This window comes from Mesorhizobium yinganensis (assembly GCF_040081985.1).
GTDB lineage: Bacteria > Pseudomonadota > Alphaproteobacteria > Rhizobiales > Rhizobiaceae > Kumtagia > Kumtagia yinganensis.
Genome location: NZ_JBEBMH010000004.1, coordinates 112,653 through 226,324, shown reverse-complemented (window position 1 = coordinate 226,324; position 113,672 = coordinate 112,653). Strand labels below are relative to the sequence as shown.

At 64.0% G+C, this 113,672-nt stretch carries 102 protein-coding genes (2 of these 102 cut by a window edge); 54 read left to right on the top strand and 48 right to left on the bottom strand.

The genetic code is table 11. The annotated features are described in order from the left end of the window. Window positions 1–1,152, top strand: partial view of a type VI secretion system-associated FHA domain protein TagH gene (gene tagH, locus ABMA59_RS11185; protein ID WP_349005423.1) — the 3' portion only. 258 nt of this gene lie to the left of the window's left edge; only the last 1,152 of its 1,410 coding nucleotides appear in the window; its start codon lies beyond the left edge, outside the window; its stop codon occupies window positions 1,150–1,152. Window positions 1,153–1,187: 35 nt separating this feature from the next. Here the strand turns inward: tagH and ABMA59_RS11180 are convergent, their stop codons facing one another. The 8 genes from ABMA59_RS11180 to ABMA59_RS11145 form a co-directional block, all read right to left on the bottom strand. Further along, window positions 1,188–2,372, bottom strand: a complete 1,185-nt coding sequence (locus ABMA59_RS11180) for an ABC transporter permease (RefSeq protein WP_349005422.1) — start codon at window positions 2,370–2,372, stop codon at window positions 1,188–1,190. Continuing rightward, a complete protein-coding gene (locus ABMA59_RS11175) occupies window positions 2,369–3,367 on the bottom strand; it encodes an ABC transporter permease (RefSeq protein ID WP_349005421.1) in 999 nt (332 codons plus the stop codon). The genes ABMA59_RS11180 and ABMA59_RS11175 overlap by 4 nt, the downstream gene beginning before the upstream one ends. Before the next feature lie 2 nt (window positions 3,368–3,369). Continuing rightward, window positions 3,370–5,268, bottom strand: coding sequence for an ABC transporter substrate-binding protein (locus ABMA59_RS11170; RefSeq protein ID WP_349005562.1), 1,899 nt, complete (start codon window positions 5,266–5,268; stop codon window positions 3,370–3,372). Beyond that, the gene (locus ABMA59_RS11165) at window positions 5,268–7,172 is read right to left on the bottom strand and encodes an ABC transporter ATP-binding protein (RefSeq protein ID WP_349005420.1); all 1,905 of its coding nucleotides are present in this window, start codon (window positions 7,170–7,172) and stop codon (window positions 5,268–5,270) included. The genes ABMA59_RS11170 and ABMA59_RS11165 overlap by 1 nt, the downstream gene beginning before the upstream one ends. Window positions 7,173–7,530: 358 nt before the next feature. Further along, window positions 7,531–8,475: a polysaccharide lyase family 20 protein gene (locus tag ABMA59_RS11160; protein WP_349005419.1), complete on the bottom strand. Its 945-nt coding sequence runs from the start codon at window positions 8,473–8,475 to the stop codon at window positions 7,531–7,533. A 17-nt stretch (window positions 8,476–8,492) separates the two neighbouring features. Further along, on the bottom strand, window positions 8,493–9,839 hold the full coding sequence (locus ABMA59_RS11155; protein WP_349005418.1) for an adenylate/guanylate cyclase domain-containing protein: 1,347 nt from the start codon (window positions 9,837–9,839) through the stop codon (window positions 8,493–8,495). 13 nt (window positions 9,840–9,852) lie between these two features. Continuing rightward, the gene (locus ABMA59_RS11150) at window positions 9,853–10,635 is read right to left on the bottom strand and encodes an FkbM family methyltransferase (RefSeq protein ID WP_349005417.1); all 783 of its coding nucleotides are present in this window, start codon (window positions 10,633–10,635) and stop codon (window positions 9,853–9,855) included. Window positions 10,636–10,660: 25 nt separating this feature from the next. Then, window positions 10,661–11,875, bottom strand: a complete 1,215-nt coding sequence (locus ABMA59_RS11145) for a DUF3095 domain-containing protein (RefSeq protein WP_349005416.1) — start codon at window positions 11,873–11,875, stop codon at window positions 10,661–10,663. Window positions 11,876–11,972: 97 nt separating this feature from the next. Between ABMA59_RS11145 and ABMA59_RS11140 the strand changes: the two genes are divergently transcribed. Both ABMA59_RS11140 and ABMA59_RS11135 read left to right on the top strand, forming a co-directional pair. Then, window positions 11,973–13,058 (top strand): glycosyltransferase family 4 protein, encoded by a 1,086-nt coding sequence (locus ABMA59_RS11140; RefSeq protein WP_349005415.1) that lies wholly within the window; start codon window positions 11,973–11,975, stop codon window positions 13,056–13,058. Further along, entirely contained in the window at window positions 13,055–13,798 is a 744-nt protein-coding gene (locus ABMA59_RS11135; protein ID WP_349005414.1) for a polysaccharide deacetylase family protein, read from the top strand. Before ABMA59_RS11140 ends, ABMA59_RS11135 begins: the two co-directional genes overlap by 4 nt. Before the next feature lie 84 nt (window positions 13,799–13,882). Here the strand turns inward: ABMA59_RS11135 and ABMA59_RS11130 are convergent, their stop codons facing one another. From ABMA59_RS11130 to ABMA59_RS11120, 3 genes are read right to left on the bottom strand one after another with little or no spacing between them, the layout of a single operon-like run. Beyond that, window positions 13,883–14,899: an MBL fold metallo-hydrolase gene (locus ABMA59_RS11130; RefSeq protein WP_349005413.1), complete on the bottom strand. Its 1,017-nt coding sequence runs from the start codon at window positions 14,897–14,899 to the stop codon at window positions 13,883–13,885. A gap of 25 nt (window positions 14,900–14,924) precedes the next feature. After that, on the bottom strand, window positions 14,925–15,389 hold the full coding sequence (locus ABMA59_RS11125) for a cyclic nucleotide-binding domain-containing protein (RefSeq protein WP_349005412.1): 465 nt from the start codon (window positions 15,387–15,389) through the stop codon (window positions 14,925–14,927). Window positions 15,390–15,428: 39 nt separating this feature from the next. Further along, the gene (locus ABMA59_RS11120; protein ID WP_349005411.1) at window positions 15,429–18,143 is read right to left on the bottom strand and encodes an ABC transporter transmembrane domain-containing protein; all 2,715 of its coding nucleotides are present in this window, start codon (window positions 18,141–18,143) and stop codon (window positions 15,429–15,431) included. Between the two features lie 156 nt (window positions 18,144–18,299). Here ABMA59_RS11120 and ABMA59_RS11115 point away from each other — a divergent pair, with 156 nt between their 5' ends. After that, a complete protein-coding gene (locus tag ABMA59_RS11115; RefSeq protein WP_349005410.1) occupies window positions 18,300–18,971 on the top strand; it encodes a class I SAM-dependent methyltransferase in 672 nt (223 codons plus the stop codon). Window positions 18,972–18,995: 24 nt separating this feature from the next. Here ABMA59_RS11115 and ABMA59_RS11110 read toward each other — a convergent pair whose 3' ends face one another. From ABMA59_RS11110 to ABMA59_RS11095, 4 genes are read right to left on the bottom strand one after another with little or no spacing between them, the layout of a single operon-like run. Next, on the bottom strand, window positions 18,996–19,166 hold the full coding sequence (locus ABMA59_RS11110) for a hypothetical protein (RefSeq protein ID WP_349005409.1): 171 nt from the start codon (window positions 19,164–19,166) through the stop codon (window positions 18,996–18,998). Beyond that, window positions 19,163–20,302 carry a glycosyltransferase family protein gene (locus tag ABMA59_RS11105; protein WP_349005408.1) on the bottom strand — a complete coding sequence of 380 codons (1,140 nt, stop codon included), beginning with the start codon at window positions 20,300–20,302 and terminating at the stop codon, window positions 19,163–19,165. The genes ABMA59_RS11110 and ABMA59_RS11105 overlap by 4 nt, the downstream gene beginning before the upstream one ends. After that, window positions 20,299–21,531 carry a glycosyltransferase family 4 protein gene (locus tag ABMA59_RS11100; RefSeq protein WP_349005407.1) on the bottom strand — a complete coding sequence of 411 codons (1,233 nt, stop codon included), beginning with the start codon at window positions 21,529–21,531 and terminating at the stop codon, window positions 20,299–20,301. The genes ABMA59_RS11105 and ABMA59_RS11100 overlap by 4 nt, the downstream gene beginning before the upstream one ends. Before the next feature lie 14 nt (window positions 21,532–21,545). After that, entirely contained in the window at window positions 21,546–22,757 is a 1,212-nt protein-coding gene (locus ABMA59_RS11095) for a glycosyltransferase family protein (RefSeq protein ID WP_349005406.1), read from the bottom strand. Here ABMA59_RS11095 and ABMA59_RS11090 point away from each other — a divergent pair. The 7 genes from ABMA59_RS11090 (at window position 22,737) to ABMA59_RS11060 (ending at window position 29,900) form a co-directional block, all read left to right on the top strand. Further along, a complete protein-coding gene (locus tag ABMA59_RS11090; RefSeq protein ID WP_349005405.1) occupies window positions 22,737–23,084 on the top strand; it encodes a hypothetical protein in 348 nt (115 codons plus the stop codon). The two genes, ABMA59_RS11095 and ABMA59_RS11090, sit on opposite strands and share 21 nt — an antisense overlap. A 50-nt stretch (window positions 23,085–23,134) precedes the next feature. Continuing rightward, window positions 23,135–24,172: a BMP family protein gene (locus tag ABMA59_RS11085; protein WP_349005404.1), complete on the top strand. Its 1,038-nt coding sequence runs from the start codon at window positions 23,135–23,137 to the stop codon at window positions 24,170–24,172. Between the two features lie 206 nt (window positions 24,173–24,378). Beyond that, the gene (locus tag ABMA59_RS11080; RefSeq protein WP_425475905.1) at window positions 24,379–25,869 is read left to right on the top strand and encodes an ABC transporter ATP-binding protein; all 1,491 of its coding nucleotides are present in this window, start codon (window positions 24,379–24,381) and stop codon (window positions 25,867–25,869) included. Between the two features lie 228 nt (window positions 25,870–26,097). Then, the gene (locus ABMA59_RS11075) at window positions 26,098–27,147 is read left to right on the top strand and encodes an ABC transporter permease (protein WP_349005402.1); all 1,050 of its coding nucleotides are present in this window, start codon (window positions 26,098–26,100) and stop codon (window positions 27,145–27,147) included. Window positions 27,148–27,343: 196 nt separating this feature from the next. Continuing rightward, window positions 27,344–28,285, top strand: coding sequence for an ABC transporter permease (locus tag ABMA59_RS11070; RefSeq protein WP_349005401.1), 942 nt, complete (start codon window positions 27,344–27,346; stop codon window positions 28,283–28,285). Continuing rightward, complete coding sequence (locus tag ABMA59_RS11065; RefSeq protein WP_349005400.1) at window positions 28,282–29,565, top strand: amidohydrolase family protein; 1,284 nt, start codon at window positions 28,282–28,284, stop codon at window positions 29,563–29,565. The genes ABMA59_RS11070 and ABMA59_RS11065 overlap by 4 nt, the downstream gene beginning before the upstream one ends. Window positions 29,566–29,645: 80 nt before the next feature. Next, on the top strand, window positions 29,646–29,900 hold the full coding sequence (locus ABMA59_RS11060) for a hypothetical protein (RefSeq protein WP_349005399.1): 255 nt from the start codon (window positions 29,646–29,648) through the stop codon (window positions 29,898–29,900). 44 nt (window positions 29,901–29,944) lie between these two features. On the opposite strand, the gene ABMA59_RS11055 is transcribed toward ABMA59_RS11060, so the two are convergent. The 3 genes from ABMA59_RS11055 to ABMA59_RS11045 all read right to left on the bottom strand — a co-directional run bounded on the left by ABMA59_RS11055 (window position 29,945) and on the right by ABMA59_RS11045 (window position 32,027). Beyond that, complete coding sequence (locus ABMA59_RS11055) at window positions 29,945–30,436, bottom strand: CAP domain-containing protein (protein WP_349005398.1); 492 nt, start codon at window positions 30,434–30,436, stop codon at window positions 29,945–29,947. A gap of 10 nt (window positions 30,437–30,446) precedes the next feature. Then, window positions 30,447–31,076 (bottom strand): CDGSH iron-sulfur domain-containing protein, encoded by a 630-nt coding sequence (locus ABMA59_RS11050; protein ID WP_349005397.1) that lies wholly within the window; start codon window positions 31,074–31,076, stop codon window positions 30,447–30,449. A gap of 72 nt (window positions 31,077–31,148) precedes the next feature. Next, on the bottom strand, window positions 31,149–32,027 hold the full coding sequence (locus ABMA59_RS11045) for a phosphotransferase (protein WP_349005396.1): 879 nt from the start codon (window positions 32,025–32,027) through the stop codon (window positions 31,149–31,151). Between the two features lie 172 nt (window positions 32,028–32,199). Here ABMA59_RS11045 and ABMA59_RS11040 point away from each other — a divergent pair, with 172 nt between their 5' ends. Together ABMA59_RS11040 and ABMA59_RS11035 are read left to right on the top strand one after the other, a co-directional pair. Continuing rightward, the gene (locus tag ABMA59_RS11040; RefSeq protein ID WP_349005395.1) at window positions 32,200–32,964 is read left to right on the top strand and encodes a DeoR/GlpR family DNA-binding transcription regulator; all 765 of its coding nucleotides are present in this window, start codon (window positions 32,200–32,202) and stop codon (window positions 32,962–32,964) included. Between the two features lie 47 nt (window positions 32,965–33,011). After that, complete coding sequence (locus ABMA59_RS11035) at window positions 33,012–33,935, top strand: LysR family transcriptional regulator (RefSeq protein ID WP_349005394.1); 924 nt, start codon at window positions 33,012–33,014, stop codon at window positions 33,933–33,935. Here the strand turns inward: ABMA59_RS11035 and ABMA59_RS11030 are convergent. Then, entirely contained in the window at window positions 33,877–34,368 is a 492-nt protein-coding gene (locus tag ABMA59_RS11030) for a helix-turn-helix domain-containing protein (protein WP_349005393.1), read from the bottom strand. The two genes, ABMA59_RS11035 and ABMA59_RS11030, sit on opposite strands and share 59 nt — an antisense overlap. 75 nt (window positions 34,369–34,443) lie before the next feature. Between ABMA59_RS11030 and ABMA59_RS11025 the strand changes: the two genes are divergently transcribed. The 12 genes from ABMA59_RS11025 to ABMA59_RS10970 all read left to right on the top strand — a co-directional run bounded on the left by ABMA59_RS11025 (window position 34,444) and on the right by ABMA59_RS10970 (window position 49,133). Further along, window positions 34,444–35,286 (top strand): class I SAM-dependent methyltransferase, encoded by an 843-nt coding sequence (locus tag ABMA59_RS11025; RefSeq protein WP_349005392.1) that lies wholly within the window; start codon window positions 34,444–34,446, stop codon window positions 35,284–35,286. A gap of 142 nt (window positions 35,287–35,428) precedes the next feature. After that, window positions 35,429–36,583, top strand: coding sequence for an ABC transporter substrate-binding protein (locus ABMA59_RS11020; protein ID WP_349005391.1), 1,155 nt, complete (start codon window positions 35,429–35,431; stop codon window positions 36,581–36,583). Window positions 36,584–36,762: 179 nt separating this feature from the next. Continuing rightward, window positions 36,763–37,761, top strand: a complete 999-nt coding sequence (locus tag ABMA59_RS11015; RefSeq protein ID WP_349005390.1) for an ABC transporter ATP-binding protein — start codon at window positions 36,763–36,765, stop codon at window positions 37,759–37,761. Further along, window positions 37,758–38,726: an ABC transporter permease gene (locus ABMA59_RS11010; RefSeq protein WP_349005389.1), complete on the top strand. Its 969-nt coding sequence runs from the start codon at window positions 37,758–37,760 to the stop codon at window positions 38,724–38,726. The genes ABMA59_RS11015 and ABMA59_RS11010 overlap by 4 nt, the downstream gene beginning before the upstream one ends. Window positions 38,727–38,830: 104 nt before the next feature. Continuing rightward, entirely contained in the window at window positions 38,831–39,646 is an 816-nt protein-coding gene (locus tag ABMA59_RS11005; RefSeq protein WP_349005388.1) for an ABC transporter permease, read from the top strand. A 136-nt stretch (window positions 39,647–39,782) separates the two neighbouring features. Next, a complete protein-coding gene (locus ABMA59_RS11000) occupies window positions 39,783–41,210 on the top strand; it encodes a gamma-aminobutyraldehyde dehydrogenase (RefSeq protein ID WP_349005387.1) in 1,428 nt (475 codons plus the stop codon). A gap of 64 nt (window positions 41,211–41,274) precedes the next feature. Continuing rightward, complete coding sequence (locus tag ABMA59_RS10995; RefSeq protein WP_349005386.1) at window positions 41,275–41,757, top strand: ester cyclase; 483 nt, start codon at window positions 41,275–41,277, stop codon at window positions 41,755–41,757. Between the two features lie 113 nt (window positions 41,758–41,870). Then, window positions 41,871–42,698: an SPFH domain-containing protein gene (locus ABMA59_RS10990; protein WP_349005385.1), complete on the top strand. Its 828-nt coding sequence runs from the start codon at window positions 41,871–41,873 to the stop codon at window positions 42,696–42,698. A 252-nt stretch (window positions 42,699–42,950) separates the two neighbouring features. Then, window positions 42,951–44,912, top strand: coding sequence for a calcium-binding protein (locus ABMA59_RS10985; RefSeq protein ID WP_349005384.1), 1,962 nt, complete (start codon window positions 42,951–42,953; stop codon window positions 44,910–44,912). A gap of 472 nt (window positions 44,913–45,384) precedes the next feature. Beyond that, window positions 45,385–47,349, top strand: coding sequence for a calcium-binding protein (locus ABMA59_RS10980; protein WP_349005383.1), 1,965 nt, complete (start codon window positions 45,385–45,387; stop codon window positions 47,347–47,349). 121 nt (window positions 47,350–47,470) lie between these two features. Continuing rightward, on the top strand, window positions 47,471–48,325 hold the full coding sequence (locus ABMA59_RS10975) for a sugar phosphate isomerase/epimerase family protein (RefSeq protein ID WP_349005382.1): 855 nt from the start codon (window positions 47,471–47,473) through the stop codon (window positions 48,323–48,325). Window positions 48,326–48,566: 241 nt separating this feature from the next. Beyond that, window positions 48,567–49,133: an NADPH-dependent FMN reductase gene (locus ABMA59_RS10970; RefSeq protein ID WP_349005381.1), complete on the top strand. Its 567-nt coding sequence runs from the start codon at window positions 48,567–48,569 to the stop codon at window positions 49,131–49,133. Window positions 49,134–49,374: 241 nt separating this feature from the next. Here ABMA59_RS10970 and ABMA59_RS10965 read toward each other — a convergent pair whose 3' ends face one another. From ABMA59_RS10965 to ABMA59_RS10925, 9 genes are all read right to left on the bottom strand, one after another. Next, window positions 49,375–50,394 (bottom strand): LLM class flavin-dependent oxidoreductase, encoded by a 1,020-nt coding sequence (locus ABMA59_RS10965; RefSeq protein ID WP_349005380.1) that lies wholly within the window; start codon window positions 50,392–50,394, stop codon window positions 49,375–49,377. Window positions 50,395–50,579: 185 nt separating this feature from the next. Then, on the bottom strand, window positions 50,580–50,870 hold the full coding sequence (locus tag ABMA59_RS10960; RefSeq protein ID WP_349005379.1) for a formate dehydrogenase subunit delta: 291 nt from the start codon (window positions 50,868–50,870) through the stop codon (window positions 50,580–50,582). Window positions 50,871–50,964: 94 nt separating this feature from the next. Further along, a complete protein-coding gene (gene fdhD / locus ABMA59_RS10955) occupies window positions 50,965–51,795 on the bottom strand; it encodes a formate dehydrogenase accessory sulfurtransferase FdhD (protein ID WP_349005378.1) in 831 nt (276 codons plus the stop codon). Between the two features lie 184 nt (window positions 51,796–51,979). Then, window positions 51,980–54,877 carry a formate dehydrogenase subunit alpha gene (gene fdhF / locus ABMA59_RS10950; RefSeq protein WP_349005377.1) on the bottom strand — a complete coding sequence of 966 codons (2,898 nt, stop codon included), beginning with the start codon at window positions 54,875–54,877 and terminating at the stop codon, window positions 51,980–51,982. 12 nt (window positions 54,878–54,889) lie between these two features. Next, entirely contained in the window at window positions 54,890–56,446 is a 1,557-nt protein-coding gene (locus ABMA59_RS10945; protein WP_349005376.1) for a formate dehydrogenase beta subunit, read from the bottom strand. Beyond that, entirely contained in the window at window positions 56,443–56,934 is a 492-nt protein-coding gene (locus tag ABMA59_RS10940) for a formate dehydrogenase subunit gamma (protein ID WP_349005561.1), read from the bottom strand. Before ABMA59_RS10940 ends, ABMA59_RS10945 begins: the two co-directional genes overlap by 4 nt. 136 nt (window positions 56,935–57,070) lie before the next feature. Further along, window positions 57,071–57,970, bottom strand: coding sequence for a LysR family transcriptional regulator (locus ABMA59_RS10935; RefSeq protein WP_349005375.1), 900 nt, complete (start codon window positions 57,968–57,970; stop codon window positions 57,071–57,073). A gap of 363 nt (window positions 57,971–58,333) precedes the next feature. Further along, window positions 58,334–59,308: a type 2 periplasmic-binding domain-containing protein gene (locus ABMA59_RS10930; protein WP_349005374.1), complete on the bottom strand. Its 975-nt coding sequence runs from the start codon at window positions 59,306–59,308 to the stop codon at window positions 58,334–58,336. 211 nt (window positions 59,309–59,519) lie between these two features. After that, window positions 59,520–60,005: a VOC family protein gene (locus ABMA59_RS10925; protein ID WP_349005373.1), complete on the bottom strand. Its 486-nt coding sequence runs from the start codon at window positions 60,003–60,005 to the stop codon at window positions 59,520–59,522. 197 nt (window positions 60,006–60,202) lie between these two features. Here ABMA59_RS10925 and ABMA59_RS10920 point away from each other — a divergent pair, with 197 nt between their 5' ends. Together ABMA59_RS10920 and ABMA59_RS10915 are read left to right on the top strand one after the other, a co-directional pair. Beyond that, a complete protein-coding gene (locus tag ABMA59_RS10920) occupies window positions 60,203–61,474 on the top strand; it encodes a sensor domain-containing diguanylate cyclase (protein WP_425475896.1) in 1,272 nt (423 codons plus the stop codon). A gap of 77 nt (window positions 61,475–61,551) precedes the next feature. Next, the gene (locus tag ABMA59_RS10915; RefSeq protein WP_349005372.1) at window positions 61,552–62,730 is read left to right on the top strand and encodes an Mrp/NBP35 family ATP-binding protein; all 1,179 of its coding nucleotides are present in this window, start codon (window positions 61,552–61,554) and stop codon (window positions 62,728–62,730) included. Between the two features lie 220 nt (window positions 62,731–62,950). Here ABMA59_RS10915 and ABMA59_RS10910 read toward each other — a convergent pair whose 3' ends face one another. Next, entirely contained in the window at window positions 62,951–63,400 is a 450-nt protein-coding gene (locus ABMA59_RS10910) for an SRPBCC family protein (protein ID WP_349005371.1), read from the bottom strand. A gap of 297 nt (window positions 63,401–63,697) precedes the next feature. Between ABMA59_RS10910 and ABMA59_RS10905 the strand changes: the two genes are divergently transcribed. The 4 genes from ABMA59_RS10905 to ABMA59_RS10890 all read left to right on the top strand — a co-directional run bounded on the left by ABMA59_RS10905 (window position 63,698) and on the right by ABMA59_RS10890 (window position 68,194). Further along, window positions 63,698–64,762 carry an ABC transporter ATP-binding protein gene (locus ABMA59_RS10905; protein ID WP_349005370.1) on the top strand — a complete coding sequence of 355 codons (1,065 nt, stop codon included), beginning with the start codon at window positions 63,698–63,700 and terminating at the stop codon, window positions 64,760–64,762. A 60-nt stretch (window positions 64,763–64,822) separates the two neighbouring features. Continuing rightward, window positions 64,823–66,148 (top strand): ABC transporter substrate-binding protein, encoded by a 1,326-nt coding sequence (locus ABMA59_RS10900; protein WP_349005369.1) that lies wholly within the window; start codon window positions 64,823–64,825, stop codon window positions 66,146–66,148. Between the two features lie 299 nt (window positions 66,149–66,447). Then, complete coding sequence (locus ABMA59_RS10895) at window positions 66,448–67,299, top strand: carbohydrate ABC transporter permease (RefSeq protein ID WP_425475904.1); 852 nt, start codon at window positions 66,448–66,450, stop codon at window positions 67,297–67,299. A 1-nt stretch (window position 67,300) separates the two neighbouring features. Then, window positions 67,301–68,194, top strand: coding sequence for a carbohydrate ABC transporter permease (locus tag ABMA59_RS10890; protein WP_349005367.1), 894 nt, complete (start codon window positions 67,301–67,303; stop codon window positions 68,192–68,194). 7 nt (window positions 68,195–68,201) lie between these two features. Here the strand turns inward: ABMA59_RS10890 and ABMA59_RS10885 are convergent, their stop codons facing one another. Together ABMA59_RS10885 and ABMA59_RS10880 are read right to left on the bottom strand one after the other, a co-directional pair. After that, window positions 68,202–69,803 carry a trimethylamine methyltransferase family protein gene (locus ABMA59_RS10885; RefSeq protein WP_349005366.1) on the bottom strand — a complete coding sequence of 534 codons (1,602 nt, stop codon included), beginning with the start codon at window positions 69,801–69,803 and terminating at the stop codon, window positions 68,202–68,204. Window positions 69,804–69,981: 178 nt separating this feature from the next. After that, window positions 69,982–70,863: an AraC family transcriptional regulator gene (locus ABMA59_RS10880; protein ID WP_349005365.1), complete on the bottom strand. Its 882-nt coding sequence runs from the start codon at window positions 70,861–70,863 to the stop codon at window positions 69,982–69,984. Between the two features lie 231 nt (window positions 70,864–71,094). Here ABMA59_RS10880 and ABMA59_RS10875 point away from each other — a divergent pair, with 231 nt between their 5' ends. Together ABMA59_RS10875 and ABMA59_RS10870 are read left to right on the top strand one after the other, a co-directional pair. Next, on the top strand, window positions 71,095–72,054 hold the full coding sequence (locus ABMA59_RS10875; RefSeq protein WP_349005364.1) for an SDR family NAD(P)-dependent oxidoreductase: 960 nt from the start codon (window positions 71,095–71,097) through the stop codon (window positions 72,052–72,054). Window positions 72,055–72,090: 36 nt separating this feature from the next. Beyond that, window positions 72,091–73,140, top strand: a complete 1,050-nt coding sequence (locus ABMA59_RS10870; protein WP_349005363.1) for an NAD(P)-dependent alcohol dehydrogenase — start codon at window positions 72,091–72,093, stop codon at window positions 73,138–73,140. 172 nt (window positions 73,141–73,312) lie between these two features. Here the strand turns inward: ABMA59_RS10870 and ABMA59_RS10865 are convergent, their stop codons facing one another. Continuing rightward, window positions 73,313–74,185, bottom strand: a complete 873-nt coding sequence (locus tag ABMA59_RS10865; RefSeq protein ID WP_349005362.1) for a hypothetical protein — start codon at window positions 74,183–74,185, stop codon at window positions 73,313–73,315. A gap of 81 nt (window positions 74,186–74,266) precedes the next feature. Here ABMA59_RS10865 and ABMA59_RS10860 point away from each other — a divergent pair, with 81 nt between their 5' ends. After that, window positions 74,267–74,566: a hypothetical protein gene (locus tag ABMA59_RS10860; protein WP_349005361.1), complete on the top strand. Its 300-nt coding sequence runs from the start codon at window positions 74,267–74,269 to the stop codon at window positions 74,564–74,566. Here ABMA59_RS10860 and ABMA59_RS10855 read toward each other — a convergent pair. The 3 genes from ABMA59_RS10855 to pdxR are packed head-to-tail and all read right to left on the bottom strand — an operon-like array spanning window position 74,520 to window position 76,994. Beyond that, window positions 74,520–75,245: a hypothetical protein gene (locus ABMA59_RS10855; RefSeq protein ID WP_349005360.1), complete on the bottom strand. Its 726-nt coding sequence runs from the start codon at window positions 75,243–75,245 to the stop codon at window positions 74,520–74,522. The two genes, ABMA59_RS10860 and ABMA59_RS10855, sit on opposite strands and share 47 nt — an antisense overlap. After that, complete coding sequence (locus tag ABMA59_RS10850; RefSeq protein ID WP_349005559.1) at window positions 75,206–75,442, bottom strand: DUF6471 domain-containing protein; 237 nt, start codon at window positions 75,440–75,442, stop codon at window positions 75,206–75,208. Before ABMA59_RS10850 ends, ABMA59_RS10855 begins: the two co-directional genes overlap by 40 nt. Before the next feature lie 58 nt (window positions 75,443–75,500). After that, the gene (gene pdxR / locus ABMA59_RS10845; RefSeq protein WP_349005359.1) at window positions 75,501–76,994 is read right to left on the bottom strand and encodes a MocR-like pyridoxine biosynthesis transcription factor PdxR; all 1,494 of its coding nucleotides are present in this window, start codon (window positions 76,992–76,994) and stop codon (window positions 75,501–75,503) included. Between the two features lie 269 nt (window positions 76,995–77,263). On the opposite strand from pdxR, the gene pgi reads away from it, so the two are divergent. The 3 genes from pgi (at window position 77,264) to ABMA59_RS10830 (ending at window position 80,450) form a co-directional block, all read left to right on the top strand. Continuing rightward, window positions 77,264–78,904, top strand: a complete 1,641-nt coding sequence (gene pgi, locus ABMA59_RS10840) for a glucose-6-phosphate isomerase (RefSeq protein WP_349005358.1) — start codon at window positions 77,264–77,266, stop codon at window positions 78,902–78,904. A gap of 6 nt (window positions 78,905–78,910) precedes the next feature. Beyond that, a complete protein-coding gene (locus ABMA59_RS10835; protein WP_349005357.1) occupies window positions 78,911–79,618 on the top strand; it encodes an HAD family hydrolase in 708 nt (235 codons plus the stop codon). A 124-nt stretch (window positions 79,619–79,742) separates the two neighbouring features. Further along, the gene (locus ABMA59_RS10830) at window positions 79,743–80,450 is read left to right on the top strand and encodes a class I SAM-dependent methyltransferase (protein WP_349005356.1); all 708 of its coding nucleotides are present in this window, start codon (window positions 79,743–79,745) and stop codon (window positions 80,448–80,450) included. A gap of 30 nt (window positions 80,451–80,480) precedes the next feature. Here ABMA59_RS10830 and ABMA59_RS10825 read toward each other — a convergent pair whose 3' ends face one another. Both ABMA59_RS10825 and ABMA59_RS10820 read right to left on the bottom strand, forming a co-directional pair. After that, window positions 80,481–81,365 (bottom strand): alpha/beta hydrolase, encoded by an 885-nt coding sequence (locus tag ABMA59_RS10825; protein WP_349005355.1) that lies wholly within the window; start codon window positions 81,363–81,365, stop codon window positions 80,481–80,483. A gap of 69 nt (window positions 81,366–81,434) precedes the next feature. Beyond that, complete coding sequence (locus ABMA59_RS10820) at window positions 81,435–82,016, bottom strand: TetR/AcrR family transcriptional regulator (protein WP_349005354.1); 582 nt, start codon at window positions 82,014–82,016, stop codon at window positions 81,435–81,437. Between the two features lie 88 nt (window positions 82,017–82,104). Here ABMA59_RS10820 and ABMA59_RS10815 point away from each other — a divergent pair, with 88 nt between their 5' ends. Then, on the top strand, window positions 82,105–83,031 hold the full coding sequence (locus tag ABMA59_RS10815; protein ID WP_349005353.1) for an SDR family oxidoreductase: 927 nt from the start codon (window positions 82,105–82,107) through the stop codon (window positions 83,029–83,031). 15 nt (window positions 83,032–83,046) lie between these two features. Here ABMA59_RS10815 and ABMA59_RS10810 read toward each other — a convergent pair whose 3' ends face one another. The 3 genes from ABMA59_RS10810 to ABMA59_RS10800 form a co-directional block, all read right to left on the bottom strand. Continuing rightward, complete coding sequence (locus ABMA59_RS10810) at window positions 83,047–84,129, bottom strand: class I SAM-dependent methyltransferase (RefSeq protein WP_349005352.1); 1,083 nt, start codon at window positions 84,127–84,129, stop codon at window positions 83,047–83,049. Beyond that, window positions 84,126–85,718, bottom strand: coding sequence for a serine hydrolase (locus tag ABMA59_RS10805; protein WP_349005351.1), 1,593 nt, complete (start codon window positions 85,716–85,718; stop codon window positions 84,126–84,128). Before ABMA59_RS10805 ends, ABMA59_RS10810 begins: the two co-directional genes overlap by 4 nt. A 104-nt stretch (window positions 85,719–85,822) precedes the next feature. Beyond that, entirely contained in the window at window positions 85,823–87,553 is a 1,731-nt protein-coding gene (locus tag ABMA59_RS10800) for a long-chain-fatty-acid--CoA ligase (RefSeq protein ID WP_425475903.1), read from the bottom strand. A gap of 341 nt (window positions 87,554–87,894) precedes the next feature. Here ABMA59_RS10800 and ABMA59_RS10795 point away from each other — a divergent pair, with 341 nt between their 5' ends. The 3 genes from ABMA59_RS10795 to ABMA59_RS10785 all read left to right on the top strand — a co-directional run bounded on the left by ABMA59_RS10795 (window position 87,895) and on the right by ABMA59_RS10785 (window position 91,508). After that, on the top strand, window positions 87,895–89,487 hold the full coding sequence (locus ABMA59_RS10795) for an ABC transporter substrate-binding protein (protein ID WP_349005349.1): 1,593 nt from the start codon (window positions 87,895–87,897) through the stop codon (window positions 89,485–89,487). A gap of 94 nt (window positions 89,488–89,581) precedes the next feature. Then, window positions 89,582–90,589, top strand: coding sequence for an ABC transporter permease subunit (locus tag ABMA59_RS10790; protein WP_349005348.1), 1,008 nt, complete (start codon window positions 89,582–89,584; stop codon window positions 90,587–90,589). A 1-nt stretch (window position 90,590) separates the two neighbouring features. Next, complete coding sequence (locus ABMA59_RS10785) at window positions 90,591–91,508, top strand: ABC transporter permease subunit (RefSeq protein WP_349005347.1); 918 nt, start codon at window positions 90,591–90,593, stop codon at window positions 91,506–91,508. Here the strand turns inward: ABMA59_RS10785 and ABMA59_RS10780 are convergent, their stop codons facing one another. Further along, a complete protein-coding gene (locus ABMA59_RS10780; protein ID WP_349005346.1) occupies window positions 91,509–92,000 on the bottom strand; it encodes a hypothetical protein in 492 nt (163 codons plus the stop codon). A 161-nt stretch (window positions 92,001–92,161) separates the two neighbouring features. Here ABMA59_RS10780 and ABMA59_RS10775 point away from each other — a divergent pair, with 161 nt between their 5' ends. From ABMA59_RS10775 to ABMA59_RS10745, 7 genes are all read left to right on the top strand, one after another. Next, window positions 92,162–93,010, top strand: a complete 849-nt coding sequence (locus ABMA59_RS10775; RefSeq protein WP_349005345.1) for an ABC transporter ATP-binding protein — start codon at window positions 92,162–92,164, stop codon at window positions 93,008–93,010. Beyond that, window positions 93,010–93,840 (top strand): ABC transporter ATP-binding protein, encoded by an 831-nt coding sequence (locus tag ABMA59_RS10770; protein ID WP_349005344.1) that lies wholly within the window; start codon window positions 93,010–93,012, stop codon window positions 93,838–93,840. Before ABMA59_RS10775 ends, ABMA59_RS10770 begins: the two co-directional genes overlap by 1 nt. A 267-nt stretch (window positions 93,841–94,107) precedes the next feature. Beyond that, window positions 94,108–95,079 (top strand): DUF2865 domain-containing protein, encoded by a 972-nt coding sequence (locus ABMA59_RS10765; RefSeq protein WP_349005343.1) that lies wholly within the window; start codon window positions 94,108–94,110, stop codon window positions 95,077–95,079. Between the two features lie 549 nt (window positions 95,080–95,628). Continuing rightward, window positions 95,629–97,221 carry a GMC family oxidoreductase gene (locus ABMA59_RS10760; protein WP_349005342.1) on the top strand — a complete coding sequence of 531 codons (1,593 nt, stop codon included), beginning with the start codon at window positions 95,629–95,631 and terminating at the stop codon, window positions 97,219–97,221. Window positions 97,222–97,232: 11 nt separating this feature from the next. Next, the gene (locus ABMA59_RS10755) at window positions 97,233–98,675 is read left to right on the top strand and encodes an amidase (RefSeq protein ID WP_349005341.1); all 1,443 of its coding nucleotides are present in this window, start codon (window positions 97,233–97,235) and stop codon (window positions 98,673–98,675) included. A gap of 187 nt (window positions 98,676–98,862) precedes the next feature. Next, window positions 98,863–99,897, top strand: coding sequence for an NAD-dependent epimerase/dehydratase family protein (locus ABMA59_RS10750; RefSeq protein WP_349005340.1), 1,035 nt, complete (start codon window positions 98,863–98,865; stop codon window positions 99,895–99,897). After that, the gene (locus ABMA59_RS10745) at window positions 99,884–100,741 is read left to right on the top strand and encodes a GNAT family N-acetyltransferase (protein WP_349005339.1); all 858 of its coding nucleotides are present in this window, start codon (window positions 99,884–99,886) and stop codon (window positions 100,739–100,741) included. Before ABMA59_RS10750 ends, ABMA59_RS10745 begins: the two co-directional genes overlap by 14 nt. 41 nt (window positions 100,742–100,782) lie before the next feature. On the opposite strand, the gene ABMA59_RS10740 is transcribed toward ABMA59_RS10745, so the two are convergent. From ABMA59_RS10740 to ABMA59_RS10710, 6 genes are all read right to left on the bottom strand, one after another. Continuing rightward, window positions 100,783–101,088 (bottom strand): hypothetical protein, encoded by a 306-nt coding sequence (locus ABMA59_RS10740; RefSeq protein WP_349005338.1) that lies wholly within the window; start codon window positions 101,086–101,088, stop codon window positions 100,783–100,785. Window positions 101,089–101,125: 37 nt separating this feature from the next. Continuing rightward, a complete protein-coding gene (locus ABMA59_RS10735; protein ID WP_349005337.1) occupies window positions 101,126–101,446 on the bottom strand; it encodes a HigA family addiction module antitoxin in 321 nt (106 codons plus the stop codon). 316 nt (window positions 101,447–101,762) lie between these two features. Next, on the bottom strand, window positions 101,763–103,262 hold the full coding sequence (locus ABMA59_RS10725; protein ID WP_349005336.1) for a sugar ABC transporter ATP-binding protein: 1,500 nt from the start codon (window positions 103,260–103,262) through the stop codon (window positions 101,763–101,765). Window positions 103,263–103,274: 12 nt separating this feature from the next. Next, window positions 103,275–104,348 carry a substrate-binding domain-containing protein gene (locus ABMA59_RS10720; RefSeq protein ID WP_349005335.1) on the bottom strand — a complete coding sequence of 358 codons (1,074 nt, stop codon included), beginning with the start codon at window positions 104,346–104,348 and terminating at the stop codon, window positions 103,275–103,277. A 24-nt stretch (window positions 104,349–104,372) separates the two neighbouring features. Next, complete coding sequence (locus ABMA59_RS10715) at window positions 104,373–105,362, bottom strand: ABC transporter permease (protein ID WP_349005334.1); 990 nt, start codon at window positions 105,360–105,362, stop codon at window positions 104,373–104,375. Next, window positions 105,359–106,252 carry an ABC transporter permease gene (locus ABMA59_RS10710; protein ID WP_349005333.1) on the bottom strand — a complete coding sequence of 298 codons (894 nt, stop codon included), beginning with the start codon at window positions 106,250–106,252 and terminating at the stop codon, window positions 105,359–105,361. The genes ABMA59_RS10715 and ABMA59_RS10710 overlap by 4 nt, the downstream gene beginning before the upstream one ends. Window positions 106,253–106,487: 235 nt before the next feature. Between ABMA59_RS10710 and ABMA59_RS10705 the strand changes: the two genes are divergently transcribed. Both ABMA59_RS10705 and ABMA59_RS10700 read left to right on the top strand, forming a co-directional pair. Continuing rightward, window positions 106,488–107,183 (top strand): TetR/AcrR family transcriptional regulator, encoded by a 696-nt coding sequence (locus ABMA59_RS10705; protein WP_349005332.1) that lies wholly within the window; start codon window positions 106,488–106,490, stop codon window positions 107,181–107,183. Between the two features lie 103 nt (window positions 107,184–107,286). After that, window positions 107,287–108,345: a dihydrodipicolinate synthase family protein gene (locus tag ABMA59_RS10700; protein WP_349005557.1), complete on the top strand. Its 1,059-nt coding sequence runs from the start codon at window positions 107,287–107,289 to the stop codon at window positions 108,343–108,345. A gap of 73 nt (window positions 108,346–108,418) precedes the next feature. Here the strand turns inward: ABMA59_RS10700 and ABMA59_RS10695 are convergent, their stop codons facing one another. Further along, entirely contained in the window at window positions 108,419–109,096 is a 678-nt protein-coding gene (locus ABMA59_RS10695; RefSeq protein ID WP_349005331.1) for a cysteine hydrolase family protein, read from the bottom strand. Between the two features lie 193 nt (window positions 109,097–109,289). Here ABMA59_RS10695 and ABMA59_RS10690 point away from each other — a divergent pair, with 193 nt between their 5' ends. The 4 genes from ABMA59_RS10690 to ABMA59_RS10675 all read left to right on the top strand — a co-directional run. Then, window positions 109,290–110,261: a sugar-binding transcriptional regulator gene (locus tag ABMA59_RS10690; protein ID WP_349005330.1), complete on the top strand. Its 972-nt coding sequence runs from the start codon at window positions 109,290–109,292 to the stop codon at window positions 110,259–110,261. A 43-nt stretch (window positions 110,262–110,304) separates the two neighbouring features. Continuing rightward, complete coding sequence (locus ABMA59_RS10685; protein ID WP_349005329.1) at window positions 110,305–111,741, top strand: ABC transporter substrate-binding protein; 1,437 nt, start codon at window positions 110,305–110,307, stop codon at window positions 111,739–111,741. A gap of 192 nt (window positions 111,742–111,933) precedes the next feature. Next, a complete protein-coding gene (locus ABMA59_RS10680; protein WP_349005328.1) occupies window positions 111,934–112,857 on the top strand; it encodes a carbohydrate ABC transporter permease in 924 nt (307 codons plus the stop codon). 10 nt (window positions 112,858–112,867) lie between these two features. Beyond that, window positions 112,868–113,672 carry the 5' portion of a carbohydrate ABC transporter permease gene (locus tag ABMA59_RS10675; RefSeq protein ID WP_349005327.1) on the top strand. It continues 53 nt past the right edge of the window, so the window shows 805 of its 858 coding nt (coding positions 1–805); the start codon lies at window positions 112,868–112,870; its stop codon lies beyond the right edge, outside the window.

Below are 113,672 nucleotides of genomic sequence, written 5' to 3'. Positions count from 1 at the left end.
CAGACCGGCGATCGGCTTACCATCGGCAACTACATCGTCAGCGTCGAGGTCGAGGATGCTGGCGGAGGATCGTTCGCGTCGCAGCAGGGCGCCGCTGACGATCCGTCGCAGCGTTCGTATTCCACGCCTTCCGACGACATCTGGGGCACCGGCGAGCCGGCGCCGCCGCCGATCGACCGGCGCGAGCTGACGCCCGAGCCGCCGGCGCACAGGCGCGCCGCCGATTTTTCCAACCAGTTCATCGAATTCCCGGACATGCGGCCGGCGCGCCCGCCGGAACCGTCACCTGGCGCCGCCGGCCCGTTCGCCGACCCTGCCGGCCCGCCGGTCCCGGCCTATCCGCAATCGCCCTTCGGAGCCGGGACACCGCAGCCGATGCCAGGTCCCGCGCCGGCATATGCTCCGCCAGCGCCGGATTTCCCGGGGGCGGCTGATCCGCCTCCGCCGCGCGCCCGGCCGGCTCCGGCCACAGGCGAATCCTTCGCCGCCGGCCCACCTGTCGCCGCCGCCACTCCGGCGATGCCCTTCGCCGCGCAGCCGTTCCCGCCGGCACGCCCCGCCGGTGGGAACGGCGACCAGCAGGCACTGGTGCGGTTTCTTCAGGGCTTGGCGGCGGGAGCGGGTGTGGCGCCCGAAACCTTCGCCACGCGCGATCCCGGCGAGGTCGGCCACGAGGTCGGCGAGTTCCTGCGGGTCGCCGTCGAGCATCTGGCGCAACTGCTGCGCGCCCGCGCCGCCGCCAAGGCGATGACCAAGAGTTCCAGCCGCACCATGATCGGCGCCACCGACAACAATCCGCTGAAATTCATCCCGAGCGCGCCCGAGATCATCGACGTCATGTTCACGCGCCGGCGTCCGGGTTTTCTCGGTGCCAAGGCCAGCCTCGATGCAGGCTTCGCCGACTTGAAGAAACACGAACTCGCGACCTATTCCGCCATGCAGAAAGCGTTGTCGCGGCTGCTCGACGACATTTCCCCGGAGGCGATTTCCGCCAAGGTCGGAAGTTCCGCCTTCTCGTCGAAGAAGAGCCGGTCCTGGGACCTGTTCGAAGAGCGTTGGGAGCAGAAGACCGGCCCGCACGAGAACGGTATGCTGGACGTGTTCCTGGCTTACTTCGCCGAGGCCTATGACGAGGCAAGCAAGAAGGGGTGACGCCGGCCGCCATTGAGCGGCCGGATCGGCGAAGCCTACCGATAGGGATCCGCCGCGTCGCGCAACCCGTCTCCCATGAAGTTGAAGGCGAGGATGACCAGGATGACCGGGACCATTGGAAACAGCAGCCACGGATAGAAGGCGATCACGCTGACGTCGCGGGCTTCGGTGAGCAAAATGCCCCAGCTTGTGATCGGCGGCCGTAGCCCCAGGCCGAGGAATGACAGCGCCGTCTCGCCCAGGATCATGCCGGGAATGGCGATGGTCGCGGACGCGATCAGGTGCGACATGAAGCCTGGGATGAGGTGGCGGCCGATGATGCGGCCGGTCTTCGCACCCATCAACTGGGCGGCAAGCACATAATCTTCCTCGCGCAGCGCCAGCAGTTTCGAGCGCACCGCGCGCGCCAGTCCCGTCCAGTCCAGCAGGCCGAGGATCAGGGTGATGCCGAAATAGATGATGATCGGGCTCCACGTCACCGGCATGATCGCCGCCAGCGCCATCCATAGCGGGATGCTCGGCAGCGATTGCAGCACTTCGATGATGCGCTGCACGACCAGGTCGAAGACACCGCCCTTGTAGCCGGCAAGACCGCCGATGACGATGCCGAGGATGAAGGAGAAAGCGACGCCGAGCAGGCCGATGGTCAGCGATATGCGCGCCCCGTAAATGATGCGCGAAAGCACGTCGCGGCCCAGCCGGTCGGTGCCGAGCGCGAAGAACTGGCCGCCTTCGGCCGGGCAGACGAAGTGGAAGTCAGCGGGGACCAGGCCCCAGAATTTGTAGGGATCGCCCGAGCAGAAGAAGCGCAGCTTCTGCACGTCGGCGGGATTGTCGGCGTAGTTGCGCTTCAGCGTGTCCATGTCGAGCGTCATCGTGCGTCCGTAGACGAAAGGCCCGACGAAGCTACCCTCATGGAACAGGCGCACGCGCTGCGGCGGGGCGTAGATGAAATCGACGTTGCGTGTGTGCAGATTGTAGGGCGCGACGAATTCGCAGATCAGGATCATCAGGTAGAGGGCGGTGAGGAAGACCGCCGACCATAGCGCGACCCGGTGGCGCTTGAATTTCCACCACATCAGCCGGAGCTGCGACGCTTGGTAGACCTTCGCCTGTTCCGGCGTCATCGCCTCGACCGAGAACGGGTCGAAAGGCGCCGCGGAGACGAAGTGTTGAAGCGGCGCGCCGGGCGCCGGCAGAGGCGATGCCGATGTCGTCATTTCGTGCTCCCGCCCTGCAGCCTGATACGCGGGTCGAGCAGCGCGAGCGCGAGATCGGAAATGAGCACGCCGATCACCGTGAGGAAGGCGAGGAACATCAGGAAGGAACCTGCGAGATACATGTCCTGGCTTTGCAGGGCCTTGATCAGCATCGGGCCGGTGGTCTCAAGAGACAGCACGATTGCGGTGATCTCGGCTCCCGAAATGATGGCCGGGAGGATGGAGCCGATGTCGGAGATGAAGAAGTTGAGCGACATGCGCAGCGGATATTTGACGAGCGTCTTGAAGGGGCTGAGCCCCTTCGCCCGCGCCGTCATCACATATTGCTTCTGCAGTTCGTCGAGCAGGTTGGCGCGCAGCCGCCGGATCATGCCGGCGGTGCCGGCGGTGCCGACGATGATCACCGGAATCCACAGATGTTCGAGGATCGACTTGGCCTTGGCCCAACTCATCGGCTGGCCAAAATACTGCTGATCCATCAGATGGCCGATCGAGGTGCCGAACCAGACGTTGGCGAAATACATCAGGATAAGCGCCAGCATGAAATTGGGAATGGCGATGCCGAGCAGGCCGAGGAAGGTCAGGCCGTAGTCGCCCCAGCTATATTGGTGGGTCGCCGAATACATGCCGATCGGGAAGGCGATCAGCCAGGTAAAGATGATGGTGCAGAACGACACCAGCACGGTCAGCCACAGCCGGTCGCCGACAACGTCGGAAACCGGCAGCTCGTATTCGAAGGAATAGCCGAAATCGCCTGTCAGCATGCCGCCGACCCAATAGAAATAGCGGATGATCGGCGGCTGGTCGAAGCCGTATTCGGCGCGCAGCGCGTTCAGCTTGTCCATGTCGACGCCTTCGCCCTGCGCCCGCAGTTCGGCGGCGTAGCTCTCGAAATAATCGCCGGGAGGCAGTTCGATGATGGTGAAGACGAGCGCCGATATGATCAGCAGCGTCGGGATCATGATGGCGATGCGCCAGAAAATGTATCTCAGCACGATCAGGCTTCCTCGAGCCATAAGGTATCGGGCTTGTAGACGCCCAGGTAGCTGGTCGGGTCGAAGCCGTAGAGCCCTTTCTCAGGCAGGTTGCGCAGCCTCACCGAGCATAGGATCGGCTGCAATGTCTGATTGACCGTGCCGATCGAAAACAGATTGTCGGTGTAGATCTTCAGCATCTGTTCCCAGGCAGCCGCGCGCTGGTCCGTGCTGCTGGAGGCCTGCCATTGCCTGAGCAGCCGCACCAGTTCCACCGCCTCCGGCATGTCCGGAGCCGTGCCCTGTTCGCCGCCGGTCACGTAATGGACGCCCCACAGAGGCCATTGCAGTTCGTCTTCCGCGGTCGGTGCCAACTGGTCCGGGCTCATGTCCGCCGTCGCGACGCCATTGTCGATGCCGGACCACAATGAAAGCATGATCTGGCCTGCCATCGCGCGGCTGCGGAAGATGTCGCGCTGCGAGGTGCGGATGAATACCGCGAGCCCGACTTTCAGCCAGTGGTCGGTAATGAGTTCCAGCACGTCCGTGTCGAGCTTGCTCTCCCCGGGCGTCTCCACAATCAACTGCGCCGAACGGCCGTCCGGCAGGATGCGGATGCCGTCGTCATCACGCTTGTCCAACCCCATTTCATCCAGCAAGGCGTTTGCCTTGTCGGGATCGAAACTGGCCCAGGCCTGCGCATATTCGGGCTTGAACAGAGGGCTGACCGGAAGCAGGGTGTCGGCGCTCTCCTTGGCCAGCCCGAAGAAGCAGGCCATGTTGATCTCGTACCGGTTGATCGCCACCGAAAGCGCGCGGCGGAAGCGCACGTCGCGCAGGATGTTACGCCACACCTCGTCGCCGTAGTTGAGGTTCGGCAGGATCGCGAAACGCGAGCCCTGGATCTTCTTCCAGAGGGTGACCTTGACCGGATAGCGGCTCTCAGCGTCCTTGAGGAATGTGTAGTCGGCGAAGTCGATGCCGGTCGCCTGCAGGTCGCTCTCGCCGGCGCCGGTCTTGGCCGGGATGATCGCCGAGGAACTGACGTTCAAGACGAACTCGTCGATATAGGGAAGCTGCAGGCCGTTCTCATCGACGCGGTGGTAGAAAGGATTGCGCTTGAACACGAACTGCTCGGCGGGCGGCTGGGTCGTATTGATCCACGGATCGAGCATCGGCAGGTCGGGATTCTCCGGCCGGTAGGTGCGCGACATCTTGATGTGCAGGCCGCTCCACTTCTTGGCCTTGTTCTTCTTCATCAGTTCCTTGAGCTTGTCCTCGTCCTGATATTTCTTGTGGAACTGCTTCAGGTAGTGGGCGGGCAGGGCGAGGTTGATCGGCTGCGGGGCGGCGAGATTGGGCAGGAAATCCGGGTTCGGCGCCTCCCAGGTGTAGCGGACGGTCAGCGGGTCGACGATCTCGAATTTCGGCGGCTCGCCCTTGACGCGCATGGCAATCGGCACGCCGCCCGGCGTCAGGTCCTCGTCGCCGATTACGTCTTCCCAGCAATAGCGGAAGTCTTCCGTCGACAGTGGTGTTCCGTCCGACCATTTGTGGCCGTCGCGAAGCTTGAAGGTGAAGATGCGCTCTTCGACGATTTCGTAGCTTTCAAGAACGTCGGCCTCGAACTCCAGCCTGGGATTGTAACCGATCAGCCGCGTGTATCCGTAGATCGTCATCAGCCGGATGTCGCGCTGGCCGCTTATGATGGTGCGGATCTTGCCGCCATGGCGTCCCGGCTGGCCGCCGAGACCGACGACGTTGATGATGCGCGGCGCCTTAGGAAGCCGTTCCGCCAGTTTCGGCAAGGTGCCGGCATCGACCAGCGCCTTCAGCGCTTCCGGTTCGGTCTCCGCCGCGCGCAGCGTGCCCGGCACAAGCGTAGCGGCCATCAGTCCCAATGCAGTGCGGCGCGTAATCATCATGCCAGCTCCCTCGCATCGGCCGAGGGGCGCGCCAGTACAAAATGCCCGCCGCCGAGATCGGTCGGCACAAGCGCGTCCTCGTCGCCATCGTATCGGAATTGCGGCCCCCACGCGGTCTGGTCGGTGGCGCCGGCGACATGCAGCGTTTCGAAATCCAGCGGCCGGTCGAGGTCCGGAAACGGCACCGCCGCCAGCAAGGAGCGCGTGTAGGGATGGACCGGATGTTCCATCAGGGTCTCGCAGGGCGCCAGTTCGACGATGCGCCCCGCGCACATCACCGCGATGCGGTCGGCCATGTAGTCGACCACGGCGAGGTTGTGCGAGATGAACAGATAGGTGAGGCCGAGTTCCTTCTGCAGGTCCTTGAGCAGATTGAGGATCTGCGCCTGCACCGAAACGTCGAGCGCCGACACAGGCTCGTCGCAGATCAGCAGTTCCGGACCAAGCGCCAGCGCGCGGGCGATGCCGATGCGCTGCCGCTGGCCGCCCGAGAAACTATGCGGGTAGCGGTTGAGTGCCCGTTCGTCCAAACCGATCGCCTTCAGCAGCGCGATCACCTTCTGGAGACGGGAGGCGGCGTCCCCACGATTGTGGATTTCCAGCGGCTCGCTCAAGATATTCTGCACGGTCATGCGTGGCGACAGCGACGACACCGGATCCTGGAACACCATCTGGATCTTCGTGCGCACGGTGCGCAGCGCCTCGCCTTCGGCCCTGAGCAGGTCGACCGGCCCGTCGGTGCTGTTGAACAGCACCGAGCCTGTATCCGGCGTGACGGCGCGCATCAGGATCTTGCTGACGGTGGTCTTGCCGCAGCCGCTTTCGCCGACCAGGCCCAGGCATTCCCCGCGCTTGATGTCGAAGCTGACGCCGTCGACGGCGCGGACCGGTTTGTCCGTGCCTTTGCCGAACCAGCCGGACTTGCGGGTCGTGTAGGATTTTACCAGGTCGCGCGCCGACAGCAGCACGTCCGGCTTGGCGTCCGTTGCGGGCTTCTTCCTCTCACCGATCAGGTTGCCGACATTGACCGGCACCTCGCGCAGAGCCTTCAGCCGCTCGCCGGGTTTCATGTCGAAATGCGGCACCGCTGCCATCAGGCCCTTCAGGTAGGGATGCGTCGGGCGGCGAAAAATGTCCTCCACCGTTCCGGCTTCCATGATCTCGCCGTGATAGATCACCACGACCTCATCAGCGACGTTGGCGACGACGCCGAGATCGTGGGTGATCAGCAGCATCGCCATGTTCAGGCGCTCCTGCAGGTCGCGCAGCAGGTGCAGGATCTGCGCCTGGATCGTAACGTCGAGCGCCGTGGTCGGCTCGTCGGCGATCAAAAGGGCCGGGCGGCAGAGCAGCGCCATGGCGATCATCGCGCGCTGCCGCAAGCCGCCGGAGAGCTCGAACGGATACATGGTGTAGGCGCGGGTCGGGTTGGGGAAGCCAACCAGCCCCAGCATCTCGATGGTGCGTTCCTTTATCTCCGCGGAATCAAGTTCGGAATGGATGTGCAGCGTTTCGTCGATCTGGTTGCCGATCGTGTGCAGCGGCGACAGCGAGGTCATCGGCTCTTGGAAGATCTTGCCGATGCGGCTGCCGCGCAGCTCACGTATCTCCTTGCCGTCGCGTTCGAGTTTCAGGATGTCGGTGGATTTGCCGGTCTTGGGATCGTTGAACAGGATCGAGCCGCGCGCCCGCGCCGTGTTCGGCAGGATACCCATCACCGCCTGGCTGATCACCGACTTGCCCGAGCCGGATTCGCCGACCAGCGCGGTCACCTTGCCCGGCAGGACACGGAAATTCGCATTACGCACGGCGTGTACGGGCCCGCCGACGATGGCGAACGAAATCCCCAGGTTCTCGATCCTGAGAAGATCGCCTCCCGAATTCTTGGTCGCCCCATTCATCTTATCGCAACTGCTCCCCACTGCCGTCACGTTGCCCCCAACAGAGCGACACTAGCCGACAGGAATGGGCCTGCATAGGCCATGTGGATGGTTTGGTTGAAGCGCTGTGGTTCGCTGCCGGACTACAGCGCGAACCGTGACAGCTTGTTGAAGGCCACCGCTTGAGTCACGGAAAGAGGGAAACGCGATCGACGAGCGGCTTGAGTCCTTGCCGACTATCCCGCATTGCGGGGTGCACGACGCCTAAGCAGCGCTCTGGATAGTCGAGGCAGTTCGCCGGTACGAGGAGTTGCCGTTCGGTACGGTCCGCAAGGACGCGGGAGGGCGAGGGATTTTTTCGAAGACGGTGTCCGCCGCCTCAAAGCGCAGGACAGGTTCCGTCGGCCAATACGTCGGCGCAGTTGGGCGAGCGGCGGAAGTCGTCGTAGTAAAGCGTCCACTCGGTCGTATGCGCGGCGCGGTAGGGGCCGAACTTGAAATACTGGTTCTCGCCGAGACCCTCGTCCGCATGGCCGATATGACCCTTGATCGTCACGATCGGCTTACCGTTGGCAAACATCTCGATATGGCCGGAGCCGTCGGGGCCCGGCTTGGTATAGATGGCGAAGTCGATCCAGCCGGAATCGGCGGTGGGCAGCTTGTTGCCGTGATCGATCACCTGGATTGCGTCGGTGCATGCCGCGTAGATCGCGCCGTCCTCCGGCGTCCAGCCAGCTTCGGTGGCGACCAGCGCGCGCATCTGGTTGGTTTCGGGCCTGAGCCAGACAGGGGTAGAACCGGACGCGCAGGTTCCGGCGGAACCGTTCGACGCCGGCTGCGCCGTGGGTTGGATATAGTTGGTCTCGACCGTGGCGAAGAGTTTGCCGTTGCGCAGGCGGAGCGCCAGGAACGGGCTGAAATCGCCCTCCGCGCCGGCATCGATCTCGCGCTTCCACTGGGCGATCAGATAGCGGTGGTCGTCTTGCGGAATAGGGTCCGCGAATTTCACCGCGAAGCCGTACCAGACGCCTTCATTGTAGGGGACGCGCAGCTTGGTCTTTTCCCAGATTTCGGCGCGCTCGCTGCATCCGTCGCTGTCGGCATTGCAAAGCGGTCTTATGCTAAGTTTCAGCGCACCATCGCCGCTGCGCTTGACCTCGCTCTGGAACTCGACCTTGCCGGCGCTTTGTTCGTAGTTCTCGCGATAGTAGAGCCCGCCGCTTTCTGCGAAATCCGGGCCGTCGAGGCTGTCATGAAGTATAGTCGATCCCGGTTCCGCGACGGCAGGTGCTGCCAGGCAGAGCGTCGCCGCGAAAGTCGCCATCCGGATCGATCCAATTCTCACTGCACGGCCTTTCCATTTCCGGAATCTGTGCCGGTCCGTCCATCGTTCCTGAGCAGCAGCATTAGCTGTTCGGCATCGGACACGCCGTCGTAACTGATTTCGAACGCGCCGTCGTCATCCTGTTCGCCGATATCGGTGGCATCGGGATGAAGGATGGTTAATTTCTCCTTGACGCCGCGCAGCTTCTCCCTGCCGAGCGTAATCCAGCCGCCGCCGCAGTACGTCGCGAACTCCTCGCTGGCAATGACATTATGCGGATATTTCTTGGTAAGCGTCTGCAGCCGCTGCACTTCGTTGACCGCCGAGCCGAAGGCCGAGAAGGTCAGCCGGTCGTTGAGACCGACATTGCCGAACATCACGTTGCCGACATGCAGGCCGATGCCATAGCCGAGTTCCGACAGGCCCTGGCGCTTGCGGCTTTCGTTCAGCGCGCTCATCCGCGCAGTCGCCTTGAAAGCCGCCCCGAGTGCCGCCCGGCAGGCGATCTCCGACGGCTCGCGGTGCCGGTCGCAGGGATAGACCGCGATGAAGCCGTCGCCGAGGAAACTCAAAATCTGTCCGCCGCGCCGGTTGAAGGGTGCCGCGATCGCGTCGAAGAACTGGTTCAACGTGTCGATATAGGCCTCGCGGCCTTCTTGTTCGGCGAGCATGGTAGAACCACGCATGTCGGCCATGACAAGCGCGGCGCGGATCGTGTCGCCCTGGCCGCGCCTTATATTGCCGCTGAGCACGCGCTTTCCGGCGTCGTTGCCGAGATAGGTGCTCAGCATATTGTCGGCGAGGCGGTTAAGTACCGCCATCTTGGCCGCCACCGCCAGATGGTTCTGGACACGCAGCAGCGCCGCGATCATGCCTTCGGTGAAGCCCGAAGGCGCATCCGTCGACCAGGAGCCCATCATGCCCTGGTCCTTTCCAGCGTTGAACAGGTGCCGGAAGGCCAGGTAGTCGGTGATGCCGAGTTCTTTCAGATCATCGAAGATCGGGAATTCTGACGGCCCCGAATAGTCGATACGGCGGCGCAGATGGTCGAGCTTGTTGGTGAGCAGGTGGTAGTAGGGGCTGCGCGTGAAACGATCGGAACTCTGGCCGGGCTTTTGCCGGAAACCTTCGACGCGCATGCCGGAGCCGCGCTCCCAGGTGAAGCCGAGCGCATCGTAGAGTGGATGCAGCATCGAGAACGACAGATGGACGCGCGCGATGGGCATGCCGGCCGCGGCCAGCCTTTCACAGAAGCCGCGGACCATCGTTTCGAGATCGTCGCCCGCCAGTGATGAATGGGTGAGCCAATCCGCGACCTTGTCCATCAGGATCGTGGAAATGTCGGGGGACGCGCCGTTTGTCATCCGGATTCTCCGGCTATCGTTTCTGTTCGAAAAGGAAATCCGCGCCTCGGGGAGTGGCGCGCAACACAATTCCGAGGACTATATAGGTGGCTAGGTTCGGGTATTTAACCAGCCAAGGACCGGAAAAACGGCCGCCGAACTCGCGACCGATCCGCCAGGTCGCGAGCGCCGTCCTGAGCCGGCGCATCAGGCGGTTGCCGCCGAGGCTTTTCTCGTAGAGTTGCGGATGGACGGCCATGTGGATCGCCCGCACCGGAAAATCGTTCAGCCGCGCCAATTGGCCGGCCATCGCGTATTCATAACCCTCGATGTCGATCTTGACGAAGGCCGGCGAACCCGATGCGTGATGCATGATCTCGTCGAGGCTGATCCCGGGGCAAGCGGCACACTCGCCATTGCCGATGTCGAGTATGCTGGTCTCCGAACTGCCGAAGCCGTCGACGGCATGGATCGCCACCGAAGGCTGGTCCGACAGCGCGCCTCTAAGCACCGTGACGTTGGGATTTCCAGCCGCCAGGCTTTCGAGGATCGCGATACATCTGGGGTCCGGATCGACGGCGACGACCGCCTTGGCGATCTGCGCGCCGAAGAAGGTCGTGACCCCGATCCATGCGCCTATGTCGATCATCACGGTGTCGCGGTCGAGATAGTGAGACAAGGCCTTGAGCGTGCGTGGCTCCCACAAGCCCTCGGACAGTTTCTTGTAGAATTTCCGGTATTCCGGCAGGTCGGCCAATTGCACCGTGTGGCCGGCATAGTGGATGCCGATGGTTTTCAATTCCTCGGTTGTATGCAAGCGCTCGTCCGTGTCCATGCTGCTGTCAGCCCGCCGCATTTTGCGTTGCTGCGTTTGCAACATCCGATCCTGTGACGACGGGTGCGGGGGCTTTTGACTTGAGGTTGGCGGCGGCCATCGTGTAGCCGCCCGCGGCGCCATCGACAAAATGGATATGATCATGCTCCATCGGTCTGATGACGATGCAGGTCATCAGCGCCGAGTTCTGGCGGTGCAGGCCGAAGCGGCAGACTCCCATCGCCTCTGCCTGCTTCAGCCGCTCCTCAACCGTGCGGAAGCACGCCGCGTCGAGGTCGACGGTCATCTTGAGCCCGTCGTCGAACTTGCGAAAATCGGAGTTCTCGGACACTTCCTGGATATAGCGGCGCGCGTTGAACCGGCCGAGACTCCATCCCGTGGCGAAAAGCACCTTGATCAGTGCCATCTGGCCGAGGATCGAAAGTTTTGGCCAGAACCGCTTGCCCTTCGGCGCCATCGCCCTGGCTTCCGCTTCGAGCCCTTTCGGAGGGAAGCTGAAACTCAGCGCGTTCGCCGTCGCCGGATGCCCGGCGTCCTCCTGCTCGCCGACGATCGCGACGATGTCGCCGACCAGTCTTTGAAATTCGGCCATGTTGCCGCCGGCCGCCGGCACGGCAATGATCGAGACGATGTCGCCGCGCTGCGCTTCGATCGGGTTCCAGCGGCAGGATAACCCGGTCAGATCAGGCCGCGTGCCGCTCGGCGCCGCGGGAATCGCGAAGCGGCCCGCCTTCATCTCCGCTTCCGCCCAACTCGTGCCGCCGCCGAGGAACATGGCGTAAGAGACATTGCCACTGGCACGAAACATGGCGACGCGGACGTCAAGCCCACGCTTGCGGATTTCCCTCATCGGCACGAGGGCGGCCCGCAAGGTGAGGTCGAGTTCGTCGGCCACCCAGGCCTGCGTGGTCGCAAGAGCGGTTTTCGCGGCGGCGACTGCGCGCTCCGGAAACGCCACCACGGCTCCGTCGCCGCCGAATACGAACGGCAGGTCGTGACGGCCGATCGCGTTGAGCAATGCGGAGATGGCGCTGGCGCCCGCCATGTTAACCGACTTGTAGCGGCCGGCTTCGATCGCCTTGGTCGACCCTACGATGTCGGTGGTCGCCAGCGCCCAGTCGTCAGGGAGCGGGCGGTAGTTCTCCGCATCCACCACGCCCTCGAACTTCGAGAAAGCGGGGATGGTGGCGAAAAACGGATCGTCGAGCGGCACGCTGTCCATCGGAAAATCCTAGCACATTTCCTTTCATATGGGTGTAGCCGGCCGTTTCGTCCCGCCTAAATTGACTTGGGCGCTGGCGGCGGCTTAGGCATGCGCCATGCGCATCGCCTTCTATGCCCCCATGAAGCCGCCGGATCACCCGGTTCCCTCGGGCGACCGCCTGATGGCACGGCAACTGATGCAGGCGATGTGCCTTGCCGGATATACGGTTTTTCTGGCGTCGAAGTTTCGCAGCCATGCGCCCGCCATCGAGGATTTTTCTTTGCGCCGTGCCGAGGGCGAAGCGGAAGCCGCGCGCGTCGCCTCGGAGTGGCGCGCCGCGCCGGCGCCGGAGCCGGACCTCTTCTTTTGCTATCATACCTATTTCAAGGCGCCGGACTATCTCGGTCCGGCTTTGTCCGAGGCATTCGACATACCGTACGTCACGGCGGAGGCTTCCTATACGCCGAGCCGCGACCGCGGGCCGTGGGCCGAAGTGCAGGCCGTGGTCAGGCGCGGCCTCGATCGGGCGGCGCTCAATATCTGCTTCACCGAACGCGACCGCGAGGGACTGATCGATCTTGTCGGCGACGCGCGGCTCGCCATGCTGCCGCCTTTCATCGACACGTCGCCGTTTGATGCGGAAGCGGCGTGCGCCCGTACGCCGCGACTCGTCACGGTCGCAATGATGCGGCCCGGCGATAAACTCGACAGCTACCGCCTCCTCGCCGAGGCTCTCGCGCTGTGCGGCGACATTCCTTGGGAACTGGCGATCGTCGGCGACGGCCCGTGCCGCGACGAAGTCCTAGAACTGTTTTCCGCCATCGATCCCGCCCGCATCGAATGGCAGGGCGAGAAGCGGCCCGAAGAAATCCCGGCCATCCTCGCGGGTGGCGACGTTTACGTGTGGCCGGGTTTCGGCGAGGCGTTCGGCCTCGCATACCTGGAAGCGCAAGCCGCGGGCCTGCCGGTTGTGGCGATGGCAACGGCGGGCGTGCCAGAGGTCGTACGCAAGGGCGAGACCGGCCTGCTGACACCGCAAGGCGATGCCGCCGCCTATGGCGGGGCGATCCGGGTGCTGCTGGGCGACGCCTCGCGCCGTCGCACGCTGGGGGCCGCCGCCCGGCGGTTCGTTCTGGAGGAGCGATCGCTGGAAAAAGCCGCCGCGACGCTGAAAGTCCTGCTGTCGAGGTTCGAGCCATGAACGATGCGACCTGGAAACCTCTGGCGGAAGCCCTTGGCCGGTGGCGGGATGTTGGAAGGAAACCGTCTTTCTGGCTGCGCGACGATGACGCGATAGAGCCGACTCCCGCCCTCGATCGCCTGGTCGAGATCGCCAGACGTTTCGAGGTCCCGCTCGGTCTTGCCGTTATCCCGAAACACGCCCGTCCGGAACTGGCCCGCCATCTTGAGAAAAGGCAGCATGTCACGGCGCTGGTCCATGGCTGGTCGCACGACAATTTTGCACCCGCGGATGCGAAGAAGCAGGAACTCGGCCTGCAACGTCCCGCCGACACCGTCCTCGGTGAACTGGCACAGGCTCTGCGCCGCATCGAAGAACTCTTCCGTGCGCAGTCGGCGCCGTTGCTCGTTCCGCCCTGGAATCGCATTGATGCCGCGCTGATCCCGCGACTGCCAGGCGTCGGTTATCGTGGCCTGTCCGTGTTCGGGAGGCCGAAGCCGGCCCCGATCCGCATCATCAACAGCACGGTCGACATCATCGACTGGCACGGCACGCGCGGCTGCCGCGGCCATGCGGAACTGGTCGGCGAGATCGTCGCGCAGTTGAACGCCGCGCTGCAAGACCCGTCGCATCCGCCAATCGGATTGCTGACGCATCATCTTGTCCACGACGAGGCGGCGTGGGATTTTCTGCAGCGCCTGTTCGAACAGACGGCGCATGACGGCCGCTGGCATCCGGTCGGAGAATTGCTGGAAGAGTAGTCCCGATCAGCGGAACTTGCACGTATGCCGGCAATCAATCGTGCGAGGTGGTCGTGACCGCACGCGAAGCAATGTCGGCGGCGTTTAAACCCGCTTGGCGACCTTCTGCTTGATCTTCATCGTGATCGTCTGGCCGTCCCGCGCCGCAAAGGTGCCCGGAAACACTGCTTTCGCCTCGGCCTCGAGCTTGTCCAGCGCGGCGTCGGTGCGGAACGGATCGTGGTGGAACAGCGCCAGCTTTTTCGCGCCCGCCGCCTTGCAGAGTTTCACGCCCTCCTGCCAAGTCGAGTGGCCAAAACCGCGTTTCTTCACCATCTCCGCTTCGGTGTAGGTGGCGTCGTAGATGACGAGGTCGGCCTTGTCGATCAGGCCCAATATGTTCTGGTCGAGTTCGCCCTCGACATGCTCCGTGTCGCTGATCAGGGCCACGACCCTACCGCCGAATTCGACGCGGTAGCCGATGCAGCCACCGGGATGGTTGAGACTAGCGGTTCTGACCGTGACATCCGGCCACGGTTTCAGCACGTCGCCGGATTTGAAGTCGCGGGTCGCCAGCGTCGCCTGGCAGATGCTGATCGACACGGGGAACCACGGAGCGCGCATCAATTCGTGCAGCATCTCATGCGTCGACATGGTGTCGAGGCCGGACCAGATCTTTACGTTGATCGAGGGGACCCACAGCGGCGAGAAGAACGGCAGGCCGAGGACGTGGTCGTAGTGGAAGTGCGTGAAGAACAGATGCACGTCTTTCGCGCCGGACTGCATGACCGACAGGCCGGCCGGGCGTATGCCGCTGCCGGCGTCGAAGATCATGGTGTGTTCGCCGCAGCGCATCTCGACGCAGGGGGTGTTGCCGCCGTAACGCCGGAATTCCTTGCCGGAAACCGGAACGCTGCCGCGTGTGCCCCACAGCTTCACGCGGAACGCATTGTCGGGCTTGGTCTCCTCGCCGAGTTCGATCGCGGCCTTCCGGCGCAGGATCTCGGTTATGTCCGGAACCGTATTGGTCTTGAGCGCGAGAAGGGTCGGCCCGTCCAGGCCGGCGCTCGGCTTCGCGGGCGCGAGGCCTACCTTCCGCGGGAAATCGGGGCTGGTGTCCATGTCGGGACGCTGTTTTATGCGGGCGCTAGGAATTTGCTTGCCTCGCTTTGCTGCGTGCTGCCGTCAGCTCAGCCGTCGTATGGCTGAGGCGGTCGGCCAGCACCTTGACGATCTCCACGGTCATCTCGGGAAACTCGGTGAGCAGCCGCAGGAAATGATCCTTGCGGATACGCAAGGCTTCCAGCGGCGTCGACGCCCGCACGGTGGCGGTGCGCGACACGTCGCACAGGATGGCGATCTCGCCGACGATCTCGTTGGGCTCCACCTCGGCGACCTTGATCTGCCCTGTGGAAGAATCGACGATGATGTCGGCTTTCCCGGAAAGCACGACATAGGCTGCGTCGCCTTCGTCGCCCTGATGGAACAGTGTCTGTCCCTCCTTGTAGGAGACACGATCCGAGGTGAACGCGAGCAGCTTGAGCTTTGCCGGCGCAACGCGGGAAAACAGCGGAACTTTCCGCAGCATTCCTACCTCGTCGTTCAGCAGCATGACCATTCACCCCGAAAGATCATCGCACAACCTGGGCTCCTATGCCAACAACCGTGCGAACGTACCGTTTTTCGTCGTTAGAGTCTCGTGTGTTCCATCTTCCACAAGCTCGCCTGCGTGGAAAACGATTACCCGCTCGAACAGGTTCGCGAGATGCGGGTTCGGCAAAACCCAAAGGATTGCCGGATTGCGTCCATCCCGTGTTGCCTCTTCGAGCACGTTCTTGGTGACCACATCCTGCGACCGCTGGTCGAGTGCGGCAAGCGGTCTATTAAAGATAAGAAAGTCGGCGTGTTTCAACAATGCTCGCGCGACATCGAGCTTTTGCCGCTGCGCGCCCGTCAAACGCCGCCCCCCGACGCCGACATTGAAGTCCAGTCCGATGTCGAGCACCTCGTCATGCAGGCCGAGCGTGTCGAGCAGTTCGCGGATCAGGGAACGGATGCGCTCCGGCCCGTCCGGCTGGTTGTGCGCGATACGTCCGAACAGCATGTTGTCGCTCAGTGACGCCGCGGTCGTGTATTTCTGCGGGTCGTAACGTTCGATGGCGCCTTCCAGTTCCTTCGGCAGGCCGTCGTAGAAGCGCTGGCGCGCCGCGACGATCTTGTCCATCAGTTCCGGCGTCAGCAGGCCGAAGCGGTGGCGAGGCTCGATATAGGCAAAGGACAGCTTGATGATCTTTGCGCGGTCGTCGTCGGACGCCGCGTCGAAGGGCCGGCCGCGCAGGCGCTGCAGCAACTGTGTATATTCCGGAATGTCCTCCGCCGTCATGAAGGCAAGCTGCTGGAAGAACGGATGGTCGGGCGGCAGGTCGGCGAACAGCTCTATCGCGTTGTCGGCGATCTGCAGGCCCATCTGGTAGAGCGTCTCCGCCAGGCCGTCCTGCCTCAGCACCGACCGGAAATAGGCGTTGCCCGCCAGTTCCGTGCCGGTCAGCTCCGGTCCGGTCGCGGCGCCGAACAGGAGGTTCTCGCCGACGGTTGCCTGGGTATTGTATTCACCGGGCTCGAACGAGGCGACAAGGTCGCTCAGTCCTTCATCGTCGAGCCTCTTGCGCAACGCCTCACGTACCTCGACGATGCGCGCGGTGATTTCCGGATGCAGCCCGGGATCGATCCGCGCACGCAAGCCGAGGTCGAGGATGTCCTGCGACAGCACGACGGCGTCGAGCACCGGCCGGATCGCGTGATAGAGATCGGCTGGTCCGGTTGCGCCCGCCGACGCGTAGTCGATCCAGTCGCTGTTGATGTCAAAATGCGGGTTGCCGGCGTTTCTTGCCTCAGCGATGGCCCAGCGGCGTTGTGCCGCCTTGGCGCCTTCATAAGTGATCTCGGTCAGCGGCGCGTGCTTCAGCCCGTAGAGAAGATTGTCGCGCAGCGAGCCTTGGAACAGATAGGATTCCGAGGACGCATAGGCGATGCGGCGTCCGGTGATCGATTCCGGTACGTCGAGCAGGTCGCTGCCGCCGGCGGTAATGCGGCCGGATTCCGGCCATATCAGCCGGCTGAAGGCTTCCGCCAACGCCTCCGCGCCGCTGGCCGCGGTGCCGACCACGGCAACTTTTTCGCCGGGGTTGATCTGCACGGTGACGCGGTCGAGCAGCCGTGCGCCGCCGTCGTCGGTGAGCGAGAGGTTGACCGTGCTCAGCGCGTCGCCGATCGGTGCGATGGGCTCTATGGTCAGCGTCTGCAGCTTCGGGTCGAGGATGGTTTCGACGGTGAACTGCTCGACCACCTGCGCGTATTTGACCTGCACGTCCTGGCGGTTCTGGTCCCAGTCGATCAGTTCCTTCAGCGGGCCGGGGAGGTCTTTGTAGGCGTTAATGACGGCGACCAACTGGCCGATGTCGAGCCGGCCCTGCAGCGCGAACCAGCCACCGACCAGGTAGAAGAGGAACGGCGTGACCTGTGCCAGGAAGTTGTTGATGAACTTGACCAGGAACTTCCACTGGTAGAGGTCGTAACGGATCTTGAAGATGGTGCCGAGCCGGTCGGCGATGTCGGCGCGTTCGTAGTTCGACGTGTCGTTGATGTGGATGGCGCCGATGCCGTCGACGATCTCGCCGACGCGGCCGGACAGCGCGCGCGCCGTCAACTGACGTTCGCGGCCCAGCCGGATCAGCCGCTTGCGCATCTGCGGGATGATCACGAGCTGGATGCCGACGATGACCGCGGCGATCATGCCCAGCCAGAAGCTTTGCAAAATGATGAAGATCAGCGCCGTCAACGCCTGGCCGCCGAGTTGCGCGGGGGTGACGAAAGCGTCGCCGATGAAACCGCCGAGCGGCTCCACCTCGTCCTTGACCATGGTCGCGACTTCAGCGGCCTTGACACGCTTGAAGTGCCCGGGCGGGAAGCGCAGCACACGGTCGATCAGCTCGAAGCGGATGCGGCGCAGCATACGCTCGCCGAGCCGACCCTTGTAGGTGTTGATGTAGAGCTTGAAGATGCCGTTGACGATAACCAGCCCCAGGAAGATGAGGCTCAGGCCGACCAGCGTCTGGGTACGGTTGAACTGAAACCCGTCGAACAGGTGGAACGAGCCGAGAAGCGGCACGTCGATATCGATTGCCATGAAGGGCTGCGTAGCCCCCGGGGTCTCAAAACCCTCGCCCTGGATCGGCCCGTTCACGATCTGCTTGGGCAGGTCGAACGACATGAAGTAGGGGATCATCGACAGAGCGACGACGAAGACGATCCAGAGTTGCTGCCGCCAGGTATGGATCCAGATGTAGCGGGCGAGGCTTCTTTCCATGGAAAGTCAGCGCGCCTCGTGCCCGAGTGGGCGGCACAGCGGACCATGCGCGTCGAAATTGCCGGCCGCCGTCAGTGACTGGTGTAACTGCATGAATTCCGTCTGAAACGTCTTTGGATTGCTTCCCCGTCCGCGCCAGCCTACAACAGCCGCATCATGGACGCTACCCAGGCCCGCTACGCTGATGAAGATTGGCATGAACATGCTTTCGACCTTGCGCGAGGCATAGCCGTCTATTGCGGCAGTCCGCTCGTCAAGGGTCTGTCGAGAGTTATTTCACGCCACCCGGAAGCCGATATCGGCAACGCCTTCAACCACAAGCAGGTCGCGTGCAAGATGTGGGCACGCGACAGGCTTTTTGAAAGGGTCGGCGAGGTTTTCGGCGAAATATGGATCGTTGGCGGCTGGTACGGCGTGCTTGCCGCCATGCTGCTCGATGACGCACGCTTCAAGATCGGCTGCATCGAGAACAGCGACATCGATCCCGCGGTCGGCGAGATCGCCGAAACCCTCAACCATGCGCATGAAGAGCGGTTCCGGGCGGTGACGGCCGACATGTACAAGTTGGACTATGCGGCCCGCCGGCCCGATCTCGTGGTCAACACGAGTTGCGAGCATATTCCCGACATTCGCTCGTGGCTCTCCTTGATGCCGAAGGGCACGCGGGTGCTGCTCCAGTCGAACAACTACTTTGCCGAGCCTACGCACATTGCTTGCGTGGCATGCCTCGACGCTTTCGGCGAGTTGGCGGGGCTGTCGCATATCGATTACGCCGGCGAACTGCCGATGAAGAAGTATACGCGCTATATGCTGATCGGGCGGGTTTAGACGGAGCGGATTTTCAGGCGACCTTCATGGATATTCGCGAGTGGCAAATATCTCAGCGAGTTCGTGCCGCAGTTCCTTGAATGCTTCCTCGCCGTCTTCCGAGAGGCTGGCTATCCCCTCATCCCAAAGCTTGCCAACTTCTCCAATTGCCCGGCGGTGACGGCCTGACGAGTCGTCATTTTCGCGTCCGGTCATAACAGCGTCCTTAACAGCCTTGCCGCCCCGCTGGCGCCATCGAGATCGAGCGCTGCGGCCGGTGGCTTCGGCAGAGCCAACGCGTCGGTGATCGCTTCGGCCAGCAGCCTGCCGGTCAGGCCTAACTCGGGTAGGGCCGTTGCCAGCCCCATTACCTCAAGCCGCTCCGCGCGTGCCGTCTGTTCCGTCTCGCCACCGGCGCTGAACGGCACTAGCAGCGATCGGCAGCCGGCCCTAAGTACATCGCACACCGTATTGTAGCCCGCCTGCGACACCGAAAGTTCCGCGCCCGCGAGCAGGCTCGGAAAATCCTCGCGGAAGCGGAACAGTTTTAGGCCCGGCGGCGCTTTGTCACAAGCTGCGTCGTAGGCAGTCTGCGGCAGGTTCGGGCCGGTGATCAGCACCCAGTCGCGTACATCCGGCAGAATCCGTGCCGCCTCAACCCCAGATTTGACCAGGTCCGCGCCGGCCGCGCCGCCTCCGGCGGAAATCAGCACCTGAAATCTCTCTAGAGGCTTTGCGGGCGGAGGCGCGGCCACCAACCCGGTGTAGGCGATCGGCGGCTGGATTTCGGCGGCGAGCGGGAATGTATCTTCCAGCCGCGCGAATTTCGGGTCGCCGTGAATCATGACGAGGTCGAAATGCGCATTCAGCAGTTCGACCGTCTCCTCGTTGCGTCCGGGTTTCACCCGTTCCTGCAGCAGATCTCGAACCGACGTCACCAGTTTCGGCCGGGGTCTCATTACGGCGATCGCGTCGAGCAGAGGTAGGAGCTCGAATCGCACCTGCCTGCGCCCGAACGGGAACGCCTCGATGACAACGATGTCCGGCTGTAGCTCGTGCAGCGTCTCGATCAACAGATCGCGCCGGTAGGCCTTGAAGGCGTCGTCGACCACATTTCCATCGGCTTCGATCAGGCCGGAAAACGCCTCCGAAGCCGAGGTCACGGCCGGCAGCGCGACGTGGTGGATTTGCGGCGGCGGAAAGCCGCGCACCGGCGGGCCGCCGGTGACCATCGTCACGGCAAAACCGTCGTGTCGCAGCGCCGCGGCAACCCTGCTGGCCCGCGCGAGGTGGCCGATGCCCAGCAAGTGCTGGACATAGAACAGAATTTTGGGCTTGACGCCGTCGCTCATCGCCATTCGCGCTCGAACAAATCGACGAGCTGGTCGATGCTTGCATGATGGTCGAAATGCGCACGCACGCGGTGTTCCGCGGCGTTCCCGAGCCTTTTGCGCAGGCCCGGGTCGCGGATGGCGCGCTCCAGCGCCCCTGCCAGGGCTTTTGCGTCCTTCGGCGGCACAAGCAAGCCGTTTTCGCCGTCGGTGATCAGTTCCGGAATGCCGGAGATGGTCGTCGAAATACAGGGCAGCCGCTGACTGGAGGCCTCGACCAGCACGTTCGGCAGCCCGTCGCGGTCCCCGTCGTCGGTGACGCGGCAGGCCAGCGCGAACAGGTCGGCGCTGCGGTAGTGTTTCAGCACTTCCTCCTGCGCCATCGCGCCTTTCCAGTCGATGCGCTTCGAGATTCCCAGTTTTTCGGCCAATGCCTTGAGTTCGGGCAGTTTTTCACCTCCGCCGATATGCTCGAACCGCCATGCGATGTCTTTTGGCAGCAGCGCCAGCGCCTCTAGAAGAATGTCGTAGCCCTTCTTCCCGACCGCCCGGCCTACACTGACGATCATCACCGGTTTTGCGGGATCCGACCCCTCGGCATCCCCGCGCTCGCCGTCGAACGGTCCGAACCGGTCGAGGTCGAGCCCGTGATAGCTGAGATGCACGTGCTCCGGTTCGTTCGCCAGCGATTGCAGATGCTCGAAGCCGGAATGTGTGCAGGTCACTACCCACTGCGCACAGGCCAGTTTCTGCTGCAATTCCCAATCGGGCGAGGTCCAGATATCCTTCGCATGAGCCGAGCAAGTCCAGCCTATCCCTAAGACTTTGCTGGCGTAAGCCGCCACCGAGGCAGGCGTATGGATGAAGTGGGCGTGCAGCCACTCCGCGCCCTTCGGCCATTCCGCCGCCAGCACAAGGGCCTGTCCGAAGCGCCGAAAACGGTTGCGGGTCAAATCGCGCGTCAGGTCCGAGGCGAAACGCCCGAAGGCCCCCCAAAACCCCGGGCGGAACAGGCCGAGCAGAAAACCCTTCGCGACGCGCAGTGGCTCTTCATGAAGATATTCAGGCAGATAGACGACAGGCGCCTTGATCTCGCCGTGCACCGGGTGGTGCTTCTTGTCGGTTGGCCGGCGCATCGACACCAGCACCAGATCGAGCCCGGCGCGCTCCAGCCCGCGCAGTTCCTGCGCGATGAAGGTTTCGGACAGCCGGGGATAGCCCTTGAGCAGGACGACGGTCTTGCGGCGCATGAAGGGCTCGGACGCTAACCTTCGACCACGGACAGATGCGCGGGCGGCTGTTCGCCGAGCCAGTTCTGCACGATGCCGGAAATGTTGGCGAGGCCTTCGAGCCTGAGGTCAGGGCGCGATTTCGACGGCGGCGGACGGTTGGGAAGCGCTTTCAGCGCGGCGGCAAAACGCATGGAATTCTCCGCCTCCTCGGGCATCAGCATGTCGATCAGGCCGAGTTCGGAGGCACGCTGGGCGCGGATCAGTTGCTCCTCACGCGGCACCGTGCGCGGCACGATCAGCGCCGGCTTGTCGAAGGACAGGATCTCGCAATAGGTATTATAGCCGCCCATGGCGACGACGCCCTTGGCTCCGGCGATAAGCTCTTCCATCCGATTGTCGAACTCGCGGATCTCGATGTAGGGGATCGCGGCCCCTTTCGCCATCAGCCTCTGCCGCTTCTTGGCGGGCATGTAAGGACCGAGCATGATCAGCGCCTTGTGGGTCAGCGTCGGGTCCTGCTGATAGGCGTGAATGACGTCGTGGATCAGGTCGGCGCCATCGCCGCCGCCTCCGGTGGTGACGAGGATGTAGTCGCCATCCGGGCGATGGCCGGGGGCCTCGTCCTCATGCGACAGGCTGCGCTGCAGGAACCCGACGAAATTCATCTTGGACCGCACGGCCTGCGGCACGTCGAGGCCGGTCAGCGGGTCGTAGAAATCCGGCGGGCCGTAGACCCAGATCGTGTCGTAGAACAGGCCGATCTTGCGCATCGTGTCGCGCCGCGTCCATTCGGCGTCGAGCAGGTGCGGCGCGTCCAGCACCTCGCGCAGGCCGAGCACCAGGGTCGTGCCGCGCGTCTTCAGATAGGCCAGCGTGTCCTCGACCTCGCCGCGCAGGCCCATCGGCTCCTTGTCGACGATGAAGATATCCGGCTGGAAGGTCTCGGCGGTGGAGCGGATGATCGAGCGCCGCATCTCCAGCGTTTCCTGCAGGTCGATATGGCGTTCCAGAGAGGTGTATTCGCCGTTCCGCAGCTTGATGACGCTGGGGATCTTCACGAAATCGACGCGCGCCCGGTAGTCGAACGCGCCGGCGATCTGCGCCCCCGAAATGATCAGGACATTGAGACCGCGAAAATCCTCGACCAGCGAATGCGCAATCGTCCGGCACCGCCTCAGGTGGCCGAGGCCGAACGTGTCATGGCTGTACATCAGGATACGCGCATGTTCGAAGCGCCGCATCATGCCGGTGTCACCTTCGGTTTGCCTTGCGGCGTTCCGCTCCCAAACGCCCGTCTACCCTATACGCAGGCGGCGGACTGGTCCATGCCTTCGTCTTTCGAAAGCGAAAACGCAAGGACCTTGGTCGATCCGGTAGAGCGCGCCGACCTCGTATTGCTCGCCTCTTTTGCAGTGCGGCAAATGCGCCTTGGCGTGGGCGCGGCAACCGCCTGCGTCAAAGTGCGCGAGCGTTGCGGTGTCTCGCAGGCACCAGCGAAATCCGGTGGGGAAAGGCGAAAGCGACCGGATTGCCGGGCTGTGGAAATTCGCATAACGTTTACCAAACGATAAAAAACGGGATCAGTTTTCAAACCTGAAGCCTGCCAACCAGAGGTGGTCGAATGCCCAATAAATTCTCGCCCCGGACCCCGTCCGGGTTGTCTCGCCGTACCATGTTGAAGGCCGCCGGCGCGGGCGCCGCGCTGTCGGTCGTCTCGGGCCTGCCGAGCCGGCTGTTCGCCCAAGAGAAGCTCAAGGTCGCGGCGATCTATACCGTGCCTTTCGAACAGCAGTGGGTGAGCCGGCTGCATAAGGCGGCCAACGCCGCCAAGGAGCGCGGCGACATCGAATACGTCGCCACCGAGAACGTCGCCAACACCGACTACGAGCGCGTCATGCGGGAGTACGCGGAGGCAGGCAACAAGCTGATCCTTGGCGAGGTTTTTGGCGTTGAGGACGCCGCCCGAACGGTTGCCAAGGACTATCCGGACGTCGCCTTCCTGATGGGCTCGAGCTTCAAACCCGACGCCGCGCTTCCGAATTTCTCGACCTTCGACAACTATATCCAGGACGCCTCCTATCTCAGCGGCATCGTCGCCGGGGCCATGACCAAGTCCAAGAACATCGGCATGGTCGGTGGCTATCCGATCCCGGAAGTGAACCGGCTCATGCACGCCTTCATGGCCGGTGTGAAGGAAGTCGCGCCCGACACGAAATTCCAGGTCGCCTTCATCGGCTCGTGGTTCGACCCGCCGAAGGCCAAGGAGACGGCCTTCGCGCAGATCGACGGCGGCGCCGACCTGCTCTACGCCGAGCGGTTCGGCGTGTCCGACGCGGCCAAGGAGCGGAAGGTGCTGGCGATCGGCAATGTCATCGACACGCAGGCCGACTATCCCGAGACCGTCGTCGCCTCGGCGCTCTGGCACTTCGAGCCGACGCTGGACAAGGCGATCGCAGCCGTCAAGGCCGGCAGCTTCAAGGCGGAGGACTACGGCGTCTATTCCTTCATGAAGGAAGGCGGCTGCTCGCTCGCCCCGCTCGGCACGTTCGAGGGGAAGGTTCCGGAAGAGGCGAAGAAACTGGTCGCCGAGAAGGAGAAGGCGATCAAGGACGGGTCGTTTACGGTTGAGATCAACGACAGCGAACCGAAGTCGAGCTAGCGCTGTTTTCCCTCCCCCTTGAGGGGAGGGTGGCGGCGAAGCCGCCGGGTGGGGTCGGTGCGGCCGCGCTCGGCCTCTCTTGTTGCGTTGACATATCAAAACAAGGACGCCGAGCACTGCCGCAGCAACCCCACCAGACGGCTTCGACGCCACCCTCCCCTCAAGGGGGAGGGGGAGGCCGCGAACCTGTCCTCCGCCTCGAAAACATTACAAAACGTTTCGGCGCGCTGACCGCTAACGATTCCATCTCCTTCGACCTCGCCAGGGGCGAGATCGTCGCGCTGCTCGGCGAGAACGGCGCCGGCAAGACAACGCTGATGAACATCCTGTTCGGCCACTATGTCGCCGACGAGGGCACGGTCGAGGCGTTTGGCAAGCGGCTGCCGCCCGGCGATCCGGGCGCGGCGCTGGGGGCTGGCATCGGCATGGTCCACCAGCATTTCACGCTGGCCGAAAACATGACCGTGCTGGAGAACATCGCTCTGGGCACGCAGTCCATGTGGCGGCCGCGCTTCGACCGAACCGAGGCGCGGCTGCGCATCGGCCGGCTGGCGAGCGATTTCGGTCTGGCGGTAGACGCCGGCGCGCTGGTCTCGGCGCTTTCGGTCGGCGAGCGCCAGCGCGTCGAGATTTTGAAGGCGCTCTATCGCGAAGCAAAGATCCTCATCCTCGACGAACCGACCGCCGTGCTGACGCCCGCCGAATCCGAGGCGCTGTTCAAGACGCTGAAGCTGCTGGTGAAACAAGGGCTGTCGATCATCTTCATCTCGCACAAGCTCAACGAGGTGATGGCCGCCAGCGACCGGGTGATCGTACTGCGCGGCGGCAAGATCGCCGGCGAGCGCCGCGTCGCCGAAACGACGCGCGCCGACCTCGCGGCGCTGATGGTCGGCCAGGAGCCGTCGCTGCCGCCAATCGTCGACGTTCCCTTTGGCGGTCGCATGCTGGTGCTGGACGAGGTTTCGACCGGCGGAAAGAGTTCCGGCGCACCGCTCGACCGGGCGTCGCTGATATTGAAGGACGGCGAGATTCTCGGATTGGCGGGCGTCTCCGGCAATGGCCAGGCGGCCCTTGCCGCGCTGCTTTCGGGCAGCGAGCCGGCGACATCCGGCACCATCACATTGGCCGGCGAGCAGCGAGCGCAGTGGTCGACGCTGGAAGCGCTGGACCTCGGCATCGGCCGCATTCCCGAGGACCGTCACGCCATCGGCACGATCGGCGACATGACGGTGGCCGAAAACCTAATCCTCGAAAGCTATCGCTCGCCGCGTTTCTGCCATCGCGGGTTTCTCGACTGGGACGCCGCGCGCGCCTTCGCGGAAGAAATCATCGCGGACTATGACGTGAAATGTCCGTCGCCGGATGCGCGAATCCGCCTCTTGTCCGGCGGCAACATGCAAAAATTGATCCTCGGCAGGGCGCTCGACCCCGAGCCGCGCATCATCGTGGCCAACCAGCCGACGCGCGGGCTGGATGTCGGCGCGGTGGCCTATGTCCACGGGCGGTTGATCAAGGCACGTGACCGCGGCGCGGCGGTGCTGCTGATTTCCGAGGATCTGGAGGAGATCATGGCGCTGTCGGATCGCATCGCGGTGATCTCGAAAGGCCGTATTTCCTCCGTTGCCAAACGCGGCGAACGCACGATCCGCGAGCTTGGGGAACTGATGGCGGGACACGGGCTGGAGGTGGCGGCGTGATGACGTTGGCGCCCCGTCACACCCCCCTCTATCCTGCCGGACATCTCCCCCTCAAGGGGGGAGATTGGCTGGCCGCCTTGGCTTCGCCAGCCTTCGACGGTGCAGAGGAAGCGCGGGTGGCGGAACTGCCAATCTCCCCCCTTGAGGGGGAGATGTCCGGCAGGATAGAGGGGGGTGCTGTCCCGTTGGCGTCATCGCATTCTTGTCTATTGCAAGAAGCCGCCGTCCATGCGCCTTGAGCCCAAACCCGCGCCGTCGCTTGCCGCGACGCTGCTTTACCCCATTGGCGCGGTCGTCGCCACGCTGGGGTTCTCAGCGTTGCTGGTTCTGGCGGCGGGAGCCGATCCGCTGTCGGTCTTCCAGCTTGTGGCGCGGGGCGCGGCCGGTTCGCAATTCGCGCTGCTCGAGACCCTGACGCGGGCCACACCGCTGATTTTCACCGGCCTCGCCGTCGCCGTCGCCTTCCGCGCAAAGCTCTGGAACATCGGCGCGGAGGCTCAGCTTTATATCGGCGGCGTCGTCACCGTGGTCCTCGGCAGCGGCCTGCTGCCCTTGCCGCCCTATTTGCTGCTGCCCGTCATCGCGGTCGCGGCCATGCTGGCGGGCGCGCTGCTGCTGCTCGGTCCGGCGCTGCTAAAGACACGCTTTGGCGTCGACGAGGTGGTCACCACGCTACTGCTCAACTTCATCGTGCTGCTGTTCGTCTCCATGCTGCTCGAAGGTGTGCTCAAGGACCCGACCGGACTCGGCTGGCCGCAATCGCGAAAAGTGATCGAGGCGGCGCAATTGCCGCGCATCATCCAGGGCAAACGGCTGCACTATGGTTTCGTGCTCGCAATTGTCTCCGCCGTCCTGGTCTGGATCATCATGAAGAAGACAGCATTGGGTTATGAAATGCGCGCGGTCGGCCATAACCCGGACGCGGCGCGCTTCGCTGGCATTCCGGTCAACCGGGTGCTGATGAAGACCGCCCTGCTGTCGGGCGGACTGGCGGCGCTCGCCGGCTTTTCGGAAGTCGCCGGCCTGAAGGGCAACCTGACGCTCGATCTGTCGCCCGGCTACGGTTACTCCGGCATCGTGGTCGCCATGCTCGCCATGCTCAATCCGCTTGGCGTGGTCGCCGCCGCCATCTTCGTCGCCGGCATTTTTGTCGGCGCCGACGCCATGAGCCGCTCGGCCGGCGTGCCGAGCTACATCGCCGATGTGATGGTCGCCACCGCGCTGCTGACCATGGTGGTGGCGATCCTGCTGTCGCGGTTTCGGGTGCGGTGGAGGTAGGGATGAAGCGCGCCAGCTTAACCCTCCCCCTTGCGGGGAGGGTCGTCGAGAAAACGGAGCGAAGAGGAGTTTTCGAGACGGGGTGGGGTCACTTCAGAATAGAGCACTGCCGCACTGACCCCACCCCGTGTCGCAGAACCGCGCGTGCCGCGCGGATTGCTCCGCGACCCTCCGCTCAAGGGGGAGGGTAAGGCCGATGCAAGCCTTCGACGTCTTACTCACCGCGTCCTTCTGGGTCGCCGCGATCCGCATCGCCTCGCCGCTGATATTCGCCACCATGGGCGAGTTGATCTGCGAGCGCGCCGGCGTGCTCAACCTCGGCATCGAGGGCATCATGACCGTCGGCGCCTTTACCGGCTGGTTCACCGTCTATTCCGGCGGCGACCTTTGGACCGGCGTCGCGGTGGCGGCCGTGTCCGGCGCGCTGTTCGGCCTGCTGCATGCGCTGCTTACCGTGCCGCTCGGCCTGTCGCAGCATGTGGTCGGCATCGGCATCACCCTGCTTGCCACCAGCCTGACCTATTTCACCTACCGGCTGGTGCTCCCCGAAGTCACCTCGCCGCCGAAGATCGAACCTTTTGCGCCGCTGCCGATCCCCGGCCTCTCGAAAATCCCGATCATCGGCGAGGCGCTGTTTACGCAGACGCCGCTGACCTATCTGGCCCTCGCCAGCGTGGCCGTCGTCGCCTGGGTGCTCTACCGCACGCCGCTGGGCCTGGCGCTGCGCGCCGCCGGCGAGAACCCGTCGGCAGTCGAGGCGCAAGGCATCTCCGTCAGCGGCATCCGCATCGGCGCGGTGATGGCCGGAAGCGCGCTGATGGCGGTTGGCGGCGCCTTTCTCACCATGTCGGCCTTCAACTCGTTCTTCTTCGAGATGATCAACGGGCGCGGCTGGATCTGCATCGCGCTGGTGGTGTTCGGCTCGTGGCGGCCGGGCAAGGCGCTGATCGGCGCCATCCTGTTCGCCGCCTTCGACGCCTACCAGGTGCGGCTGCAGCAGATCAGCGGCGGCATCGTGCCCTACCAGATCTTCCTGATGATGCCCTACGTCCTGTCCATCCTCGCGCTCGTGCTGGTCGCACGCAGGGCGACCTATCCGAGAGCACTGATGATCCCGTACCAGAAAGGCGAAAGATGACATTTGATCTGATCGTCAGGGGCGGCACGCTCGCCGATGGCCGTGTCGCCGACATCGGCATTTCGCGCGAGACGATAACCGCCATCGAGCCGCACATCGAGGCGGACGCCGGCCGCATCATAGATGTCACCGGGAATCTCGTCTCTCAGCCCTTCGTCGATCCGCATTTCCATATGGACGCGACGCTCTCCTACGGCATCCCGCGCATCAACGCCTCCGGCACGCTGCTGGAAGGCATCGCGCTGTGGGGCGAGCTGAAACCGCTGCTGACGCATGAGGCGGTCAAGGAGCGGGCGCTCGCTTACTGCGACTGGGCGGTGTCGATGGGTCTTCTCGCCATCCGCACCCATGTCGACACCTGCGACGACCGGCTGCTCGCGGTCGAGGCGCTGCTCGACGTGAAGAAGACTGTAGCGCCGTATCTGGACCTGCAACTCGTCGCCTTCCCGCAGGACGGGTTTTATCGCGATCCGACTGCCCGAGCGAATACGATCCGCGCGCTCGACATGGGCGTTGACGTGGTCGGCGGCATCCCGCATTTCGAGCGCACGATGGAGGGCGGCCGCCGCTCGGTGACCGAGCTTTGCGAGATCGCCGAAAAGCGGGGGCTGATGGTCGATGTCCATTGCGACGAGACCGACGACCCGATGTCGCGCCATATCGAGCAGCTTGCCTACGAGACGCAACGGCTCGGTCTGCAGGGCAGGGTGGCAGGCTCGCACCTTACCTCCATGCACTCCATGGACAATTATTACGTCTCGAAGCTGCTGCCGATGATCGCCGAAGCACAGGTTTCGGCCATTCCCAACCCGCTGATCAATATCGTCATCCAGGGCCGCCACGACACCTATCCGAAGCGGCGCGGGCTGACGCGCGTGCCGGAAATGCTGAAGCACGGCATCCGCGTCGGCTGGGGCCAGGATTGCGTGCTCGACCCGTGGTATCCGCTCGGCACCGCCGACATGCTCGATGTCGCCTTCATGGGCCTGCATGTCGCGCAACTGACCAGCCCCGCCGACATGGCGCATTGCTTCGACATGGTGACCAAGGTCAATGCCGAGATCCTCGGCCTCGACCATCTCGGGCTGGAGGTAGGCAAGCGCGCCAGTCTCGTCGTGCTCGACGCCGGCAACCGCGTCGAGGCGCTACGCCTGCGCGCGGAGCGGCTTTGCGTGATCTCGCGCGGCAAAGTGGTGGCCGAGCGCGAGAAGCGGGCGACGCGACTAGCGCTCGCCGGGCGTCCCGCAACGGTAGAGCGGCGGCATACGCCGTCGGCCTGACCAAAGGGCCGCATCGATCCCTCTTCCTCATCCAAATAAAGTATACTATTCAATTCATGTTTCGAATGAGGAGAGCCGCCATGTGGCGTAAGGCCCTGATTGTGGCGGGCATTGTTGCCCTGTGCTCCGGCTGCATGACGGCGGAGCAGCAGCGCGCCGCCGACGAGGACAAATGCCGCGGCTACGGGTTCCGGGCGCGCACAGACGCCTTTGCCGAATGCCTGCAGCGCATCGACCTCGCCCGCAGCGCACGGCGTTACGATTCCGATTTTGATCCCTGGGGCGGTCCGGTTGTGGTCTACCGGCCGATGCTCGTGCCCGCGCAGGCGGATTGATTTCCTGAATTGAAGCGCGCTCGGGCGGCTTTCCGGTGGGCTTGTCAGCTTGCCAGCACCAGCGCCCAGTAGCGCCGCTGCGGATTGGCGGCCTCGCGCACATAGGCCAACCCGAATCGCGAGAAAGCGGGATCGAGCATGTTGCGGCGGTGGCCGGCGGAATTCATCCACCGCGAAAACACCTCCTCCGGGCCCATGTCGCCGAAGGCGACGTTTTCAGCCGCCGCACCCCGAACGCCGTCGGCGCGCATCCGGGACACGAAATCCTTGCCCCAGCCGGTGGTGTGCGCCATGCGCCCGCTGCGCGCCATGTATTCTGCCTGATGCAGTGCCGCCTGCCCTAGCGTCGGGTCGGCCGACAGCGGCGGCAGGCCATTCGACGAACGGATTTGCGCGAGATAGCTCTGGCCGGCTGACGAGGCGACGGCGCCTTCGCCGATGTCCAGAACGGTGCTGCGGCAACCCGACGCCGTTAGGCCGAGCGAGATCAGGCTTGCCGCCAGGAACCAGCGGCGATCGATTGAGATACTTTTCATGCGGCGGGCGTTATCCGACGAATCCCGCCGCTTTATGGCTGCCGTCGCAAAATGGTTTGTTCTGCGAATGCCCGCATCGACAGAGGAAGGTGCGCGTGACTCGGTCGATCGTGTGGCCGGTGCCAGAGACGATCTCCAGATTGCCATCCAGCCGCAGCGGACCGTTCGGCTGCGGCGCGGCCTTCACCGGCCCGTTGCGAGCGGCAAGCGGCTGCGATTCCTTGACGGCGGGTTCGCCGGTAGCGGTGAAACCGGCTTTCGTGTGGCTGCCGTCGCAAAACGGCTTTCGGGCCGACGCACCACAGCGGCAGAGCGTCGCTCGCAGCACCGTCTCGCCGTCGATCACCATCTCGGCATTGATCGCCAGCGGCCCGTTTTCGCGGATGCGGACGGTGTTGACCACCGGCGGAGCTTCCGCCGGCCCGCCGTCCTTGCGGCGATAGGTGATGGCGCCCGAGGGGCAATTCTCCGCAACTCGCACGATTGTCTCGGCGGACGCGGCGTCGGGATGGATCCATTCGCCGGGAGCGTTGGGCACGAACACCTCTGGATGCCCGAGCACGCAATTGCGGGAATGGATGCATTTTTTCCCGTCAAATCCGACGTCGATCGTCGTTCCTTCCACGAAATGCGTGGCCATGGGTGCGCTCCTCAGCTTGGTGAGAAGCAGACTATCACGGTGCGCCGGATCGTTAAGCGCAAATCGGCGCTACTATCCAAAGCTCGAACGATAGCGCTCCAGTACGGCATCCACCCGCTCAAGATTCTCGGCCGTGTAGGCGACGTAGTCGACGCCGGGGGCCTTCATATGCAGTTCCGACACGAGCCCCCACATCGCTTCGCGCAGCAGCGAGGCGCATTGCATGGCGGCATGCGCGCGCCGAAGCGGCTGATCGGGCTCCGCGCCGAAGTAGAGCGACAGCAGGGCAGCGGCTTCCGGCTCTGACATGCCGGCGTTGGATGCGATGCCCGCCAGGTCGAACATCGCCGTGTTGAAGCCGGCATATTCGAAGTCGATCAGCCAGAGCTTTTTGCCGTCGTCGAGGAAGTTGGCCGGCAGCAGGTCGTTGTGGCCGAAGACGATCGGCAGCGGTTTTTGCGCGGCCTCCAGTTCGTCGGCGAGCGACAGGAAACGCGGCAGTTCGCTTTTCATCCGGCTGCCGCCGGTCTCAAGCGTTCGCGCATAATCGCGCAGCACATGAAAGACCCAGAACATGAAGCCGGCGCCTGAAACATGCTTGGGCATCTCCTCGTGGAAGCGCCTTATCAGCGGAGCGATCCGCGGCGCGTTGGCGCGGACGTCGTCGCCGTTGAAAGTCTTGGCACCGAGGAATTCCGTCACCATGATCCCTGGTTCGGCATAACGCACCTCCGGGCCGAATCCCGCTGCATGGGCGGCGCGCGCCGCCATGATCTCGCGCTCGCGAAAAACATGGTGGAAAGGGAAGTCGCGGCCGATGCGCGCCACGTGTCTGCCGCCCGATTCGGTGATAAGGAAACTTTCGTTGCTGAGGCCGCCTTTAAGAGGCTCGATCGTTATCCGGCTTTTCCACAACGGCAGTGCGCGGATGCGGTCTTCGGTGGCGCTCATGCCTGTCCTTTTCTGGCTGTGTGGCGCGACTTTCTTTCGCTGCTTCCGTCGAGTCAATGAATGGCGTGGCTATTTCTGTGTTTTTGCCTGAAAACGTGCCGGGTTTATTGTCATAAGGCGGTTATTCGCCTAAGAACCGGTCAGGGGAAAAATTCGCGACGGCGAGACACGCATGAATCACTCGAAGCGCCACGGGGAAATCCTCCGGCTTGTGCAGGAAGCCGGCACGATCACCATTGCCGATCTCGCCGCCAAGCTTAACGTCTCACTGGAAACCGTGCGGCGCGATGTGAAGCCCCTGACCGGCGACGGCTCGGTGCTGAAGATGCATGGCGCGATCGGACTGCCGGCACTGGCAGGCGAGGCGCCGTTCGAGCGCCGTATGCGCGAGAACGCCGACGCCAAGCGGGCCATTGCCAGGGCGGTTGCCGCTACGATCAACGACGGCGATTCTGTCATGCTCGACACCGGCACGACCACCAGCTTCCTCGCCCGCGAATTGCTTAGCCACCGGCGCTTGACCATAATTACCAATTCCTCCGACATCGCCCGTACGCTGGCCACCGTCAACGGCAACAAGGTCTATATGGCCGGCGGCGAGTTGCGCAGCGATTCCGGGGCTGCCTTCGGCGGTTCGGCGGTGGATTTCGTCAGCCGCTTCAGCGTCAATCACGCGGTGATCAGCACCGGCGCCGTCGACGCGGTGATGGGTGTGATGGATTACGACCTCGAAGAGGCCGAATTCGCGCGCATGGTGCTGACGCGCGGCGCGCGGCGTGTCGTCGTTACCGACCACACCAAATTCGGCCGGCAGGGGTTGGTGCAGGTTTGCGGCTTCGACGGTTTCGGCGAAATCGTCACCGACCGGCTTCCGCCGCGCGATGTCGGACACGCCATCGACAAGGCCGGCGCGAAGCTGACCATCGCATCGATGTAGGACGCTCCCGGCTTTCCAACTCAGCGGTGCCGGTGTCTATTCGGCGGATGGCGTTCACTCTGAGGCAGTTGCGGTTTTTCGTGGCGGTGGCCGAGCAAGGCTCGGTGTCGCGCGCCGCCCAAAACCTTTCGATTTCGCAATCCTCTGTCACCGAGGCGGTGAAGGAACTTGAAGGCGACCTCGGCGTCGAATTGTTCGACCGTCATCCGCGCGGCCTGACCATTACCCACAAGGGTCACCAGTTCCTCCGCCACGCAACAAAAATCCTTGCCGACGTCTCGGATGCGCGGCGCACCTTTTCCGGCCACCAGGAGCGCGGCGGTGGAAGCCTTCAGCTTGGCGTCACCTCGCTGGTCGCGGGTTATGTGCTGTCCGACCTGCTGGCGCGATACCGGCGTGGTTTTCCGGGTGTGGAGATTGGCGCGATCGAGGACAATGGCGACTATCTCGAACATCTTCTGGTGGGCGGCGAACTCGACGTCGCGGTGATGGTCATATCCAACCTCCGCGACCGCATGGCCTTGCAAGCGGAGATCCTTGAAGTCTCGCCCTATCGCCTGTGGCTGCCGCTTGGACACCCACTGTCCAGCGCCGACATCATCGGCATCAACGACATCGCCGCCGAACCGCTGATCATGCTGACCGTCGACGAGATCGAGGAGAATACCGGCAAGCTGCTGGCGGCCCTCGGCGCCCGGCCGCACGTCGCCTTCCGCACGCGCTCGGTCGAGGCGGTGCGTAGCCTGGTCGCCACCGGAGCCGGCATCGCACTGCTTCCAGATCTCGTCTACCGGCCGTGGTCGCTGGAAGGCGACCGCATTGAATCGCGCGACATTTCCGGCTCGCTGCCGGTCGTGCAGGTCGGCATGGTGTGGCGGCGCGGGTCCGGCCTGACGGAAGCCGCCCGCGACTTCATCGGCGTCGCGCAGAGCCAGCGGATGGTGCGGCGGCTGGGAGGGCAGGCGCGATAACCTGCTCCGCCTTGAAGGTTTGCTTCGGCGGCTGCTCCAGAGCGCCGGCGCCGGCCAGCCGCAGCATGCGGCGGAATGTCGGACACTCCATCAGGCTCGGCGCCGGACATGCCGCGGCATGGCGCAGCCCCTCGCGCATCGCGATGAGCCGCTCAATCGTCTGGTCGAGTTCCTCGGCTTTCGCCGTCAGCAGCGCACGGTCGAAGCTTGGCCTGCCGTCGGCCGCCAGCATGTCCCTGATCTCGTCCAGCGAGAATCCGGAGGCGCGCGCAAGGGAGATCAGGGCCAGGCGCTCGAAGATGCCGGGGTCGAACAGCCGCTTGAGGCCGCGCCGGCCGACCGATGCGACGAGCCCCTTTTCCTCGTAGAAGCGCAGCGTGGACGCCGGCACGCCGGACTGGCGCGCGACCTCGACGATATCCGGATCTTTCACTCTTGACCTCAAGTTGGCTTGAACTCGTAGACTGCTTCAAACCATCAAAGCAATCAACCTCGAAGGAAAAACCCGATGTCGGATATGTTGCCCAATCGCGATCAGACTGAACTGTGGAACAAGGGCAGCGGCGAAGCATGGGTCGATATGCAGGCCCTGCTCGACCGTCTGCTGGAGCCTTTCGGGCGGCTCGTGGTCGACGCCGGTTATCCAGGCGAGGGCGGTCATGTCCTCGACATCGGCTGCGGCTGCGGCGCCACCACGCTGGCGATGGCGCGCCGCGTCGGCGGGTCCGGCCATTGCGTGGGGCTGGACATTTCGCATCCGCTCGTTTCAGCCGCGAGGAAGCGCGCAGCCGCGGAGAATGTTGCGAATGCAAGCTTCGTCGAAGGCGATGCGCAGGTCCATGCACTCGAACAGGAATCGTACAACGCCGTGATCTCGCGTTTCGGCGTCATGTTCTTCGACGATCCCGTGGCCGCGTTCGGCAACATCCACCGCTCTGCGCGCCCCGGCGCGAAGCTCGCCTTCGTGGCATGGCGCAGTCCGGCCGAGAACGAATTCATGACGACGGCGGTTCGTGCGGCCGCTCCGTTGCTGCCGCCGATGCCTGCGCCAAATCCGGATGCGCCTGGGCAATTTGCCTTCGCCGATAAGTCTCGGGTGACGTCGATCCTGGAGGCGAGCGGCTGGTCGAAGGTCGAACTCCAGCGAGCAGAGGTGGAATGCCAAGTGAGCGAGGACGATCTGATGACCTATGTCACCAAGCTGGGACCGGTCGGCAATGCTCTGAGGGAGGCGGATCAGCCTACGGCAGAAAAGGTGACCGCGGTGTTGCGCCGGGCGTTTGCTCCGTTTGTCGACGTAGGCATCGCACGGTTCACCGCCGCCTGCTGGCTGGCCACGGCGCGGGTGTGACGAGGCCTGTCATGCCTATCGGGAAAACCGATACCGGCTTTCTGCCAAATGGATTTGCGAATGCAACGAATTCGCGTCACTTTGCATACATGGGGCTGAAGTCGCCGCTCATGAGCGACGCCCGATAATGGGAGATGTGACGATGAAGAGAATCCTCAAATCCTGTACGGCGTTGGCGCTGGCGCTTTCCGCAAGCGGCCAGGCCGTTGCGCAAGTCAAGGAGATCGGTGCCGGCGAGGGTCAGGTCAACATCATCGCGTGGGCCGGCTATATCGAGCGCGGCGAGACCGACAAGAACTACGACTGGGTCACGGATTTCGAGAAGGCGACATCCTGCAAGGTCAATGTGAAGACCGCCGCGACCTCCGACGAAATGGTCGCCCTGATGAACGAGGGCGGATACGACCTCGTCACGGCCTCGGGTGACGCCTCGCTGCGCCTCATCGCCGGCAAGCGCGTCCAGCCGGTCAATACCGACCTGATCAAAAGCTGGTCGACGGTCGACGATCGCCTGAAGGATGCTCCCTGGTTCACCGTCGACGGCGCGCATTACGGCGTTCCCTACCAGTGGGGCCCGAACGTGCTGATGTACAACACGACGGTGTTCAAGGAAGCGCCGAAGAGCTGGAACGTTGTCTTCGAGGAGATGACGTTGCCCGACGGCAAGTCGAACAAGGGCAGGGTGCAGGCCTATGACGGGCCGATCCACGTCGCCGACGCCGCCAACTACCTGATGGCCGCCAAGCCCGACCTCGGCATCAAGGATCCTTATGAGCTCAACGAAGACCAGTACAAGGCGGCGCTCGACCTGCTGCGGACCCAGCGCACGCTGGTCGGCCGCTATTGGCACGACGCCATGATCCAGATCGACGACTTCAAGACGGAAGGCGTCGTGGCGTCCGGCTCGTGGCCGTTCCAGGTCAATCTGCTCGCGGCGGAGAAGCAACCCGTCGCCTCGACGATCCCGCAAGAAGGCGCAACCGGGTGGGCGGACACGACGATGATGGCGGCCGACGCGGCAAATCCCAACTGCGCCTATATGTGGATGGAGCATTCGCTGTCGCCTAAGGTGCAGGGCGATCTTGCCGCCTGGTTCGGCTCGAACCCCGCAGTTCCCGCCGCCTGCAAGGGCAACGCGCTGCTGACCGACGAAGGCTGCAAGACCAACGGCTTCGACGATTTCCAGAAGATAAAGTTCTGGAAGACGCCGGTGAGCAAATGCGCGACCCAGAACGACCAGTGCGTGCCCTATTATCGCTGGGTGTCGGACTATATCGGCGTGATCGGCGGGCGGTGAGCGCGCTTACCCTCCCCTCGAGGGGAGGGTCGGACCCCCAGGTCCGGGGGTGGGGTGAACGGCGCTGTCAGTCCCACCCGCGCCTTTGGCGCGACCTCCCCTCAAGGGAGAGGTAGGACGCCGCGCCCGTCGCGACGCCAGTATTCGTGTTCAGTTCCGTGCGGGCTCAGATCGACGCCATGACCCCAGCCGTCTCCTTCAAAAAAGTCTCCCGCCATTTCGGCAGTGTGCGCGCTGTCGATGCGGTCGATCTCGACATCGCGGCGGGCGAGTTCTTCGCCATGCTCGGCCCATCGGGTTCGGGTAAGACGACATGCCTGAGACTGATCGCCGGCTTCGAGCAGCCGACCGGCGGCGCCATCGAGATTTTCGGCGAGCGCGCCGATGGCGTTCCGCCCTACAGGCGCAATGTCAACACTGTCTTCCAGGACTATGCACTGTTCCCGCATCTCAATGTGCTCGACAACGTCGCCTACGGGCTGATGGTCAAGGGCATCGGCAAGCCCGAGCGCCACAAGGCGGCCGAGGAGGCGCTCGCCCTTGTCCGCCTGCCAGGGTACGGCGGGCGAAAACCCGGCCAGCTTTCCGGCGGCCAGCGCCAGCGCGTTGCGCTCGCCCGCGCGCTGGTCAACCGGCCGAAGGTGCTGCTGCTCGACGAGCCGCTCGGCGCACTTGATCTGAAGCTGCGCGAGAACATGCAGGAGGAACTAAAGACCCTGCAGAAGGCGCTGGGCATCACCTTCGTCTTCGTCACCCACGACCAGGGCGAGGCGCTTTCCATGGCCGACCGCGTCGCTGTCTTTAATGACGGTAAAATCATGCAGATCGGCTCGCCGCAGGACATTTACCAGAAGCCGCGCTCGCGTTTCGTCGCCGATTTCGTCGGCTCGTCGAATGTGCTGCCTCCGGATTTCGTCCAGCGCTGGGCGGGGCAGAGCCGTTGGGGCAGCCTGCGGCCGGAATCCATCCGGGTCGCGCGGGAAACGGCGGGCGACGGCGTTCCGGCTCACGTCGTTGCCATGAACTATCTCGGCAGCGCGACGCGGCTGGCGCTCGATGTCGAGGGCCTGCGCCTGCATGCAACGTTGCCGGCCGGCTCTGAACTGCCGGAGACCGGCGATGCGGTGATGCTCACCTTCGACCGTGAGCACCTGCATGTGATGGACGAGCCGGCATGAGCGGCGGAGCCGTCCTGCCGTCGGTTGCGGCGCCCGCCATCCTGCCGCGCACGGGCGGGTGGACCGGCGCGCTGTCGGATGCGTTGTGGCGCAATCCGGCCCTGCTTCTGCTGCTTATGCTCGGCCCGCCGGTCCTGTGGCTCGGCATCGTCTATCTCGGCTCGCTGTTCGCGCTGTTGATCCAGAGTTTCTTCTCGATCGACGAATTCTCCGGCCTCATCAATCGCCAGTTCACGCTCAAGACTTACGGCGACCTGCTGCAGCAGACCAATATCGACATCATTGTCCGCACGGTCGTGATGGCCGCGCTCGTGACGCTCGCCTCCGCTGCCATCGCGTTCCCCATCGCCTATTTCGCGGCGCGTTATGCCCGCGGGAAATGGAAGGCGCTGTTCTACCTCGGTGTCATGCTGCCGCTTTGGTCGAGCTACCTCGTGAAAGTCTATGCCTGGAAGCTGATCCTTGCCAAGGAAGGCATTCTGGGTTGGCTGTTCGCCAAGCTGCACCTGACGTGGTTGCTCGATGCCTGGCTGTCGCTTCCGGTGGTCGGCGGCAATTCCCTGTCGGTCAGTTGGACCGGTACCTTCATCGTCTTCGTCTATGTCTGGCTGCCTTTCATGATCCTGCCGGTTCAGGCAGCCCTCGAACGTGTGCCGGTGAACCTCACCGAAGCATCGTCGGATTTGGGCGCCTCGCCCGGACAGACATTTCGCAACGTCATCTTCCCGCTGGCGTTGCCGGGGATCGTTGCCGGCTCGATCTTCACCTTCTCGCTGACACTCGGCGACTACATCATCCCGCAGATCATCGGTACGTCTCGGCTGTTCATCGGTCAGGCCGTCTATGCGCACCAGGGCACGGCGGGAAACATCCCGCTGGCGGCCGCTTTCACCGTGGTGCCGATCGTCATCATGGGTTTTTACCTGTGGGGCGCCAAGCGCATGGGAGCGTTCGATGCGCTCTGACGGGTTGGCTCAGGGGACAGTTTACTTTCTTTCCGCAGAAGGGCTCTGCGGTGGAAAGTTCGCGCCGGCGGAAAAAAGTAAACTGTCCCCGGGAGGAGCCTCCTATGCGCTCTGACCGCGGCCAGTCTGCTCCCCTCGCGCTCAAGATAGCCGCCGCCGCCGGACTGCTGTTCCTGCACCTGCCGATCCTTCTGATCTTCGTGTACGCCTTCACGACGGAGGAGAAGAGTTATCAGTGGCCGCCCCCGGGCCTAACCACGCAGTGGTTCGCCGCAGCGTGGAACCGGCCGGACGTGTGGGAGGCGCTGGCACTTTCGGTCAAGGTCGCGTCGATCTCGACGCTGATCGCGCTGATCCTCGGCACGCTGTGCGCCGCAGCTGTAAGCCGCACGAAATTCTTCGGCCGCGAGGCAATCTCGCTCCTGGTCATCCTGCCGATAGCGCTGCCCGGCATCATCACCGGCATTTCGCTGCGCTCCGCCTTCAGCCTGATGGAGATTCCGTTCTCCACCTGGACCATCGTGCTCGGCCACGCGACCTTCTGCGTTGTGGTCGTCTACAACAACGCGGTGGCGCGATTCCGCCGGACGTCAGGCTCGATGATCGAGGCGTCGATGGACCTCGGCGCCGACGGCTTCCAGACCTTCCGCTACGTGGTGCTGCCCAATATCGGTACGGCGCTGCTGGCGGGCGGCATGCTGGCCTTTGCGCTCAGCTTCGACGAAGTGATCGTCACCACGTTCACGGCCGGCCAGCAGCAGACGCTGCCAATCTGGATGTTGGAGGAACTGGTGCGACCGCGCCAGCGTCCGGTGACCAATGTCGTCGCCATGGTCGTGGTGCTGGTCACCGCGCTGCCAATTCTGCTTGCCTATTACCTGACGCGGGATGGGGACCAGATCGCCGGGGCGGGAAAATGAAAAAGAGAGCGAATAGCGAATAGGGAGTAGCGAATAGGGGAAATACCGGGGTTGAAACGGGGCTTCACAGAACACGAGCCCGCTATTCGCTACTCCCTATTCGCTATTCGCTCAGCATCAAAGGGAGACCACATCCATGCTGACCGACATGCTGATCGGGGCGCGTTTCGAAAAGGGAACCGAGACGGAAGAGCCGATCTTCAATCCGAGGACCGGGGAGACTGTGCTCAACCTTCCCGAAGCCTCGCAGGCGCAGATGGAAGCCGCAGTCGCGGCCGCCGAAAAGGCATTTGCGGCCTGGTCGCGGACAACGCCGGCGCAGCGTTCCGGCTATCTTTTGAAAATCGCCGAGCGCATCGAGGCGGAGGCGGAGGAGTTTGCGAAACTGGAGGCGCTGAACTGCGGCAAGCCGATCAATGCGGTGTTGAACGATGAGATCCCGGCGATCGTCGACTGCTACCGCTTCTTCGCGGGCGCGGTGCGCACCATGCCGGGCGTCGTGGCCGGCGAATATCTGCCGGGCTTCACCTCCATGGTCCGCCGCGACCCGATCGGCATCGTCGCTTCCATCGCGCCGTGGAACTATCCGCTGATGATGATGGCCTGGAAGCTGGCGCCGGCGGTGGCCGGCGGCAACACGGTGGTGTTCAAGCCTTCCGAGCAGACGCCGCTGACGGCGCTGAAGCTGGCGAAAATCCTCGCCGAGGTCCTGCCCGAAGGCGTGGTCAATGTCGTGCTCGGGCGCGGCGAGAGCGTCGGCAACGCGCTGATCAACCATCCGAAAATCAACATGATCTCGATCACCGGCGACGTGGCCACCGGCAAGAAGGTGCTGCAGGCCGCCGCCAAGTCGGTGAAGCGCACGCATCTGGAACTCGGCGGCAAGGCGCCGGTCATCGTCTTCGACGACGCCGACATCGATGCGGTGGTCGCCGGACTGCGCGCCTTCGGCTACTACAATGCCGGGCAGGACTGCACCGCCGCCTGCCGCATCTATGCCGGCAAGAAGGTCTACGAGAAGCTGGTCGCCGACCTGTCCTCGGCCGTCTCGACCATTCGCTACGACAAGCCCGACGACACCGAGAACGAGATCGGCCCGCTGATCTCGAAACGCCAGCGCGACCGCGTCGCCTCCTTCGTCGAGCGGGCTTCGGAACTGAAGCATATCGACATCACCACCGGCGGCAAGCCCGGCGCGGGCGGCGGATATTATTACCAGCCGACCGTGGTGGCAGGCGCCTTGCAGGAGGACGAGATCGTGCGGCGCGAAGTTTTTGGGCCGGTCGTCTCGGTGACCCGTTTCTCGGATGTCGACGAGGCTGTGAACTGGGCCAACGACAGCGATTACGGCCTTGCCTCGTCCATCTGGACCAAGGACGTGTCGCGCGCCATGGCGACCGCGGCGCGGCTGCAATATGGCTGCACCTGGATCAACACACACTTCATGCTCACCAACGAGATGCCGCATGGCGGACTGAAACAGTCCGGCTACGGCAAGGACATGTCGCTCTACGCGCTGGAGGACTACACCGCTGTCCGCCACGTCATGGTGGCTCACGGCTGACACCTTGCCTCTCCGTTTTCGAGAGGTTGGATTGCCCCAACGATCAACAGGAGGAGATACGCATATGCATCGCCGCCATTTCATCTCAACCGCAGCAATTGCTTCGGCATTTCTTGTCACCGCGCCAGCCTTTGCCGACGACAGCCCAAAATCTGTCGTCGAAGCCTATGTCGCCGGCTGGAACGCCCATGATTCCGCCAAGGCAGCGGGTTATTTCGCCGATGATGTCGTTTATTACGACGCCTCGGTCGGCAAGCCCGCGCAGGGCATGGCCGCGGCTAAGGGCGTCATCGACGGCTTCCTGACCGCCGCTCCGGACGCCGTCTGGACGGTCAAGGGTGCACCCGTCGCCGAAGGCGATCGCGTCTCGTTTGAGTGGGAGTTCTCCGGCACCAACACCGGCGACTGGTCTGACGGCACCAAGGCTACGGGCAAGAAGTTTTCGTTCACCGGCGCCTCGATGTTCACCGTCAAGGGCGGAAAGATCGCCAGCCAGAGCGACTATTACGACGCGCTCGGCTTCTACAAGCAACTCGGCCTGATGTAGTTTTCGAGCCTGGCTGAACTTTCGCCCGTGGGCGTCCGTCGCCCATGGGCTTAGCACAGGCTGCATAGTATGGTCCTTCCAAGTCGCCCTGGGGCGGCTCCATGGAGGGCGGAATGCAGGCTGTCAGCGATCACGAGGCGTGGAGCGTCGGCGGCTTTCCGCTGCTTTTCCTGTGGCTGGCCCTGATGGGAGCGGCGGCGTTGCTGCTGTGGCCGCTCATCATCCCGATCGCGATCATCGGCGTGCTGTTCGCCAGCGGTTTTACCATCATCCAGCCGAACGAGGCACGTGTCGTCACCTTCTTCGGCCGCTACGTCGGCACGTTGCGCAAGAACGGGTTTCTCTACACGGTCCCGTTCAGTTCCAAGACGCGGGTGCCGCTGAAACTGATCAACTTCGTCACCGACCAGTTGAAGGTGAACGATCGCAACGGCAATCCGATCGAGATCGGCGCGGTCGTCGTCTGGCGGGTGACCGACGCCGCGCAGGCGAGTTTCAACGTCGACGACTACAAGACCTTCGTCGCCAACCAGAGCGACATCGCCATCCGTGCGCTGGCCGCCCATTATCCCTACGATTCGGAAACGGAAACCTCGCTGCGCGGCAATATCGACGACGTCGCCGCGCAGTTGCAGGCAACCTTGCAAGGCAAGCTTGCCGTTGCCGGCATCCATGTCGACGAGACGCGGCTCAGCCACCTCGCCTATGCTTCCGAGATCGCCGGCGCCATGCTCAAGCGCCAGCAGGCGGTCGCCATCTTCCAGGCGCGCCGCTACATGGTCGAGAATGCGCTGGCCATCATCGACGAGGTGATGGAACACTTCGACAAGCAGGAAGGCGTCGAGATATCGGACGACAAGAAGGCGGGTCTGATCAACAGCCTGCTGGTCGTGATGACCTCGGAAAAAGAGTCCAACCCGGTCATTAATGTCGGCCGATAGCCGGCCGCGACAACACTGGATCGAGACCGGTTTACACCGAAGCCGGACGGTTTCGACAGGGCAGCATGGGCGATGCCATTTCCCATGCTGGCGCGCTCACCGTCGTGTAACGGCCGTGTAACAGGCAGCGACAAACGGATACATTTGTCTCGTCGCCGGCGGCATGAGCCGGACGGCATCGCCTCCTATTCCTTCCATCGCCGGTTCGGCTCATCCGAATCGTGAGGGTGTTCGAAAGTAAAAGGAACGGGAATGCCGAGCTATACGGGTAATAATTCCGACAATACCATTGTCGGTTCTGCTATTGGCGACTCCATATACGGGTATGGAGGGGCCGACAACCTGAAGGGTGGCGACGGAAACGACTATATCTATGGCGGATACGGCACCAGTAGCGCCGACAACAGCAACGACACGCTGGACGGCGGCGATGGCGATGACTACCTCTATGGTGAGTTGGGCAATGACATTCTGATCGGAGGCGACGGTGACGACGCTCTTTATGGCGGAGACGGCAACGACCAACTGAACGGTGGTACGGGCGCCGACTATCTCTACAGCGGCAATGGCACCGACAAGCTGATTGGCGGCAGCGGCGACGATCGATTCTATCTCGGGCTCGGCCGCAAGATCGTTGATGGCGGGACCGGTTTCGACATGCTCGATTTCGACCGCTCGGCCAGCACCACGGCGCATGTCTTTACGCTCAACGGCGCGAGCAACGACAACAGCAGCACGACCGGCATCGAGGAGATGATCTACCGCGCCGGTTCGGCGGGCGACACGATTTCGGGCGCCGACGGCGACGACACCATCTACGGCAATGATGGCAACGACACACTCAACGGCAATGGCGGGGAAGACGACCTGCTCGGCGGGAACGGGACGGACAAGCTGTATGGCGGCGCCGGACGGGACTACCTCTATGGCGGCGCCGATGCCGATACGGTGTATGGCGACGACGGCAACGACACGCTCTACGGCGGCTTCGGCAACGCCACCGCCGACAACAGCAACGACCGCCTCTTCGGCGGCGAGGGCGACGACAATCTCTATGGTGAGGAAGGCGACGACACGCTGGACGGCGGAAGCGGCAACGACACGCTCTATGGCGAGACCGGCAACGACACGCTCAATGGCGGCAATGGCAACGACTACATCTATGCCGACATAGGCGAGGACGTGATCAACGCCGGCGAAGGCGACGACCGCATCTATGCGACGCACGGCAAGAAGACGATCGATGGCGGGACCGGTTTTGACTATCTGGAAATCGACCGCTCCGGCCAGTCCGATGCACAGGTGTTTCGGCTGAACGGCGTGGCCGGGACGGACGGCTCCACCGCGATCAACATAGAGCAGATGCTCTACAAGGCCGGCGCGGGCGACGACCGCATCTCAGGCGGCTCTGGCATCGACACCGTTTACGGCAATGCCGGAAACGATCAATTGGCTGGCTATGAAGGCAACGACACGCTGCATGGCGATGCCGGCATCGACAAGCTGAATGGCGGCGAGGGCAACGATTACCTCTATGGCGACGGCGATGCCGACACGCTCATCGGCGGTGAAGGCAATGACGTGCTTTATGGGGGCTTCGGCAATTCCACCGCGGAACTCAGCGACGACACGCTCTATGGGCTGGAGGGCAACGACTATCTCTATGGCGAGGAAGGCAATGACACGCTCGACGGCGGCACCGGCAACGACAATCTTCTGGGCGAGGCGGGCGACGATTCGCTGCTCGGCGGCAATGGCGCGGACACCCTGACCGGCGGGACCGGCAAGGACATCCTCCAGGGCGGGAACGGCAACGACAATCTTCAGGGCGACGAAGGCGTCGACACCGTCTATGGCGGGCTCGGCAACGATACGCTGAATGGCGGCGCCGATGCCGACCGGTTTGTCTTCAACACCGCTCTGAACGCCGTTGACAACGTCGATACCATCGTCGGCTTCTCGGTGGCGCAGGATCAGATACGCCTCGACGACGCCGTGTTCACGGCGCTGACGACGGGAGGAATCCTTGCCGCCTCGGCTTTCGTGGCGAACGCCGCGGGCACGGCCGCCGATGCCGGCGACCGCATCATCTACGAAACCGATACCGGAAAGCTCTTCTACGATGCCGACGGCAGCGGCGCTGGCCTGGCCGTGCAATTCGCCACGCTGGACTCCGGCCTCGCGCTGACCGCCGCGAACTTCTTCATCTATTGACCGGGTTCGGGGATCGGCGTGGGGGCGCAATCCCGTCGATCCTCGGGACGCCGGCCGCGGCAAACGCGGCCGGCGTCTTCTCTTTTGCGAACACCCCGGCCCCTGTTGATAAGATATTCCGCATTGGCGTTTCGCGTCGCCGCGCACGGGCGGATCTCTCGATCGATGCCATGTTCTCGTCATAAGTGTGCGGGATAACGCCTTAGCCCAGAAGTACGTGGGCCTCTTTCAGAGGCAGTTCATCCGGCCTGGGCCCTGAGCGTGCGACGATGTCGCCGGCGGGGCTTTTGCGTCTGGACGTCCGGGTTGAACGAAGTGGTTTTCTTTTAAGTCATCACGATTCGTTTGAGCGCCTGCCACGCGGGCGCAAATCCTTGCGGTCGGTTTGTGGAATGCCTTGAGGGCTGGGCTTGGCGTCACAGTCGCGTTGAAGCGGGCGCGTATATGCGTCCACACAACCGAGGAGCGAAGAATGCCAACCTTCAACGGTAACAGCAATCCGAACACCATCAACGGCTCGCCGGTCGGCGACTATATCTACGGACAGGGCGGCGCCGACACGCTGAACGGCGGCGACGGCGACGACATCATCTATGGCGGCTTCGGCAACAGCACCGCCGAGCCGAGCGACGACACGCTGGACGGCGGCGACGGCAATGACATCCTCTATGGCGAGGAAGGCAACGACACCCTATTCGGCCGGGACGGCGATGATACGCTCTACGGCGAGGACGGCAACGACAAGATGAACGGCGGCACCGGTTCCGACAACCTCTACGGAGGCGCCGGAACCGACTCGATGGCTGGCGGTACCGGCGACGATAATTTTTATGCTGGCCTAGGCAAGAAAACGATCAATGGCGGCACCGGCTTCGACACGCTCGATTTCGATCGCACGACCAGCGCGACGGGCCATGTCTTCGCGCTCGGCGGAGCTGTCGCCAGCGACGGCACCACCGCTATCGATATCGAGCGGTTGATCTATCGCGCTGGCAGCGGCGCGGACGACATTTCCGGCGCCGCTGGCGACGACATTCTCTACGGCAATGCCGGCAACGACATCCTCAAGGGTTATGATGGCGCCGACAATATTCAAGGCGGCGACGGCACGGACACCGGCTATGGCGGCGGCAGCAACGACTATCTCTATGGCGGCGCCCAGGCCGACAAACTGTTCGGCCAGGACGGCAACGACGTCCTCTATGGCGGCCTTGGCAACTCGACGGTCGAGACCAGCAACGACGCCCTCTATGGCGGCGAGGGCAACGATTACCTCTATGGCGAGGAAGGCAACGACACGCTCGACGGCGGCGGCGGTGACGACCAGCTCTACGGCGAGAGCGGCAACGACAATATGATTGGGGGCACCGGCAACGACTACCTCTATGGCGATGTCGGCACCGACATCATGAACGGTGGCGACGGCGACGACCGGATCTACGGATTGATCGGCAAGAAGACCATCGACGGCGGCGCCGGGTACGATCAGCTCGATCTCGATCGCAGCGCCACATCCTCAGCGCAGGTGTTCCGTTTGAACGGCGCGGCGGGCAATGACGGCAGCACCGCCATCAACATAGAGCAGATGACCTACCGCGCCGGCGCGGGCGCCGACACGATCTACGGCGGCGAGGGCATCGACACCATCTACGGCAACGCCGGCAACGATACCCTCGCCGGTTATGGCGGCAACGACAGCCTTCGCGGCGAAGTGGGCGCGGACAAGCTGAACGGCGGCGAGGGTGCCGACTACCTGTACGGCGGCGTGGAAGTCGATACGCTCCTCGGAGGAGAGGGCAACGACGTCCTCTATGGCGGTGACGGCTCGTCGGCCGTCGACTTCAGCAACGACAAGCTCTACGGCCAGGACGGCAACGACTATCTTTATGGCGAGGAAGGCAACGACCTGCTGGACGGCGGCACCGGCAACGACGCGCTCTATGGCGAGTCTGGCGACGACGAACTGAATGGCGGCAACGGTAACGACTATCTCTACGGCGGCGCCGATGTCGACATCCTGCAGGGAGGCAGCGGCAACGACAATCTCCAGGGCGAGGACGGCGTCGACTATCTCTATGGCGGGCTCGGCAACGACACGCTTAACGGCGGTACCGGAACCGACCGTTTCGCTTTCAACACCGCGCTGGACTCGTTGGCCAATGTCGACACTATCAACGGGTTTGTGGTTGGCGAGGACCAGATCCGGCTGGAGAACGCGATCTTCACCGCGCTGACGACCACCGGCGCGCTTGCGGCGAGCGCCTTCGTCGCCAACACGACCGGCGCGGCGGGCGATGCCAGCGACCGGATCATCTATGAGACCGATACCGGCTTCCTTTATTACGACAGGGACGGCACCGGCGCGGCGGACGCAGTTCAATTCGCATCGCTGGCGGCAAACCTTGCGCTGACCAACGCCAGTTTCCTCGTCTATTGATCGATTGGAGAGGCCGGCGCTGGTCGCGCCGGCTTCTTCTTTCTCCCGATTTTTGACTTCGCCCATCTGGTCCGACCAGATTTTTCGCGCTAGGGTTCGCCAAGATCAGAGGGAGAACGGCATGAAAATCGGCTTCTGCATGTTTCTGTGGACCACCAACGTCACGCAGAAACATGAGAAATTGTTGAGGGATATCAAGGCGACAGGTTACGATGGGGTAGAGATCCCGATCTTCGAGGGCACGCCCGACGACTACAAGCGACTCGGCGACCTGCTGGATCGAATCGGGCTGGAACGTACCTCGGTCACCGCCATGGGCGACCCCGCGATGAACCTGATCGGCGATGCGGCCGCGCGCAAGGCTGGCGTCAAATACATGAAATGGGCGGTCGACTGCGCCGCGGCACTTGGCGCCGACAAACTGTCAGGACCAATGCATTCCACCCTCGGGCATTTCTCCGGCGTCGGACCGACGGCGGTCGAGAAAAGGCGGTCGGTGTCCTCGCAGCGCGCCATCGGCGATCATGCGGCGACGAAGAACGTCACCATCGGACTGGAGGCGCTGAACCGCTTCGAATGCTATCTTTTCAACACGATGGACGAGCTTTGCGCCCATCTCGACGAGGTGGATCATCCCAACATCAAGGCGATGTACGATACGTTCCACTGCAACATCGAGGAACAGGACCCGATCGGCGCCTTCACCAAAAGCCTGCGCCACGTCGTTCATGTGCATATTTCGGAGAACGACCGCGGCGTGCCGGGGCGCGGTAATATACCGTGGAAAAAGACGTTTTCGGCCATCCGCGACAGCGGTTACGACGACTGGCTGACGATCGAGGCGTTCGGGCGAGGGCTAAAGGACCTTGCGGCCGCCACGAAGGTTTGGCGGGATTTCGCCGAGACGCCGGAAGCCGTCTACAAGGAGGGATTTGTCCATATCCGCGACCACTGGAAGAAGGCCGGCAAGAAATAGAAAGCTGTGGCGACGTGCATCCTTCGAGGTTCGCCTGCATCAATTTATCGTGAAATTGCAAAGGCTTGCGGGTTCACGATTCAGGATGAGGAGGGTCGCAGCTACATTCCCACACTTCTGTGGTCCATTGGTCTGCCGGTGAACATAGCGTAACCGACGCACCTTGAGGTGCCGTCTTGTCCGGGCGGGCTTCGGCGTCCTATCTGCGGGGCGATCGTTTCCTCGCAGGTGGAGTTTTATCTTGGCGCTCACGCTCAACATCGTCATCGGCAGCACGCGACCCGGCCGCATCGGTCCAAAAGTCGCGGCGTGGTTTTATGAATTCGCGAAGGAAAACAGCAAGTTCGACACCGTCTTGGTCGATCTCGCCGAGTTCGATCTGCCGGTCTACGATGAGCCGAAACATCCGCGCCTGCAGCAATACGAGCATGCCCACACGAAACGCTGGGCCGCAAGCGTCGCTTCGGCCGACGCCTTCGTGTTCGTGACTCCGGAATACAACTACTTCGCACCGCCGGCGCTGGTGAACGCCATCTCCTATTTGTCGAAGGAGTGGGCCTACAAGCCGGCGGGGATTGTCAGCTATGGCGGCGTGTCCGGTGGGTTGCGGGCGGCGCAGTCGGAGAAGCTGCTGCTGACCACATTGAAGGTCATGCCGATCCCGGAAGGCGTGCCGGTTCAAATGGTTAGCCAGTATGTCGAGGAGGACGGCGTGTTCCGGCCAAGCGACTTGATCGCCTCCGGCGCCAAGACGATGCTTGACGAGTTGCATCGCTGGGCGGAGGCGCTGAAGCCGATGCGCGCTTAGCGGCCGAGCGCGCGGCAAGTTCAGAATAGCCTTTGTTTTCAGCGAGATAAGCCTTTCAATCGCCAGTTTCGGGGCGATTGCGCTGACGCGCCCCCCTCGCGGACTTGCCGCGAAGGCCGAATTTCGGCGCGCGAGGCTGCCAGTCTCTCTCCGCGGCCTGACGCAGCGTCGTATCGGGTCGAGGGACGAAGAGCCGATCTGGTCCGACCAGATCGGCTCTTAGATGGCTTCCGATGAGGCGTCAGCGCCAGCCGAGGGCAGGGGCGACGTGTTTCAAAATCGACTCGACGACATGCGCGTTGTAGTCGACGCCGAGCTGATTGGGCACCGTCAGCAACAGCGTGTCGGCCTCGGCGATTGCCTCGTCGGTCTTCAACTGCTCGACCAGCACGTCCGGCTCGGCGGCATAGCTGCGGCCGAAGACGGCCAGCTTCTCCGGCTCGATGTAGCCGAAATGATCCGCGGTTTCGCCACGGCCGAAATAGGCGCGGTCGCGGTCATCGACCAAGGCGAAGATGCTGCGGCTGACCGACACGCGCGGTTCGCGTTTGTGGCCGGCCTCTTTCCAAACCGCTCGGAAGGCGCGTATCTGTTCGGCCTGCTGGATGTGGAACGGTTTTCCGCTCTCGTCGAATTTCAGCGTCGAGCTTTGCAGGTTCATGCCGAGTTTCGCCGCCCATTCGGCCGTCCCATTGGTGGCCGCGCCCCACCAGATACGCTCGCGCAGACCCTCCGAATGCGGTTCGAGGCGTAGCAGGCCGGGCGGATTGGGAAACATCGGACTCGGGTTCGGCTGCGCAAAACCTTTTCCGTCGAGCACGTCAAGGAACACTTCCGAATGTCGCCGCGCCATGTCGGCGTCGGTCTTGCCGTCTTCAGGCACGTAGCCGAAATAGCGCCAGCCATCGATGACCTGCTCCGGCGAGCCGCGGCTGATGCCGAGCTGCAGGCGTCCGCCGGCGATCAGGTCAGCCGCGCCAGCGTCCTCGGCCATGTAGAGCGGGTTCTCGTAGCGCATGTCGATGACCGCCGTGCCGATCTCGATGCGCTTCGTCCTGGCGCCGACCGCCGCCAGCAGCGGAAAGGGCGAGCCGAGCTGGCGGGCGAAATGATGCACGCGGAAATAGGCACCGTCCGCGCCCAACTCCTCCACGGCGACCGCGAGGTCGATTGATTGCAGCAGCGCGTCGGAGGCCGACCGCGTCTGCGAGTGAGGGGAGGGCGTCCAGTGCCCGAACGACAGGAATCCGATCTTTTTCATGCAGCCTATCTATGGGCTGTCGTAGGCGGCACCAAGGGCATCGTCTGTGAACGGTCTGTTTCGATTGGTGTGCTGATGACTGCAAATTGGAGCGGCCTTCCTCTCCCAGGCCAGGAAGGGAGGTCGTCTAAGACGCAAACCGAGGTGCAATGTCGAACTGTTCCGCCCCCAAAGGGGAGGGGGCGTCAGCCGCTCTCGCTCGCGGCCGCTTCGGCCGCCTGCTCGGCGGTCGGGAGTTGGGTCGGCCGCCTGATCTGGGCGGCCGCCTCGATCACGATTGGCTTCAGCCCTTCGCCGCCTGAATCAACCACCTCGAAGAAGTGGCGGCGCATGCGCGGCTCCCAGAATTTGTTGATGTGCTCGGCGACGCCGTGCACGCCTTCAACCCGGTTCTCCTTCGATTCGAAGAAGGTGCCGATCTGGTTGGCCATGCGTACGATCTTGGCGATGCCGGAGGCGGTATGATTGTCGTCCATTCTCTGTTCTCCGGCCCTCGGCTATGGCCTCGGGCATTCGATTGCTTTGAAAAGTCCACTGACCTTTCAATTCGCTTCGCGAACCACACTCCCGTCATGCGACATGTTTGGCGGCTCCGTCGGTCACGCGGTCTGGATGGGTAAAAACGTCGAACTCGTCGCCGCGCACCAACGCCACAAGCGTCATGCCGGCTTCTTCCGCAGTGCGGATGGCGAGCGCGGTGGGTGCGGAAACGGCGATGATGAAGGATGCGCGGATGGCTGCGGTCTTCTGTACCATCTCGACCGAGACGCGGGACGTGGCGACCACCGCGCCAGCCGCGCCGTCCACATCGGCCTTGGCGAGTGCGCCGGCCAGCTTGTCAAGCGCGTTGTGGCGGCCGACATCCTCGCGCGCGGCGACGATCCCTTTTCCCGGCATGTAAAAGCCTGCGGCGTGCACAGCGCCGGTCTCAGAATGCAGCGGCTGGTGTTTTGACAGCAGCTTGACCGCCTGGACGATATCGGCGGGATGGAGCGTAAGTCGTGCCTGACCGACCTCGTCGACGGAACGCATCGCTTCCTCGATCGATTCGATGCCGCACAGCCCGCAGCCGACCGGGCCGGCGAGGCGGCGCCGTCGCGCCTGGAAGCGGGTGTTTGCGGTGTCCTTGAGCCGGATCTGGATGTCGATGCCGGCGCCAAGGTCTTGGACCTCGATCGACTCGATTTCCCCGCGTGCGGAAATGATGCCTTCGGTCAGCGAAAAACCCAGCGCGAAATCGTCGAAATCGGCGGGCGAACCCATCATCACCGCATGCGTCGTGCCGGCGTAGCTCAGCGCGATCGGCGTTTCCTCCGGCACCATGCGCGCCGCGGCCGATGTGCCGGAGGCACGCCGGGCGATGCGGGTGGTGGAGGTTATTGGGGGGCGCTGAGAGGTCATGGCGAGGCGCCCCCCTCTGGCCTGCCGGCCATCTCCCCCTCAAGGGGGGAGATTGGCTGGCCGCTTTGATTTCGCCAATCGCAAGCGGTGGAGGGGAAGCGGCTTCGGTGAAGCTGCCAATCTCCCCCCTTGAGGGGGAGATGGCCGGCAGGCCAGAGGGGGGTGCCGACCATGTCCACCAAAGTTACTCCGCCGCTTCCAGATGCCCCTCGATGCGGCGCGAGCGGCGGGAGAGTTCCTCATAGTCCTGCTGCCAGGTACTCGGGCCGTTGGAGGGCGAGACCTGGACCGCCGTCACCTTGTATTCGGGGCAGTTGGTGGCCCAGTCGGAGAAGTCGGTGGTGATGACGTTAGCCTGTGTGTCGGGGTGATGGAACGTCGTATAGACCACGCCCGGCGCCACGCGCTCGGTGATGAGGGCCCGCAGCGTGGTTTCGCCGGCGCGCGAAGCCAGCCGCACCCAGTCGCCGTCGCGGATACCGCGTTGCTCGGCGTCGTGCGGATGGATTTCCAGCCGGTCCTCTGCATGCCAGACGACATTGTCGGTACGCCGCGTCTGCGCGCCGACATTGTACTGGCTGAGGATGCGGCCGGTAGTCAGCAGCAGCGGGAAGCGCGGACCGGTCTTCTCGTCCGTCGCCACATATTCGGTGCGGATGAACTTGCCCTTGCCGCGCACGAAGCCGCCGATATGCATGATCGGCGTGCCTTCCGGCGCCTTCTCGTTGCAGGGCCACTGCACCGAGCCCTTTTCGTCCAGCAGGTCGTAGGTCACGTAGGCGAAGGAGGGAGTCGTCTGGGCGATCTCGTCCATGATCTCGGACGGATGCCTGTAGGTCCAGTTGAGACCCATCTCCTGGGCGAGAAGCTGGGTGATCTCCCAGTCGCCGTAACCGTTCTTCGGCGCCATCACTTTTCGCACCCGATTGATGCGGCGCTCGGCATTGGTGAAGGTGCCGTCCTTCTCAAGGAAGGTCGAGCCCGGCAGGAACACGTGGGCGTAGTTGGCCGTCTCGTTGAGGAAGAGGTCCTGCACGACCACGCATTCCATGGCGGCGAGGCCGGCCGACACATGCTTGGTGTCCGGGTCGGACTGAAGGATGTCCTCGCCCTGGATATAGAGGCCCTTGAACGTGCCCTCGACGGCGGCGTCCAGCATATTGGGAATGCGCAGGCCGGGCTCGTTGTCGAGCTTCACGCCCCACAGGCTTTCATAGATGTCGCGGACCGCGTCGCCCGAAATGTGGCGGTAGCCCGGCAATTCGTGCGGGAACGAGCCCATGTCGCAGGAGCCCTGCACATTGTTCTGCCCGCGCAGCGGGTTCACGCCGACGCCGCGCCGGCCGATATTGCCGGTGAGCATGGCGAGGTTGGCGATGGCGATGACGGTAGTCGAGCCCTGGCTGTGCTCGGTGACGCCGAGGCCGTAATAGATCGCGCCATTGCCGCCCTTGGCATAGAGCCGTGCAGCGTCACGGATGAGTTCGGCGGACACGCCGGACAGTTTTTCGACAGCCTCCGGGCTGTGGCGCTCCTCGGCGACGAAGGAAGCGTAGTCCTCGAATTCCGACCAGTCGCAGCGTTCGCGGATGAATTTTTCGTCGAACAGGCCCTCGGTGACGATCACATGGGCCAGCGCCGTGACCACGGCGACGTTGGTGCCGGGCTTCAGCGGCAGGTGATAGTCGGCCTTGGCATGGACCGAATCCACCGTTTCCGTCACGCGCGGGTCGAGCACGATCAGTTTTGCACCCTGGCGGATGCGCTTCTTCATGCGCGAGGCGAAAACGGGATGCGCGGCGGACGGATTGGCGCCGATCACCATGATGACGTCGCTGTCCTCAACCGAATCGAAATCCTGGGTGCCGGCCGAGGTGCCGTAGGTCTGGCCGAGGCCGTAGCCGGTCGGCGAGTGGCAGACGCGGGCGCAGGTATCGACATTGTTGTTGCCGAAACCCTGGCGGATCAGTTTCTGGACGAGATAGGTTTCTTCATTGGTGCAGCGCGACGAGGTGATGCCGCCGACCGAGGCGCGCCCATACTGGTACTGGAGGCGGCGGAACTCCTTGGCTGTATAGGCCAGCGCCTCTTCCCAGCTCACCTCGCGCCACGGATCCGAGATATTTTCGCGGATCATCGGGTTGAGGATGCGCTCCTTGTGAGTGGCGTAGCCATAGGCGAAACGACCCTTGACACAGCTATGGCCGCGATTGGCCTTGCCGTCCTTGTAGGGCACCATGCGCACCAGTTCCTCGCCGCGCATCTCGGCCTTGAACGAGCAGCCGACGCCGCAATAGGCGCAGGTGGTAACCACAGAATGCTCCGGCATGCCCTTGGCGAGCACGGATTTCTCCCGCAGCGCATCGGTCGGGCAGGCCTGCACGCAGGCGCCGCAGGACACGCATTCGCTCTCCAGGAAGGGCTGGTGCATGCCCGCCGCCATGCGGCTCTCGAAGCCTCGGCCCTCGATGGTCAGCGCGAAGGTGCCCTGCACTTCCTCGCAGGCGCGCACGCAACGCGAGCAGACGATGCACTGAGCCGGGTCATAGGTGAAATAAGGGTTCGATTCGTCGCGAACCATGTAATCGATGGTCAGCGACCCGTTGCCCGGCGAGACGTGGTTGCGGCCTTCGGTGCCGTAGCGGTTCTCGCTCAGGCCGACCGATTTTGCGACCTGGTCGAACTCGCTTGCGCCGGTTCCGGCCGGTCCGCCCCAGGCACTCGGATGGTCGGAGATGTAGAGTTCCATCACGCCGCGCCGGATGGCGCTCAGCCTGTCCGACTGCGTGTGGACCACCATGCCTTCGCCGACCGGGGTCGTGCAGGACGCCGGCGTGCCCCCTCGGCCCTCGATCTCGACCAGGCAAACGCGGCAGGAGCCGAAGGCGTCCATCATGTCGGTGGCGCAAAGTTTCGGGATTTCAACGCCGGCCTCCGTGGAAGCGCGCATGATCGACGTGCCCTCGGGCACGGTGATCGAGCGGCCGTCGACGGTCAGCGTCACCTGCTTCTCCGCCTTGGAGGCGGGTGTGCCGTAGTCGGTTTCCTCGATGAGCGTTTTGAACTCGGGCAAGGCGTTCATGGTCGTCCGCTCCTATTCCGCGGCTTCGGCTATGGGCGATGGGCGAAAATCATCCGGGAAATGGTTGATCGCTGACATCACCGGATAAGGGGTAAAACCCCCGAGAGCGCAAAGCGATCCAAATTTCATGGTGTTGCAGAGGTCGGTGACCAGCTCGATCTGCTTCGCCGGCTCGATGCCGGCGGCAAGTTTGTCGATCGTCTCCACCCCGCGCGTCGAGCCGATGCGGCAGGGTGTGCATTTTCCGCAGGATTCGATGGCGCAGAATTCCATCGCAAACCGTGCCATCTTCAGCATGTCGGCGCTGTCGTCGAAGACGGTAATGCCGGCATGGCCGATCAGCCCGTCCTTGGCCGCGAACGCTTCGTAGTCGAACGGCGTGTCGAACAGCGTGCGCGGGAAATAGGCGCCGAGCGGGCCGCCGACCTGCACTGCCTTGACCGGCCGGCCGGTCGCGGTGCCGCCGCCAATGTCGTCGACGATCTCGCCCAGCGTCAGGCCGAACGCCGTCTCGAACAGGCCGCCATGTTTGACATTGCCGGCAATCTGGATCGGGATCGTGCCGCGCGAGCGGCCCATTCCGAAATCCTTGTAGAACTCCGCACCCTTGTCGAGGATGATCGGCACGCTGGCCAGCGAGATGACATTGTTGATGACCGTCGGCTTGCCGAAAAGACCCTGAATGGCCGGCAGCGGCGGCTTCGCCCGCACCACGCCGCGCTTGCCTTCCAGCGAGTTGAGCAGCGAGGTCTCCTCGCCGCAGACATAGGCGCCGGCGCCGACCCGCACTTCCATGTCGAAGGCATTGGGCGAGCCGAGCACGGTCGCGCCGAGCACGCCGCCCTTGCGGGCGATGTCGATGGCGCGGCGCATCTTGTCGATGGCGTGCGGATATTCGGAACGGATATAGACGAAACCCTTGGTGGCGCCGGTGGCGACGCCGGCAATCGTCATGCCCTCGATGAGCACGAAGGGGTCGCCCTCCATGATCATGCGGTCGGCGAAGGTGGCGCTGTCGCCCTCGTCGGCGTTGCAGACGATGTATTTGCGCTCGCCGGCTGCGTTCAGCACCGTGTTCCACTTGATGCCGGTCGGAAAGCCGGCGCCGCCGCGCCCGCGCAGGCCGGAGTCCGTGACGGTCTTGACGATGTCGGCGGGCGCCATCGCCACCGCCTTCTTCAAGCCGGCGAGGCCGCCATTCATGCGGTAGGCGTCGAGTGACAGCGGGTCGATGACGCCGCAGCGCGCGAAGGTGAGGCGGGTCTGCTTGGCGAAGAACGGGATCTTGTCCGGCGCGCCCAGCCACCGCTTGTGATAGCCGCCGGTCAGCAGGCCGGCATCGAACATCGACTTGACGTCGGACGGTTTCACCGGGCCGTAGGCGATCCGGCCCTTTTCCGTCTGTACTTCCACCATCGGCTCAAGGAAATAGGCGCCGCGCGAGCCGTTGCGGACGATGCGGGCTTCCTTGCCGCGCGCCTTGAGTTCGGCCTGGATGGTTTTCGCCACCTTGTCGGCGCCGAGCGCCAGCGCACCGGAATCGTCCGGGATATAGATGGTGGGGATCAAGACCGAACCTCCGCGACGATCTCGTCCAGCTTTTCGGCGTCGAGCCGGCCAATGACCTCGCCGTCGAGCATCGCTGACGGCGAGCAGGCGCAAAGCCCGAGGCAATAAACCGGCTCCAGCGTCACCGAGCCGCCCTTCGCCGTCTCGTGAAAACCGATGCCGAGCAGTTGCTGGATCCTTGCCGCGATGGCGTCGCCGCCCATGGACTGGCAGGCTTCCGCCCGGCAGAGCTTCAGCACATGCCGGCCGGCGGGGGCACGGCGATAGTCGTGGTAGAAGGTGACGACGCCGTGGACTTCCGCCTTGGAGATGTTGAGCGCCTCGGCGACGACCGGCAACGATTCGTTCGGCACGAAGCCGAATTCCTCCTGGATGCCGTGCAGGATCGGCAGCAGCGGGCCTTCCAGCCCGTTCGTTTCCGCAATCACCGCCGCCGTCCTGGCGACGACGTCCGGCGGAGCCTGGGTACTTGCTGGCTGCATCATGATGCAGCGCCCTCCCTGATCGGCATTTCACGTCGAGACGACGTCAAGCCCTTACAAAACCAGACAAAACCGCCAAAATCAATAAAGCGGTCTCGTGGCTTGATAGAGGATTTCTATCGATCGTCCCTCTCAGGGTAGTTCAGCGCCCGACGCCGAAATTGCCCGCCAGCGTCATCGCCTCGCTCAACAGCGCCGAGACGAGCGGCGTATGCGGCTCGCGCCTCGTGGCAATCAGGCCGACCAGATGGCTGGCGTCCGGCTCGACGATCGGGATGGCGCGGATCGGCTCGGCGAACCCGAAGGTCTCGGCGAGGTTGAGCGGCATGATCGACGACCATTTCCCCGTGCGGATGTGGGAGAACAGCACGATCATCGAGTTCGATTCCAGCGTCGGCCGCGCCACCGCCCCGGCGGCGGAAAGATGCTGGTCGATGATGCGGCGGTTCTGCATGTCGGGCGTCAGCAGGCAGAGCGGCAGTTTCGACACCTCCGCCCAGGTGACTTTCTGCCGGTCGGAGAACGGGTTCCCGGCGGCGGTGATGAGCTGATAGCGCTCGGAATAGAGCGGCACGCTGATGACGTTTCCGAGCGGCTCGTTGTCGAGATAGGTGATGCCGGCGTCGATGTCGAAATTGCCGAGCAGCGACAAAACCTCGATCGACGTCCGCGACAGGATGGAGAAGGTCACGCCGGGATGTTTTTCGCGGAACGGCGTGGTGAGATGGGCGACCATCGCCAGCGCTGTCGGGATCGCCGCGATGCGGATGCGCCCGGAAAGGCCATGGCGGGCTGCGCGCATCTCTTCCTTCATGGTGCGGGCGTCGCCGACGATGCGGCGCGCCCAGGAAAGCACCTGCTCGCCCTCCGGCGTCAGCCCCTGGAAGCGCGAGCCGCGGATGACCAGCATGACGCCGAGCTGGTCTTCCAACTGCTTGATCGCCGCCGACAGCGTCGGCTGGGTGATGCCGAGTTCCTCGGCGGCACGGCCGAAATGCTGCGCCTTGGCCAGCGCCAAGAAGAACTCGAGCTTGTCGATCATGCCAAGGTTTTAGCCGCAGACGCGGGTGTCCGCCAGCAATGCCGCTCGGAGACAGGAAAATCGCTGGAGTGCGTGATATCGAATTTCGAGTTAATCCGTTCCGACCCGGCTTCGCCGGTTCGGCTCGGCATCACCCCCTCTCCGTCTCGCTTCGCTCGCCACCTCTCCCCCTGCGTGGGGGAGAGGATACGCAGCGTCGGCGATTGGTGCTCACCTTGCTGCCGGCTATCCTCTCCCCCAGGCAGGGGGAGAGGTGGCGAGCGAAGCGAGACGGAGAGGGGGTGATGCCTTAACGTCGCGCCGCATGCGAGGCGGAGAGGATCAGTCGCCAAAGCAAACCCGCAAAGAGCTTTCCGTGCAATATCACTGCTTCCACACCGGCGTGCGCAGATAGGGCCGCATGTCGCGCAGCACGCGCGTGCAGCGTCCCATCGACTCCAGCAGCAGATCCGGTCCCGCTACCTGCAAGGGGTAACGCAAGGCGTCGGCGGCCTTGCGCACCTCCGGGTCGTCGCCGGCGTCCTCGACGGATTGGCTGAGCACCGCCTGCCTGGCGGGCGCCATGCCGCCGGGGCCGAACATGACGATCGGTCCGGTGATGGCGGTACGCAAACCTTGTCCGACCTCGCGATAGGTCGGAACATTGGCGAACCATGGATTGCGCGCGCCCCCGAAAGTAGTGATGGGCCGGAGCGGCGGCCGGCCGTCCCCCGTGAGCAGGCTGATGGTGGGCAGGAAACCGACATCGGCCTTGCCTGTGTCAAGCGCGGCAATGACCTCGGCGCGCGTGCCGGCCAGCACATCGTCGAAATGCTGGCCGAACTGGGCCTCGAGCATGGCGAGCGGCAGAGCGAAGAGCAGGCTCGGATTGTGCGCCACGCGCAGCCTGTCGGCGGCGATGCGTTGCTCGAACGATTTCCAGTCGGCGATCGGGGAGGAATGCGACACGACGAGCGCGGCGGAGATGCCGGTCGTCAATTGCGCGACCGGGGTCATCTTGCGAAAGCTGGGACGTTCCGGCGCCTCAGACTGCGGGTCGATGAAGGGGCTCAGCAATTGCGCTACCAGCAGGGTATTGCCGTCCGCCGTGCTGTTGGAGACCTCTGCGAGAGCGCGGCCACCCGCATCGCCGGACACTTCCCTGACCGTGACAGGGGTTTTCAGCAGCCGGGTCAGCGCAGGCCGCAGCAGCGCTGCCGCGTCGTCCGTGGAGGAATTGGGCCCAAAGGGCTCGATCAGCGTCACCGGCGAGGCGGCGGCGGCTCGTTTCGAGACAACTGCCTGCCCTGCGATGCCAAGCAATGCTGCCAGAGTGGCTCGGCGCGTCAACTCGGCCATTTCTTCCCCCATGATCGTCGACCGCGGATCTTCCAGGGAGACCCGCCCAATCTCGGGGCGAATCTGAGCCTGCCTGGGGAGGCGAGTCAATCACCGGGCCTCAAGGCGGCCACGTGAACCGACCTTGCTATCCGTCTTGCGCTTGCGCTCCTGTTTTCGCCGGATGCGACGCCCCTCAAGCGATTGGCCTGAGAGTTACGTTGCGTTGGCATCACCCCCGCGCCGCCGCCTCCAGCGCCGCCACGTCGAGCTTCACCATCTTCATCATCGCCGCCGTCACGCGCTTGGCCTTCTCACGATCCGGGTCCTTGAACAGCCGCGGCAGGATTTCCGGCACGATCTGCCAGGCAAAGCCGAATTTGTCCTTCACCCAGCCGCATTGAACCTCGCGCCCGCCGTCGGCGGCGAGCTTGTTCCAGTATTCGTCAACCTCGGCCTGGTCCTTGCACAGGATCTGGAAGGAGACGGCGTCGTTCGGCTTGCCTTCCGGATGCGGCCCGCCATTGAGGCACACGAAAGTATGGCCCTCGATGGTGACCTCCGCGGTCAGCACCTGTCCTTCCGTGGTGTAAGGCTCGCCGCCGCCGGGAGCCTTGACGATCTCGCCGATCGCGGCGTTGCGAAAGACGGACGCATAGAATTGCGCCGCTTCGGCGGCCTGGCTCTCGAACCACAGGCATGTCGTGATCTTGTGCATGACGTATCCTTCCTTGTGTCGGTTCGACCCTAGGACGGACGGGCAATGGTTATCCCGACAGCCTCTCGGATATTTTTGCGAACGGGTTTGGTGTGAAACCGTTAACCATCGCACCAAGCTTTGAGGAGGATTTAAACCGCAAAGGCGGTGTTCCCGTAGTAATGAGGGTCGCCCGACCCGATGCCAGGGAGAAGATCATGCCCGGGAATCCGATCAAACATGCCGATCCCGCCAACGCCGACCCGTCTATGATGCAAGCAGAAATCCGCGAGGCCGAACGCCTCGTGGCTCTCGATCGCCTCGATATCCTCGATGCGCCGCGCAACGAATCCTTCGACCGCATCGTGCGCGTCATCAAGAACGTGTTCGATGTTCCGATCGCGCTGGTTTCGGTGATGGACGCTCACCGCCAGCTCTACAAGGCCTGCGAGGGCATGGGAGTCGATCAGGTCGACCGGCGAAGCACCTTCTGCACGCACGCGCTCCTTGCGGCGACGCCGACGATCGTGCCGGACGCCCTGCTCGACCCGCGATTCGCCAACAATCCGCATGTGGCGGGGGAGCCGCATGTGCGCTTTTATGCCGGTGTGCCGTTAAGGACCAGCGACGGTCACAACATCGGTACGGTCTGCGCGATCGACATGAAGCCGCGCCCCTTCGGCGATCGCCAGGTCGACATCCTGCGCGACCTGGCGCAACTGGCGATGGACCAGATCGAACTCCAGCAGCTCGCGACGGTAGACGCCCTGACGGGAACATTGACACGCCGTGGGTTTCGCACCGGCGGCGAGCGTGCGCTGGCGCTGGCCCGCCGCCACAAGCACAATCTCAGCCTGATTGCCTTCGATATCGATCACTTCAAGACGATCAACGACAGTTACGGCCACGCGGCCGGTGACGAGGTGCTGGCAGGCATTGCCGGCGCCTGCTCCGGCAATCTCCGGCAGTCCGACATTTTCGGCAGGATCGGCGGCGAGGAGTTCGCGATCATCCTGCCGCACACCGACCGCCGCGGCGCCGTCGAAACCGCGGAGAAGCTGCGCAGCATCATCGCCGGCCTGCCGTTCGAGCCCAACGGCTCCCGGCGTCAGGTCACCGCGAGCTTCGGCGTCTCGACCCTGGACCTGGTGACGAAGGACATCGACAGTCTTCTCGCCCATGCCGATACGGCGCTCTACGAGGCCAAGGCGGAGGGGCGCAACCGCGTGGTCGCCTGGCGCAGCCATCATACGGCGGAGACTCACGCCCGCCGGCGCGTGCTCAAGGCCGGACTGATCCATTTCAACGGACGCCGGTCGACCATGGACTGCACTGTTCGCACGCTGTCCACGGAGGGAGCGGGGCTGGACATCATAAGCTGCATCGGCCTGCCGGATGAGTTCAACCTGGCGATCCGCTCCGACAGGATCGACATGCCCTGCCGGATCGTGTCGCGCACCGAGCGTCACGTCGAAGTGGAGTTCTGCTGATCGGGTGACCGTGCCGGCTTGGTCTTCGCCGGGAAACGCATTATCTGGTGCTCAGCCAGCAAGCAGAAGCACCAGCCATGACCGTTACCCGCGAAACCGTCGTCGAAAAACTCAAGACCATCAAGGGACCCGATTTCGAGGGCGACATCGTCTCGCTCGGCCTGGTCTCCGAGATTTTCATCGCTGACAGCAAAGTGTTCTTCTCGATCACGGTGCCGGCGGCCCGCGCCCAGGAGCTCGAGCCGTTGCGCGCCGCGGCCGAACGGGCGGTGAAGTCCATTCCGGGTGTGGCCGGCGCCGTCGTGGCGCTGACGGCCGAGAAGAAGGGCGGCGGCATGGAAGCGCCGGTCAAGCGGCCCGCGCCAACTCCGGCGGCACCGCAGCGTCCGGCCCCGGCGGCTAGACCCGCGCCGCCGCAGGCTCCGGCTTCGCACAGTTCGGGAAAACGCGGCGTGCCGGGCATCGAGGCGATCATTGCGGTAGCGTCGGGAAAAGGCGGCGTCGGCAAGTCGACCACCGCCGTGAACCTGGCGCTCGGGCTTTCGGCGCTGGGCCTGAAGGTCGGGCTGCTCGACGCGGATATCTACGGCCCGTCCGTGCCGCGCTTGATGAACATCCACGGCCGGCCGCAGACGCTCGACGGCAAGATCCTGATCCCGATGGAGAATTACGGCCTGAAGGTCATGTCGATGGGATTCCTCGTCGATGAGGAGACGCCGATGATCTGGCGCGGGCCGATGGTGATGTCGGCGCTGACGCAGATGCTACGCGAGGTCGAGTGGGGCAAGCTCGACGTGCTCGTAGTCGACATGCCGCCCGGCACCGGCGATGCGCAACTGACCATGGCCCAGCAGGTGCCGCTGGCCGGCGCGGTTATCGTCTCCACGCCGCAGGACCTTGCCCTGATCGACGCCCGCAAGGGCCTGAACATGTTCAAGAAGGTCGACGTGCCGCTGCTCGGCATCGTTGAGAACATGAGCTATTTCCTCGCGCCAGACACGGGCAAACGCTACGACATTTTTGGCCATGGCGGGGCCCGGCGCGAGGCCGAGCGGCTGGGCGTGACCTTCCTCGGCGAAGTGCCGCTGGAGATGGTGATCCGCGAAAGCTCGGATGCCGGCGCGCCGGTCGTTGCCTCGGAGCCTGAAGGTCCGCAGGCGGCGATCTATCGCGGGATTGCGTCCAAGGTTCTGGAGCGATTGAAGGCAGAGCAGGCGGGCGCGGCGGCGTCGACGCCGGCGATCGTGTTCGAATAGCTGCGCCCAAAACCCTCCCCCTTGCGGGGAGGGTGGCCGCGAAGCGGCCGGGTGGGGTGGGTGCGGCCAAGTACCGCCTAGTTTCTCTTGTCGATTCAACGCTTGCACCGCCAAAGCACCGGTCTTGGGAAATACCGATAGATTTGGCGATTAGGGTAGAGCACTTCATCGGCGACCCCACCCGGCCGCTTCGCGGCCACCCTCCCCGCATGGGGGAGGGTTAGGCGCCCACCTTCTCGCCGAACGTCGAGAAAAACTCGCCGGCAAGCTTCTTCGAGGTCGAACTGATCAGCCGGCTGCCGAGCTGGGCGATCTTGCCGCCGACATCGGCCTTGGCTTCGTATTTCAGCACCGTCTCGTTCGGCCCGGCCTCGGTCAGCGTCACGTCGGCGCCGCCCTTGGCGAAGCCGGCGATGCCGCCCTTGCCTTCGCCGGCGATCGTGTAGGAATGCGGCGGGTTGAGGTTCTTCAGCGTCACTTCGCCGGCGAAGGTGGCCTTGATCGGTCCGATCTTGAGCACGACCGTCGCCGCCATCTCGGTATCGGATTTTTTCTCGAGACTCTGGCAGCCCGGGATGCATTCCTTCAGGACGGCCGGATCGTTGAGCGCCTCCCAGACCTTGCCGATCGGGGCGGCGATGGTTTCCTCGCCTTCGATTGTGAGCGCCATGGGAGCCTCCGCTGCTGTCGCTTAAGGCCTAACCGACACGCGCAAAACTGTCCATCCGCACGAAAGTGCTGGCTTCCCCGATGCCGCCGCGGACGATGCCCGCAGCAGTCGGCGCGGGCCGGTTCCTCCGCCGCGGCGCGTTAGACGAAAGGCTGTGATGTCAGCAAATGTATCGCACTTTACAGGCCGTTTTGGTAGCGCTACCATTTCGATTGCGGGTTGACGGGAGGAGACCGGAGGCGCGCACAACACCCGCGCTCGCCTGGGCGTCCTTGAAGCACCTATCGGGAGGAGCCGATGGCGTCCGTCGCGATCCGCGATGTTTTCAAGTCTTTTGGAGCGGTCGAGATCCTTCACGGTGTCAGCATCGACATCGAGGACGGCGAGTTCGTCACGCTGGTCGGGCCGTCTGGCTGCGGAAAGTCGACGCTGCTCAGGATGATTGCCGGGCTTGAAGGCATATCGCGCGGCCAGATCGCCATCGCCGACCGTGTCGTCAACACCGTCGCGCCGAAGGAGCGCGACATCGCGATGGTGTTCCAGAACTACGCGCTCTACCCGCACATGACAGTGCGCGAGAACATGGCGTTCTCGCTGATGCTGAAGAACACAGCCAAGGCCGACAGCGACACAAGGGTGAGCCGCGCGGCCGAAATCCTCAGCCTGACGCCGCTGCTCGACCGCTATCCGCGCCAGCTTTCCGGCGGCCAGCGCCAGCGCGTCGCCATGGGCCGCGCCATCGTGCGTAACCCGCAGGTGTTTTTGTTCGACGAGCCGCTGTCGAACCTCGACGCGAAACTGCGCGTGCAGATGCGCGCCGAGATCAAGGAACTGCACCAGCGCCTGAAGACCACGACGATCTACGTGACCCACGACCAGATCGAGGCGATGACCATGGCCGACAAGATCGTGGTCATGCATGACGGCATCGTCGAGCAGATCGGCAAGCCGCTGGAGCTTTATGACCGGCCGAACAACCTTTTTGTCGCCAGCTTCATCGGTTCGCCGGCGATGAATCTGCTGAAGGGCAGCATCGGCGGTGAGGGAGCGCCCGCCTTCCAGGGCGCCGGCGGCATATCGGTGCCGCTCAACGGCGCGCGCGGCGCGGCTAGCGGCACGCCGGTCGTGCTCGGCATCAGGCCGGAACACCTGAAACTCTCCGATGGCGGCTTTCCCGTCACCATCAGTGTCGTCGAGCCGACCGGGGCGGAGGTGCAGATCATCGGGCGCACGCCGGGCGGCGAGGACGTCGTCGCCAATTTCCGCGACCGGCACGATTTCGAGCCCGGCCAGACGGTGCGGCTTTCGGCCGACCTTATCCACCTTTTCAACGGCGAGACGGGACAGCGACTGGCGAACTGATCCGGCGGACCGCGGAAAGAACGAACAAGACGCAAAGAAACGCACAAGGAGGAAATGACGATGAAATTCACCAGACGTGACGTTATCCGCACCGGCGCCGGAGCCGCCGCCGGCCTTGTCGGCAGCCAGTTCCTCGGCCGTCCGGCCTTTGCCCAGAATGCGCCGACCTACACGCCCGAGCAGGGCGCCAAGCTTCGCGTGCTGCGCTGGTCGCCTTTCGTGCAGGGCGACGAGGATTCGTGGCTGGCCAACACCAAGAAATTCACCGAGGCCACCGGCGTCGAGGTGCGTGTCGACAAGGAAAGCTGGGAAGACATCCGCCCGAAGGCCGCAGTGGCCGCCAATGTCGGCTCCGGCCCGGACATCATGTGGGTTTGGTTCGACGACGCGCATCAGTATCCGGACAAGCTGATGGACGTGACCGAGCTCGCCGATTATCTCGGCGGCAAGTATGGCGGCTGGTATGACGGCGGCAAGGGCTATGCCACCAGGGACGGAAAGTTCATCGGCCTGCCGCTGGCGGCGATCGGCAACGCCATCGTCTACCGCGACTCCTGGGTCAAGGAAGCCGGTTTCTCGGAATTCCCGAAGGACACGGCAAGCTTCCTCGAGCTTTGCAAGGCGCTCCAGAAGATCGGCCATCCCGCCGGCTTCACCCACGGCCACGGCGTCGGCGACGGCAACAACTACGCCCACTGGCTGCTGTGGAGCCATGGCGGCAAGATGGTCGACGAGGGTGGCACGGTGGTCATCAACAGCCCGGAGACGCTGAAGTCCATCGAATATGCGATGGAGCTCTACAAGACCTTCATCCCCGGCACCGAGAGCTGGCTCGACGTCAACAACAACCGCGCCTTCCTGGCGGGCGAGCTCGGCGTCATCGCCAACGGCATCTCGGCCTACCGGACCGCGCAGATCAACAAGGACAACGACCCTAAGCTGGCCGAGATCGCCAAGGACATCCGCACCACCAATCTGCCGATCGGCCCGGTCGGCCAGTCGGTGGAACTGCACCAGACCACCACGGCGGTGATCTTCAACTACACACCCTATCCGAACGCGGCGAAGGCCTATCTCCAGTTCATGTTCGAGAAGGAGCAGATGGCCGACTGGATCGAGAAGTCGCTGGGCTATTGCTGCCAGTCGCTCAAGGCTTACGCGGACAATCCGGTCTGGACGTCCGATCTGAACGCCGTCGCCTATTCCAAGGCGTCCGAAACGCTGCGGCCGAACGGCTATGCCGGCCCGCTGGGTTACGCCTCGGCGGCGACCATGGCCGACTACGTGCTGGTCGACATGTATGCCGAGGCCGTCACCGGCGCTGCGACACCGCAAGAGGCGATGGAGAAGGCCGAGAAGCGGGCGAACAGGTATTATCGGGTTTAGGCACAGCAAATTGTCCAGAGCATGCGGTGCATTCGCATCGCATGTCCGGTTATTCGACCCCCACTCCGGCCCTTCGGGCCACCTCTCCCCCGAACGATGGGGGAGAGGAAGCGCCGGCCGCAAGCTTGGCGCCCTTCCTCTCCCCCTCACGAAGTGGGGAGAGGTGGCGAGCCGAAGGCGAGACGGAGTGGGGGCCTTTCAGGAAAAGCTGAATGGCCTCCGTCACCACCACCGCGCCACCGCAATCCTCGGGCAGAACCCGCTTGAGCGAAAGCAAAGGCTTCCTCAGCGCGTGGTTCATGCTGCCGGCGGCCGTGCTGCTGCTGGTGTTTCTGACCTACCCGCTGGGCTTGGGCGTCTGGCTCGGTTTCACCGACACGCGCGTCGGCCGTCCCGGCATCTTCATCGGCCTGGAGAACTACGAATATCTATGGGACGACGCCGTCTTCTGGCTCTCGGTGTTCAACACGCTGCTCTACACGATATCGGCCTCTATCCTGAAATTCATGCTCGGCCTGTGGTTGGCCCTGCTGCTCAACGAAAACCTGCCCCTAAAATCCTTTTTCCGCGCCATCGTGCTGCTGCCCTGGGTCGTGCCGACCGTGCTGTCGGCCATCGCCTTCTGGTGGATCTACGATTCGCAATTCTCGATCATTTCTTGGGCGCTGATGGAGCTTGGGCTGATCGACCACCGCATCAATTTCCTCGGCGACCCCAACAACGCGCGCGCCTCGGTCATCGCCGCCAATGTCTGGCGCGGCATTCCCTTCGTGGCAATCACGCTACTCGCCGGCCTGCAGACCATCCCGCAGTCGCTCTATGAAGCGGCGACTCTCGACGGCGCCGGGCGCTGGCAGCTCTTCCGCTATGTGACGCTGCCACTGCTCACACCGATCATTGCCATCACCATGACGTTCTCGGTATTGTTCACCTTTACCGACTTCCAGTTGATCTACGTGCTGACGCGCGGCGGGCCGGTGAACGCTACGCATCTGATGGCCACGCTTTCGTTCCAGCGCGGCATATCCGGCGGGCAGCTCGGCGAGGGCGCGGCGATCGCAGTGGCGATGATCCCGTTCCTCCTGGCGGCGATCCTGTTCAGCTATTTCGGATTGCAGCGCCGCAAATGGCAGCAGGGCGGAGGCGACTGACATGGCTGTCACCGAGACCCGCAACACCGTCGCCGGCGACGAAGGCGGCATGGGCTACCTGCAAAGCCTGCCGCGCAAGGTCGTGACCATCTATTTGCCGCTGCTGATCTTCGTCATCGTGCTGCTTTTCCCGTTCTACTGGATGGCCGTGACGGCGGTAAAGCCTAACGAGCAAATGACCAATTTCAACGACTACAGCCCGTTCTGGGTGGTCAATCCGACGCTGGAGCATATCAACTACCTGTTGTTCCAGACCTCCTATCCCGGCTGGCTGCTCAACACCGTGCTGATCTCGGTGGCGTCGACGTTCCTGTCGCTGCTGGCCGCCGTCTTCGCCGCCTACGCGATCGAGCGGCTGCGCTTTTCCGGCTCGCGGCAGGTCGGGCTCGCGATCTTCCTAGCCTATCTCGTACCGCCCTCGATCCTGTTCATCCCGCTGTCGGTGATGGTGTTCAAGCTCGGGCTCTACGACACGCCCTTCGCGCTGATCCTGACCTATCCGACGTTCCTGGTGCCGTTCTGCACCTGGCTGCTGATGGGCTACTTCCGCTCCATCCCGTTCGAACTGGAGGAATGCGCCCTGATCGACGGCGCTAGCCGCTGGCAGATCCTGACCAAGATCATCCTGCCGCTGTCGGTGCCGGGCCTCATCTCGGCCGGCATCTTCGCTTTCACGCTGTCGTGGAACGAGTTCATCTACGCGCTGACCTTCATCCAGTCGTCGGAGAACAAGACGGTGCCGGTCGGCGTGCTGACGGAACTGGTGCGCTCCGACGTCTATGAATGGGGCGCGCTGATGGCCGGCGCGCTGATCGGGTCGCTGCCGGTGGTGATCCTGTATTCGTTCTTCGTCGAGCACTATGTGTCGTCGATGACTGGAGCGGTGAAGGAGTAGGGGCTGGCTAGAGCCCCATGCCGCCGCGGGGCAGGCGGATCAGGTCGCCGAAACGGGCGCGCAACCGGTCGTCCAGAAGTTTGGGCACATGACGCGGAAAACGTTCGGCCAGCACCCGCTTCTTCTCGGCGATGGCGCGTGAAAGAATGTCGGGCTTGCCTTTCTCGTTCCACTCCTTCGGTGAGAACCGGTCGCCGACGGCGGGGTAAAAATATTCGGTCTGCATGAGGCGCAGCGTCTGCTCGTTGCCGAGATAGTGGCCGGGGCCGTTGAGGCAGACTTCGGCGATCGTGCCGAGCGAGAGGGCTGCATCCGAAACCTCGATGCCGCGCACGCAGCGCTGGCAATGGCCGAGCATGTCGTTGTCGATGATCAGGCTTTCCAGGCAGAAGCCGAGCAGCGAGGCATGCATGCCGGCGGATTCATAGACGAGGTTGAGGCCGGACAGGCCGGCCATCACGTTGGTTATGCCCTTTTCGTAACCCGACTGGATGTCGGGCAGTTTTGAATCGGCCATGCCGGCGGCCGACCCGCCGGGCAGGTCGTAGAATTGCGCCATCTGCGCGCAGGCGGCGGTCAGCAGCGCCTGCTCGGCCGAACCGCCCGACATGGCGCCGGTGCGCAGGTCAGAGACGAAGGGCCAGGTTCCGAAGATGCAGGGGTGGCCGGGTTTTATGGCGTTGACGTAGACGAGACCGACCAGCACCTCGGCCACCGCCTGCACCACCGCTCCGGCAATCGCCGCCGGCGCGGTGGCGCCGGCCTGGCCGGCGGAGAGCAATAGAATTGGAATGCCACCTTCGACGCAGGCTTCCAGCACGCCGCAGGCATCCTCGGCGAACTTCATCGGCGGCACGACGAAGCAGTTGGAGTTCGACACGAACGGCCTTGCGCGAAAATTCTCCTCGCCGCCGGCAATGGCATAGAGCATCTCCAGCGCCGGCTTGACGTTCTCGCGCACGGTGAAGGACGTGCCGACATGCTTCGACGTGCCCATCACGCAGGCGTAGAGCGTGTTGAAATCCATCTCCAGCGGGTCGGGCACGTCGCGTGGCACCATCGGGCGCTGGAAGAAGTGGATGTTGTCCAGGCCGTCGACGAGGCGGGCGGCATCATAGATGTCCTGCAGCAGCGACTCTCGGTACTCGCGCTTCTCCACGTCGACGAGGTGCACGGCCGCACCTGCCGTGCCGTAATGCACGCGGCTGCCCTGGATCAGCATGTCGTGTTTCGGGTCCTGGCCGTGCAGGGTGAAATTGCGGGCGGCGGTCTTGATCGTATTTTCGATCAGCCCCCGCGGAAAACGCAGCCGGCCGTCCTCGCCGAGCGTCGCACCCACCCGCACCAGCGCCTCGATGCAACTCGGGATGGCATTGGCGAAACCCACGGTTTCAAGCAGCGTCAGAACTGCCTGATGGATGCGCTCCAGGTCGTTCTGGACCAATGGTTTGTACCTGCCGCCCTCCAGGCCCGGCCGGATCGGCTTGATATCGTCGGCCAGGGGAGCTGCCCTGAGTGCACGCCGCGCCTCGCGGCCACCGGAGCGGCGCGAACGCCCGTCGGCTCCCGAATCCTGGCCGGAAGTCTGCAATTCCGCGGTGACAGACATGTTTCTTCTCTCGATTCGAGGCGCCGGCTAAATTTTTCTGCAAGCCGGATTCGCGACCTCGATTGCCCCTTATGAGCGGGACTATGCGCCGCCGCGTTTTCGCGTGGATGGACCAGCAATTACGGCCGGATGGGCCAGGAAACGGGCAGGACTGGTTGCCTTTGGGGAAGCTGGGATGTCAAGCGGCGCTATTCACTTCCCGAAGGTCGATGCGCTCGCCGCGCAGGCGTTCGGCGTCGCGCGACGGCGACACGCCGAACATCCGGGCGTATTCTCGGCTGAACTGCGAGGCGCTTTCATAGCCGACGCGATAGGCGGCCTGGGTGGTGCTGGCGCTGACGACCATCAGCCGCCGCGCTTCCTGCAAGCGCAGCATCTTCTGGTATTGCAGGGGGCTCATCGCGGTCGCCGCCTTGAAGTGGCGATGGAACGAGGCGGGGCTCATGCCGGCGATCTCGGCCAGAGCCTCGATGCGCATGGCCTCGTCGAAATGCGCGCGGATCCATGACAACGCCTGCCGGATCTGCGACAGACGGCTGTCGGCACGCGCGATCTGGCGCAGGACGCCGCCTTGCGGCCCTTGCAGCAGACGGTAGAGGATTTCACGCTGCAGCATAGGCGCAAGCACCGGAATGTCCTCGGGCGCGTCGAGCAGCGCCAGGAGCCGAGCCCACGGATCGAGCATTTTTTGGGTCACCGGACTGACGCCGAATCCGGCGGTCTGGCCGTCGGGCTGCTCCGGCACGGAGGGAATGAGCGCCGCCAGTTCCTCGCGGTCCAGCAGCAGGCTGGCACAAATGTAAGGGCGGTCGGAGCTCGCCTCGACGATCTGGCCGGAGACGGGCAGTTCCACCGAGGCGATGAAGAACGACGCCGGATCGTAGCGGAGCACCTGGTCGCCGATCATCACGTTCTTTGCGCCTTGCAGGACGAGGCAGAGCATCGGTTCGTACACCGTCGGCGTCGGCTTGGTGACCGACCCGGCGATCATGATCGCGACATTCTGGGTGATCCGCACCAGGCCCGCATCGCCGGCATGCCGCCTGGCCAGTTCGCTCATTTCCGTCAAAAGCTGCTGCATGACCGATAGGTGGCGTCGTAGGCGGGCTTCGGCAAGCCGGCGAGAACCTACGACCGGCCGGTTTGATAGAAATAGGCAAGAGATCGACACGATCGGGCGCGGCTGTGAACCGCCGGCAGCCCAAATATGTCGGCACGAGCGCACCCCGTTGCGTCTCGATATCCTTCCTCCCGACCCGTCTGGTCGCAGCACCATCCAAGGAGACAACTCATGACGAACGCTTTCGGAGCGGACTCGACGACGGATGACGTGCTGAGGGGCGTGGACCTTTCGGGCAAGCGCATCCTCGTGACCGGGGTCTCGGCAGGGCTGGGCGTGGAGACGGCGCGGGCGCTTGTCGCGCACGGTGCCCGGGTCGTGGGGGCGGCGCGCGATCTCGACAAGGCGCGGGCAGCCACCGAGATCGTTCGCTCGGCTGCGACCGCGAGCGGCGGCAGTTTTGAACTGGTAACGCTCGATCTCGCTTCGCTGGCGAGCGTGCGGGCCTGCGCGGACGGGCTGCTTGCCGACGGCCGCGCCTTCGACGTCATCATCTGCAACGCGGGCGTCATGGCCACACCGCAAGGCAGGACGGCGGACGGTTTCGAGACCCAGTTCGGGACCAACCATCTCGGCCATTTCGTGCTGGTCAACCGCATCGCTTCGTTGCTGAAGCCGGGCGGGCGGCTGGTGAACCTGTCTTCCGCGGGCCACCGTTATTCCGACATCGATCTCGACGATCCGAATTTTGAGCATACGGCCTACGCGCCATTCGTCGCCTACGGCCGCTCCAAGACCGCCAACATCCTTTTCGCCGTCGAATTCGACCGCCGCCACAAGGACAGGGACGTGCGGGCCACGGCCGTGCATCCGGGGGGCATCCTCACCGAACTGACCCGCCATATGAGCCAGGAGGAGTTGGACGGGCTGATGAAGGCGATGGTGACCGCGCCGCCCGACGGAGAGCCGCCGATGCAGTTGAAGACGGTTCCGCAAGGCGCGGCGACATCCGTCTGGGCGGCGGTGGTCGCGCCGGCCGGCGAGGTCGGCGCACGTTACTGCCTGGACTGCCACGTGGCGGAGATCGACGACGTGTCGGCGCGCGCCGGCGTCCGGTCCTACGCGCTCGATCCCGACAACGCCAGGGCGCTGTGGGCGAAGAGCGAAGACATGGTCGGCGAACGGTTCTGACCGGCGCCGGCATCCCATCCAACGGAGTGAGTTTCCATGAAGACGACCGGATATGCGGCGACCGACGCCAGCCAGCCGCTGGCGCGCTATGAATTCAACCGGCGCGACCTGCGCGCCAACGACGTATCGATCGAGATACTCTATTGCGGCGTCTGCCACAGCGACCTGCACCAGGCCCGCAACGACTGGGGCTTTTCGACCTATCCGATCGTTCCGGGCCACGAGATCGTCGGCAAGGTGACCGCCGTCGGCAAGGACGTCACCCGCTACAGGGCGGGCGATGCGGTGGCGGTGGGCTGCATCGTCGACAGTTGCGGCAGGTGCGACCAGTGCCTGAAGCGGGAGGAGCAGTTGTGCCGCGAGGTGGTCACGCAGACCTACAATGGCCGCGACCGCATCACCGGCGAGCCGACCTATGGCGGCTATTCCAAGAACATCGTGGTGCGCGAGGAATTCGTGCTGGCGTTGCCGGACGGGCTCGACGTGGCGCGGGCGGCGCCTCTGCTCTGCGCCGGCATCACCACCTATTCGCCGCTGCGCACCTGGAACGCCGGGCCGGGCAGCCGGGTCGGCGTGATCGGGCTGGGCGGGCTCGGCCACATGGCGGTGAAACTGGCGGTCGGCCTCGGCGCCGACGTGACGGTGATCAGTCGCAGCGCCGGCAAGACCGCCGATGCGCTGGCACTCGGCGCCGACCGCGTGCTGATCTCGACCGACGAAGCCGCCATGGCCGCCGCGGCCAGCAGCTTCGACCTGATCATCGACACCATCCCGGTGCGCCACGACGTGTCGCCCTACATGCCGCTGCTTGACGTCGACGCCACGCTGGTGATCGTCGGCCAGCTCGGGCTGATCGAGGAACAGAGCACGCTGCCGCTGCTGATGGGCCGGCGGCGGCTGTCGGGCTCGCCGATCGGCGGCATCGCCGAGACGCAGGAGATGCTCAACTTCTGCGCCCGCCACAACATTTTGCCGGATTGCGAGATGATCGCCATCCAGGACATCAACGCCGCGTTCGAGCGCATGGAGCGCGCCGACGTGCGCTACCGCTTCGTCATCGACATGGCTTCGCTGGAAGCGGCGTGAGATGGGAGGGGCGCCGACGGGCGCCCCGTTTCCGATCTGCCGGCGATCGGCAGAGCAGACAGGCTTGATCGCGCCGCCACGGGACGCACAGCGTCCCGACAGCACAAATCCTCGCCAGGCGGCGGAAATTCGCCGTGGCCGTCCAGGTTGCCGTGTTCGTTCGGCGCGGGCGTCATGACGAGTCGTGATTGTCCAAGGCGTGCACGGCCAGCGCATGGGCGTGTGCCAGGATTTCGTCGACCTCGCGGATTTTTCGGGAATGGGTCGCGACGGGGTCGTAGCGCGACAGCCGGCCGCCCGGTGGACGTCCGCGCCGCAGCGGGGAGCGCCGGCCGGAGACGGGTCCGTCCCGGGCGATTGCGGCGTCGCGGCGTGCCTTCCAGCGAGCGAAGCGTTGTGCTTGTCCAGGCAGGTCGTCGAGCGCGGCGGTGAGCGCCGCAAGGCGCTGGCCGAGACGGGCGGAGTCGATCGGATCGTTGGGCGATGGAGGTGGTGGCAGCGGATGGTACGGCGCGCCGAAATCGAGGCCCAGGATGCGCGGTGCGGCGTGGGCGGGCACGGCGCGGCGGGCGATGCGGAACGGACGCCGCGGCGGATCGAGCAGCGGCAGGCTCCAGCTGCGCGGGGTGGGCTTGGGACGTTTCTTCGGGCCCTTTGGCAGGAAGGCGCGAGGCCCGCGCAACGTCGCGGGTTTCGGCTTGCGCGGGCGTAGCGGCGGAAGGGTTACCACAATCCCGCGAGCGGCCGCGATGATCAGCCGCCGCGCCGCTGCTTCGGCCGGACGCAGCAGCCGCAGGATGGCGAGATAGAGGTGGCGGGGGAGGGTAAGTGCCGGGGACAGTTTACTTTTTTCCGCCAGAACCTGCCTTGAAGCGGCTTCGCCCTTCCGCGGAAAGAAAGTAAACTGTCCCCCAGCGCCCGGCATCCCAGCGCCAACGCCCCCAGCGCCCGGCATCCCGCCACCCATCTCGGCCATGGCGACGAGCATGACGAGGATGCGCTTCAGCGCTTCCAGGTTTTGCTTGATCGCCGCCGTTCCATCCATCGCCGCCGCATCCTTTCCAGCTAGGCGGCGTCATTGTTGCACCAATCAGCAGGGATGTAAATAATCCTAGGAAAATTATCCTTGGCGATTGTGAGGGTGGTTTTCTATCTGGGTCATCGAAAGCCGAGAACCCCTGATCTGTCCGTCTTGCCATTCGAACTCGACAAACATGTCGTCGCCGTCGAAGTGCCGAAGCTCTCCGGGAAATGGGTGATAGATTATGACAAAGTGCAGGAGATAGCGCTCACCAGCCCGAAGTTTGGCAAGGCCATCTTCTCCAAGGTCCAGCTTCTGTCCAATGGCGGCCTCTTGATTGGGCGCGAGCAGATAAATCTCAGGCACAACAAATCCCCGGCGGAAAGAACCGCTCATATCGGGTAAAGCTAATTTCGCGAGCGGCTGTTCTGCCGAAGTTCTTCACACGGATTTCAAACGATCCGCCTTCAACGACAAAGTCCTTCTCAAATTCAAGCCTCGAAAACGCAACGTATGGCCGGAGATCGAGCAGAGCAGTACGCTTTGCTTGCTCAAGAGAAGCGGCAGCATCTTCCTTAGCTTGCGCCATAGTGGCTGTAACATCGGCTTTGCTCTGATCGAGCGCGGCGGCGCTGGCTTCTTTGGCCTGTTTGAGGGCGCTATCCGCCGCCTGCTTCATACCAACGTTAGCTGTTTCAGCAGCGACGGCAGCGCGTACTGCCGCTCTGTTGGCTTGGCTGGTCAACCAGAGGGTATAGAATAGAAGAACCGTACCTATTCCGACGAGAATGGTTTGATACAGCGCATAGTCAGCCATTTTCGCAGTGGTTTCATTCATTCCCTGTTGTGCAGCAAGGTCGTCGATTTCACGCTGCTCGGAACGTTCTTCTCTGCTCTGCCTGGCCTTGGTCTCAGCCTTATCTTCGATAATTTGAACCGGTAGAGACCACGGCGCATTATTAGCTTGAGTCTCTTGGGCATTAGCTTGGCCGTCCTGTCCTATGCTATCTTGAGCACAAACTCCCAGACCGGAGACAATAACTATTAACAGCGCAATTGCTGTGATCCGATGGTGGTTAGACATTGTAGTAAGAAAGCTGCCTTGAATTTTCCCCGAGACAGCTTATTGCGCACGTTCACTTCCTTTTCGTCAACGCTTATCACGGCCAAATTCTCCTGGCTCGCCCCAGAACGGTGGCCTGAAAGGCCGGTAAGGGGGTGATACCTCTCCGGACCGGCGTAGCCGGATCGGAGAGGATGGTGTCCATATGCGAATGCCATGGGCACGCGCATTCAGAATTTGCCTGCTGTGAAAGCAGAGGGATAGCTTCGCCGTTATCTACGCCGCCGCCGGCCGTCTCCCCGCCGCCGTGGCCAGCTCGCGGATGCCGGGTTCGATGTGCTGCAGGGCGATCGAGGAGATGCCGAGCCGCATGAAGCGCGTCGGCTTCGGCGTCTGGTCGAAGAAGCGGTCGCCGGGCTCGATGATGACGCTGCGCGCCGCAGCGGCCTCGGCAAGGCCGCGCGAATCGATGCCGCGCGGGCCTTCCAGCCACAGCGACGTGCCGCCGGCCGAATCCGTCGAGCGCCATTCGGGAAGGAAGGCGGAGATCGCGTGCGACAGCCGCTTGCGGCGCTCCTCGAAGGCGGCGGACAGCCGGCGTACCAGCGCCTCGTGGTGGCCGAGCGACAGGAACAGCGCCACGGCCCGCTGGTTGTTGGCCGGCGGATGGCGCAGCATGAAGCGGCGCAGGGCGCGGAGTTCGGCGATCAGCGGGGCAGGGGCGACGATGTAGCCCATGCGCAGGCCGGGTGCCAGCGTCTTCGACATCGAGCCGACATAGATGACGCGGCCCGAGCGGTCGAGGCTCTTCAGCGCCTGCTGCGGCGCCTCGTCGATCAACTGGCTGTCATAGCCGTCCTCGATGACGATCTGGTCGTTGCGGCTGGCGCGCGCCAGAAGATCCTGTCGGCGCTCGGCGCTCATCGGCACCATGGTCGGGCAATGGTGGCTGGGGGTGACGAAGACGAAATTCGCATCGTCAGGCACAGACGAGGTTACGAGGCCCGAGCGGTCGACCGGCACCGGCGCGATCTCGGCGCCGGCCAGCCGAAAGATCGAGCGGGCATCGGGGTAGCCGGGGTCTTCCATCGCCACCTTGGTGCCCTTCGCCATCAAGAGCGTCGACAGCATGTAGAGTGCGTTCTGCGCGCCGAGCGTCACGATGATCTCGTCGGGATTGGCGAAGATGCCGCGCCGGGGCAGAAGCCGCGCCTGGATCTGCTCGATCAGCAGCGGGTCGTCGCGGTCGACCATGTCGGCCGCCCAGTTGCGGATCTCGAGAACGGCCAGCGCCATGCGGTTGCATTCGCGCCATTCGGCTGTCGGGAACAACGCAGGGTCGAACTGGCCGTATACGAACGGATAGGACGACTTGATCCAGTTCTCGTGCTTGGCGGGGCGCGGCATCTCGCTCGGCGCGAACTGCCGCAGCGCTTTCCAGTCGACCTCGCTGGTGGTGTCGGGCTGCTTCAGATGCGGTTTTGCGGGCGTGGCGAGCACTTCGGGGTTGACGAAATGACCGCGCCGCTCGCGGGCGACGAGAAAACCCTGGTCCACCAGTTGCTGGAAGGCGAGCACCACCGTGCCGCGCGCCACGCCGAGTTTCTCGGCCAGGATGCGGCAGGAGGGAAGCGGCATGGAGGCGGCGATCTGGCGGTCGAGAATGGCGGCGACGATCGCCTGGCGAATCTGCGCCTGCAGGGTCTGGCCGGATTCTGCCGAAATGCGGAAAAGGCCGGACCATATGGCCGCGTCGTTTCTCTGGGGCATCGGGCGTTCCTCGAAGCTGGAATCGATTTCATCTCTTTTTCTGGACCAGAGAATGCTATTCCTGGTCCAACGGTTTGCGCCAATCAATAATTCTGATTGCAAGGATTTGTGCCAGTGATGCTTGGAGGTCGGGCCAGAGATGGCCGAGGTCGGGCTCGTGATACTAATCGATTGAATCATTCGAGCAAAACTTTCCCCTGGCGGCGCAAGGCGTGCTAGGTCTTGGCCAAGACCCCTCTCCGCACCCCGCGAGCAACCGGAGTACCGCCGTGACCAGCACTGCCGTGAAAAGCGCGCTCGACGCGCTGAAAGCCCACCAGAAAAGTTCTCCCGCCGACATGCGAAAAGCATTTGCAGACGATCCCGGCCGTTTCGGCGCGTTTTCGCTGACCGATGGCGACCTGATGCTCGACTGGTCGAAATGCGCGGTCGACGCCGAGACCATGCGGCTGCTGGAGGCGCTGGCCAAGGCGGCAAAGGTCGACCTGCGCCGCGCCGCGATGTTTGCGGGCGAGAAGATCAACATCACCGAGAACCGCGCCGTGCTGCATACGGCGCTGCGCAACCCGGCAGGCACGACCGTCATGGTCGACGGCGAGAACGTCATGCCCGAGGTGCATGCGGTGCTGGACGCCATGGCGCGTTTTGCCGGCGCGGTGCGCGATGGTTCGGCGACCGGCGCGACGGGCAAGAAAATCACCGACGTGGTCAATATCGGCATCGGCGGCTCGGACTTGGGCCCGGTGATGGCGACGCTGGCGCTGGCGCCTTATCACGACGGGCCGCGCTCGCATTTCGTGTCGAACATCGACGGCGCGCATATGCACGACACGCTGAAGGGTCTTTCGCCGGAAACGACGCTGTTCATCGTCGCCTCGAAGACCTTCACCACGGTGGAGACCATGACCAATGCCGAGACGGCGCGCAAATGGATGGCGGCGGCCCTCGGCGAGGCGGCGACCGCAAAACATTTCTGCGCCGTGTCGACCGCGCTGGAGAAGGTGGCGGCCTTCGGCATCGCGCCCGACCGGGTGTTCGGCTTCTGGGATTGGGTGGGCGGCCGCTATTCGCTGTGGGGCGCGATCGGCCTGCCGATCATGATTGCCATAGGCGCCGAGAATTTCCGCGCGTTTCTCGCGGGCGCGCATGAGATGGACGAGCATTTCCGCACCGCCCCGCTGCTGGAAAACATTCCGGCTGTCATGGGGCTGGTCGGCTACTGGCACCGCGTCGTCTGCGGCTATCCGGCCCGCGCCGTCATTCCCTACGACCAGCATTTGTCGCGGCTGCCCGCCTATCTGCAGCAGCTCGACATGGAGTCCAACGGCAAGGGCGTGATGCTTGACGGCGCCAAGGCCGCGACGCCGACCGGCCCGCTGGTGTGGGGCGAGCCCGGCACCAACGGCCAGCACGCCTTCTTCCAGTTGCTGCATCAGGGCACGGATTTCATCCCGGTCGAATTCCTGGCCGCCGCCGAGGGCCACGAGCCGGAATTGAAGCATCATCACGACCTGCTGCTTTCCAACTGCCTGGCGCAGTCGGAGGCGCTGATGAAGGGCCGGACCCTGGAGGAAGCCAAGATCCAGATGCTGGGCAAGGGCATGAAGGCGGACGAGGTGGACAGGATCGCGCCGCACCGTGTCTTCACCGGCAACCGGCCGTCGGTGACCATCCTCTACAAGGTCCTCGACCCCCGCACGCTGGGCCGGCTGATCGCGCTCTACGAGCACCGTGTGTTCGTCGAGGGCGCGCTGTTCGACATCAACTCGTTCGACCAGTGGGGCGTGGAATTGGGCAAGGAACTGGCCACCGCGTTGCTGCCTGTCGTGGAGGGCAAAACCCATGCCGCCGGTGATGCTTCGACCGCCGGGCTTGTGGCGCATATCCACAGGCTGAGACGGGAAGGGTAAGCCATCTTGAATGACATTCGGGGAATCCTGTTCGACAAGGACGGGACGCTGGTCGACTTCCAGGCGACGTGGTTCGCCATCGGCGACAGGCTGGCCTTGCAGGCGGCGGGCGGTGACCGCGCGAAGGCGGACGCGCTGATGACTGTCGCCGGCTACGATTTCGAGCGCCACTGTTTTCGGGCGGACTCGGTGTTCGCAGCCGGCGCCAACGCCGACATCGTGGCGCTGTGGTATCCCCATGTGCCGCCGGCCGAACGTGCCGTCATGACCGTCGGCTTCGACCGGTTCACGGCGGAAGAGGGCGCGGCGCAGTCCGTGCCGCTGCCTGGCAGCCAGGAGGCGATCGCAGCCCTTCATGCGGCCGGCTTCCGGCTGGGGGTAGCTACCAACGACTCCACCGGCGGGGCGGAAAAGACGCTGCTGGCGCTGGGTGTCGCGCAAATGTTCGACGCGGCTTACGGATATGACGGCGTCGCCAATCCGAAACCGGCGCCGGATGCCGTGCACGCCTTCTGCGACCTGACCGGTCTGAAACCCTCGCAGGTCGCCATGGTGGGCGACAACCGCCACGACCTCGAAATGGCGCATGCCGCTGGGGCAGGGCTTGCGGTGGCGGTGCTGTCCGGCACCGGCACGCGCGAGAGTCTCGAACCGATCGCCGACGTGGTGCTGAACTCCATCGCAGAGCTGCCGGAGTTTTTGGCGGCGCGGTAGGCGGGATGGTGCGTCCTTCGAGGCTCGCCCTTCAGCGTTATCGCTCACCGATCTGCCGCTGTACGGGCTCGCACCTCAGGATGAGGGAGGTCGTGGCTGCAAAGCCAATCGTCGAAAGCTTTCCATGAAGACAGCCCGTTTGCCTCCAATCCGCTCCAGCCTCGAGGTAAGCGGCGAGCGTTTCATCCGCGAGAAGATGCGCGTCGCGAGGGTGGCCGGGCTGGCCGGAATCAGGCTCTATACGGCGACGCCGGCGAGCGGCCTGTGGCGGCTTGCAAAAGCGGGCGGGCAGGGGAGACCGCCCTACTGGGCCTATGCCTGGGCTGGTGGGCTGGCTCTTGCCCGGCACGTTCTGGACAAACCCGAAACCGTGATGGGCCGGCGTGTGCTCGATCTCGGCGCGGGGTCCGGGCTGGTCGGCATCGCGGCAGCGAAAGCCGGCGCGGCAAGCGTGTTCTCCGCCGAGACGGACGCCCATGCGCGTGTCGCCATCGGGCTCAATGCGGTTGAAAACGGCGTAGCGGTCGAGTTGATCGAAGGCGACGTGCTGGACGACCCGCCGCCGGCCGTCGACGTCGTGCTGGCGGGCGACGTGTTTTATGACGAGGCCGTCGCCAAGCCGATGCTCACGTTTCTGGACCGATGTCTTGCCGCCGGTATTTACGTGCTGGTCGGCGATCCCGGCCGCGCTCCGCTGCCGAGCCATCGGCTTCGCGCTGTCGCGCACTATGACGTGCCCGACTTCGGCGATGGCGCGGCGCGGACTCCTGCCTGGGTTTTTGCGCTCGAACCTCACGGCGTTCCGGGCGAGGCGGCGGAGAACCGACGATAGCCACGCCTCGACGACACAAGGCCAAATAAATCAGCCGCTCAGCGCCTCGGCGATGAAACGCCCGGCCGATTGCGTCGCCTGCCGTCCCGCCGTGAGTTTTGCCGACCACAGATGCCAGGCGTGGATCATATGAGGCCAGATCTCCAGCGTCGCCGGCACATCCGCTGCGCCGAGTTTTCCGGCGATCCGCACCGCGTCGTCGAGCAGCGTCTCGGCCGATCCGACCTGAACCAGTACCGGCGGCAGGCCGGAAACGTCGGCGTAGAGCGGCGAGACCAGCGGGTCGCGCGGGTCGTGGCCGGCGAGGTAGTTGGCGGCGAGCTGCTCCAGATAGTCTCGATGGATGAGCGGATCGATGGCCGTTTTGCTGTCGAGGGTTGCCCCAGTCATTTGCAGGTCGACCCAGGGCGAGACCAGCCATGCAGCGGCCGGCAGCGGGTTTTTCTTGTCGCGCAGCCGCTGCATCAGAGCCAGTGACAGGCCGCCCCCGGCACTGTCGCCGCCGATGGCGATGCGGTTCGGGGCGATGTCTTGGCCAAGCAGAAATTCGAAGGCGGCCGTTGCATCGTCCAGCGCCGCTGGGAACGGATTTTCCGGCGCCAGCCGGTAGGCCAGCGCCAGCGTGCGCACTTTTGCCGCGCGGCCGATCTCGCTGACCATGCTCCGATGGCTTGTGATCGAACCGGAGCAATAGCCGCCGCCGTGAAAATAGAGCAGGACTTTCGATGGGTCGCTGCCCGGCGCAAGCGACCATTCCGCCTCGCATCCTCCGACAGTCTCGGGCCGGAACTGTATATCCGGCGCGACGCCATAGACCGATGCCACCGAGTCCAGCCGCTGCCGCCGCTCCGCCAGGCTTGCCGGCCTGGGCTGCGACGTGAGCAGCGTTCTTATTGCGTCGATTTCCTCAGCCATATTTCCCCCGGCGGACGTGTCCCGCGGAAACCATAAGACGGCGGGGAGGTGAAGGCGAGGCCTCCAGAATTATTGCTTGCTCGACGCTGCCGGCTCGATCATCGCCGCCACGAAGCCCTTCAAACTGTCGGCGACGAAATCCTGCACAGGCCAGTCGGGTCCAAAACCCCACCACAGCAACGATCCCTGCCAGTGCGAGGCCATCAGCAGGCCGATGCCTTCCGGCGTGCCTTGGGTTTTCGCGAAACAGGCGTCGAGCGCCTTGCATAGCGTGATTTTCCAAGCGGCGCCGCGCGCCCGCAAAACCGGGTCGCGAAAATCCTCGCGCAGCACCATCAGCCCCTCGGCATAGGCTTCGATGCCGCCATAGCTGCCGGAGAGCGCGACCAGCAGGGCGATGGCGCCATCGGGCGTTTTCGGCATTTCGGCGTCGAGCCGCGCGGTCTTTTCGTCAAGCGTGTCCCAAGCCCGCAGCAGCGCGGCCTGCTTGAGCCGGTCCTTGCTGCCGAAGCGTTGCACGAGCGTTGCGCCGGAAAGCCCGCTGGCTTTCGCGAGCGCCGCGAAGGTCAGTGCTTCCGGGCCGCTGCCGTGGAGCATCTCGAGCGCCGCATCGAGCACGCGGTCGTCTGGCAGGACCTTCTTGCGTGGCATCTTGACTCCGATTCATAAACGAACGATTGTTTATAAATAATTCTGACGCCGATAGCCAGAGGCGACTCGGGAGATGCGGGAGAAAACGATGGCAAGCGAAAGCAAACGGCCGCTGGATAGAAAAGTCGCCCTCGTCGCCGGTGCGACGCGCGGGGCAGGCAGGGGCATCGCGGTGGAACTCGGCGCGGCTGGAGCTACGGTCTACGTGACCGGGCGCACGACGCGCCATCGGCAGTCGGAATACAAACGGCCGGAGACCATCGAGGAGACGGGGGAACTTCTCACGGCTGCCGGCGGCAAGGGCATCGCCATGCGGGTCGACCATCTTGTGCCGGACGAGGTTCGCGAACTCGTGGAGCGCATCCGCACGGAGCAGGGTCGGCTGGACATTCTGGTCAACGACGTCTGGGGCGGCGAAATGCTGTTCGAGTGGAACAAGCCGGTCTGGGACCACGATCTGGAAAACGGCCTGCGGTTGTTGCGGCTTGGCGTCGACACCCATCTGATCACCGCGCATTTTGCGTTGCCGCTGATGATCGAACGGCCGGGCGGGCTGCTGGTCGAGGTAACCGACGGCACGGCCGAGTACAATTCAGATCATTACCGCTTGTCGCCCTTCTACGATCTCGCGAAAACTTCGGTGAACCGCATGGCGTGGGCACATGCCAAAGATCTGGCGCGGCACGGAGCGACTTCGGTGTCGATCACGCCCGGCTGGCTGCGTTCGGAAATGATGCTGGAACATTACGGGGTGCGCGAGGACAATTGGCGCGAGGGGACGAAGATCGAGCCGCATTTCATCATCTCGGAGACGCCGCGTTTCGTTGGCCGCGCGATCGCGGCGCTGGCGGCCGATCCCGACCGCGCGCGCTGGAACGGCCAGTCATTGTCGAGCGGCGGCCTGGCAAAGGTCTACGGCTTCACCGACCTCGACGGCTCGCGGCCAGACGCATGGCGCTACGTCGTCGAAGTCCAGGATGCTGGAAAGCCGGCTGACGCCACCGGATACCGATAGAGCGTGGGAAGCCGCCTAAATCTGTTTCTGGATCAGCGAGACATGCACGGCGAGCGGCGTCATCAGCGGCTGCGGTTCCGCGAGGATGCGGTTGCGAAGGCCGGTTTCGAGCCGGTCGGAAAAGGCTTTGCGGAACCCGGCGTCACGGTCGGGGTCGAGCGCGGCCAGCAGCGACGGCCGGAACGGCGCCTGGAAGAAGCCGACATATTTGTCGGCGAGCGTCTCCGCATCGCCGGTCGCCTGATAGGCTCCCCAGAACGGATCGGGCAGGTCGTTGAGAAAATCCTCGACCAGCACGAGACCGCGAAAATCCCCGTCCGCGAACGGCGCGCGCACGTCGGCGGGGTAACGCTCGTAGCAGAGCACCGTCATGCGGGCTGCCTCGCTCCGGCGCAGCGTGCCGTCCTCGGCCATGGCGTCGAGTTCGGCCTGTGCCCATCCCATCAGCATAGGAAAGGTCGACGGTTCGTGTCCGGGCATGCTGGGCTGGACCACCACTAGGCAGCCCCCGGGCTGAAGTTCCGCCGCGCGGTGGGTCAGGAACATCCGCCAGTCGTCGGCCGAGCGTCGCTCGAAGGCCCGGCGGATTTCTCCCGTCGTAAGCCGGCCCCAGATGTGGCCGGCGCTCGCGACAGGCGCGCCGCTCAGCCAGTGGATGGCATAGGAACACCAGCCGAAGGTGACGGATTCGGAAGGCAGCACCTGCTCGTAGAAGGAGCGGCCGACCGCCGAGGCGAAGACGTTGGGTTCGCGGAGATAGCTGTCCTCGCTGTCGCGCAGCAAGGCGAAAAGCGTCGCGAAATCATTGTCCGGCTGGTCGGTGTGGACGACCGAGACGGGAGCATCGACGCCCAGCCTGGCGCGGATTTCAGCAATGGTGGCGCTTATCGGGGCAAGCGAATTGCGGCCCTGCGCGCAGCCATAGTCGGCGATGGTGAGCGGTCCGTCGCCGAGCGGCATCCGCTCGAAGGCCCGCGCGATCACCGGCAGTCCGTGCGCACCGCCGCCGGCCTGAAGGCGCGACCGTTCGTTATAGCCGCCGCGTTCCATTGGCGCCGGACGGACCGGCGCACCGGCGGCCGGCCTGACGCCGCTCATTGCTGCCAGGTGCCCAGGCCGTTGCCATTGTAGAAGTCGATGGTGAGGCCCGTCGCGGCGCCGTTCTGCGTGGCGAAGCGGACGGAAGACTTCGAGCCCGCCGGAGCGTTCTCGCCGGTCGGCATCATGGCGAAGGTATCGCCATCCCATGGCTGCAGGGGAAAACGCTTGCCGGCCGGCCCGAGCGTCAGGGTCAGGCGGTCGCCGTCGACCGTCACCTGCGCCGGGCCGTAATAGGCGTTGCCGTATTCGCCGGCGTAGCCGGCAAGCGGCCCGGCGGGTTTCGGATCGGCCGGCGGCTGCTGGCCCGCCAGGTCGCCTTCGGGATTGTAGAAGCCCATCATCATGCCGTTGAACAGACCATACCAATCGCGGATCGGCGCGCCGTACTGGACCGTGTCCATGAACTGAGCGGCAATGCCTTCCGCCGCGCCCACCGGCGAGCCGTTGGTCAAGACGACGATGCCGACATCCGCCGATGGCAGGATCTGGAAATTGGTGCCGGCACCGAGCAGGAAGGCGCCGGAATGGCTCATCACGGTGCGTCCGTTGGGATGGACGCCGACATTGAAGCCGTAGCCGTAGAAGCCGGAGCGGGCGTCAGCCGCATGCGCAGGCGCGCTGAACGACTGCGCGGTGATTGCCGGCTGAAGCGCCTTTCCGTCGATCACGGGTTCGCCGGCGCGCGTGCCGAGCAGCAGTTTCAGCCATTCGGCGAGATCGAGCACGTTCGACGACACGCCTCCCGCCGGTGCCTGTGCATCCGGATCGCGGTCGTAGAGCGGCTGGAACCGGCCGTCGACGAGCGCGTGCAGCACCGCGCGATTGGGCCGCGCCAGATAGTCGGCGTGGCGTGAACTGGTCGAGGTCATGCCCAGAGGTTTGTAGAGCACATTTTGCGCCAGATCTTCCCAGGACTGCCCGGACGCCGCGGCAACCGCCTCGGCAGCGATCGTCGTGCCGAAATTGGCGTAGTGATAGGAGGCGCGGAACGAATCCAGCGGCAATTGCGACAGCCGCGCAATGATGTCGGCGCGCGAAAAACCGAGGTCCTCAAGGTCGTCGCCGGCCTCGAACGGCAGGCCGGAGCGGTGCGCGAAGAAATCGCCGATGGTGGCGTGGGCGGACACGTAGGGGTCGCTCAGCGCGAACCCCGGCATGCGGCTGGAGACGGCGTCATTCCAGCCGACGATGCCCTTGCCGACCTGCATTGCCGCAACCGTCGCCGAGATCGACTTCGACACCGACGCGACCTGGAAGACGGTGGTCGGATCGACCGGCGCGGGATCGCCGATCTTGCGCAGGCCGAAACCCTGGGCGAACACCGTTTCGCCGCCATGCACCACGGCCACCGCCACACCCGGCACGTTGCTGCGTTGCATCGTCTCCGCGACATAGCCGGGCAGCGCCGCCAGCGCGGTCTCCAGCCCCTTGCCGGCCAACGGCATGACGTCTTCGGGCGGCGTGGGGCCGAGTTGGACGGGGATGGATTGGGCCAGCGCATGAGGGGCCGTCAAACCCAGCGAAAGCAGCGCCACGGCGGGAAGCCGCAAGGCCTTGTCGAAGACCGGCGTTGTGTCTGTTGTCATCCTCACCCCCTTAGACCTGCCAAAGTACGGCCGCGTGACCTTGCCGTGCAATGCTGAACAGCGGTTTAAACCGGGCGCAACAATGCGTCGCTTTGCCGATCCGGTTATCCCCTCAGCGCCCGCCGCAGAATCTTGCCTACCGGCGTTTTCGGCAGTTCGGTGCGGAATTCGATGTAGCGCGGGCGCTTGTAGCCGGTGAGGTTTTCCTTGCAGAAGTCGCGCACGGCGTCCTCGGTCAGCGCCTGGTCCTTCTTGACGATGAAGAGTTTCGGCACTTCGCCGGAATGTTCGTCGGGCACGCCGACGGCGGCGACTTCGAGCACGCCGGGCAGGCGGGCGACCACGTCCTCCAGTTCGTTCGGATAGACGTTGAAGCCGGAAACCAGGATCATGTCCTTCTTGCGGTCGACGATCTTGGTGTAGCCGCGCTCGTCCATGAAACCCATGTCGCCGGATTTGAAGTAGCCGTCGGCGGTCATCACCTTGGCGGTCTCGTCCGGCCGGTTCCAGTAGCCGGCCATCACTTGCGGGCCTCTTATGCAGATCTCGCCGACCTGGCCGAGCGGCAGGTCGTTGCCGTCGTCGTCGCGGATGGCGATGTCGGTGGAGGGGAGCGGCAGGCCGATCGTGTTGGAAAAGGCCGTGCCGTTGGCGCGGTTGGCGGTGGCGACGGGCGAGGTCTCGGACAGGCCGTAGCCTTCTGTGATGCTGACCTTCGTCACCTCCAGCCAGCGGTCGGCGACGACTTTCTGCACGGCCATGCCGCCGGCCATGGTGAGCACCAGCGAAGAAAAATCGAGCTTGCGAAAATCCTCGTTGTTCATCAGCGCGTTGAACAGCGTGTTGAGGCCGGGGAAGAAGTGGTAGGGCTGTTTTCCCAGTTCCTTGACGAAGCCCGCAATGTCGCGCGGGTTGGGGATCAGAATGTTGAGCGCGCCCTGCTGCATGCCCATCAGCGCGTTCACGGTCAGCGCGAAGATGTGGTAGAGCGGCAGCGCGCAGATGAAGGTGAGGTTTTCGGGTTTTGCCCGGACGCTGTAGGCATCCTCGACCCACAGCTTCAACTGCTCGACATTGGACAGGATGTTGCGGTGAAGTAGCGTCGCGCCCTTTGCCACACCGGTCGTGCCGCCCGTATATTGCAGGAAGGCGACGTCGTCGGGGCCGACTTCGACGGGTTTCAGGCGGCTGCCGGTCTTGAGAGCGGCGGGGAAGGATATGTGGCCGGGCAGCGACCACGCCGGCACCATCTTCTTGACCTTGCGCACGACGAAATTGACGATCAGGCCCTTGAGCCCGAGCATGTCGCCCATGGTCGCAACGACCACATGCCTGACCGACGTATGCGCAACCACCGCCTGCAGCGTCGCGGCAAAGTTTTCGAGGATGACGATCGCCTCCGCGCCGGAATCCTTGAGCTGGTGTTCCAGTTCGCGCGGCGTGTAGAGCGGGTTGACGTTGACCACGATGTAGCCGGCGCGCAGGATGCCCATCATCGCGACGGGGTATTGCAGGACGTTCGGCATCATGATCGCGACGCGCGCGCCCTTGGGGAGGCCCTTCGCTTGCAGGAAGGCGCCGAAGGCGGCCGATTTCGCCTCCAGCTCGGCAAAGGTCATCGCCTTGCCCATGCAGGCAAAGGCGGCGCGGCCGGAATAGCGCTTGCAGGCGCCGACCAGCAGATCGCCGATCGACCGATCCGGAAGCGGCCCGATCTCGGCGGGAACCGCGCTGGGATAGCTCTTGAGCCAAGGCCTTGCGACAGGCACGCCCGCCTCGCTTGTGGATGTCGCCATGATACCTCCCGTCGGCGATCGCTTCCTCGTTCCCAACATCGAGGCAAGCGAAAGCTCAAACAGTTGTAGTGCGCCGGCTTCGGCGGTGGCAAGTCTCGCGCGATACAACCGCGCTCACGCGGCGTCATCCCGGCGGCGGTGGAGGAAGCTTGGCGGATACCCCGCCGAGGCCGAGCCGGACACGCTACATCCATACCTTCCGCAATGGTGAAAAATTGCGGCCAGGAGAAAGAAAATCCAAAAATCCGAGCTGCACAACAAAATCATTATCTTCCCAAGGGGAAATCGTATGGGGTGTTCCAAACCCTTGAAAACGGTGCTTATATGCCGCCTTCGCGAGCCTGCTAGAGGGGCTTGGAAGAAATATCAGGGAGTAACCAATGATAAGGAAACTGACTTTCGCGGCCGCGCTTCTTGCTGCGACCGCGATGACCGGCATGGCCAATGCCAAAACGCTGGTCTACTGTTCAGAGGCCTCGCCGGCCGGCTTCGATCCTTCGCCATGGAGCGGCGGCAATGATTTCGACGCTTCGTCGCGGACCATCTACTCGCGTCTGGTCGAATTCGACCATGGCAAGACGACCATTTCGCCCGGCCTTGCAGAAAGCTGGACCGTTTCCGACGACGGCCTGGAATACACCTTCAAGCTGAAGTCCGGCGTAAAATTCCAGACGACCGACTATTTCACCCCGACCCGCGACCTCAATGCCGAGGACGTCAAGTTCTCGTTCGAGCGTCAGTGGAAGAAGGAGAACCCCTGGTTCGAATATCTGCCCGGCACCGGCTGGGAATATTTCGCCGGCATGGGCTTCCCGGATCTTCTCAAGGAGATCGTTGTCGTCGACCCGCTGACCGTCAAATTCGTGCTTAACAAGCCGGAAGTGGCGTTCCTGCCTGACCTCGGCATGGACTTCGCCTCGATCGTCTCCAAGGAATATGCCGACAGCCTTGAAAAGGCCGGAACCAAGGAACTGTTCACCCAGAAGCCGATCGGCACGGGTCCCTTCCAGTTCGTCGACTATCAGGTGGACGCCGTCATCCGCTACGCCGCCTGGGACGGCTATTTTGGCGGACGCCAGAAGATCGACGACCTGATCTTCGCCATCACGCCCGATCCGGCCGTGCGCGCCCAGAAGCTGAAGGCGGGCGAATGCCACATCATGTCCTATCCGGCTCCCGCCGACATTGCCGGCCTGCAGGCCGACGAGAACCTGAAGGTGGATGAGCAGGAAGGCCTGAACATCGGCTATCTCGCCTACAACACCACCCAGGCGCCGTTCGACAAGGTCGAGGTGCGCAAGGCGCTGAACATGGCGGTGAACAAGCAGGCCATCATCGACGCCGTCTATCAGGGCGCCGGCCAGGTGGCGAAGAACCCGATCCCGCCGACCATGTGGTCCTACAACGACGCGATCAAGGACGACGAATACAATCCGGAAGAAGCCAAGAAGATGCTCGACGCCTCGGGCGTCAAGGATCTGTCGATGAAGATCTGGGCCATGCCGGTCAGCCGTCCCTACAACCCGAACGCCCAGCGCGTCGCCGAACTGATCCAGGCCGACTACGCCAAGGTTGGCGTCAAGGCCGAGATCGTCAGCTACGAGTGGACCGAATACCGCGAGCGCGGCAAGGCCAAGGACCGCGACGGCGCCTTCCAGCTCGGCTGGACCGGTGACAATGGCGATCCGGACAACTTCCTGTTCCTGCTCGGCTGCGACGCGATCGGCCAGTCGAACTACGCGATCTGGTGCAACGACGAGTTCCAGAAGCTGCTTCTGGCCGGCAAGGCGACGACCGACGTTGCCGAGCGCACCAAGATCTATGAAGAGGCGCAGGCCGTGTTCAAGCGCGAGGCTCCGTGGCTGACCATCGCGCATTCGAAGGTGTTCATGCCGATGTCCAAGAAGGTGTCGGGCTTTGCGATGGATCCGCTCGGCATCCACCGTTTCGACGGCGTCGACATCGCTGAGTAAGACGAGCCAATGAAAGCGACGGCGGCGCTGGACTTCACCTCCAGCGCCGTTGTCTTATCCACCGCAGGGTGGACGACGCGGCGGTTGATCCAAAATGCTCCGTTACATCCTTCATAAGCTGGCCCTGATCGTGCCGACCGTCTTCGGCATATCGCTGGCCGCTTTCGCCTTCGTGAGGCTGCTGCCCGGCGATCCGATCCTGGCGATGGCCGGCGAGCGCGGCGTCAGCCCCGAGCGCTACCAGGAACTCATCGTCCGCTTCGGCTACGACCAGCCGATCTGGATGCAGTACCTGAACTATATCGGAAACGTGCTGACCGGCGACTTCGGCATCTCGATCGCCACCAAGCGCCCGGTCATCGGCGAGTTTTCGGCGCTGTTTCCGGCGACGCTGGAACTCGCCACCGTCGCCATGATCATCGCGGTGCTGGTCGGCATTCCGGCCGGCATTTTCGCAGCCGTAAAGCGCGGGTCGGTGTTCGACCAGGCGACGATGGGGGTGGCGCTGACCGGCTATTCGATGCCGATCTTCTGGTGGGGCCTGCTGCTCATCATCTTTTTTTCCGGTTATCTCGGCTGGACCCCCGTCTCTGGCCGCATCGGCCTGCAATATTTCTTCAAGCCGGTGACCGGCTTCATGCTGATCGACAGCCTTCTTTCCGGCAAGAGCGGCGCCTTTGCCTCGGCGGTCAGCCATCTGATCCTGCCGTCCATCGTGCTTGCCACCATCCCGCTTGCCGTCATCGCGCGGCAGACGCGCTCGGCCATGCTCGAGGTGCTGGGCGAGGACTATGTGCGAACGGCGCGCGCCAAGGGACTTTCGCCGCGCCGCGTCATCGGCCTGCATGCGTTCCGCAACGCGCTGATCCCTGTCGTCACCACGATCGGCCTGCAGGTCGGCACGCTGATGGCCGGCGCAATCCTCACCGAGACGATCTTTTCCTGGCCGGGCATCGGCAAATGGATGATCGATTCGATCGGCAAGCGCGACTACGTGGCGGTGCAGAGCGGCCTGCTGCTGATCGCGCTCATCGTGATGGCCGTCAATCTGGTCGTCGATCTCCTCTACGCGGTCATCAACCCGCGCATCAGGGTGCAGTGACATGACGGACGAAACCGCGGGCGAGGGACTTTCCGCTGAAGTGCCGACCGGAGGCCGCCGCCGCGCGCTGGCCGAATTCTGGCATTATTTCTCCATCAACAAGGGCGCCGTCGCCGGCCTGGTCGTCTTCGTCCTGCTGGTCCTGATCGCGATCTTCGCGCCGCTGATCGCGCCGCATGCGCCGAACGAGCAATATCGCGACGCGCTGCTGACGCCGCCCGCCTGGTACGCGGATGGACGCGCGGAATTTTTGCTCGGCACCGACGCGGTCGGCCGCGACATCCTCTCGCGCCTGATCTACGGCGCGCGCTATTCGCTGTTCATCGGTTTTGTCGTCGTCGTCTTCGCGCTGGTCAGCGGCATCGTGCTCGGCGTGCTGGCCGGTTATTTCCGCGGCTGGGTCGATACGCTGATCATGCGCGTGATGGACGTCATCCTGGCCTTCCCGTCGTTGCTGCTGGCGCTTGTGCTGGTGGCGATCCTCGGGCCTGGCCTATTCAACGCCATGCTGGCCATCGCCATCGTGCTGCAGCCGCATTTCGCCCGGCTGACGCGCGCGGCGGTGATGGCGGAGAAGAACCGCGAATATGTAGTCTCCGCCAAGGTGGCGGGCGCCGGCCATCTGCGGCTGATGCTGGTGACGATCCTGCCCAACTGCGTCGCGCCGCTGATCGTCCAGGCGACGCTCTCCTTCTCCAACGCCATTCTGGAGGCCGCCGCACTCGGCTTCCTCGGCATGGGCGCGCAGCCGCCGACGCCGGAATGGGGCACGATGCTGGCCGCCGCCCGCGAGTTCATCCTGCGCGCGCCGTGGGTGGTGACCTATCCCGGCCTTGCCATCCTGATCACGGTGCTCGCCATCAACCTGATCGGCGACGGGCTGCGCGACGCGCTCGACCCGAAGCTGAAGCGGAGTTGACTAGTGCAACTCGATCCTGACCACTTCCCTGACGTTGCGGGCGCCACGCTGGTCGCCGGGCACGATTACCCGGAGCCCGTCGTCGAACGGCTTGCCGTCCACCTCGGTGGCGATCATCATGGCGGTGCTGCCGAATTCGGGATGAATCTCGCCGACCGAGAACGCGATCCGGTAGCCGTCGCGGCCGGTGACGACGAAGGTCTTGGCGAGTTCCTCGTTATGTCCGAGCCCGTTGAACGCCTTGTTGGCCTTGAGCACGTCCCAGAACAGCACACCCTTGTAGTGGCCGCTGGAGGGACCCTTGGACGTCTTGAACGTCACGTCCTCCTCGACCGCCGGCAATTGCGCCAGAACCTTTGGATCGAGCAGGATTTTGGCCGATCCGACGCCGTCGAGTTCCACGGTATTGACCTTGGCCGTTGCGTCCTGCGCCATCGCGGCGGGCGAAAAGGCGATCATGGCCGCGACCAGAAGCAAGCGAAGCGTTTTCATAGGTCTACCCTCGTTATGTCCGAGAAAATACTACGAAGGATCGGAGGGACGGGCAATCGCAAATCAGCCGGCCGGTTGAGGGCTGGGCGAGGCGCGTCTGGAGCGAAAGGTGGCCCGGTGGGGTGGCTCGAGACCATGATGTTCAACGGCTGGAAGCAAAAATGCCCTTGCTAGAGATCAAAAACCTCGTCGTCGAGTTCGAGACCGCGTCCGGACGGTTCCGGGCGGTCGACGGCGTTTCGCTGTCGGTCAGCGAGCGCGAGGTGCTGGCAATCGTCGGCGAGAGTGGATCCGGCAAGTCGGTGTCGATGCTGGCGGTCATGGGCCTGCTGCCGCCCAGCGCAATGGTCACCGCCGACGCCATGCTGTTCAACGGCGTCGACCTGCAGACCCTGACGGCCGCCGACCGGCGCAAGATCATCGGCAAGGACATCGCCATGATCTTCCAGGAGCCGATGGCGAGCCTGAACCCCTGCTTCACCGTCGGTTTCCAGATCGAGGAGGTGCTGCGTGTTCACATGGGCCTTGACCGCGCCGCCCGCCGCGCCCGCGCGGTCGAATTGATGACGCTGGTGGGCATTCCCACCCCGGCCGAGCGGCTGTCCTCCTATCCGCACCAGATGTCGGGCGGCCAGTGCCAGCGCGTCATGATCGCCATCGCCATTGCCTGTAACCCAAAGCTGCTTATCGCAGATGAGCCGACGACGGCGCTCGACGTAACCATCCAGAAGCAGATCCTCGATCTGCTGGTCGGGCTGCAAGCCAAATATGGCATGGGGCTGATCATGATCACCCACAATATGGGTGTGGTGGCGGAAACCGCCGACCGCGTCATCGTCCAGTACAAGGGACGCAAGATGGAGGAGGCCGACGTGCTTTCCCTGTTCGCGGCGCCGCGCAGCAACTATACGCGGGCGCTTCTGTCGGCTCTGCCAGAAAACGCCACGGGCAACCGTCTACCGACCATTGCCGACATCATCGGCGACAAGCCGTTCGAGGAGGTTTCCTGATGGCCGAACCGATCCTCGAAGGCCGGACCATCGTCCGCGACTACCACGTCGCCGGCGGCCTGTTCACCAAGGCGCGCACGATCCACGCGGTCAAGGGCGTCAGCTTCAAGGTCGACAAGGGCAAGACGCTGGCGATCGTCGGCGAAAGCGGCTGCGGGAAGTCGACGCTGGCGCGCATCATCACGCTGATCGACGCGGCGACCTCCGGCGACCTGCTGATCGAGGGCAAGAAGGTCGATATCGCCAAGGACGGCCTCTCGCCGGAAATGCGCCGCAAGGTGCAGATCATTTTCCAGAATCCTTATGGGTCGCTCAATCCGCGTCAGAAGATCGGCGACGTGCTGGGCGAGCCGCTGGTGATCAACACCGACAAAAGTGCCGCGGAGCGGCGCGATCTCGCAATGCGGATGCTCAAGAAGGTCGGGCTGGGGCACGAACACTATAACCGCTATCCGCACATGTTCTCCGGCGGCCAGCGCCAGCGCATCGCGATTGCGCGCGCCCTGATGCTGAACCCGAGCCTGCTGGTGCTGGACGAGCCGGTCTCGGCGCTCGACCTTTCGGTGCAGGCGCAGGTGCTGAACCTTCTGGCCGACCTTCAGGACGAGTTCCAACTGACCTACGTCTTCATCAGCCACGACCTGTCGGTGGTGCGTTACATCGCCGACGACGTGATGGTCATGTATTTCGGCGAGGCGGTCGAATATGGCAGCCGCGACGCCGTGTTCTCCAACCCCCAGCATAATTATACAAAGACGCTGTTCGCCGCGACGCCGCGCGCCGACGTCGACAGCATCAAAGCGAGGCTGGCGCGCAAGAAGGCGGCCTGACGGGCTTTCCAGCGCGTCCGCCCCGCTGTCCCGCTCGGCGGCAGCGGGCCGCGAGGACGGGGCTCGGCGCCCGGGGTCGCCGCCAATCACATTTTCGAGACTTTTTCGCGGTCGGTTCAAGAGCAAGCCGGGATAAAGGCTTGTATTGCCTTGATAGAAGACACCTTAACCCTATTTCGTTGCTTTCAAGCCCGGCGATTGACCTTTTCCGGGGTTGCTGCCAATGCGTCCGTCACGCGTTTCCACGGCAATCTGGGGTGGTGGGATATGCTGCGTGTTACCTTTTTTGATCTTTGCGGCTTCCGAGGCCCGCTGAAACGGCGGGGCAATCGCGGTTCGTGCCGGTTCTCGATTGTGGAGGCGGCACTGCGCGGCCTGGTATCCCGGCTTGGCGTCGCGGTTCTCATCGCGGTCGCCCTTGCCGGATCCGCCTATGCGCAAAGCTGTTCGGACCTCTTGCGGATGGCCGCGCGCGGCGGCGGCGGCACGGCCGAGACGGCCGCCTTGAGCCGGCAGCTCGCGGCTTTGCAGGCGCTGGAGCGCAAGCGCCAATGCTCGGGCAAGAGCCGTGGCGGATTTTTCGATCCCTGCGCCGACCTGCGGAATCGCAAGGCCGAGGTGCAACGCCAACTTGCCAAGTCGCGAGACGGCGGCGCGGCGGTCTGGCGGGCGCGGGCCGCGGCCATGGGGTGCGAGTTCAATCAGCGGCGGGCCACCACCGTTGCGAAGCGGTCCGCCCCGTCCGGACCCTATGTCGGCAGCAACGCCATGCTTTATTGCGTGCGCATGAGCGACGGCTATTTCTTCCCGGTTCCGGGCGCGCAGTTCGTCGATTCCAGCGACTACAAGGATACGGTCGATCAGTGCGGCTACATCTGCAAGGGCAGCGAGACTTCGGTCTACAGGCTGGACGATCCGGGACTGGAGACCGAGGAAATGGTGTCGGTTGAGACCGGCAAGCCGTACAAGGAACTGCCGACCGCCTTTGCCTACCGCGAAACCGTGAACTTCCAAGGCTGCGACTTCCCGAGCTATTATCGCCGCGTCGAGGAAGCGCGGGCAAGGACGGTGACCCCGTCAGACATGAAGAACGCCGTCATCCCGCTGCCCAAGGAGCGGCCGGAGGGGGCGCCGCCGCTGATGGCGTTGAGCGAGGAGAAGGCGCCGTCGCCGGCTCTGGCCGAAATGCCGGACAACCGGCCGGTGCGGGTGGTGGGACCGAACTTTTTCCCGGAGTGACCGGCCGGATGTGACGACGCAAGCAATGAACCGTTGCAGTTACGAAGACATTGTGGGAATGGCCCGCCAGAGCGTGTGTCAAGTTCACAATTTTCAGCGATTTCAATGAGTTGTCGTGAAAATGCACGAACGAAAAGCGTTTCGGGCTGACGCGGACCCCTTGCGAACTGACGCAAGGGACGTTTTGAGCCGTCCCGGCGTGACGGTCCAAGCTCCTGCGATGCCATGAGCAGGAGGCGGTCAAGTTGCTGCGGGTGGGCCGGAGATTGAAGCAGAGGCTAGCGGGCAGGAACGAATTCTCCGACGGCAATCCGTCGGTCATTTCTCGGAACATGCTGATCGTTGGGGTCAGTTTTATATAACGCTAATTCACGACGACAAGCGGATCGTTTAAAACCAACCAGTTGGTTGACTGATCTGCCGAGCCTGCTAGGATGATGGAGTCGATTGCACCGGGCGCGTTTCGATGTCCCAATTCATACCATGCTCCATTGCCTTTGTTAGCCGCGCACCGGCGCATGCGCCGGCGGGCACGGGCCGCTTGAAAACATGAAAAGCAATTTCGACGTCATCATCGTCGGCGCGGGGGTGGCGGGCTGCGTGCTTGCAAACCGGCTGAGCGCCGATGCCCGTCGAAAGGTGCTGCTGCTCGAAGCCGGCCCGGCGGAGATGCCGGTCGGCGCAAAAATGCCCGGCGCCTGGATCAGCCTGATCGACACCGAATACGACTGGAAATACCACACGGTGCCGCAGGCGCGCTGCTTCGGCCGCCGCATCGCCTGGCCGCGCGGGCGGCTGCTCGGCGGTTCGGGATCGACCAACGCCATGGTCTATATGCGGGGCTCGCCCTCGGACTACGACCGATGGCAAAGCAAGGGCTGCGAAGGCTGGGGTTTCGGCGACGTGCTGCCCTGGTTCCGCAAGTCGGAGAACAATCCGCGCCTCGCCAACTCGCCCATGCACGGAGCCGAGGGCGAATTGCTGGTGGTGGATGTGCCGAACCACGATCCGGCGGAAAAGCTCTGGGTCGAGGCGGCGAAGGAATACGGCCTGCCGTTCAATGAGGACTTCAACAGCGGCGACCAATATGGCTGCGGTTTCTTCCAGGTGTTCATGAAGGATGGCGAGCGCTGTGGCCCGGCCACCGCCTTCCTCGATCCTGCGCTGTCGCGGCCGAACCTGACGGTGGTTACCTCGGCGACGGTAACAAAAATCCTGATCGAGAAGGGCAGGGCGCACGGCGTCGAGTACCTGCACTTCGGCAGGGTCGAGGCGGCTTTCGCCGGCGGCGACGTGGTGCTGGCAGGCGGCACGGTGAACAGCCCGCACCTGTTGCTGCTGTCGGGTGTCGGCCCGGCCGACGAACTGAAGGCGCGCGGCGTCGTGCCGGTGCACGACCTGCCCGGTGTCGGTCGCTCCCTGCAGGACCATCTCAACGTCGTCGTCAGCTTTTCGACGCGCGAAAAATTCGGCATCGGCGGCATCAGCGAGACGGAGTGGGCCGAGGCTGCCGAGGAATGGGGCGACCGGCGCACCGGCGCGCTGGCCAATCCCTGGTCGACCAGCGGCGGCCAGGCGAAATCGCGGCCGGACCTGGCCGAGCCGGACCTGCAGATCTACGGCATCGCCACCCCGCACCGCGACCACGCGCGCTATATGTCGATCGTGCCGGGCATCTCGATGTTCACCGTCTTGCAGCGGCCGAAGAGCGTCGGCACGCTGACGCTGCGTTCCGCCGACCCGCTGATGCATCCGGCCATCGACCCGAAATACCTGTCCGATCCCGAAGGCGAGGACCTTTCGACGCTGGTCGATGCGGTCGGGTTGAGTCGCAGCATCGCGGCGACCAGGACGCTGGCGGGCCTTGGACTGGCCGAGATGTCCCCGTCGGTGGAGGCGCTGAGCCGCGCGGAAATTGCCACCTTCGTGCGCGCTCAATGCCAGTCCATCTATCACCCGACCAGCACATGCCGGATGGGAGTGGACCACGAGGCCGTGGTCGATCCGGCCACGCTCAACGTCCATGGACTGGAGGGCTTGCGCGTCTGCGATGCTTCCGTGTTTCCTGACGTGGTCGCCAGCAACATCATGGCGACCGTGATGATGATCGCCGAACGCGGCGCTGAATTTTTAGGGAACTGAGGGAGGAAGAATTGGCCGAAGTCACCGAAAGTTTTTTGCGCACCTATGCCGAGTCAGACGGGCTTGGGCTCGCCGAACTGGTGCACAAGAAGGAAGTGTCGCCGCTGGAATTGGTGGAGGCGGCGGTCGTTACCATCGAAAAGCTGAACCCGACGCTGAACGCCGTGATCCACAAGCACTACGACATGGCGCGCGAGGCGGCGGCCGGCGTGGCCGGCGATGCGCCTTTCGCCGGTGTTCCCTATCTGCTCAAGGAACTGGCGACCTCGTGGAAAGGTTCGCCCAACACCAATTCGTCCTATTACCTCAAGGACGTCGTGTCCGACTTCGATGCCGAGGTCGTCACCCGCATCAAGAAGGCCGGTTTCCTGCTTGTCGGCAAATCGAACGCGCCTGAGAATGGCTGGTCGATCTCGACCGAGCCGAAACTTTATGGCGCGACCGTCAATCCCTGGCGCGCCGACCTGACTGCCGGCGGCTCCAGCGGCGGGTCCTGCGCGGCGGTCGCGTCGCGCATGGTGCCGGTGGCCGAATCCAGCGATGCCGCCGGATCGATCCGCGTGCCGGCCTCCTGCTGCGGCGTGCTTGGCCTGAAACCGTCGCGCGGCCGGGTGACCATGGCCCCTTATGCCGATGCCTGGCATGGCTGCGCCTATTTCCTCGCCAACACCCGCACAGTGCGCGACACCGCCGCTTATCTCGACGCGGTCGCCGGCGCGCTGCCGGGCGATCCCTACCAGCCGCCGGTGCCGGACCGGAGCTGGCTGGAGCTGTCGCGCCGCGCGCCGAAGAAATTGCGGATCGGCTATTCGGTGACGCCGCCGGACGGGCGCGGGATCGACCCCGAGGTCCGGCAGGTGGTTTTCGACACGGCCAAGCGGTTGGAAAGCCTCGGCCACAGGGTCGAGGAGCACAATATGGCGCTCGACGCCGACAATGCCTGGAAGACCTACACGCATATGAGTTGCGTGCAGACGGCGGCGATCTTCGACTGGCTCTCGGCAGTGGTCGGGCGGCCGGCGACGAAGGACGATGTCGAGCCGATCACCTGGGCGATCATCGAGCGCGGTAGGGCGACCAGCGGTATAAGTCATATTTCGGATGTCGAAGCCGTGCGTCAGATGGGCCGCGCCATCGCACTCGATCTCGACGCCTACGATATTTTCCTGACGCCGACGCTGACCCACCTGCCGCGGCAAGTCGGCTTCTACGACATGTCGATGACCGATCTCGACGCCTATAATGATCTTTGGAGCGATGGGGTCTTCATGTTCCCGTTCGACATGTCCGGGCAGCCGGCGATGTCGATTCCCGTTGGCATGTCAAAATCCGGCGTGCCGATCGGCGTGCAGGCGGTCGGCCGCTACGGCGACGAGGCGACCATCCTGGCGCTGGCGACGGTGCTGGAGCAGGAGATGCCGTGGGCGGGGAGAAGGCCGGGGGTGTCGGCTTGATGTTTAGCTTGCGCCTCCTCCACCATGCTTCGCATGGTTCCCCTCCCCCGTAAACGGGGGAGGATCCAGGACGTGCCGGCGGTGCCGTCGGTCTTCCCCTGCGAAGCGGGGGTTCGAAGGACGACCGGCGACGGCGGTGGAGGGGGCGTGAGGCCGCCTAGAAGACAGGAAGCGTAGAGACAGCCATATGTCGCCCATAGACCCAATCCCGAAATCCTTCGGCAGCGAGGCGCTTCTGGACGAGTTCATGTCGGCGCCGTCGCCGGAACTGGTTGGTGACCTGGAGCGGGTGCCGGGCGATATCCTGATCCTCGGTGTCGGCGGCAAGATGGGGCCGACGCTGGCGCGCATGGCCAAGCGCGCGGCACCCTCGAAGCGGGTGGTGGCGGTGGCGCGCTTCACGGCGGCAGGGTTGCGCGAGGAACTCGAGGAGAACGGCATCGAAACGCTTGCCTGCGACCTGCTCGACGCCGAGGCCGTGAAAAAACTGCCGCGGATCGAGAACGTCGTGTTCATGGCTGGCTTCAAGTTCGGAGCGCAGGCCGATCCCGGCCAGACCTGGGCGATGAACGTGCAGGTGCCGGCGACCGTCGCCGACATCTTTCGCGCGTCGCGGATCGTCGCGTTCTCGACCGGCTGCGTCTATCCTTTCGCGACCGTGCGCGAGGGCGGCAGCACCGAGGACGTGCCGCCGGACCCGCCGGGCGAATATGCGATCACCTGTCTCGGGCGCGAACGCATGTTTGAACACTATTCGAAGGTCCACGGCACGCCGGGCCTGCTATTCCGGCTGAATTACGCGATCGACCTGCGCTACGGTGTGCTGCACGACATCGCCAAGAACATTCTTGACCGCAAGCCGATCGACGTGTCGATGGGGCATGTCAATGTCATCTGGCAGGGCGACGCCTGCTCGCAGGCGCTGCGCTGCCTCGCGCATTGCGCCACGCCGCCGATGCCGATCAATGTCAGCGGCCCAGAAATCCTGTCGGTGCGCTGGCTGGCGGCCGAACTCGGCAAGCGGCTGGGCAAGGAGCCGGCGATCGTTGGCGAGGAGGCGGACCGCTCCTGGCTGACCAACACGGCGCGCGCCGCGCAGCTTTTCGGCTATCCGGCGGTGCCGGTGCTGACCATGCTCGACTGGGTGGCCGACTGGCAGCTTGCGGGCGGCCGCAGTTTTGGCAAGCCGACGAAATTCGAGGTCAGAAGTGGCAGCTATTGAGGACGTCGTCCTCGGCCATGCCGACATAGCCGACGCGCTGCTGCTTTCCGACGAAGCGCGCTGGAACCAGACGGCGGCGGACTGGGCTGTGTTCATCGATCACGGCGAGGTTTTCGGCGTCCGCGCCGGCGGAAGGCTGGTCGCAACGGCGGCGATCCTGCCCTACGGCGGCGGTTTTGGATGGGTGTCGATGGTGCTGGTGACGGCGGACTGGCGGCGGCGCGGTCTTGCTTCGCGGCTGATGAACCGCTGCATCGCGGCCTTGCGCGCGCGAGGCTGTGCGTCGCTGCTGGATGCGACGCCGGAAGGCGCGCTGGTCTACGGCCGGCTCGGTTTCCGCAGCCAGTGCGGCATGGCGCGCTGGCGGGGCGAGGGCTTTGGCAAGGTGAGCGGCCAGCCTGTTACCCAACTGCAATCTGTAGGCGACGGCTTACAGAGAAGGATTGCGGTCACCGACTGTGGCGAAATCCTCGCACGCGACAGCCAGGTGTTTGGCGGAGACCGTAATTTCCTCCTCCGGAATTTTCTCGACCGGCCGGGCTCCGCAGTCATTGAAGACGGCCGGAACTTTGTAGTCCTCCGCGAAGGCCGGCGCGCTACCCAGATCGGTCCGCTCATCGGAAGTTCAGACGCTGAAGCGCGCGACTTGCTGGAAGCGGCCCTCGCTGCGGTTTCCGGATCGGTCATCCTCGACATACTCGACGCCGGCAAAGGGCTGAACCGGGTGCTAGGGAAACACGGGTTTGAGGCGTTCCGGGGGTTTGAGCGCATGGTGCTCGATCGCCATGGTTTGCCGGGCGAGCCTGCCGCGCTAATGGTCGCCGCCGGGCCGGAGTTTGGGTAGCTTATTCGAAACGTCTGAGAACAAATCTCGGCCAAATACTCCTACGCAAAGTCGAAACGATCCGACGAGTGAAGTCGCTCTCCGTCTTGCTCCCAGTAGAATTGCCAACCCTTCTCTTCGTAGTGATCGATCATACGGGCCGTAAACCGCATGGCCAAACCAACAGCCTGCCATCCGTCAATCCCGGCGATATCATGAATGCGCTCTTCCAAGACACCAAGCGAGGTCGGCGCTACCCAGTGACCCTTTGGATGCAATGTTGGCGTCATGATGCGAAGGACGAGTTCATGGCCTGTGCCGTCGGGCGCCAACGCATACCAGCTTCTCTCGATGAGGCCGTTGCCCATGATAAGAAATCATCCTCGCTTATGATCCTACAGATACTCAGCTCTGCGATGGCGAGTCCGGAACAAACCGCTTCACGTGGATATCGTCAGAGTGTTCGCGCATGGTCCATGTGTCGAACCAAGCCTGCATCCTGAGCAGCGTTTCCATACTGACGCCAAAGGCTTTTTCCACGCGCAACGCCATTTCGGGCGACAGTGCCGCTTTGGCGTTCACCAGATCGGAAAGTGTTGCGCGCCGGACGCCAAGTGCTTCGGCCGCTTTGGCGACCGACAGGTTCAGGGGCTCCAGAACTTCCTCGCGGATGAAAACGCCCGGATGGGGCGGCTTCATGCCGATCTTTTTAACAATGTCGCTCATCAGTGGTAGTCTTCCAGATTGAGGTCGATGATCTCTCCATTTTCGATGGAGAATGTAATTCGCCAGTTGCCCGATGCGGAGATGCTCCAGGTTCCCGCCCGGTCGCCGGTAAGCTGGTGAATGCGCTATCTGGCGGACCGAGCACTCCGTCCATGTCCGGAGCCACGACCAGCGCCGCAATTATGTTGCGGACACGATTGACAAGATCGCCGCGAATTTCGCGCGGCTCATCGTCTTCGACAAAGCGCTTCAAGCCGCGATGCTTGATCGTCCGAATTCGCATTATTGAGCTATGTACGGTGAAGCCGTACAGAAATCAAGCGGGCACCATACTTGTCGTCTTGCCGCCCGCCCCCGTCGCCGCTACCAGCAGCGCGTGCTCATCGAGCCCGGAATTGTCCAAAACCGCCGAGACGCGGCCGTGGCGCGCGACGGCGATGCGGTGGCTGAGCGAAAGCACTTCACTGAGTTCCGAGGATATCAGGATGATCGCCACGCCTTCGGCCGAGAGGCGGCGGAGCACGGCGTAGATCTGCTGCCGCGCGCCGACGTCGACGCCGCGCGTCGGCTCGTCGCAGATCAGCACTTTTGGTCGGGCAAGCAATGCACGGGCGAACAGCACTTTTTGCTGGTTGCCGCCCGACAGCGAACCGATCGGCGTGCCGAGCGACGCGGCGACGAGGCGGAGGCCGCGCAGGACCTCGCCGGCCTCGGCGCGCTCGCGCCCGAGCCGCAGGAAGCCGCCGAGCGAGAAGCGGTCGAGGGAAGCGGCGGTGGCGTTGCCGGTGACGGCGAGGGGGCCGAAAATGCCGTCACGCTTGCGGTCCTCGGTCATGTAAACGATGCCGGCGGCGAGCACTTTCGCGGGATCGTCCGGCAGCGGGGCGCCGTCGAGCGCGGCGGAGAAACCGTCGCGGCGGCGCAGGCCGGCGATGCGGTGGGCAATCGAGGTGCGGCCGGCGCCGACCAGCCCGGCGAGCCCGAAAATTTCGCCCTGGCGAATGTCGATCGGGGCGCCGTCCGCGCCGAGGCCGCGCAAACTGAGAACTGTTCTTGCCCCGCCTGCCAGCGGAGCGGGGGCGGTGTTGGCGGAAACCTCGCGGCCGGTCATCAGCCGGACCAGTTCGCCCGTAGTCAGGCCGGCCTTTTCGCGCGTGGCGACCAGCGCGCCGTCGCGCATGACCGAGACCTTGTCGGCGATCTCGAAAATCTCTTCGAGCCGGTGCGAGATGTAGAGGATCAGCAGGCCTTTTTGGCGCAGCGTGCGGATGACGGCGAACAGTTTTGCTTGTTCGGAGATGGACAGCACGGCGGTTGGTTCGTCGAGGATAAGGATTTGGGCGTCGGTGGCGAGTGCGCGGGCCAGTTCGACCAGTTGGCGGTCGGCGACGCCGAGCGCGTCGACCGGAGCGTCCGGCGAAAGGGCAATGCCATAACGGTCCAGCAGGATGGCGGCGGCGTGCGAGGCGGCGCGGCGGTCGACGATGCCGAAACGGCCCTTGAACTCGCGGCCGAGAAAAATGTTGTCGGCGACGGTGAGTTCGGGGATGGAGCTAAATTCCTGGTAGACGATGGCGATGCCCGCGTCGCGCGCCTCGGAGGGCGAGGCGAAGGTGACCGGCTGGCCGGCTATCGCGATCGTGCCCGAGGTCGGGTGAATGGTGCCAGACAGGATGTTCATCAGGGTGGATTTGCCGGCGCCGTTGGCCCCGCAGACGGCGTGGACCTCGCCGCTGTCGGCGGCGAAGTCCACATGGTCGAGCGCCAGCACGCCGGGGAAGCGGCGTGTCAGCGCGTGGGTTTCGAGCAGCGGCACGGAGAGTTTTGCTTACTGCGGCAAAAATTCCTTCGGCAGGTCGGTCTTGAACCAGTCGTCGGGACGGTCCGGCTCGTTCAGCTTGGCGGCTTCCGCCGGGTCGAGATAGCGCGTCGGCACAACGACCGCGGTGGTGGTCGGCTTGCCGGTCAGGATATTCACCGCCTGCTTGACCGCCTCGCGCCCGACTTCGAGGCCGCTGGTGACGGAACCCCACTTGCCTTCCTTGGCGACGAGTTTTGTCCAGCCATTGTAGTCGTCGCCGGGCGACAGCGTCAGTTCGCCGAGCCGGCCCGCCTCGTCGAAGGCCTCGTAGATGCCCATCGACATCTGGCCGGCCGGCGAGAAGGCGCCGTCGATCTCCGGGAAACGCTGCAACAGATTTTCAGTGAGCTGCTTGGCCTTGGCGCGGTCCCAGTCGCCGTATTCGCTGCTGATCAGCTCCATGTCGGGATAGTTCTTCAGAACGTCCTGCAGCACGGCAAGCTGCACGACGGCGGCCGACGAGCCGGCGATCGGCAGCATGGCGAACACTTTTCCCTTGCCGTTCAGCGACTTGGCGAATTCGGTCGCCACCTGCTCGCTGTAGGTCCACTGGTTGACATAGGCGTTGGAGGTGACGGCCGGGTCGCGCATGAAATTGTAGCCGATGTTGATCGTGGCCACGCCCTTCTCATGTGCCTTCTGCAGAGCCGGCAGGATGGCTTTCTCGTCGACCGGCCAGAACAGGATGGCGTCGACGCCGCTGGTCAAGAGATCTTCGATGTCGGCGGCCTGCTTGGTCGGATTGAAGGAGGCGTCGGTGACCTTTACCTCCTTGATCTCCGGATGCAGCGACGCCTCGTATTTAACCGATTGCGCCGTGAAGTTGATCCAGGCGTTGCTGAGATAGCCGGCCGACAGGCCGATCTTCAGGTCGCCGTCCTTCTTGTATTTGGACGTGTCGAGCGGCTCCTTCGCCCAATTCATGATCTGATCGTAGGTTTCCTTTTTGGTCAGGTCCATGTCCTGCGCGACCGAGGCTCCGGTCGTGAAGGCGCCGATTATCGCCGCGGCGGCGATGACGGGTTTGAGATAGCGATGCATTTTCTTACTCCCCTTCTGTGGTGACTATTCTTGACTGCGACCACTGCCGCGGCTGCCGATCCATGAATGGGCGGCCGAGGCGGCGATGATGATGAGACCCTTGATGGTGAGCTGCGCGGCGAAAGGCAGCCCGGCGACATTGGCGAGGTTCAGCGCGATGAACAGCACCATGACGCCGGCGAAGGTGCCGCCGACGCTGCCCCGCCCGCCGGCGAAGGTGGTGCCGCCCAGCACGACGGCCGCGAGCACGTCGAACTCCATGCCCGCGCCGGGATTGGTGCCGGACACGCCGGTGCGCGCCAGCAGGGCCAGCCCGCCGAGGCCGGCGAACAGGCCCGAGACGATGTAGGCGACGACGGTGATGCGGGCGACCGGCAGACCGGCCAGCCGCGCCGCGTCGGGATTGGCTCCGACAAGATAGACGCCACGGCCAAAGCGGGTGCGTGATTGCAGGAAGATACCGACGGCGACTGCGGCGAGCAGGCAGACGACCAAAACCGGCAATGTGTTGCCGAGGATGCGGCTGTTCATCGCCTCGCGGAATCCCGGCGAGACGATGCCGCGCGCCGTGCCGCCCGTGCCCATCTGCACAAGGCCATAGACGACGATCGACATGCCGAGCGTGACGATGAAGGCCGACACTTTTCCGTGGGCGATGATCAGGCCGTTGGCGAGCCCGATCGCCGCGCCGCATGCGCTTGCCGCCGCGATGCCGAGCCATAGGTTTTCAGCCTTGCCGTCCATGACCAGCGCGCAGACGACGGCGCTCATCGACACGATGGCTCCGACCGAAAGGTCGACGCCGCGCAGCAGCATGACGAAGGTGACGCCGACGGCGGTGATGCCGACGGGGGCCGCCTGGCGCACGAGGTTGGCGAGATAGTTGAACTTGAAGAAAGCGTCGGAGGTGAGACCGGCAAGCAGCAGCAGAATGGCGAGTACGATCCACACTGCCGCCTTTTCAAGCGAAGGCAGGCGCATGCCCTCGGGCAAGGGACTGGCCACGGCGCTCATGCCGGCTGCGCCAGCCGGCCCGGCCGGTCGGCGAGGATGGCGGCGATGACGATCAGGCCCTTGACCACGATCTGGGTGAAGGCCGGCACCTGCAGCAGGTTGAGCAGATTGTTGAGCACGCCGAGGAACAGCACCGCGCCGAGGATGCCCACGACGCTGACGCGCCCGCCTTTCAACGGCGTGCCACCCAGCACGACCGCGACGATGGCGTCGAGCTCAAGCCCGTTGCCGGCATTGGGGAAACCAGTGCCGAGGCGCCCGGCTACGAGCAGCGCCGCGAGACCGGCGCAGAGCCCCGAGACCAGATAGGCGATGCGGATCAGGCCGTAGAGGTTCAGCCCGGCCTTGCGGGCGGAATCGGCGCTGTTGCCCATGGCGAGCAGATGCCAGCCGAAGATCGAACGCTGCAATCCGTACCAGGCGGCAAAGGCGACCAGCGCGACGAGGAACAGCGAGACCGGAATGCCGAGCAGGCGGCCGTTGGCGAGGAAGGCGATCGACGGCGCTACCTGGCCGATGCTGCGGTCGGTGAACATGAAGATAAGACCTTGCAGCACGCTCAGCATGCCGAAGGTGAGGATCAGCGGCGACATGCGCAGGCGGTTGATCAACTCGCCATTGATGAGACCGATCATGGCGGCCAGCGCGAGGCAGCCGGCAACAACCAGCAGGCTCATGTCCGGAAAAGCCTGGAACAGCATGCAGGCGACCACGGTGATCAGCCCGACCAATTGACCGACAGACAGATCGATCATGCCACCGGCAATCACGAAGGCCTGACCCAGCGCGAGAATGGCGAGCGTCGCCGACTGGTCCAGCACGTTGGCGAGGTTGGAGACGGTTCGGAACTGCGGGACGGAGGCGATGCCGATCAGTACGAGCGCAGCCAAGGCCCAGTAAATTCGGGGCAGTCTCTGAAGGACCGGGGCGCCGATGGCCTGGGGCCGCATTTGCTTTCCATCCCGAAAGTAACTAAGTAGTTGGTTATCACGGTTGCGAACGGCCGGTCAATATACGCCTCCACTGGACAACCGTCGGCAATAGCTGGATTGTCCGGATCGGGAGGGATAGTCAGCCAACCGTTGGTCGAAGCTACCACGGAAAAGCTAGCACGGGAGGGTACTCTTGGCGGGACAACCGACACGCGCGGTCAAAGACAAGGCGGCGAAACTCGCGCCGGTCCGCCAGCCCAAGCCGCGCGACTCGGCGGCGACCCGCGCTTCGCTGCTGGCGATGGCGATCAGCGAATTTGCCGACAAGGGGTTTGCCGGCGCACGCGTGGACGAGATTGCCAACCGCGCCGGGGTCAACAAGCAGTTGCTCTACCATCACTTCGGCAACAAGGACGACCTCTACCGCGTCGCCTTGGAGACGGTCTATTCCGAGATCCGCGAGAAGGAAAAGGCGCTGCACCTCGGCGACCTCTCGCCGGTTGACGCGATGCGGACGCTGGTCGGCTATTCCTTCGACTATCTGGTGGCGCACCCTGAATTCATAAAGCTGGTGAGCGATGAGAACGCCCAAGGCGCCCCGCATGCGGCGAAATCCGAGGAACTGACGGAAATGCATTGGCCACTGGTGGAACTGCTGCGCGAGACTTTGAAGCGAGGCGCTTCCGAAGGCGTCTTTCGCGACGATATGGATCCAGTCAACGTCTACATCTCGATCGCCGGGATCTCGTATTTCTACTTTTCCAACAACCCGACCCTGTCGGCGATTTTTGGCAAGAAGCTCAATACGCCGGAGGCGATCGCCCAGCGGCGCGTGCATGTGATCGAGTTCGCGCTGGCGGCGCTGCGAAGAAACCAACCAGTTGGTTGACAGTCGCCTTTTGCTTGGTAGATTTTCCGGATCGGGCTTTCGCGTTTGCCGTGGTCGTACGGTGCGTTGCCGCTGACACTGGAGGCGTAGGGCAGATATGGCACTGCATAGAAGCGAACTGCCCGCCGAGGTTACCGACCTGCTTCGCGCCGGAACCGTCATCCCGGCGCAGCCCCTGGCGCTCGATGCCGGGCGGCGGTTTGACCCGAGGCGCCAGCGGGCGCTGACGCGCTACTACCTTGACGCCGGGGCCGGCGGGCTGGCGGTTGGCGTGCATACGACACAATTCGAAATCCGCGATGTCGGCCTCTATGAGCCGGTTCTGTCGCTGGCGATGGAGGCCGCGCGCGCGTGGACGAAGCGTCCGCTGGTGATGATCGCCGGCGTCGTCGGGCAGACGGAACAGGCGGTGCGCGAGGCGCGAACCGCCGTCGGCCTCGGTTACCACGCCGGGCTGCTCAGCCTGGCGGCTTTGAAAGGCAGGTCGGAAGACGAGATCATCGCGCATTGCCGGCGCGTGGCCGACGAGATTCCGCTGGTCGGCTTCTACCTTCAGCCGGCGGTGGGTGGGCTTCCGCTGGACGCGAATTTCTGGAAGCGGTTCTGCGAGATCGAGAATGTCGTGGCGATCAAGGCGGCGCCCTTCAACCGCTACCGCACCATCGACGTGATGCGCGGGCTGGTCGAGGCCCGCGCCGAGGACCGCATCACGCTTTACACCGGCAATGACGACCACATCGTGCTCGACCTCGCCATCCCGTTTCAGGTCATACGTGACGGCGAGCCGGTGACGGTCCGTTTCCGTGGTGGCTTGCTCGGCCACTGGTCTGTATGGACGGGCGGCGCGGTGCACCTGCTCGATCGGATCAAGGCGGCTGTCGCGGCGGGCGCGGTTCCTGACGAACTCCTGGCGCTCGACGCCCGCGTCACCGACTGCAACGCCGCCTTCTTCGACGTCGCCAACGATTTCCACGGCTGCATCGCCGGCTGCCACGAGGTGCTGCGCCGGCAAGGGCTGCTGGAAGGCATCTGGTGCATCAATCCCCTAGAGGGGCTGAGCCCGGGACAGGCGGAGGAGATCGACCGGGTCTGCAGGGTTCACGCGGACCTCGCCGACGACGATTTCGTGAAGACGAATCTGGAGCGCTGGCTGGCCGATTGATTGGCCATGCCATCGCAGCGACCTGCACCGGTTTTCATCTGGCGATGTCGATCACCTATCTGCCATCTTCAATCTATTTTGTCCGGGCGGCTTCCAGCCACCCCAGCGCCGTCTCGCTATCCGCCACCCAGCCGAACTTCATCGCGAAATTCTTGAGCGTCGCGGCCTGCAGGTCGGGCGCGAAGGACGAGACGCCGTCTGAGATCAGCGTCGTGCGGTAGCCGTGGTGAAAAGCCTCGCGCGCGGTTTCCTCGACGCAGATCTGCGTGACCGTACCGGTGATGAGGAGCGAGCGCACGCCGAGGGCGCGCAGTTGCGCGTCGAGGTCGGTGGCATGAAATGAGCCGTAGCCGAACTTGTCGACGGTGACGTCGCCGGGCATCGGCGTCAGTTCATCGATCACGTCGCCGCATTCCAGAGCGCTACTGGCGTCGGCATAAGTTCGCTTGACGCCCTGCCAGCAGCATTTCGTCTCCGACTGGCACTGTTTCGACCACAGCCACATCAGATCCGGCGTGTCGCGAGCGTAAAAGCGCGTGTAGACGACCGGCCGGCCTGCGGCCCGGAAGGCGTCGATGAGGCGGCGGATCGGCGCGATCGTGGCACGCGCATCGGGAACCTCCAGCGGCGCGCCGACGCGCACGAAGTCGTTCTGCATGTCGACGATGAGCAGGGCCGCATCCGCGACCCGCTCGGCCGGCGGAACATCCGCCGCGCGTCCCCAGCTTTTCAGAATGGTGGCATCGGGCATGGCGGCTAACCGGCATAGGTGGGTCGAATGCGCACGATGGAATACCAGCAACATCGTGTCAACATTGACCAACTGGTTGGTTGATAATTTGACCTATCGAAACCGCCTCGCGCTTGTTTCCTGCGTTGACAGGCGTGAAAAATTTTGCAACCTTTGAAAAAATTATCAAACCACGCCGACAGAGCATGGGTCGATGGCAGGGATTGGAAACGGCCTCCGTGACGATGAAAGCAGCATGGCGACGCGCGCCGCCTGGCTGCATTACGCCGGCGGTTTGACCCAGTCGGAGGTCGCCAAGCGTCTCGGCCTGACCAGCCTGAAGGCCCACCGGCTGATCACCAGGGCCAACCAGGAGGGGCTGGTAAAAGTCTATATCGACGGCGAGGTCTCGGAATGCGTGGTGCTCGAGACAGCGCTCTGCAAGCGCTATGGTCTCGACTATTGCGAGGTGGTGCCGGAGTTCGACGACGAGGCGCTGCCGCTGAAGGCGCTGGGCATTTCCGGCGCGCAATTCCTCAAGCGCGAGATCGAGCGCGGCGAGCCGGCGCTGATCGGCGTCGGCCATGGCCGTACGCTTGCCGCCTGCGTCGAATATCTACCGCGCACGTCCGCCGGCTCGATCCGTTTCGTCTCGCTGCTCGGCGGCCTGACGCGAAAGTTTTCGGCCAATCCGCATGACGTGATCCACCGGCTGGCGGAGCGCACCGGCGCGGAAGCCTATGTGATGCCCGTGCCGATGTTCGCCAACACAGCGGAAGACCGCGCGGTGCTGCTTGGCCAGAAGGGTGTCAGCGAGGTGTTCGACCTCGCCAGGTCAGCCGACCTGCTGTTCGCTGGCATCGGCACGACCGAGCGCGAAGCGTCGCTGGTCGCCACCGGCATGGTCGAGCAGGCCGAGATGGCCGAGGTCAAGCGCGGCGGCGGCGTCGGCGAATTGCTCGGCCACTTCTTCGACGAGAACGGAAAACCATTCGAAACGTCGCTGTCCGGCCGCGTGCTGGCGGTCGAGCGGGAGGATCTGCGCAACAGGAGGATTGTCGCCGTCGCCGGCGGCAAGGTGAAGGCCCGCGCCATCAAGTCGGTGCTGGAGAGCCGCTATCTCGGCGGCCTCATTACCGACGAACGGACGGCGCGGTCGCTCGTGGAGGAAAAGCCGGTCGGGTAGCCGGCAAAATTCGCAACCGAACTACCCTGTGGAGGAGAATGGAATGTACGAGAAAGAGAAAGACCTGATAGGCGCGTTCATGCGCGGGCAGGTGGACCGCCGCGGCCTGCTGAAGGGGCTCGGCGCGCTCGGCGTCGGCGCCGCTGCCGGCGGCACGCTGCTCGGCATGGCCCAGTCGCGCGCCATGGCCGCCGACTTCGACTGGCAGGCGCACAAGGGCAAGAGCGTCAAGCTGCTGCTCAACAAGCACCCCTATGCCGACGCCATGATTGCCAATCTTCAGGCGTTCAAGGACCTGACCGGCATGGACGTCACCTACGACGTCTTCCCGGAGGACGTGTATTTCGACAAGGTCACGGCGGCGCTGTCCTCCGGCTCGTCGGAATACGATGCGTTCATGACCGGCGCCTACATGACCTGGACCTACGGCCCGGCCGGATGGACCGAGGACCTCAACCAGTGGATCAAGGATCCGGCCAAGACCAGCCCGACCTATGCCTGGGACGACATGCTCGAAGGCGTGCGAAAATCCTGCGCCTGGAACGGCCAGCCCGGCGGCACGCTTGGTTCAGACGACGCCAAGCAGTGGTGCATTCCGTGGGGGTTCGAGCAGAACAACATCACCTATAACCAGGCGATGTTCGAGAAGGCCGGCGTGCAGCCGCCGAAGGACCTTGACGACCTCGTCGCGGTCGCCGCGAAACTCACCAAGGATGTCGGCAACAACGTTTACGGCGTCGGCGTGCGCGGCTCGCGCTCCTGGGCGACCATCCATCCGGGCTTCCTGTCGGCCTATGCCAATTTCGGCCAGAAGGACCTCAACGTCACCGACGGCAAACTGTCGGCGGCGATGAATACGGCCGAATCGAAGGACTTCCACAAGAAGTGGGTCGAGATGATCCAGCAGAGCGGCCCGAAGGACTGGGCGACCTACACCTGGTATCAGGTCGGCACCGATCTCGGCGCCGGCGCGTCGGCGATGATCTTCGACGCCGATATCCTCGGCTACTTCCAGAACGGCGGCACCAAGGAAGCCGGAAAGCTCGCCTTCCACGGCTTCAAGGCCAATCCGGCCGCCGCTGCGCCGACGCCGAACATCTGGATCTGGTCGCTCGCCATGTCCAGCTACGCCAAGGACAAGGATGCGACCTGGTATTTTATGCAGTGGGCCTCCAGCGTCGAGCACGCCATTTTCGGCGCGACCAAGATGGACTTCGTCAACCCGGTCCGCAACGCGGTCTGGAAGGATGAGATGTTCGTCGAGAAGCTGAAGAAATATCCGGGCTATTTCGAGATGTTCACGGCGTCGGCGCCGGGCGCCTCGATCAAGTTCACGCCGCAGCCGCTGTTCTTCGACCTGACCACCGAATGGGCGGCGACGCTGCAGAAGATGGTCGCCAAGGAGGTGCCGGTCGACGAGGGCCTCGACGCGCTCGCGCAGTCGATCGACGGACAGCTCAAGGAAGCCGGGCTGGGCTGACCATTCGGACCAAGCGCGGCCGGGCCACGATCCGGCCGCGGACCAAGCCGGGGCATGGCGAGACGCTGTGCCTTTGGCTGCGTGAAAAGGTCATCGGCGGCGTTGCCCCTCAGCGCCGCTCATGCGCCCGGCCGGCCGTCCGCTACTCCCTGCGGCGGCCGGCCGTGGTAACCCGAACAACACGGAGCTGTCATGACCGCCGTAGCGTCGCAGGGCCGGCCGCGTTCGCGCTTCCGCATCGGCAAGCGCGTGCTGCCCTATGTGCTGAGCCTGCCGGCGCTGCTGGTCTGCATCGGCATCCTCATCCCGTTCCTGACGGCGGTCTGGTATTCGCTCCACCGCTACCGGCTGAGCCAGCCTTGGGGCTACAAATTCATCTGGTTCGACAACTATGTCGCCTTTTTCACCGACCCGAAATTCTGGAACACGCTGCAGGTGTCGCTGCTCTATGCCGGCCTGACGGTCGTGCTCGAACTGCTGCTCGGCCTCGGCATCGCGCTGCTTTTGCAGAAGCGCACGACGCTGAACAATTTCATTTCCATCATGCTTCTGATGCCGCTGATGACGGCGCCGGCGCTGGCCGCGCTGATGTGGAAGCTGATGACCAATCCCGGCTTCGGCATTCTGAGCTATTTCGCCAGCCTGATCGGGCTGCATGATTTCCGCTGGGCCTCGTCGCCATCGACGGCGCTGTTCACCGTGGTGCTGGTGGACATCTGGGTCTACACGCCGTTCATCATGATCCTGCTGCTCGCCGGCCTGCGCTCGCTGCCGACGCAGCCCTTCGAGGCCGCGGCACTCGACGGCGTGCCGCGCAGCTTCGTGTTCTTCCGCATCACCCTGCCGATGCTGACGCCCTACATCCTGACGGCGACGCTGTTCAGGCTGCTCGATTCCATCCAGCAGTTCGACATCATCTACGCCATGACGCAGGGAGGGCCGGGCGACACGCTCACCGTCTTCCAGGTCGAGGCCTATCTGAACTTCTTCCAGTCGACCAATGTCGGGCGTTCGGCGGCGCTGATGATCATCCTGTGGGCGATCACCTATTTCCTGTCGAACATCTTCATCAAGAACTGGCTGCGGCTGCGCGAACGCGCCCGCGGCGAGGCGTGAGGCGGCGGTCATGGAACACACATCCACCCTTGAACGCGTCCTGCGCGGTGTTGCGCTGGCGCTGGTCGTCATCTTCTTCATGTTCCCGCTGTTCTGGATTTTCCTGATGTCGTTCCAGACCAACGAGACGATCCTGCGCATCCCGCCCTCGGTCGTGTTCGAACCGACGCTGTCGAACTACGCGGCGCTGATCTCCGGCCGGTTGGAGACGGCGGCGGGCACGCTGGAGATCAACTTCCTGCGCACATTGTGGAACTCGGTGTTCCTGTCGGTGACCTCCGTCGCGCTGTCGCTGCTGCTCGGCGTGCCTGCGGCCTACGCTTTCGCCCGCCACAAGTTCCGCGGCTCGGAGGATATCGCCTTCACGCTGCTGTCCTTCCGCTTCGCGCCGCCACTGCTGGTGCTTTTGCCGCTCACCATCTATTTCCAGCAGCTCGGCCTGGCGAACACCTATTTCGGCCTGATCTGGGTCTACCAGCTGATCTGCCTGCCGCTGATCCTGTGGATCGTGCGCGGCTACTTCGAGGACATCCCGGCGGACATCGAATACGCCTACCGTATTGGCGGCCATTCCTGGTTCGCGACCTTCCGCAAGATCGCGCTGCCGCTGGCGGGGCCGGGCATCGCGGCCGCCGGCCTGCTCGCCTTCATCTTCGCCTGGAACAATTTCGTCTTCGCGCTGGTGCTCGCCTCCGCCGACAAGCAGCCGGTGACCGTCGGTGCGCTGGCTTTCGTGACCGCCTCCGGCATCCAGTACGGCCAGATCGCGGCGGCGATCGTCCTGTCGATCACGCCGACGCTGGCGCTCGCGCTTT

Excerpts from the sequence above, each read along its gene's own strand:
- ABMA59_RS11180 (WP_349005422.1), bottom strand. The coding sequence starts at position 2,372 with ATGACGACATCGGCATCGCCTCTGCCGGCGCCCGGCGCGCCGCTTCAA.
- ABMA59_RS11170 (WP_349005562.1), bottom strand. The coding sequence starts at position 5,268 with ATGATTACGCGCCGCACTGCATTGGGACTGATGGCCGCTACGCTTGTG.
- ABMA59_RS11165 (WP_349005420.1), bottom strand. The coding sequence starts at position 7,172 with ATGAATGGGGCGACCAAGAATTCGGGAGGCGATCTTCTCAGGATCGAG.
- ABMA59_RS11160 (WP_349005419.1), bottom strand. The coding sequence starts at position 8,475 with ATGGCGACTTTCGCGGCGACGCTCTGCCTGGCAGCACCTGCCGTCGCG.
- ABMA59_RS11155 (WP_349005418.1), bottom strand. The coding sequence starts at position 9,839 with ATGACAAACGGCGCGTCCCCCGACATTTCCACGATCCTGATGGACAAG.
- ABMA59_RS11145 (WP_349005416.1), bottom strand. The coding sequence starts at position 11,875 with ATGGACAGCGTGCCGCTCGACGATCCGTTTTTCGCCACCATCCCCGCT.
- ABMA59_RS11140 (WP_349005415.1), top strand. The coding sequence starts at position 11,973 with ATGCGCATCGCCTTCTATGCCCCCATGAAGCCGCCGGATCACCCGGTT.
- ABMA59_RS11135 (WP_349005414.1), top strand. The coding sequence starts at position 13,055 with ATGAACGATGCGACCTGGAAACCTCTGGCGGAAGCCCTTGGCCGGTGG.
- ABMA59_RS11130 (WP_349005413.1), bottom strand. The coding sequence starts at position 14,899 with ATGGACACCAGCCCCGATTTCCCGCGGAAGGTAGGCCTCGCGCCCGCG.
- ABMA59_RS11125 (WP_349005412.1), bottom strand. The coding sequence starts at position 15,389 with ATGCTGCTGAACGACGAGGTAGGAATGCTGCGGAAAGTTCCGCTGTTT.
- ABMA59_RS11120 (WP_349005411.1), bottom strand. The coding sequence starts at position 18,143 with ATGGAAAGAAGCCTCGCCCGCTACATCTGGATCCATACCTGGCGGCAG.
- ABMA59_RS11115 (WP_349005410.1), top strand. The coding sequence starts at position 18,300 with ATGGACGCTACCCAGGCCCGCTACGCTGATGAAGATTGGCATGAACAT.
- ABMA59_RS11110 (WP_349005409.1), bottom strand. The coding sequence starts at position 19,166 with ATGACCGGACGCGAAAATGACGACTCGTCAGGCCGTCACCGCCGGGCA.
- ABMA59_RS11105 (WP_349005408.1), bottom strand. The coding sequence starts at position 20,302 with ATGAGCGACGGCGTCAAGCCCAAAATTCTGTTCTATGTCCAGCACTTG.
- ABMA59_RS11100 (WP_349005407.1), bottom strand. The coding sequence starts at position 21,531 with ATGCGCCGCAAGACCGTCGTCCTGCTCAAGGGCTATCCCCGGCTGTCC.
- ABMA59_RS11090 (WP_349005405.1), top strand. The coding sequence starts at position 22,737 with ATGTTCGAAGCGCCGCATCATGCCGGTGTCACCTTCGGTTTGCCTTGC.
- ABMA59_RS11095 (WP_349005406.1), bottom strand. The coding sequence starts at position 22,757 with ATGATGCGGCGCTTCGAACATGCGCGTATCCTGATGTACAGCCATGAC.
- ABMA59_RS11085 (WP_349005404.1), top strand. The coding sequence starts at position 23,135 with ATGCCCAATAAATTCTCGCCCCGGACCCCGTCCGGGTTGTCTCGCCGT.
- ABMA59_RS11075 (WP_349005402.1), top strand. The coding sequence starts at position 26,098 with ATGCGCCTTGAGCCCAAACCCGCGCCGTCGCTTGCCGCGACGCTGCTT.
- ABMA59_RS11070 (WP_349005401.1), top strand. The coding sequence starts at position 27,344 with ATGCAAGCCTTCGACGTCTTACTCACCGCGTCCTTCTGGGTCGCCGCG.
- ABMA59_RS11065 (WP_349005400.1), top strand. The coding sequence starts at position 28,282 with ATGACATTTGATCTGATCGTCAGGGGCGGCACGCTCGCCGATGGCCGT.
- ABMA59_RS11060 (WP_349005399.1), top strand. The coding sequence starts at position 29,646 with ATGTGGCGTAAGGCCCTGATTGTGGCGGGCATTGTTGCCCTGTGCTCC.
- ABMA59_RS11055 (WP_349005398.1), bottom strand. The coding sequence starts at position 30,436 with ATGAAAAGTATCTCAATCGATCGCCGCTGGTTCCTGGCGGCAAGCCTG.
- ABMA59_RS11050 (WP_349005397.1), bottom strand. The coding sequence starts at position 31,076 with ATGGCCACGCATTTCGTGGAAGGAACGACGATCGACGTCGGATTTGAC.
- ABMA59_RS11045 (WP_349005396.1), bottom strand. The coding sequence starts at position 32,027 with ATGAGCGCCACCGAAGACCGCATCCGCGCACTGCCGTTGTGGAAAAGC.
- ABMA59_RS11040 (WP_349005395.1), top strand. The coding sequence starts at position 32,200 with ATGAATCACTCGAAGCGCCACGGGGAAATCCTCCGGCTTGTGCAGGAA.
- ABMA59_RS11035 (WP_349005394.1), top strand. The coding sequence starts at position 33,012 with ATGGCGTTCACTCTGAGGCAGTTGCGGTTTTTCGTGGCGGTGGCCGAG.
- ABMA59_RS11025 (WP_349005392.1), top strand. The coding sequence starts at position 34,444 with ATGTCGGATATGTTGCCCAATCGCGATCAGACTGAACTGTGGAACAAG.
- ABMA59_RS11020 (WP_349005391.1), top strand. The coding sequence starts at position 35,429 with ATGAAGAGAATCCTCAAATCCTGTACGGCGTTGGCGCTGGCGCTTTCC.
- ABMA59_RS11015 (WP_349005390.1), top strand. The coding sequence starts at position 36,763 with ATGACCCCAGCCGTCTCCTTCAAAAAAGTCTCCCGCCATTTCGGCAGT.
- ABMA59_RS11010 (WP_349005389.1), top strand. The coding sequence starts at position 37,758 with ATGAGCGGCGGAGCCGTCCTGCCGTCGGTTGCGGCGCCCGCCATCCTG.
- ABMA59_RS11005 (WP_349005388.1), top strand. The coding sequence starts at position 38,831 with ATGCGCTCTGACCGCGGCCAGTCTGCTCCCCTCGCGCTCAAGATAGCC.
- ABMA59_RS11000 (WP_349005387.1), top strand. The coding sequence starts at position 39,783 with ATGCTGACCGACATGCTGATCGGGGCGCGTTTCGAAAAGGGAACCGAG.
- ABMA59_RS10995 (WP_349005386.1), top strand. The coding sequence starts at position 41,275 with ATGCATCGCCGCCATTTCATCTCAACCGCAGCAATTGCTTCGGCATTT.
- ABMA59_RS10990 (WP_349005385.1), top strand. The coding sequence starts at position 41,871 with ATGCAGGCTGTCAGCGATCACGAGGCGTGGAGCGTCGGCGGCTTTCCG.
- ABMA59_RS10985 (WP_349005384.1), top strand. The coding sequence starts at position 42,951 with ATGCCGAGCTATACGGGTAATAATTCCGACAATACCATTGTCGGTTCT.
- ABMA59_RS10980 (WP_349005383.1), top strand. The coding sequence starts at position 45,385 with ATGCCAACCTTCAACGGTAACAGCAATCCGAACACCATCAACGGCTCG.
- ABMA59_RS10975 (WP_349005382.1), top strand. The coding sequence starts at position 47,471 with ATGAAAATCGGCTTCTGCATGTTTCTGTGGACCACCAACGTCACGCAG.
- ABMA59_RS10965 (WP_349005380.1), bottom strand. The coding sequence starts at position 50,394 with ATGAAAAAGATCGGATTCCTGTCGTTCGGGCACTGGACGCCCTCCCCT.
- ABMA59_RS10960 (WP_349005379.1), bottom strand. The coding sequence starts at position 50,870 with ATGGACGACAATCATACCGCCTCCGGCATCGCCAAGATCGTACGCATG.
- fdhD (WP_349005378.1), bottom strand. The coding sequence starts at position 51,795 with ATGACCTCTCAGCGCCCCCCAATAACCTCCACCACCCGCATCGCCCGG.
- fdhF (WP_349005377.1), bottom strand. The coding sequence starts at position 54,877 with ATGAACGCCTTGCCCGAGTTCAAAACGCTCATCGAGGAAACCGACTAC.
- ABMA59_RS10935 (WP_349005375.1), bottom strand. The coding sequence starts at position 57,970 with ATGATCGACAAGCTCGAGTTCTTCTTGGCGCTGGCCAAGGCGCAGCAT.
- ABMA59_RS10930 (WP_349005374.1), bottom strand. The coding sequence starts at position 59,308 with ATGGCCGAGTTGACGCGCCGAGCCACTCTGGCAGCATTGCTTGGCATC.
- ABMA59_RS10925 (WP_349005373.1), bottom strand. The coding sequence starts at position 60,005 with ATGCACAAGATCACGACATGCCTGTGGTTCGAGAGCCAGGCCGCCGAA.
- ABMA59_RS10920 (WP_425475896.1), top strand. The coding sequence starts at position 60,203 with ATGCCCGGGAATCCGATCAAACATGCCGATCCCGCCAACGCCGACCCG.
- ABMA59_RS10915 (WP_349005372.1), top strand. The coding sequence starts at position 61,552 with ATGACCGTTACCCGCGAAACCGTCGTCGAAAAACTCAAGACCATCAAG.
- ABMA59_RS10910 (WP_349005371.1), bottom strand. The coding sequence starts at position 63,400 with ATGGCGCTCACAATCGAAGGCGAGGAAACCATCGCCGCCCCGATCGGC.
- ABMA59_RS10905 (WP_349005370.1), top strand. The coding sequence starts at position 63,698 with ATGGCGTCCGTCGCGATCCGCGATGTTTTCAAGTCTTTTGGAGCGGTC.
- ABMA59_RS10900 (WP_349005369.1), top strand. The coding sequence starts at position 64,823 with ATGAAATTCACCAGACGTGACGTTATCCGCACCGGCGCCGGAGCCGCC.
- ABMA59_RS10895 (WP_425475904.1), top strand. The coding sequence starts at position 66,448 with ATGCTGCCGGCGGCCGTGCTGCTGCTGGTGTTTCTGACCTACCCGCTG.
- ABMA59_RS10890 (WP_349005367.1), top strand. The coding sequence starts at position 67,301 with ATGGCTGTCACCGAGACCCGCAACACCGTCGCCGGCGACGAAGGCGGC.
- ABMA59_RS10885 (WP_349005366.1), bottom strand. The coding sequence starts at position 69,803 with ATGTCTGTCACCGCGGAATTGCAGACTTCCGGCCAGGATTCGGGAGCC.
- ABMA59_RS10880 (WP_349005365.1), bottom strand. The coding sequence starts at position 70,863 with ATGAGCGAACTGGCCAGGCGGCATGCCGGCGATGCGGGCCTGGTGCGG.
- ABMA59_RS10875 (WP_349005364.1), top strand. The coding sequence starts at position 71,095 with ATGACGAACGCTTTCGGAGCGGACTCGACGACGGATGACGTGCTGAGG.
- ABMA59_RS10870 (WP_349005363.1), top strand. The coding sequence starts at position 72,091 with ATGAAGACGACCGGATATGCGGCGACCGACGCCAGCCAGCCGCTGGCG.
- ABMA59_RS10865 (WP_349005362.1), bottom strand. The coding sequence starts at position 74,185 with ATGGATGGAACGGCGGCGATCAAGCAAAACCTGGAAGCGCTGAAGCGC.
- ABMA59_RS10855 (WP_349005360.1), bottom strand. The coding sequence starts at position 75,245 with ATGTCTAACCACCATCGGATCACAGCAATTGCGCTGTTAATAGTTATT.
- ABMA59_RS10850 (WP_349005559.1), bottom strand. The coding sequence starts at position 75,442 with ATGGCATTCGCATATGGACACCATCCTCTCCGATCCGGCTACGCCGGT.
- pdxR (WP_349005359.1), bottom strand. The coding sequence starts at position 76,994 with ATGCCCCAGAGAAACGACGCGGCCATATGGTCCGGCCTTTTCCGCATT.
- ABMA59_RS10830 (WP_349005356.1), top strand. The coding sequence starts at position 79,743 with ATGAAGACAGCCCGTTTGCCTCCAATCCGCTCCAGCCTCGAGGTAAGC.
- ABMA59_RS10825 (WP_349005355.1), bottom strand. The coding sequence starts at position 81,365 with ATGGCTGAGGAAATCGACGCAATAAGAACGCTGCTCACGTCGCAGCCC.
- ABMA59_RS10820 (WP_349005354.1), bottom strand. The coding sequence starts at position 82,016 with ATGCCACGCAAGAAGGTCCTGCCAGACGACCGCGTGCTCGATGCGGCG.
- ABMA59_RS10815 (WP_349005353.1), top strand. The coding sequence starts at position 82,105 with ATGGCAAGCGAAAGCAAACGGCCGCTGGATAGAAAAGTCGCCCTCGTC.
- ABMA59_RS10810 (WP_349005352.1), bottom strand. The coding sequence starts at position 84,129 with ATGAGCGGCGTCAGGCCGGCCGCCGGTGCGCCGGTCCGTCCGGCGCCA.
- ABMA59_RS10805 (WP_349005351.1), bottom strand. The coding sequence starts at position 85,718 with ATGACAACAGACACAACGCCGGTCTTCGACAAGGCCTTGCGGCTTCCC.
- ABMA59_RS10800 (WP_425475903.1), bottom strand. The coding sequence starts at position 87,553 with ATGTTGGGAACGAGGAAGCGATCGCCGACGGGAGGTATCATGGCGACA.
- ABMA59_RS10795 (WP_349005349.1), top strand. The coding sequence starts at position 87,895 with ATGATAAGGAAACTGACTTTCGCGGCCGCGCTTCTTGCTGCGACCGCG.
- ABMA59_RS10790 (WP_349005348.1), top strand. The coding sequence starts at position 89,582 with ATGCTCCGTTACATCCTTCATAAGCTGGCCCTGATCGTGCCGACCGTC.
- ABMA59_RS10785 (WP_349005347.1), top strand. The coding sequence starts at position 90,591 with ATGACGGACGAAACCGCGGGCGAGGGACTTTCCGCTGAAGTGCCGACC.
- ABMA59_RS10780 (WP_349005346.1), bottom strand. The coding sequence starts at position 92,000 with ATGAAAACGCTTCGCTTGCTTCTGGTCGCGGCCATGATCGCCTTTTCG.
- ABMA59_RS10775 (WP_349005345.1), top strand. The coding sequence starts at position 92,162 with ATGCCCTTGCTAGAGATCAAAAACCTCGTCGTCGAGTTCGAGACCGCG.
- ABMA59_RS10770 (WP_349005344.1), top strand. The coding sequence starts at position 93,010 with ATGGCCGAACCGATCCTCGAAGGCCGGACCATCGTCCGCGACTACCAC.
- ABMA59_RS10765 (WP_349005343.1), top strand. The coding sequence starts at position 94,108 with ATGCTGCGTGTTACCTTTTTTGATCTTTGCGGCTTCCGAGGCCCGCTG.
- ABMA59_RS10760 (WP_349005342.1), top strand. The coding sequence starts at position 95,629 with ATGAAAAGCAATTTCGACGTCATCATCGTCGGCGCGGGGGTGGCGGGC.
- ABMA59_RS10750 (WP_349005340.1), top strand. The coding sequence starts at position 98,863 with ATGTCGCCCATAGACCCAATCCCGAAATCCTTCGGCAGCGAGGCGCTT.
- ABMA59_RS10740 (WP_349005338.1), bottom strand. The coding sequence starts at position 101,088 with ATGGGCAACGGCCTCATCGAGAGAAGCTGGTATGCGTTGGCGCCCGAC.
- ABMA59_RS10735 (WP_349005337.1), bottom strand. The coding sequence starts at position 101,446 with ATGAGCGACATTGTTAAAAAGATCGGCATGAAGCCGCCCCATCCGGGC.
- ABMA59_RS10720 (WP_349005335.1), bottom strand. The coding sequence starts at position 104,348 with ATGCATCGCTATCTCAAACCCGTCATCGCCGCCGCGGCGATAATCGGC.
- ABMA59_RS10715 (WP_349005334.1), bottom strand. The coding sequence starts at position 105,362 with ATGAGCGCCGTGGCCAGTCCCTTGCCCGAGGGCATGCGCCTGCCTTCG.
- ABMA59_RS10695 (WP_349005331.1), bottom strand. The coding sequence starts at position 109,096 with ATGCCCGATGCCACCATTCTGAAAAGCTGGGGACGCGCGGCGGATGTT.
- ABMA59_RS10690 (WP_349005330.1), top strand. The coding sequence starts at position 109,290 with ATGGCAGGGATTGGAAACGGCCTCCGTGACGATGAAAGCAGCATGGCG.
- ABMA59_RS10685 (WP_349005329.1), top strand. The coding sequence starts at position 110,305 with ATGTACGAGAAAGAGAAAGACCTGATAGGCGCGTTCATGCGCGGGCAG.
- ABMA59_RS10680 (WP_349005328.1), top strand. The coding sequence starts at position 111,934 with ATGACCGCCGTAGCGTCGCAGGGCCGGCCGCGTTCGCGCTTCCGCATC.